This window comes from Leucobacter sp. GX24907 (genome assembly GCF_053567335.1).
On sequence record NZ_JBSGPD010000006.1, the window covers coordinates 114,218 to 229,560 of the forward strand.

The 115,343-nt window shown below is 64.6% G+C and carries 101 protein-coding genes and 1 tRNA gene (2 of these 102 running past the window's edge); 31 read left to right on the top strand and 71 right to left on the bottom strand.

The genetic code is table 11. The features are described 5' to 3' along the window. The 3 genes from ACUYV6_RS10570 to ACUYV6_RS10580 form a co-directional block, all read right to left on the bottom strand. On the bottom strand, positions 1-637 hold the start of the coding sequence (locus ACUYV6_RS10570; RefSeq protein WP_449278632.1) for a CDP-glycerol glycerophosphotransferase family protein. Its footprint begins 1,739 nt before the window's first position; the window shows 637 of its 2,376 coding nt (coding positions 1-637); its start codon is at positions 635-637; the stop codon falls past the left edge of the window. A 127-nt stretch (positions 638-764) separates the two neighbouring features. After that, the gene (locus ACUYV6_RS10575; RefSeq protein ID WP_449278633.1) at positions 765-2,300 is read right to left on the bottom strand and encodes a trypsin-like peptidase domain-containing protein; all 1,536 of its coding nucleotides are present in this window, start codon (positions 2,298-2,300) and stop codon (positions 765-767) included. Positions 2,301-2,485: 185 nt separating this feature from the next. Then, a complete protein-coding gene (locus ACUYV6_RS10580; RefSeq protein ID WP_449278634.1) occupies positions 2,486-4,933 on the bottom strand; it encodes a hypothetical protein in 2,448 nt (815 codons plus the stop codon). 151 nt (positions 4,934-5,084) lie between these two features. Here ACUYV6_RS10580 and ACUYV6_RS10585 point away from each other — a divergent pair. Together ACUYV6_RS10585 and ACUYV6_RS10590 are read left to right on the top strand one after the other, a co-directional pair. Further along, positions 5,085-5,158, top strand: a tRNA-Met gene (locus ACUYV6_RS10585). 312 nt (positions 5,159-5,470) lie between these two features. Further along, a complete protein-coding gene (locus tag ACUYV6_RS10590) occupies positions 5,471-5,947 on the top strand; it encodes a hypothetical protein (protein WP_449278635.1) in 477 nt (158 codons plus the stop codon). A 99-nt stretch (positions 5,948-6,046) separates the two neighbouring features. Here ACUYV6_RS10590 and ACUYV6_RS10595 read toward each other — a convergent pair whose 3' ends face one another. Beyond that, on the bottom strand, positions 6,047-9,106 hold the full coding sequence (locus ACUYV6_RS10595; RefSeq protein ID WP_449278636.1) for a UPF0182 family membrane protein: 3,060 nt from the start codon (positions 9,104-9,106) through the stop codon (positions 6,047-6,049). A gap of 94 nt (positions 9,107-9,200) precedes the next feature. After that, positions 9,201-10,283, bottom strand: coding sequence for a YlbL family protein (locus ACUYV6_RS10600; protein WP_449278637.1), 1,083 nt, complete (start codon positions 10,281-10,283; stop codon positions 9,201-9,203). Between the two features lie 121 nt (positions 10,284-10,404). Here ACUYV6_RS10600 and ACUYV6_RS10605 point away from each other — a divergent pair, with 121 nt between their 5' ends. After that, a complete protein-coding gene (locus tag ACUYV6_RS10605; RefSeq protein WP_449278774.1) occupies positions 10,405-11,925 on the top strand; it encodes a zinc-dependent metalloprotease in 1,521 nt (506 codons plus the stop codon). Positions 11,926-12,039: 114 nt separating this feature from the next. On the opposite strand, the gene ACUYV6_RS10610 is transcribed toward ACUYV6_RS10605, so the two are convergent. The 4 genes from ACUYV6_RS10610 to nudC all read right to left on the bottom strand — a co-directional run bounded on the left by ACUYV6_RS10610 (position 12,040) and on the right by nudC (position 15,612). Then, positions 12,040-12,414: a hypothetical protein gene (locus ACUYV6_RS10610; RefSeq protein WP_449278638.1), complete on the bottom strand. Its 375-nt coding sequence runs from the start codon at positions 12,412-12,414 to the stop codon at positions 12,040-12,042. 42 nt (positions 12,415-12,456) lie between these two features. Next, positions 12,457-12,627, bottom strand: a complete 171-nt coding sequence (locus ACUYV6_RS10615) for a hypothetical protein (protein ID WP_449278639.1) — start codon at positions 12,625-12,627, stop codon at positions 12,457-12,459. 308 nt (positions 12,628-12,935) lie between these two features. After that, a complete protein-coding gene (locus tag ACUYV6_RS10620) occupies positions 12,936-14,702 on the bottom strand; it encodes an ATP-dependent helicase (protein ID WP_449278640.1) in 1,767 nt (588 codons plus the stop codon). After that, a complete protein-coding gene (gene nudC, locus ACUYV6_RS10625; RefSeq protein WP_449278641.1) occupies positions 14,596-15,612 on the bottom strand; it encodes an NAD(+) diphosphatase in 1,017 nt (338 codons plus the stop codon). Before nudC ends, ACUYV6_RS10620 begins: the two co-directional genes overlap by 107 nt. 48 nt (positions 15,613-15,660) lie before the next feature. On the opposite strand from nudC, the gene ACUYV6_RS10630 reads away from it, so the two are divergent. Beyond that, positions 15,661-16,980, top strand: a complete 1,320-nt coding sequence (locus ACUYV6_RS10630; protein WP_449278642.1) for a phosphotransferase — start codon at positions 15,661-15,663, stop codon at positions 16,978-16,980. Here ACUYV6_RS10630 and ACUYV6_RS10635 read toward each other — a convergent pair. Beyond that, positions 16,970-20,488 (bottom strand): ATP-dependent DNA helicase, encoded by a 3,519-nt coding sequence (locus ACUYV6_RS10635; protein WP_449278643.1) that lies wholly within the window; start codon positions 20,486-20,488, stop codon positions 16,970-16,972. The two genes, ACUYV6_RS10630 and ACUYV6_RS10635, sit on opposite strands and share 11 nt — an antisense overlap. Then, complete coding sequence (locus ACUYV6_RS10640) at positions 20,485-23,838, bottom strand: PD-(D/E)XK nuclease family protein (RefSeq protein ID WP_449278644.1); 3,354 nt, start codon at positions 23,836-23,838, stop codon at positions 20,485-20,487. Before ACUYV6_RS10640 ends, ACUYV6_RS10635 begins: the two co-directional genes overlap by 4 nt. 193 nt (positions 23,839-24,031) lie before the next feature. Between ACUYV6_RS10640 and ACUYV6_RS10645 the strand changes: the two genes are divergently transcribed. After that, positions 24,032-24,253 (top strand): DUF3107 domain-containing protein, encoded by a 222-nt coding sequence (locus ACUYV6_RS10645; protein ID WP_449278645.1) that lies wholly within the window; start codon positions 24,032-24,034, stop codon positions 24,251-24,253. 43 nt (positions 24,254-24,296) lie between these two features. Here ACUYV6_RS10645 and ACUYV6_RS10650 read toward each other — a convergent pair whose 3' ends face one another. Both ACUYV6_RS10650 and ACUYV6_RS10655 read right to left on the bottom strand, forming a co-directional pair. Then, the gene (locus ACUYV6_RS10650; RefSeq protein WP_449278646.1) at positions 24,297-25,574 is read right to left on the bottom strand and encodes a methyltransferase domain-containing protein; all 1,278 of its coding nucleotides are present in this window, start codon (positions 25,572-25,574) and stop codon (positions 24,297-24,299) included. A gap of 6 nt (positions 25,575-25,580) precedes the next feature. Beyond that, complete coding sequence (locus tag ACUYV6_RS10655; protein WP_449278647.1) at positions 25,581-26,300, bottom strand: ferritin-like fold-containing protein; 720 nt, start codon at positions 26,298-26,300, stop codon at positions 25,581-25,583. A gap of 154 nt (positions 26,301-26,454) precedes the next feature. Here ACUYV6_RS10655 and ACUYV6_RS10660 point away from each other — a divergent pair, with 154 nt between their 5' ends. Continuing rightward, entirely contained in the window at positions 26,455-27,993 is a 1,539-nt protein-coding gene (locus ACUYV6_RS10660) for a DEAD/DEAH box helicase (RefSeq protein ID WP_449278648.1), read from the top strand. A 44-nt stretch (positions 27,994-28,037) separates the two neighbouring features. Here the strand turns inward: ACUYV6_RS10660 and ACUYV6_RS10665 are convergent, their stop codons facing one another. Together ACUYV6_RS10665 and ACUYV6_RS10670 are read right to left on the bottom strand one after the other, a co-directional pair. Then, positions 28,038-29,051, bottom strand: coding sequence for an aldo/keto reductase family protein (locus ACUYV6_RS10665; protein WP_449278649.1), 1,014 nt, complete (start codon positions 29,049-29,051; stop codon positions 28,038-28,040). Positions 29,052-29,175: 124 nt separating this feature from the next. After that, the gene (locus ACUYV6_RS10670; RefSeq protein ID WP_449278650.1) at positions 29,176-30,027 is read right to left on the bottom strand and encodes a PHP domain-containing protein; all 852 of its coding nucleotides are present in this window, start codon (positions 30,025-30,027) and stop codon (positions 29,176-29,178) included. Positions 30,028-30,149: 122 nt separating this feature from the next. Between ACUYV6_RS10670 and ACUYV6_RS10675 the strand changes: the two genes are divergently transcribed. Then, complete coding sequence (locus ACUYV6_RS10675) at positions 30,150-31,556, top strand: aminopeptidase P family protein (RefSeq protein ID WP_449278651.1); 1,407 nt, start codon at positions 30,150-30,152, stop codon at positions 31,554-31,556. Positions 31,557-31,559: 3 nt separating this feature from the next. Here the strand turns inward: ACUYV6_RS10675 and ACUYV6_RS10680 are convergent, their stop codons facing one another. Then, positions 31,560-32,063 carry a general stress protein gene (locus tag ACUYV6_RS10680; protein ID WP_449278652.1) on the bottom strand — a complete coding sequence of 168 codons (504 nt, stop codon included), beginning with the start codon at positions 32,061-32,063 and terminating at the stop codon, positions 31,560-31,562. A gap of 155 nt (positions 32,064-32,218) precedes the next feature. Here ACUYV6_RS10680 and ACUYV6_RS10685 point away from each other — a divergent pair, with 155 nt between their 5' ends. From ACUYV6_RS10685 to ACUYV6_RS10695, 3 genes are read left to right on the top strand one after another with little or no spacing between them, the layout of a single operon-like run. Then, entirely contained in the window at positions 32,219-33,466 is a 1,248-nt protein-coding gene (locus tag ACUYV6_RS10685; RefSeq protein WP_449278653.1) for a magnesium transporter MgtE N-terminal domain-containing protein, read from the top strand. Further along, the gene (locus ACUYV6_RS10690; RefSeq protein ID WP_449278654.1) at positions 33,466-34,014 is read left to right on the top strand and encodes a DUF1003 domain-containing protein; all 549 of its coding nucleotides are present in this window, start codon (positions 33,466-33,468) and stop codon (positions 34,012-34,014) included. The genes ACUYV6_RS10685 and ACUYV6_RS10690 overlap by 1 nt, the downstream gene beginning before the upstream one ends. Further along, a complete protein-coding gene (locus ACUYV6_RS10695) occupies positions 34,011-35,237 on the top strand; it encodes an Mrp/NBP35 family ATP-binding protein (protein WP_449278655.1) in 1,227 nt (408 codons plus the stop codon). The genes ACUYV6_RS10690 and ACUYV6_RS10695 overlap by 4 nt, the downstream gene beginning before the upstream one ends. A gap of 37 nt (positions 35,238-35,274) precedes the next feature. Here ACUYV6_RS10695 and ACUYV6_RS10700 read toward each other — a convergent pair whose 3' ends face one another. The 3 genes from ACUYV6_RS10700 to ACUYV6_RS10710 form a co-directional block, all read right to left on the bottom strand. Next, positions 35,275-36,042: an acetoacetate decarboxylase family protein gene (locus ACUYV6_RS10700; protein WP_449278656.1), complete on the bottom strand. Its 768-nt coding sequence runs from the start codon at positions 36,040-36,042 to the stop codon at positions 35,275-35,277. 58 nt (positions 36,043-36,100) lie between these two features. Then, entirely contained in the window at positions 36,101-36,955 is an 855-nt protein-coding gene (locus ACUYV6_RS10705) for a substrate-binding periplasmic protein (protein WP_449278657.1), read from the bottom strand. Positions 36,956-37,767: 812 nt separating this feature from the next. Continuing rightward, positions 37,768-38,130, bottom strand: a complete 363-nt coding sequence (locus ACUYV6_RS10710) for a Sec-independent protein translocase subunit TatA/TatB (RefSeq protein WP_449278658.1) — start codon at positions 38,128-38,130, stop codon at positions 37,768-37,770. Between the two features lie 141 nt (positions 38,131-38,271). Here ACUYV6_RS10710 and ACUYV6_RS10715 point away from each other — a divergent pair, with 141 nt between their 5' ends. Further along, positions 38,272-38,916: an O-methyltransferase gene (locus ACUYV6_RS10715; RefSeq protein WP_449278659.1), complete on the top strand. Its 645-nt coding sequence runs from the start codon at positions 38,272-38,274 to the stop codon at positions 38,914-38,916. An 84-nt stretch (positions 38,917-39,000) separates the two neighbouring features. Here ACUYV6_RS10715 and ACUYV6_RS10720 read toward each other — a convergent pair whose 3' ends face one another. Together ACUYV6_RS10720 and dapE are read right to left on the bottom strand one after the other, a co-directional pair. Continuing rightward, positions 39,001-39,171, bottom strand: coding sequence for a DUF3117 domain-containing protein (locus ACUYV6_RS10720; protein ID WP_449278660.1), 171 nt, complete (start codon positions 39,169-39,171; stop codon positions 39,001-39,003). A gap of 106 nt (positions 39,172-39,277) precedes the next feature. Further along, a complete protein-coding gene (gene dapE / locus ACUYV6_RS10725) occupies positions 39,278-40,405 on the bottom strand; it encodes a succinyl-diaminopimelate desuccinylase (RefSeq protein WP_449278661.1) in 1,128 nt (375 codons plus the stop codon). 191 nt (positions 40,406-40,596) lie between these two features. Here dapE and ACUYV6_RS10730 point away from each other — a divergent pair, with 191 nt between their 5' ends. Together ACUYV6_RS10730 and dapD are read left to right on the top strand one after the other, a co-directional pair. Next, entirely contained in the window at positions 40,597-42,081 is a 1,485-nt protein-coding gene (locus ACUYV6_RS10730) for a DUF222 domain-containing protein (RefSeq protein ID WP_449278662.1), read from the top strand. A 175-nt stretch (positions 42,082-42,256) separates the two neighbouring features. Beyond that, complete coding sequence (gene dapD / locus ACUYV6_RS10735; RefSeq protein ID WP_449278663.1) at positions 42,257-43,216, top strand: 2,3,4,5-tetrahydropyridine-2,6-dicarboxylate N-succinyltransferase; 960 nt, start codon at positions 42,257-42,259, stop codon at positions 43,214-43,216. Between the two features lie 147 nt (positions 43,217-43,363). Here dapD and ACUYV6_RS10740 read toward each other — a convergent pair whose 3' ends face one another. The 7 genes from ACUYV6_RS10740 to argC all read right to left on the bottom strand — a co-directional run bounded on the left by ACUYV6_RS10740 (position 43,364) and on the right by argC (position 50,296). Next, entirely contained in the window at positions 43,364-44,662 is a 1,299-nt protein-coding gene (locus ACUYV6_RS10740; RefSeq protein ID WP_449278664.1) for a citrate synthase, read from the bottom strand. A gap of 295 nt (positions 44,663-44,957) precedes the next feature. Further along, the gene (gene dapC / locus ACUYV6_RS10745) at positions 44,958-46,067 is read right to left on the bottom strand and encodes a succinyldiaminopimelate transaminase (RefSeq protein ID WP_449278665.1); all 1,110 of its coding nucleotides are present in this window, start codon (positions 46,065-46,067) and stop codon (positions 44,958-44,960) included. A gap of 6 nt (positions 46,068-46,073) precedes the next feature. Next, positions 46,074-46,394, bottom strand: a complete 321-nt coding sequence (gene fdxA, locus ACUYV6_RS10750) for a ferredoxin (protein WP_449278666.1) — start codon at positions 46,392-46,394, stop codon at positions 46,074-46,076. A gap of 134 nt (positions 46,395-46,528) precedes the next feature. Further along, on the bottom strand, positions 46,529-47,038 hold the full coding sequence (locus ACUYV6_RS10755) for a prepilin peptidase (protein WP_449278667.1): 510 nt from the start codon (positions 47,036-47,038) through the stop codon (positions 46,529-46,531). A 100-nt stretch (positions 47,039-47,138) separates the two neighbouring features. After that, the gene (gene argB / locus ACUYV6_RS10760) at positions 47,139-48,041 is read right to left on the bottom strand and encodes an acetylglutamate kinase (protein ID WP_449278668.1); all 903 of its coding nucleotides are present in this window, start codon (positions 48,039-48,041) and stop codon (positions 47,139-47,141) included. Between the two features lie 9 nt (positions 48,042-48,050). Then, on the bottom strand, positions 48,051-49,205 hold the full coding sequence (argJ, locus tag ACUYV6_RS10765) for a bifunctional glutamate N-acetyltransferase/amino-acid acetyltransferase ArgJ (protein ID WP_449278669.1): 1,155 nt from the start codon (positions 49,203-49,205) through the stop codon (positions 48,051-48,053). Next, complete coding sequence (gene argC / locus ACUYV6_RS10770; protein WP_449278670.1) at positions 49,202-50,296, bottom strand: N-acetyl-gamma-glutamyl-phosphate reductase; 1,095 nt, start codon at positions 50,294-50,296, stop codon at positions 49,202-49,204. The genes argJ and argC overlap by 4 nt, the downstream gene beginning before the upstream one ends. Positions 50,297-50,418: 122 nt before the next feature. On the opposite strand from argC, the gene ACUYV6_RS10775 reads away from it, so the two are divergent. Beyond that, positions 50,419-51,789, top strand: a complete 1,371-nt coding sequence (locus tag ACUYV6_RS10775) for an MFS transporter (protein WP_449278671.1) — start codon at positions 50,419-50,421, stop codon at positions 51,787-51,789. A 47-nt stretch (positions 51,790-51,836) separates the two neighbouring features. On the opposite strand, the gene ACUYV6_RS10780 is transcribed toward ACUYV6_RS10775, so the two are convergent. The 3 genes from ACUYV6_RS10780 to pheS form a co-directional block, all read right to left on the bottom strand. Next, complete coding sequence (locus ACUYV6_RS10780; RefSeq protein ID WP_449278672.1) at positions 51,837-52,850, bottom strand: VOC family protein; 1,014 nt, start codon at positions 52,848-52,850, stop codon at positions 51,837-51,839. 127 nt (positions 52,851-52,977) lie between these two features. Further along, entirely contained in the window at positions 52,978-55,614 is a 2,637-nt protein-coding gene (gene pheT, locus ACUYV6_RS10785) for a phenylalanine--tRNA ligase subunit beta (RefSeq protein ID WP_449278673.1), read from the bottom strand. Further along, a complete protein-coding gene (gene pheS, locus ACUYV6_RS10790; protein ID WP_449278674.1) occupies positions 55,614-56,666 on the bottom strand; it encodes a phenylalanine--tRNA ligase subunit alpha in 1,053 nt (350 codons plus the stop codon). The genes pheT and pheS overlap by 1 nt, the downstream gene beginning before the upstream one ends. A gap of 38 nt (positions 56,667-56,704) precedes the next feature. On the opposite strand from pheS, the gene ACUYV6_RS10795 reads away from it, so the two are divergent. The 4 genes from ACUYV6_RS10795 to ACUYV6_RS10810 all read left to right on the top strand — a co-directional run bounded on the left by ACUYV6_RS10795 (position 56,705) and on the right by ACUYV6_RS10810 (position 60,176). Further along, entirely contained in the window at positions 56,705-57,367 is a 663-nt protein-coding gene (locus tag ACUYV6_RS10795) for a hypothetical protein (protein ID WP_449278675.1), read from the top strand. Positions 57,368-57,503: 136 nt separating this feature from the next. Next, complete coding sequence (locus ACUYV6_RS10800) at positions 57,504-58,316, top strand: copper resistance CopC family protein (RefSeq protein WP_449278676.1); 813 nt, start codon at positions 57,504-57,506, stop codon at positions 58,314-58,316. Then, positions 58,313-58,882 carry a copper chaperone PCu(A)C gene (locus tag ACUYV6_RS10805; RefSeq protein ID WP_449278677.1) on the top strand — a complete coding sequence of 190 codons (570 nt, stop codon included), beginning with the start codon at positions 58,313-58,315 and terminating at the stop codon, positions 58,880-58,882. The genes ACUYV6_RS10800 and ACUYV6_RS10805 overlap by 4 nt, the downstream gene beginning before the upstream one ends. Then, positions 58,863-60,176, top strand: a complete 1,314-nt coding sequence (locus ACUYV6_RS10810; protein WP_449278678.1) for a Dyp-type peroxidase — start codon at positions 58,863-58,865, stop codon at positions 60,174-60,176. Before ACUYV6_RS10805 ends, ACUYV6_RS10810 begins: the two co-directional genes overlap by 20 nt. Positions 60,177-60,230: 54 nt before the next feature. Here ACUYV6_RS10810 and ACUYV6_RS10815 read toward each other — a convergent pair whose 3' ends face one another. The 4 genes from ACUYV6_RS10815 to infC all read right to left on the bottom strand — a co-directional run bounded on the left by ACUYV6_RS10815 (position 60,231) and on the right by infC (position 62,522). Continuing rightward, a complete protein-coding gene (locus tag ACUYV6_RS10815) occupies positions 60,231-61,049 on the bottom strand; it encodes a TrmH family RNA methyltransferase (protein WP_449278679.1) in 819 nt (272 codons plus the stop codon). 163 nt (positions 61,050-61,212) lie between these two features. Further along, positions 61,213-61,596: a 50S ribosomal protein L20 gene (rplT, locus tag ACUYV6_RS10820; RefSeq protein ID WP_449278680.1), complete on the bottom strand. Its 384-nt coding sequence runs from the start codon at positions 61,594-61,596 to the stop codon at positions 61,213-61,215. Between the two features lie 44 nt (positions 61,597-61,640). Next, positions 61,641-61,835, bottom strand: coding sequence for a 50S ribosomal protein L35 (gene rpmI / locus ACUYV6_RS10825; RefSeq protein ID WP_449278681.1), 195 nt, complete (start codon positions 61,833-61,835; stop codon positions 61,641-61,643). Between the two features lie 81 nt (positions 61,836-61,916). Then, positions 61,917-62,522 carry a translation initiation factor IF-3 gene (infC, locus tag ACUYV6_RS10830; protein WP_449278775.1) on the bottom strand — a complete coding sequence of 202 codons (606 nt, stop codon included), beginning with the start codon at positions 62,520-62,522 and terminating at the stop codon, positions 61,917-61,919. Between the two features lie 224 nt (positions 62,523-62,746). Here infC and ACUYV6_RS10835 point away from each other — a divergent pair, with 224 nt between their 5' ends. Next, entirely contained in the window at positions 62,747-63,106 is a 360-nt protein-coding gene (locus ACUYV6_RS10835) for a DUF1844 domain-containing protein (RefSeq protein WP_449278682.1), read from the top strand. 22 nt (positions 63,107-63,128) lie between these two features. Here the strand turns inward: ACUYV6_RS10835 and ACUYV6_RS10840 are convergent, their stop codons facing one another. Then, positions 63,129-63,566: an Lrp/AsnC family transcriptional regulator gene (locus ACUYV6_RS10840; protein WP_449278683.1), complete on the bottom strand. Its 438-nt coding sequence runs from the start codon at positions 63,564-63,566 to the stop codon at positions 63,129-63,131. A 79-nt stretch (positions 63,567-63,645) separates the two neighbouring features. On the opposite strand from ACUYV6_RS10840, the gene ACUYV6_RS10845 reads away from it, so the two are divergent. Together ACUYV6_RS10845 and ACUYV6_RS10850 are read left to right on the top strand one after the other, a co-directional pair. Continuing rightward, positions 63,646-64,434: an AzlC family ABC transporter permease gene (locus tag ACUYV6_RS10845; protein WP_449278684.1), complete on the top strand. Its 789-nt coding sequence runs from the start codon at positions 63,646-63,648 to the stop codon at positions 64,432-64,434. Next, positions 64,431-64,757 (top strand): branched-chain amino acid transporter permease, encoded by a 327-nt coding sequence (locus ACUYV6_RS10850; protein WP_449278685.1) that lies wholly within the window; start codon positions 64,431-64,433, stop codon positions 64,755-64,757. The genes ACUYV6_RS10845 and ACUYV6_RS10850 overlap by 4 nt, the downstream gene beginning before the upstream one ends. Here the strand turns inward: ACUYV6_RS10850 and ACUYV6_RS10855 are convergent. From ACUYV6_RS10855 to ACUYV6_RS10880, 6 genes are read right to left on the bottom strand one after another with little or no spacing between them, the layout of a single operon-like run. Then, positions 64,744-65,640 carry an SseB family protein gene (locus tag ACUYV6_RS10855; RefSeq protein ID WP_449278686.1) on the bottom strand — a complete coding sequence of 299 codons (897 nt, stop codon included), beginning with the start codon at positions 65,638-65,640 and terminating at the stop codon, positions 64,744-64,746. The genes ACUYV6_RS10850 and ACUYV6_RS10855 overlap by 14 nt on opposite strands. A gap of 6 nt (positions 65,641-65,646) precedes the next feature. Then, the gene (gene priA, locus ACUYV6_RS10860) at positions 65,647-66,393 is read right to left on the bottom strand and encodes a bifunctional 1-(5-phosphoribosyl)-5-((5-phosphoribosylamino)methylideneamino)imidazole-4-carboxamide isomerase/phosphoribosylanthranilate isomerase PriA (protein WP_449278687.1); all 747 of its coding nucleotides are present in this window, start codon (positions 66,391-66,393) and stop codon (positions 65,647-65,649) included. Between the two features lie 11 nt (positions 66,394-66,404). Further along, positions 66,405-67,043, bottom strand: coding sequence for an imidazole glycerol phosphate synthase subunit HisH (gene hisH / locus ACUYV6_RS10865; protein WP_449278776.1), 639 nt, complete (start codon positions 67,041-67,043; stop codon positions 66,405-66,407). Positions 67,044-67,096: 53 nt separating this feature from the next. Then, the gene (gene hisB, locus ACUYV6_RS10870) at positions 67,097-67,705 is read right to left on the bottom strand and encodes an imidazoleglycerol-phosphate dehydratase HisB (protein WP_449278688.1); all 609 of its coding nucleotides are present in this window, start codon (positions 67,703-67,705) and stop codon (positions 67,097-67,099) included. After that, positions 67,702-68,787, bottom strand: a complete 1,086-nt coding sequence (locus tag ACUYV6_RS10875; protein WP_449278689.1) for a histidinol-phosphate transaminase — start codon at positions 68,785-68,787, stop codon at positions 67,702-67,704. The genes hisB and ACUYV6_RS10875 overlap by 4 nt, the downstream gene beginning before the upstream one ends. A 37-nt stretch (positions 68,788-68,824) precedes the next feature. After that, complete coding sequence (locus ACUYV6_RS10880; RefSeq protein WP_449278690.1) at positions 68,825-69,313, bottom strand: hypothetical protein; 489 nt, start codon at positions 69,311-69,313, stop codon at positions 68,825-68,827. 222 nt (positions 69,314-69,535) lie between these two features. Here ACUYV6_RS10880 and lexA point away from each other — a divergent pair, with 222 nt between their 5' ends. The 3 genes from lexA (at position 69,536) to lipA (ending at position 72,125) form a co-directional block, all read left to right on the top strand. Continuing rightward, positions 69,536-70,198 (top strand): transcriptional repressor LexA, encoded by a 663-nt coding sequence (lexA, locus tag ACUYV6_RS10885; protein ID WP_449278691.1) that lies wholly within the window; start codon positions 69,536-69,538, stop codon positions 70,196-70,198. A gap of 83 nt (positions 70,199-70,281) precedes the next feature. Next, the gene (gene lipB / locus ACUYV6_RS10890) at positions 70,282-71,007 is read left to right on the top strand and encodes a lipoyl(octanoyl) transferase LipB (RefSeq protein WP_449278692.1); all 726 of its coding nucleotides are present in this window, start codon (positions 70,282-70,284) and stop codon (positions 71,005-71,007) included. Further along, positions 71,004-72,125 (top strand): lipoyl synthase, encoded by a 1,122-nt coding sequence (lipA, locus tag ACUYV6_RS10895; RefSeq protein WP_449278693.1) that lies wholly within the window; start codon positions 71,004-71,006, stop codon positions 72,123-72,125. The genes lipB and lipA overlap by 4 nt, the downstream gene beginning before the upstream one ends. A gap of 56 nt (positions 72,126-72,181) precedes the next feature. Here lipA and ACUYV6_RS10900 read toward each other — a convergent pair whose 3' ends face one another. The 4 genes from ACUYV6_RS10900 to hflX form a co-directional block, all read right to left on the bottom strand. Beyond that, positions 72,182-73,075: a methylenetetrahydrofolate reductase gene (locus ACUYV6_RS10900; RefSeq protein ID WP_449278694.1), complete on the bottom strand. Its 894-nt coding sequence runs from the start codon at positions 73,073-73,075 to the stop codon at positions 72,182-72,184. Then, on the bottom strand, positions 73,072-74,247 hold the full coding sequence (locus ACUYV6_RS10905) for a hypothetical protein (RefSeq protein ID WP_449278695.1): 1,176 nt from the start codon (positions 74,245-74,247) through the stop codon (positions 73,072-73,074). Before ACUYV6_RS10905 ends, ACUYV6_RS10900 begins: the two co-directional genes overlap by 4 nt. A gap of 1 nt (position 74,248) precedes the next feature. Further along, positions 74,249-76,579, bottom strand: coding sequence for a 5-methyltetrahydropteroyltriglutamate--homocysteine S-methyltransferase (metE, locus tag ACUYV6_RS10910; RefSeq protein WP_449278696.1), 2,331 nt, complete (start codon positions 76,577-76,579; stop codon positions 74,249-74,251). Positions 76,580-76,708: 129 nt separating this feature from the next. Next, positions 76,709-78,325, bottom strand: coding sequence for a GTPase HflX (gene hflX, locus ACUYV6_RS10915; RefSeq protein WP_449278697.1), 1,617 nt, complete (start codon positions 78,323-78,325; stop codon positions 76,709-76,711). Between the two features lie 61 nt (positions 78,326-78,386). Between hflX and ACUYV6_RS10920 the strand changes: the two genes are divergently transcribed. Continuing rightward, positions 78,387-79,013, top strand: a complete 627-nt coding sequence (locus ACUYV6_RS10920) for a class I SAM-dependent methyltransferase (protein ID WP_449278698.1) — start codon at positions 78,387-78,389, stop codon at positions 79,011-79,013. 32 nt (positions 79,014-79,045) lie between these two features. On the opposite strand, the gene dapF is transcribed toward ACUYV6_RS10920, so the two are convergent. Continuing rightward, positions 79,046-79,948 carry a diaminopimelate epimerase gene (gene dapF / locus ACUYV6_RS10925; protein ID WP_449278699.1) on the bottom strand — a complete coding sequence of 301 codons (903 nt, stop codon included), beginning with the start codon at positions 79,946-79,948 and terminating at the stop codon, positions 79,046-79,048. A gap of 175 nt (positions 79,949-80,123) precedes the next feature. On the opposite strand from dapF, the gene ACUYV6_RS10930 reads away from it, so the two are divergent. After that, positions 80,124-80,456 carry a PadR family transcriptional regulator gene (locus ACUYV6_RS10930; protein ID WP_449278700.1) on the top strand — a complete coding sequence of 111 codons (333 nt, stop codon included), beginning with the start codon at positions 80,124-80,126 and terminating at the stop codon, positions 80,454-80,456. After that, on the top strand, positions 80,453-81,502 hold the full coding sequence (locus tag ACUYV6_RS10935) for a permease prefix domain 1-containing protein (RefSeq protein WP_449278701.1): 1,050 nt from the start codon (positions 80,453-80,455) through the stop codon (positions 81,500-81,502). The genes ACUYV6_RS10930 and ACUYV6_RS10935 overlap by 4 nt, the downstream gene beginning before the upstream one ends. 17 nt (positions 81,503-81,519) lie before the next feature. Here ACUYV6_RS10935 and miaA read toward each other — a convergent pair whose 3' ends face one another. The 10 genes from miaA to ACUYV6_RS10985 form a co-directional block, all read right to left on the bottom strand. Beyond that, on the bottom strand, positions 81,520-82,479 hold the full coding sequence (miaA, locus tag ACUYV6_RS10940; protein ID WP_449278777.1) for a tRNA (adenosine(37)-N6)-dimethylallyltransferase MiaA: 960 nt from the start codon (positions 82,477-82,479) through the stop codon (positions 81,520-81,522). A gap of 20 nt (positions 82,480-82,499) precedes the next feature. Continuing rightward, positions 82,500-84,038 carry a tRNA (N6-isopentenyl adenosine(37)-C2)-methylthiotransferase MiaB gene (gene miaB / locus ACUYV6_RS10945; protein WP_449278702.1) on the bottom strand — a complete coding sequence of 513 codons (1,539 nt, stop codon included), beginning with the start codon at positions 84,036-84,038 and terminating at the stop codon, positions 82,500-82,502. 99 nt (positions 84,039-84,137) lie between these two features. Then, on the bottom strand, positions 84,138-85,001 hold the full coding sequence (locus ACUYV6_RS10950) for a regulatory protein RecX (RefSeq protein WP_449278703.1): 864 nt from the start codon (positions 84,999-85,001) through the stop codon (positions 84,138-84,140). 17 nt (positions 85,002-85,018) lie between these two features. Beyond that, positions 85,019-86,083: a recombinase RecA gene (recA, locus tag ACUYV6_RS10955; protein ID WP_449278704.1), complete on the bottom strand. Its 1,065-nt coding sequence runs from the start codon at positions 86,081-86,083 to the stop codon at positions 85,019-85,021. 597 nt (positions 86,084-86,680) lie between these two features. Next, a complete protein-coding gene (locus ACUYV6_RS10960) occupies positions 86,681-86,911 on the bottom strand; it encodes a DUF3046 domain-containing protein (protein WP_449278705.1) in 231 nt (76 codons plus the stop codon). A gap of 22 nt (positions 86,912-86,933) precedes the next feature. Then, complete coding sequence (locus ACUYV6_RS10965) at positions 86,934-87,260, bottom strand: helix-turn-helix domain-containing protein (protein ID WP_449278706.1); 327 nt, start codon at positions 87,258-87,260, stop codon at positions 86,934-86,936. A gap of 127 nt (positions 87,261-87,387) precedes the next feature. After that, the gene (locus ACUYV6_RS10970; protein ID WP_449278707.1) at positions 87,388-87,939 is read right to left on the bottom strand and encodes a CinA family protein; all 552 of its coding nucleotides are present in this window, start codon (positions 87,937-87,939) and stop codon (positions 87,388-87,390) included. Continuing rightward, on the bottom strand, positions 87,936-88,556 hold the full coding sequence (gene pgsA / locus ACUYV6_RS10975; protein WP_449278708.1) for a CDP-diacylglycerol--glycerol-3-phosphate 3-phosphatidyltransferase: 621 nt from the start codon (positions 88,554-88,556) through the stop codon (positions 87,936-87,938). The genes ACUYV6_RS10970 and pgsA overlap by 4 nt, the downstream gene beginning before the upstream one ends. Next, positions 88,556-91,576: a DNA translocase FtsK gene (locus ACUYV6_RS10980; protein ID WP_449278709.1), complete on the bottom strand. Its 3,021-nt coding sequence runs from the start codon at positions 91,574-91,576 to the stop codon at positions 88,556-88,558. The genes pgsA and ACUYV6_RS10980 overlap by 1 nt, the downstream gene beginning before the upstream one ends. Positions 91,577-91,639: 63 nt before the next feature. Beyond that, entirely contained in the window at positions 91,640-92,986 is a 1,347-nt protein-coding gene (locus ACUYV6_RS10985) for a peptidoglycan DD-metalloendopeptidase family protein (RefSeq protein ID WP_449278710.1), read from the bottom strand. Between the two features lie 192 nt (positions 92,987-93,178). Between ACUYV6_RS10985 and murJ the strand changes: the two genes are divergently transcribed. From murJ to ACUYV6_RS11000, 3 genes are all read left to right on the top strand, one after another. Further along, positions 93,179-94,804 (top strand): murein biosynthesis integral membrane protein MurJ, encoded by a 1,626-nt coding sequence (gene murJ / locus ACUYV6_RS10990; protein ID WP_449278711.1) that lies wholly within the window; start codon positions 93,179-93,181, stop codon positions 94,802-94,804. A gap of 91 nt (positions 94,805-94,895) precedes the next feature. Further along, positions 94,896-95,993 (top strand): lipid II:glycine glycyltransferase FemX, encoded by a 1,098-nt coding sequence (locus ACUYV6_RS10995; protein ID WP_449278712.1) that lies wholly within the window; start codon positions 94,896-94,898, stop codon positions 95,991-95,993. A gap of 97 nt (positions 95,994-96,090) precedes the next feature. Continuing rightward, a complete protein-coding gene (locus ACUYV6_RS11000; protein ID WP_449278713.1) occupies positions 96,091-97,032 on the top strand; it encodes a lipid II:glycine glycyltransferase FemX in 942 nt (313 codons plus the stop codon). An 85-nt stretch (positions 97,033-97,117) separates the two neighbouring features. Here ACUYV6_RS11000 and ACUYV6_RS11005 read toward each other — a convergent pair whose 3' ends face one another. The 14 genes from ACUYV6_RS11005 to ACUYV6_RS11070 form a co-directional block, all read right to left on the bottom strand. Further along, complete coding sequence (locus ACUYV6_RS11005) at positions 97,118-98,203, bottom strand: lipid II:glycine glycyltransferase FemX (RefSeq protein ID WP_449278714.1); 1,086 nt, start codon at positions 98,201-98,203, stop codon at positions 97,118-97,120. 4 nt (positions 98,204-98,207) lie between these two features. Then, on the bottom strand, positions 98,208-99,884 hold the full coding sequence (locus ACUYV6_RS11010; RefSeq protein ID WP_449278715.1) for a ribonuclease J: 1,677 nt from the start codon (positions 99,882-99,884) through the stop codon (positions 98,208-98,210). Between the two features lie 95 nt (positions 99,885-99,979). Next, on the bottom strand, positions 99,980-100,957 hold the full coding sequence (gene dapA, locus ACUYV6_RS11015; RefSeq protein ID WP_449278716.1) for a 4-hydroxy-tetrahydrodipicolinate synthase: 978 nt from the start codon (positions 100,955-100,957) through the stop codon (positions 99,980-99,982). A 70-nt stretch (positions 100,958-101,027) separates the two neighbouring features. After that, on the bottom strand, positions 101,028-101,552 hold the full coding sequence (locus ACUYV6_RS11020; protein WP_449278717.1) for a dihydrofolate reductase: 525 nt from the start codon (positions 101,550-101,552) through the stop codon (positions 101,028-101,030). 23 nt (positions 101,553-101,575) lie between these two features. Further along, a complete protein-coding gene (locus tag ACUYV6_RS11025) occupies positions 101,576-102,385 on the bottom strand; it encodes a thymidylate synthase (RefSeq protein WP_449278718.1) in 810 nt (269 codons plus the stop codon). A gap of 79 nt (positions 102,386-102,464) precedes the next feature. Further along, a complete protein-coding gene (locus ACUYV6_RS11030; protein ID WP_449278719.1) occupies positions 102,465-104,063 on the bottom strand; it encodes an APC family permease in 1,599 nt (532 codons plus the stop codon). A 154-nt stretch (positions 104,064-104,217) separates the two neighbouring features. Then, positions 104,218-104,667, bottom strand: coding sequence for a hypothetical protein (locus tag ACUYV6_RS11035; protein WP_449278720.1), 450 nt, complete (start codon positions 104,665-104,667; stop codon positions 104,218-104,220). Beyond that, positions 104,664-105,413: a 4-hydroxy-tetrahydrodipicolinate reductase gene (gene dapB / locus ACUYV6_RS11040; protein ID WP_449278721.1), complete on the bottom strand. Its 750-nt coding sequence runs from the start codon at positions 105,411-105,413 to the stop codon at positions 104,664-104,666. Before dapB ends, ACUYV6_RS11035 begins: the two co-directional genes overlap by 4 nt. A gap of 53 nt (positions 105,414-105,466) precedes the next feature. Continuing rightward, positions 105,467-106,852, bottom strand: a complete 1,386-nt coding sequence (locus ACUYV6_RS11045; RefSeq protein ID WP_449278722.1) for a M16 family metallopeptidase — start codon at positions 106,850-106,852, stop codon at positions 105,467-105,469. 46 nt (positions 106,853-106,898) lie between these two features. Continuing rightward, positions 106,899-108,401, bottom strand: a complete 1,503-nt coding sequence (locus tag ACUYV6_RS11050) for a flavin monoamine oxidase family protein (protein WP_449278723.1) — start codon at positions 108,399-108,401, stop codon at positions 106,899-106,901. 301 nt (positions 108,402-108,702) lie between these two features. After that, positions 108,703-110,994, bottom strand: coding sequence for a polyribonucleotide nucleotidyltransferase (locus ACUYV6_RS11055; protein WP_449278724.1), 2,292 nt, complete (start codon positions 110,992-110,994; stop codon positions 108,703-108,705). 419 nt (positions 110,995-111,413) lie between these two features. After that, positions 111,414-113,003 carry a phosphoglycerate dehydrogenase gene (serA, locus tag ACUYV6_RS11060; RefSeq protein ID WP_449278725.1) on the bottom strand — a complete coding sequence of 530 codons (1,590 nt, stop codon included), beginning with the start codon at positions 113,001-113,003 and terminating at the stop codon, positions 111,414-111,416. Between the two features lie 130 nt (positions 113,004-113,133). After that, the gene (locus tag ACUYV6_RS11065) at positions 113,134-113,454 is read right to left on the bottom strand and encodes a hypothetical protein (protein ID WP_449278726.1); all 321 of its coding nucleotides are present in this window, start codon (positions 113,452-113,454) and stop codon (positions 113,134-113,136) included. Next, positions 113,454-113,999, bottom strand: coding sequence for a hypothetical protein (locus tag ACUYV6_RS11070; RefSeq protein WP_449278727.1), 546 nt, complete (start codon positions 113,997-113,999; stop codon positions 113,454-113,456). The genes ACUYV6_RS11065 and ACUYV6_RS11070 overlap by 1 nt, the downstream gene beginning before the upstream one ends. A gap of 338 nt (positions 114,000-114,337) precedes the next feature. Between ACUYV6_RS11070 and ACUYV6_RS11075 the strand changes: the two genes are divergently transcribed. Beyond that, positions 114,338-115,343, top strand: partial view of a PhoH family protein gene (locus ACUYV6_RS11075; protein WP_449278728.1) — the 5' portion only. 377 nt of this gene lie beyond the right edge of the window; the window shows 1,006 of its 1,383 coding nt (coding positions 1-1,006); it begins with the start codon at positions 114,338-114,340; the stop codon falls past the right edge of the window.

A 115,343-nucleotide genomic window follows, 5' to 3' on the forward strand; every position in this document is an offset into this window, starting at 1 on the left:
CCGCGGCACGCGCGGCATCACGCGCCTGAGCGATCACCTCATCGTCACGAGGGTCGCCCAGCACCCGCACACGGCCAGGATCCACCCGGTTGGCGCTTCGCAGGCGCTCGGCCACAGTCACGGACCCGGCGACATACAATCCGACGCGCGCCGCCCATACGCGGTAGAGCCGTCGCATGACCGATCTCGCGAAGCCCGGCCCATCGGTCATCGCTGCGATGTGATGGTGCAGGCGCTTGATCGGGGCCCCGTGTCCGAGGTGTGTGACCGATGCTCCTGCGACACCGAAGCGGTTGACGTCTCCGAAGGAGTGCGTGATGACGATATGGCGCGCGGTGAGGGTCTCGCGGAACCCGGCCCAGCTGCTGCGGAGCACGGGAATGAATCCCTCGGCCTCAGCACGCGCAGCTTCCGACTCTTCGCCGATCGTCCAGACGATACGCGCCTGCGGATCACTCGTGCGGAGCTCGCGCGCCACCGCGAGCGCCCCTTCGCCCACTCCGATCCAACTGCCGAAGACCCAGCGGTCTGCACGCCGTGGGACGAACAGCGAGCACAGGAACGAGAGCAGGTACGCGAGAAGCGAGAGCAGCTTCCTGAGTCTGCCGTTCTCGGTCGTGGAGTCTCCGGTGCTCATTGCATCCACTGTAGGGCACGTGCGTCTCGGTTCATGGTCTCGACACCAATGCGGCGGAGCCCGCTTCCGGGTCCCGCCGCATCCAGGTCTCGCCTTACCGACTGAGTCTCGCTTTACTGTCTGAGTCTCACCAGTCGAGCGTGCCGAGCTTTACGGTCGTCTCACCCGGTGTCCCATTTCGGGTGTACTCGACCTGCACCTCGCTGCCGCCGGGATGCATGCGTACGAGTGCTGAAACGGAGGTGCCATCGACTGCTGCGACTCCATCGATCGAGGTAATGACGTCTCCGGATCGCAGCCCGGCCTCTTCGGCTGCGCCACCCTTCGAGACCTCGACCAGCAGGCCACCCGCGTGATTCGCATCGGCATCGGTATCTTGCGACGAATCCGCGACATTGGCGCCGAGCAAACCGTGCGAGGGCTTCTCACCCGCGATGATCTCATCGGCGATGCGAGACGCGAGCTGCGACGGGATCGCGAAGCCGAGACCGTCGCTGCCGGCGGCAGCTTCACCTGCTGCGGAAGCGATCGCGACGTTGATGCCGATCAGCTCACCATTCGAGTTCAGCAGTGCACCACCCGAGTTGCCGGGGTTGATTGACGCATCGGTTTGGATGACAGGAATCGTCACCGATCCACCGGAAGATTGCTGTTGCTGCTGCCCGTCATCAGGGGTCTCGAAACGGAAGTCCCAGGGGAAGCCGTTGCCGTCTCCCTCATCCGGCACGCTTTCATCCTGCTGACCGGGATCCTGCGGAATTAGCGGACTCCCGACAGAGATGCCGCGGTTGAGCGAACTCACGACGCCACTCGTGACCGTGTTGGCAAGATTCAGAGGCGCTCCGATCGCGACGGTGAGGTCGCCGACGTTGAGCTTACTCGAATCTGCAACGGTAATGGGAGTCAGATCGTCGGCCTCGACCTTGACGACCGCCAGGTCGGCGTAGGGTGCCGTTCCCACCACCTCGCCGTCCAGAATGCGGCCGTCGCTGAGTTTGACTCGGATCTTGGAATCTCCGGATGCAGCACCGTCCAGACTCACGACATGCGCGTTGGTCAGGATGTATCCGTCTTCGTCATAGACCACACCGGAACCTGATCCGGCGGTCGTGCCTGAACTGACTTCGAGCGTCACCACGCTGGGGGTTGCCACAGCCGCGACACCCGAGATCGCGGTGGCTGATTCGGGATTGTCGAGGGTGAGCACGCCTCCGCCTGAAGTGTTCTGCACCGCGCTCTGCCCTGACGCATTCGCCGCAACCACTGCCGCGACACCGCCACCGACGAGGCCGCCGAGCAACGCACCGATCGCAAGCCCCGCGAGAAGTCCTCCGCCGCGGCTCCGGTTGCGCTCCGAAGCGCGCCCGTTCTCGACGGATTCGTACCGCGACTGCGCCGCATACTGCGGAGTCGCCTGCGGGGTATCCGTATAGACGGGAGGGGCATATGCGGGAGGGACAGTTCCTGATCCGGATGAGGCGTGCTGCGATTCGGTAGGTGCCGTCGGCTGTGCCTGCGCGTGCGGCGTTGGCTGCGCAGCCCCGAACTTGTCGGAGTGAACCGGGCCATCGGTGCGGGCGGAGGGTGCAGCGGTATCGGGTAGCGGCGACGTGGGCTGGTGTGCGGCCGCGCCGTTCTGATCCTGCTCAGGGGTGATGCTCATGGACTGTTCCCTTTCTCGTGCCTCCAGACTGCCGGGCGAACTTATGAATTAGATATGTCCCGGCTGCAGGACACCTGCGTGTGTGTTCTCAGAAGCGCAGAAGAGCGCGGCGCGACAGCCTAGGGAGCTACTCGGAGCACGAGGGCATGGGGCGGCGGACGCCTTCACGCCCGCCGCCCCGGAGATCACAGCTCTGTGCGTTCTCTCGTCGTTCTGGTGCCTCGCAGCCGACTGAGACCAACGAAGGCTGCGCCGAGCAGCACCGGCACGAGCACTAGGGCAACAGGGAAGCCGGATCCGCCGGTCTCAGGCAGGCCGAGTTCAGTGGCACGTTCGGCGGCGGGGCGTGGCGCTTGCTCAGACGCTGTCACGACGGTGCGTTCATTCGCAATACCGCACCTTCCACGGTGCAACTCGACAGTCTCACCCGTATCGGGGTGGCGGGTCGTGAGATCCTCAACCCAGAATCCTGTACCTGCGCTTCTCGCACGCACCTTTGGCGACTGGTACTCCCCTGCCTTTGGCACATCGATGCGCGCTGTTGTCGCGACCGGCTGAGCAAGACAGAGTTCCTGCTGATCAAGCGCGGCGATCTCTTCGGCGGTCCAGCGAATCCTCTTCCCTTTGCCGTCACGGACTGGCCGCCAAGACTCGTCGTACTTGAACTCGCCGACTTCCGGTCGCAGGTAGAACGAGAAACCGAGCGTCGAGTCCGCTGGTACTCGCTCAGTGACAAGCGCCGTATCTCGAATGGTCTTGCCGACAGTTCCTTCAGGCTGCGCCTGGGTGGTGACCTCCGGAGGGCGGATCCGTGCAGTCTCTGATGGGATGCCGAAGTCATCGCACCACTCTTCGACGAGCCCTCGGGCACTCTCGGGTTGATCCTCAGCCACCAAGCAGGTGCGAACGGTCACCCACCCGCGAGTTTCAAAGGGCAGCGCAATGGGCGCGGATTCCACCGTTTCATGAGGTGCGGAGACAGTTACCGTCGTCTCCGCGACCTCAACTGCGTCCTCTGGCACTTCGGCGGAGCGCTGAGGCTTCTGGTCCGAGCCGAACACTGTCAGTTTCAGCGTTGCCGGTACCCGATCACCGGACTCATCTCGCAACCATGCGCCGTCGTGCAAGGAGACGGACACCCGATCGACCAAAGTCATGTTGTCCAGGAAGACCTCATGATCCAGAAGTTCCGTGTTCCACCTCAGCCGGGTCGGCACGACTTGCCCTTCCTGCACCAAGCCGAAGCGGTCCGCAAACTCGTAGCCAGGCTCAATGAGCCCGGCACTGCGCACCTCTGGATGCTGGTCAGGCTCACGAATGGTCCAGACCCAGGAGTAATACCCGGATTCATCCGCGCGCTCAGATGTGGAAACGGAGTAGCTCCCTGGCCCATCGGAGGCGTCGATACGCGCCCGTGCGGTGACCGGGGCACCCGCTGGAGGTAGGTCCGCCTCACCGGGAGGCGCCACGAAGGGACCATAGAGCACACCATCCGCAATGATCGGCGCAAACTCGACCTTCCCATCGGCGCCGACGCGTGAAGCCCAGGGGGTTGCGTCTTCCGCGACCTGAATATCGACACGATCACGGAAAGCTGCGCCGCGTGGAACGAAACGAGCGGGAACCTCGGTCGACAACACTGGAGAGAATCTCGTATCGAATCGGGCTTCGACAGCATCCAAGCTGCGCTCATGCCGTTCAACGACCGGAGAGATGCCCAACCCGAGCGTTTGCTCTGAGGTTTGGATCGGAGGATGCAGCATGATCTCGGCAGGCCAGCTCACGGTCTCACGACTCCACTCCGCAGAAATGGACACATCTGCGAAGCGCTGCCAGTTCTCGGGGTGCAGGTCTGCAGACCACGACACCCGGCCGGCCTGCTCATTCGTTACCCGATGGCTGACACCACCAGAATCGAACGATCCTCCATCGATCTGCAATTCGGAGGTCCAGGCTGGATAGTCGACGCTGCCGGTAGCTGCAGTCCGGCCGGAGTCGTCGGCGGTATAGGACGACTCAATTTCAAGAGGACCCGGCTCGATCGGTGTCACCACTGCCTCGCGCTTCGCCTCCTCAACCAAGGCATTGGCACGATCGATAATCGCTCCATGACCGTGCTGTCGCAACCAAGCAATGTGGTGATCAAGCCAAGCACTCGTGCCCGGGCCTCTGCGCAGAGTCCAGACAGCGAACTGGACGACCGCAGCCTGCTCAGCGTTGGTAGTCCTGCCGTGCACCCACATCACATAGTTCATTTGGCGTACGGCTTCTCCACGAACCGGACCGTCCCAGACGCTACCGGTCCAGTTGGTCCAGGGCTCACCGTCGTCATTTCGGTACCCGGGGAGCGTATCCGTACGTACTGGAGCAGTCTGATTGCTGACCGGCTCATCAGCGCCGGGTTCAATGCAATACACGTACGTGCGACCGTCGGACGAGAGAAAGTTCCCAACAATCAGGCCGTTGAAATCGATGTAGTGCCCCTTGGTGGCAGCGTGTGCTGGCGCTTCAGGGATTCCCAGCACGCCATGTGTCCCCGGGACGAGTGAGGCAACCAGCGCTACGACGAGCGCGAATACGGTGACGAGGATCGCACGACTTCGGTGTCGCGTCCCTGTTGCTTCGATGGTCATCCGAATCTCCTTCCGCGAAGGAGCTTCCTCCGCGGAGCCATGCTGCGGGGATTCCGGAATGCACGTCGAAAGTTCTCCACAGGTCCGAGCCCAACCACTTCTGCATCGATTCGTCTTCACCCGGGAGCCGTGCTATAGTTAATTCTTGTGCCGCGGGGTGGAGCAGTTCGGTAGCTCGCCGGGCTCATAACCCGGAGGTCGTTGGTTCAAATCCAGCCCCCGCAACGAAAGAAGGCCCTGTGACCAGGGAGAACTGGTCACAGGGCCTTCAGCTTTTCTGATCGACGGTTACTGATCGGCGTTGATTCTCCGGTTACACACGCGAGGGACATCGCAGCCACCGCCCTGGCCCGCAAGAGCTTCATCCTCTCAGTGTGGAGCACGAAGGGAACCCGGCTCGCCCCACGCTGTGGCGGCTGCACACACCAACATCGACACCAGTACCACAGCCGTCGAACTTGTGCGTAGACCCTGAATTCTTCCCAGGGCCACCCCATTCCCCTTGTAGCGTGGAAGCAACAGACAGGGGGTATTTGTATGACGTTGGTCGGGAAGATTAGGCACCGCGACGGACGCGTCGTGTATCCCAATGACGAGCAACTTGACGCTGCTCGTGCTACATGGGTGTCCGGCTCACGGCGAGAGGCAGCCTCGGCGCCGACAACGGATTCGGACCACATCCACCTACAAAAGTTTCAAGCTTTCGGCTCCACCGAACGTGAGGCTCGACTGGCGGAACAGCGGCAACGCGACGAGTTCTTCGATCTCCTGCGACAGGTCTCGGGCTTCCGCGTGCTCACGGATGAGGTGACTTCCTCGTCGAGGCCTGGCTCGGCGACACGGACGACCGAGATCGTCTATGCCGTGGAATCACTCCCGACAACGGGATTCACGAAGTCGCAGCAAGGTCCTCAGGAGCCTGGAATCGACTCCCCGATATTTGCGGAGCTCGTGCAGAATCCGGCGCTCAGCGACGATCTCATCGAACTCCTCGAGGTTCCCGCACAGAAGTGACGCTGAAACGAGCGGCACTGCACTGAGGAGAACTGAACCGCGAAGACCCCCGGGACGTTGATGGACGCCCGGGGGTCTTCGTGCATGCGAACGCGAACGCTATTCCTGCAGCTCGAGAGCCTCTTCGATCGCCTTCTGCAGCCGATCGTCGGCCTTCCCGTAGGCGGTCCAGTCACCTTCCTGCATCGCTTCGTCTCGGTCGGTGAGTGCCTGCCGCATCTCCTGCAGCGCAGACTTCAGATCGCCTGTGGCACCACCGGCGCTCCCAGCGGTCTCTCCGCCGTCGCCGTCGCCGGATGCATCGCCCTCCTCTGCATCAGCTTCGGAGTCGCCGTTGTCGACCACGACCTCGCCATCACCGGCACTCGCCCCGGAACTGCCGCCGAAGAGAGTATCGAGGGATTCATCGAGGGTGTCTTCGAACGCGATCTCATCTCCGAACGAGACGAGCACCTTCTGCAGGAGGGGGAAGCTGGTGCCCGACTTCGCTTCGATGTAGACCGGCTGCACGTAGAGCAGGCCGCCTCCGACGGGAAGCGTGAGCAGGTTGCCGCTCTTCACATTCGTCTCACCCTGCCGCAGGAGGTTGAGCTCCGTCGACACGCTGGGATCCGTGTTGTACGAGTTCTGCACCTGACCCGGGCCTGGCACGGTGTCGCCGGCAGGCAGCTGGAGCAGCTTCAGCGACCCGTACTCGTCCGAGACCGTGCCGTCTTCGGATCCTGCATTCGAGTTCGCGGCCAGGTAGCCGGTCAGAATGTCTCGGGATCCCTCACCGCGCTGATCCGGAATGTAGGTCGAGTAGATCGAGAAGTTGGGTTCCGCCTTCGCCCCGGCAGACAGCGTCAAGTAGTACGGCGGCTGGGCAGGAACCTGTCCCGTCTCAGTGGTGGACGAGCTCACCGGATCGTCCGGCGTGCGCCACGCTTCCTCTGCCGAGTAGAAGACACCGGGATTCGTCACGTGGTACCGGCTGAGCACCGAGCGCTGCACCTTGAACAGATCAGCCGGGTAGCGCACGTGGCTGAGCAGATCGCCGCTCATCTCTGAGACGCTGTGCAGCGTACCGGGGAAGACCTTCTCCCAGGCGCCGAGGATCGGATCCTCGGTGTCCCAGGCGTAGAGCTTGACAGAGCCGTCGTAGGCGTCGACGGTTGCCTTGACGGAGTTTCGAATGTAGTTCACCGGCTCCGGCGCCATGCTCGTCCGCGGGTTGTCTGCGTCGGCAATCGTCTCGTTGAAGTCAGTGACCTCCGAGTAGGGGTACTGCGACGATGTGGTGTACCCGTCGATGATCCAGACGATGCGACCGTCAACGACCGATGCAATCGGCGAGGAGTCGATCGTCAGATACGGTGCGACCTTCTGCACCCGATCGATGGGGTTGCGATCGTAGAGTACCTGAGATCCGTCAGCGACTGACCCAGAGAGCAGCACCTCCATGTCCTGGAACTTCAGGGCGTAGATGAGCTTGTGGAAGATATTGCCGAGCACTGGCCCGCCATCGCCGGAGAAGGTGGTGAGGTTCTGACGTTCCCCGCCGACTTCCTCGGTCGCTTCGACCGACTCGTCGTCAGCCGATGCATCGTCGGCCGAAGCGTCTTCGTTCTCTTCTGCGGGGGCCTCTGCCGCCTCTGCTTCAGCATCCTCGGCAGCGCTTGCCTCAGCGTTGCTTTCGGCATCTGCGGGGTAATCCACCTCGATGGGCTTCGAGCGTTCACCGCCGACAATCGAGTACTCCGGCGAATCCATACCGAAGTAGACGCGGGGCTCGAACTCTCCGAGCTTGCCGCTCGTCGGAATACCGTTCTCCAGGAAGACCGGTTCCCCGCCCGGCGAACGCTGGTTACCGTAAGCCGCGACGAGCCCGTAGCCGTGCGTGTAGACGAGCGTCCGGTTGTACCAACCGCTCTGTGCTTCGACGTTAATGTCGCGGACCGCGGAGACCGTATCTTCGACCTGTCCGTCGATCTCGTAGCGATCCACGTTCAGCGAATTCGGGAACTGGTAGTACTGACGGCTCTGCTCGAGCTGCGCGAAGGTGCGCGAGATGATCTCGGGGTCCATGATGCGGATGTTTGCGGTCGCGACCGCGTCGTCACGCAATGCGCCCGGCTCCGCATCCGTCACGGCGTCGTAGCGCTCCGTCTCGACCTCATCGAGACCGTAGGCGTCGCGCGTCGCCGTGATGTTCCGTTCAATGTACTCGGACTCGAGGCTGCCCTCGTCAGGCTGCACCTGGAACTGCTGAACGGCCCAGGGGTATCCGACGCCCAGCACGAGTCCCGATACGAGGAGCAGCGCGGTGCCGATCACGGGCAGACGCCATTTCCCGGTGAACGCTGTCACCAGGAAGAGCACGGCGATCAGCACTGCGACAATGGCGAGAATCTGCTTGCCCGGGATGACGGCACGTACATCGGTGAACATGGCACCGGTGAGGAGGCCTTCCGGGTCACGCATCGTGGCGTACTGATCGAGCCAGAAGCTGACGCCCTGCAACAGCAGGTACACCCCGGCAAGAACTGCGGCCTGAATGCGCGTCGCCTTCGAAATGCGCACGTCGCGACCGGAGAAGGCGAGCCCGCCATAGAGGTAGCTCGTTGCAACTGTTGCGATGAGGCTGATCAGAATGACGGCGGAAGCGAACTGCACGATGCCTTGGTACAGCGGAAGATCGAAGAGGTAGAACGAGACATCGAGACCGAATTGCGGGTCGGTCTCACCGACATTCTCTCCGTGGAACCACAGCAGCACAGTCTGCCACTGGGACGCAGTCGCGAGACCCGCGAAGATTCCGATAACGGCCGGCAAGGCCCACTTCACGAGTCGACGCAACGGCTCGATGAGCTCTTGGTAGCGGTCGAGCTGGGCGGTGAGACGCGCATATACCGGGCGCTTACGGTAAGCGATATCGATCGCGAAGAAGAGCGGAATCGACATCGCGAGGAATCCGACGAGGAACATCGCACCCGCTGCGATCCACTGCGTGGTCAGCACGGGAAGGTAGTCGAGCTGTTTGAACCACAGCACTTCGGTCATGACCGCCGAGACGGCGAGGAAGCCCAGCACCAGCAGCACAACCAGGATGATCGTGAGGGCGAGGGGAGAGAGTCGGCGCTGACGGGCGGCCGGAGCGGGAGCGTTCTGGTCGGTCACGTCTGTACTTTCCTGAGGGTAGACGACTGCCGGTGACGGCACGGGTTGCCATTCACCCTATCGGGCACCGCTGACAGCAGCCCGAGCGCACGCACTATTCGGTGCTGCAGCGCTCGAGTCCGTCCGGTTCGCCACCGTCGACCGCCAGCTCGATCGCCGAGATCGCGTCCCCCAGCGTACCGACCGGGACGATCCTCAAATCCTTCGGAAGCCGGTCAGGCACGTCACCGCAGTTGTCGAGCGGCATGAAGAAGAGATCGCTCCCCGCTGTCGAGGCCCCCCATATCTTCTGAGGAAGCCCGCCGATGGCGCCGACTTTCCCCTGCTCATCGATCGTGCCGGTACCACTGATGTCGAGGCCACCGGTGAGATCCTCGGCCGTCAGCATGTCGTAGATGGCAAGGGCGAACGTGGTCCCCGCGCTCGGTCCCCCGATGTCCTCGACGCTCATCTCCATCTCGAACGGTAGATCGAAATCGGTCGCGATGATGACGCCGAGCATCGGATCCCCACCGTCCTCCGGAGTCTCAGGAGTCAGGACGACGGTCTGCTCCTCGCCACCGCGCAAGATGACGACGTCGACGTCTTTCCCCGCACCCGTCTCCGAGATCGTCGACCGCACTTCCTCGACACTCTCGACATTCCGACCCGCGACACTGAGAATTTGGTCTCCCTGTCCGAGGACTCCGTCCGCCGGCCCGTGCTCGACGGTCTCCGAAACGATGAGCGAAGCGTCCACCTCCTGCCCCAACTCGCGCAGCGCGGCGACGGCCGCAAGCGACTGGGAAGAGCCCATGAGCACGGTGTTCACCTGATCCCGTTGCTCAGCGGTCACCCCCTCGGGGAAGACATCAGCGAGCTTGAGCAGCTCCTGCCGATCGTCGAGCAACGGCCAGAGCAGTTCGATCCATTTCGTCGGATGCTCGGGTGACCCGACCATCGTGACGGCTACCAGATTGAGGCTTCCGGATGTGGGGTGGGTGCGGGTCCCCTCCAAGCGAATAACGGGCTCGCTTTCGCCGTCGACCTGAATATCTCCCAATGTATTGACGACCGGCCCGGGTCGTTCGATGACATAGGGCGACGGCACCACCGACACCAGCACGACGACAAAGGCTGCGACGAGCGCGGTGAGCAGTTGCCTGGAGCGGCGACGTTCTCGCTCGGGATCTTTCACGGATGGGCTCCCGGTGGTGTTCGCGGACGACGAAATCGGACGGCGAGGGGTCAATCTAGCAGCACAAACTGAGGTCTCTGCCGTAGCGTGGAGGGCGACGAGCGACGGAAGCGGGATGACCATGAGTGCCGACGACGACCACACCCCTGAGAACCCCGATTCCGGGCGAGAGGGGCCCGAACAGAACATGGAGGAGCTCCAGCGCATTCTGCGTGAGATGCTCTCCGGCGGAGCCCAGGGCATGGATCCGTCGCAACTGGCTTCGGCCGCGGGCCTGCCCATCGACCAGCATGCGCTGCAGCAACTCTTCTCGACATTGCAGGGAGCGTTGCAGAATCCCGGCGAGGGCATCGACTGGGGAGTCGCACGACGCACTGCTCTGGAGGTCGCCGCGCAGGCGGGTGAGCACGGTGAGCCCGCACCCGCGCAGCGGGCATTCCCGGTCGCCGCACTGTGGCTCGATGAGGCGACGGAGGTGGGCGCAGCACCGGACGCGCCACGCACCATCACTCGTATCGAGTGGGTGCAGCAGACCATGGATACTTGGGTTTCCCTGGCCGAACCAGTCGCGGAATCGATTACTGCCGCGCTCATGGAAACGATGTCGCAGCAGTTGCCGGAGGAATTGGGTGGAGCCCTCGCGGGAGCTGCTCCCATGCTCCGCAGCGTAGGCGGAACGCTCTTCGCCGTGCAGCTCGGCACCATCATCGGGAAGCTGTCGGGCGAGGCGGTCTCCGGTGGCGATGTCGGGATTCCGCTGCTCAGTGGCGCAGGTCGAGAGGGCGGTGCGTTGCTGCCGAGCGGCGTCGCGGACTTCGCGTCCGGGCTCGATCAGGATCTCGACACGGTGTCGCTCTATCTCGCGGTGCGCGAGCTCGCCCATGCCAGACTCTTCCGGCATACCAAGTGGCTGCGACTGCACCTTCTCACGGCGATCACCGACTTTGCACGGGGCATCAGTATCGACACCGATCGTCTCGAGGAACTGGCGCGCGACCTGGACCCCGAGCAGCCGGAGCAACTCAAGGAGCTCCTGTCGAGCGGGGCGCTGATCCCGCCGAAGACGCCAGCGCAGGAAGCTGCGCACGCTCGCCTCGAAACCATGTTGGCGCTCATCGAGGGGTGGGTCGATGTGGTCACGGCCGACGCGGCCACCCGTATGCCGGGCGCCGAGGGGATTGCTGAGATGGTGCGTAGGCGGCGCGCGACGGGTGGACCGGCGGAGCACGCCTTCGGAACGCTCATCGGGCTCGAGCTTCGCCCCCGTCGATTGCGAGATGCCGCTCACCTGTGGCGTTTGGTCGGAGAACGCGGCGGGGTTGCCGCCCGCGACGGTCTCTGGGCGCATCCTGATCTCCTGCCGACCGCTGAGGAGCTGGATCACCCGGCACGCTTGCTCGAACGACTGGGACTGGCGGGAGCCGTCGACCAAGAATCCGATGACTTCGATCGAGCACTCGCAGATCTCCTGAGCGGAGACATTCCTCCCAATGAGGATCAGCCCCCGCAAGAACGGGGTGGCGCTCAGCGCCCGCAAGAGCGGGATGACGATGAGCCTTCGGAAGGCTCGGAGGACTCCGGCACCGAAGACTCGGGCACGGAGGACTCGGGTACAGACGATAGCGGTCACACTCCGGTCTGAGGCCCGTGAGGCGGATTCTGCCTCACAAGCGGGGCTCAGAGCGAATATGGTCCGGCACCTGTGGATAGCGCCGAGATCCACCCCACAGGATCCCAGACTGGTGCGATGACCCCCTCAGTGATTCGACTTGACCCCGATCTGCCCGTCTGCTGGGAGGATGCGCATACAGTGCGCGTCGGGTTCGACCGGGCAGTCGCACGCTTGCACCATCCCAGTCGCGGTGTGCAACGCATGCTCGAAGCCCTGCGCGGCGGCGTGCGCAGTGAACGGCTCGAGGCGCTCGCCAGCCATGTCGGAGTCTCCTCCGGAGAAGCCTTGCAGGCGCTCGCCGCGCTCCAGCCGGTGCTGCTCAGCGAACGGGTGTCCGATGCGGCAGACTCCCGGGGCCCCTCCGCCAGGCTCGACCGCCTGTCTTACCCAGATCGACGCCGAGCCGTGCAGGCCCCGCCCTCCCCCCTCAACGTGCGTCTCAGTGATGACTCCAGGCATGTGACAGCGCTCGAATCCGCCCTGGCACGAAGCGGTTGCTGTTCAGTACTGTCTGCTCGGGATGCTGAGACCGAATGCGACCTTGTCGTCATCGTTGAGCGGTTCTTCGAGCCTCTGGAGCGGTCGCGCCGCTGGCTGCGATCCGGAACCCCGCATCTCATCGTCCGGTTCACCGACACCGAGGTTCAGGTGGGCCCGCTGGTAGCGGGCCACGGTCGTCCGTGTCTATCGTGCTTGGCTCGTCGGGCCGTCGAGCGCGATCCGGCACTCCCAGCACTCGCGGCCCAGCTCATCGGAACACCGGCCGCGAGCGAGAGCCCTGCTGCGACCGAGCTCGCAGCGGCCGTGGCGATGAGCTTCATCCGTCGATGGCGCGAGGGTGACGCGGCAGTGCACCGGGGCCGAGTCTCACTTCGGGTGCGCCGAGGTCGAGTCACCGGGGCACCCGTGTTCGAATCCGTTCGACCGCATCCGGACTGTGCCTGCGGCGAGCTTCTGAGACTCTGCCCGAGCCCAGAAGATCAGGCGAGCCCGAGCTCGGTAAGAAATCGTGAGGGCATGCGTCCGGATCGGCCGCCGCTCGCAGTACCCGACAGCCGCAACGAGTCTCTCGCCCGAGTCAGCGCAACGTAGGTGAGACGCCGCTCCTCATCAATCGACGCCTCATCGGAGGCGTGCCCGATCGGCAGGAGCCCCTCGCTCATGCCGATGACATGCACGAGCGTCCACTCCAGTCCTTTCGCCGCGTGGATCGCGCTCAGCGTGACCGCGTCGAGCGTGGGCTCATGGTGCGCGTTCTGCCGGGCGATCAGCTCATCGCTGAACTGCCGGATCGAAGTGCCTGCCGGCATCTCATCGCAGAGCGAGAGCAATGCGTTCAATGCATCCCAACGGTCTCGAGCAGCTGCCCCTTCAGGCGGGGTCGTGGTCCACCCACCGGAGCGGAGTACATCACTGACGATCTGAAACAGCGGGCGCTGATCCTCCACCGTCGTCTGCGCCCGAATGAGCATCACTGCCTGCCGCACATCTGCACGGTCGAAGAAGCGGGCGCCTCCGTGCACCCGGAAGCCGATCCCCCGCGACTCGAGCGCCGCTTCGATTCTCGCCGACTGCGCGTTCGTGCGGTAGAGCACCGCCACCTCAGAGGCTGGAGTTCCGGAGTCGATCGCCGTACGGATCGCAGCGGCGACCGCTTCCGCCTCGTCGTGCTCCGTCGCGAACCATTCGAAGGCGGGCGACGCTGCCCGAACCTCGCGCATTGCAGACAACGTGAGGGCTCCCGGACGATCCCGCATCAGCCGGTTCGCCACACGCACGACCGGTTCAACCGAACGATAGTTCCGTTCGAGCTTGAATTGACGCGCATTCGGATGCTCGCTGCCGAAGCGGAGCAAGAACGAGCTCGTGGCGCCGGCGAACGAGTAGATCGTCTGGCTCGCGTCACCGACAACGCACACATCGTCACGAGTGCCGAGCCAGGCTCCGAGCAACGCATGCTGCAAGGGGGACACGTCCTGATACTCATCGACCGTGAAGAATCGATACCGCTCCCGCACCTGCAACGCCGCACGCGGCTCGGTCTCGAGCATGCCCGTGAGCAGTACCAAGACATCCTCGAAATCGATCTGTCTGCGGTCATCGAGCAGACCTGCATAGGCCCGATGGATGTCGACGACCTGCTCACTCGAGAGCCCAGCGGGGGGCTGCCGCTCATCGAGCAGCTCCGCATAGCGATCGAATCCGAGCATCGACACTTTGCGCCACTCGATCTCGGAGGCGAGGTCTCGCAGCGCTTCGGCTCCGAGCCGCAGACCGAGCGACTCGACCGCCTGCGAGACGGTCTGAATCTTGCCCGGCAGCACTCGTGGGGCGGCACCGCCTACGAACTGCGGCCAGAGGTGCCCGAGCTGCGCCAGCGCGGCCCCGTGAAACGTCTGCGCACGCACCCCTTCGGCGCCCAACGCCCGCAGCCGCCCCTGCATCTCCCCTGCCGCTTTGCGCGTGAAGGTGACCGCGAGCACACGAGATGGGTCGTAGACACCTGTTCTCACCCCGTAGGCGATGCGATGCGTGATCGTACGTGTCTTGCCTGTCCCGGCACCAGCGAGAACCGACACAGGCCCCCGCAAGTGGCGCGCCGCCTCCCGCTGCTCCGGATCCAAGGCGTCGAGCAGCTCATCAGCGCCGTTCATCCGGCACTCGCCTTCGATCTCCACGGCTTTCACGGTGTCCATCATCGCGCCCGCGACCGTCATCGTGACCGTCACCATCCTCGTGACCGTCACCGTCCTCGCCGATCCAGCGGTCGAGCAACCAGCGCGCGATCGAAGCACCTCCCGGCAAGGTGATACCAGGTCCGGGGTTCCTCAGCTCGTCCCGAGTGAACCAACGCAGTTCAGAGATCTCGGACGTGTCGGGTCGAAGATCCATCGGATCCTGATCCTTCGACAGCCCTGCACGGAAGCCCAGCATGAGAGATCGAGGGAAAGGCCAGGGCTGGCTCGCGACGTACCGCACGTCGGAAAGCTTCACCCCCGCCTCTTCATAGACCTCCCGCTCGACCGTCTGCTCGAGTGATTCGCCCGCCTCGACGAAGCCCGCGAGCAAGGAGAACCGACCGCTCGGCCAGAGGACGTTCGAGCCCAAGAGCACCCGGTCGTCATGCTCCACAAGCACGATGACTGCGGGATCGGTGCGTGGGAAGTGCTCCCCACCATGCGAATCGAGCCTCGCCCAGCCGCCGTGCGCGACCGAGGTTGTACCGCCGTCACGCGGAGAGAACGCTGCATTCTCATGCCAGCGCAACAGTGCCGACGCGACGGCGACGAGCTCCTGCTCGGCGGGAGTGAGCGAGGCCGCGATCTCGAAGACGTGTCGCCAGTGCTGCTCAGACGCTGCCTCGTCGTACGACCCATCATCAGCGAGTGCGAACACGGGCGACCCGTGCAATCGGCCGAGATAGCACGCCCCCGGTTGTCCCGGCTCTGCCTCGGGCAGGTCGTCACCGTGCGTCGGAGTGAGGACGAGCTCGCTACGGCCGTCGGAGGCGGCGCCGACGAGCACCTCCGGGCCTCGCAGTCGCAACACCCTGGCAGTCGCCTCACGCCAGGCCGCTCGGAGCTTCTCAGCCTCCATGCGGGTCTCAGCATCGCGGTCCAGGACGCCGCTCGAAAACGGAGGCCGATCCTGACTCACTCCGCCCTCCTCCCGGGGTCGTGCGAACGCCGACGGTACGCTACTGGCATGCCCACTACTCCTCTCACTCTAGCCGCGCTCGCGACATCGGCAGTCCCGGGGCTCGTGGTGCAGGGCGTCCGCGACCATGTCGGTGACGGAGACGGGGCGTTCGCCTCAGCAGTTCTGGTCAGCGCAGACGACGACCTGATCGTGCGCGTGCCCCGCACTCAAGCCGCAGAAGTGCAGCAGTCGGCTGAACTGTTGTCGTTGTCGGCGCTCGCGAGTGGTGCGCGTTCCCGTCTGCCGTTCGCAGTGTCTGAACCACGCGGCGTGACCCGTGCCGGAGACACTCGCGCCGTGGTATCGACTTTCCTGCACGGTGATCGGCTCGTCGAAGACACGATCGAGCCCGATGCTCTCATCATCGACTCGATTGCCGCGGCACTGGCTGCGATCCATGAGCTTCCGCACGTGATGGTTCGAGAGAATGGCCTTCCGACACGCAGCTCGGAAGATTCTCGGATTGAAGCGGCACGACTCGTCGAACGGGCCGAGGCCACTCGGCTGCTTCCGGAGACCGTCTTGAACCGGTGGATCGAGCGCCTGCGTGAGAGCGAGCTGTGGGATTTCGCTCCGACAGTGGTGCACGGGTCGCTGAATATCGAGCAGTTGCTCGTCATCGATGACACGATCGTCGGGGTGCTCGGCTGGTCGGAGCTCTCCGTCGGGGACCCGGCCATCGACCTTGCCTGGCTGCGGGGCTCGGGCGATGCAACGCTGGAGCAGGTGCTGCTGCGCTACGCCGAGATCCGCGGTCTCGGAAGCACGTCCCGGTTGTGGTTGCGTACGGCCTTCTACCACGAGCTCGAGGTGGCGAAGTGGTTGCTGCACGGAGTCGAGTCGCACGACCAGACGGTCGTTGAAGACGCGGTCGCCATGCTCGACCGGCTCGTCGACCGAGGGGCATCGAGGCGGGAATCGGCAAGGCACTCCGCCGCGCCGCTCAATGAGGCCGAAGTCGACGACCTGCTCGACAGCGTGCCCGAGGTCAACGACCTGATGTCCGATACTGCGGCATACGAGGCTCTCGACGAGGATCGGGTATTCCGCCTCGACACCGATTTCATCGAGCCGCTCGACGACACCGACGATTCCGCATCGGGGTCGCATGACGGCGCCGGACAGGGATCCTCTGCTGACGGCGGCACCGACGCGGATGCCGACTCGGACATGGGTGCGGATGCGGACTCCGGATCAAGTGCAGCTGCCGGATCTGGCACCGACACGGATGCCGGATCGAACGCAGATGCCGGATCTGCGGATGGTCGCCACGACCAGGATTCCTCACCCGAGGATTCCTGGCCTGAGGACCGGTCTACACGCTAAGACGATCAACTGCTGCCTGCCAGAGCGACTCGAGTTCTTCCAAGCTGCGAGGGTGTCTGCTTGTGAGCTCGATCCCTTCGGAGACGTAGAAGAGGGCGACGTCGATCTGCTCGGCCGGCAGACCGGCCCACAGCGCGTATGCGTGGCGGTAGAGGTCGAGCTGGAAGAAGCGACTGTTCCGCTCAGCTTCGTCTCGAGGCGGGCGTCCGGCCTTCCAGTCGACGACCTCGTAGCGCGCTTCGTCGCCTTCGCCGTATCGGAAGACGGCGTCGAGCTTGCAGACGAGTCTGCGCCCGGCAAACGGCAGGGTCACTTCCTGCTCAACCGCGATTGGCTGCAGATCGGCCCAGCGTGATCTCTCGAAATTCTCGATGAGGGCGGCGAGTGCCGCTGACTCGTCAGGGGCATCGCGGGGGTCATCAGCGGCATCGCGGGGGTCATCGGTGATGTCGTGGGAGTCATTTCCAGTACCGATGTCGAGCGCATCAAAGCCTGAGAGCGCGAGGGCTGTGCCCCGGGCGGTTGTCGCACGCCGTTCCACCCATTCGTGGAACAGGTTGCCGATACGCGTGCGACGATACGGACGTTGTGGGAGCGGACGCAGCGTCCTCTTCTGCGTTTCCTCGGGATCTTCTACAAATTCGTGGAACGACGACGCGGTAATGCGTTCCGGTAGGCGGGCCGCCGCTTGGCCGCCTCTGGCTGTACTCGTGCTCGCGCGCTCAGCGATCAGCAGTTCGACGACCGCATCCACCCGCAGTGCTCCGTCATAGAGGTCCCGGCTCGATGCCTCTGCATCGATCTCTGCAATCCGCTCGCGCACGGCAGTGGCGCCGCGGAGCACTTCTTCTGCGCGGGCGCCGAGCGGATCGAGCGGCCACTGCACCGTTCGCTCTTCACGGGTGCTCGGGTTCTCGTCGTGAGCGCTGTGCCGGGGAATCTCTGGGACGATCTTCTGCTTCGCGAGCTCGAGTAGGTAGCGCGAGGGTTCGCGGGCGGTGCTGTGTCCGCCCCAGTAGGAACCGGTGAGCAGCAGCCGTGAAGCCGACCGTGTCACTGCGACATACGCCAGCCGCCGTTCCTCCTCCTGCTGCCGTTCTGCGAGTTCGGTCGTATACCCGGTGATGACGACTGATTCGCCGTCGACCTTGCGCTCGAATCCCCCCAGCTCCTCACGCAGCTCGGCCTGCGTTCTGGCGAGCCGCCAGTTCAGCATCGGACGTGCCCCTGAATCGCCGCGTAGCTCGTCCGGGAGCTCTCCCGGCCGCAACCACCCGAGTCCCTCCTTGGGAGGGAGCGGCATTTCCCTCTCGACCATGCGCGGGATCGCGACAAGATCCCATTCCAGGCCCTTGGCACCGTGTCCCGTGATCAGCTGCACGGTGCCCGGCTCCGGCTCGGGAACGTGCTCTGCCTCCTGATCAGCTTCTCCGACGCGCTCCAACCAGGCGAGCACAGATGCGAGAGTGCCGTGTTCGTCGGTCTGCAGGAATCGCTCGACGAGGTCGGAGAAGGAGTCGAGATTCGCGCGCGCCACGGCGCCCCCGGAATATCCATTCCGCTCGTTGGCGTCTAGCTCGATATCGATGAGCAGAGCCTCCGCACACGCACGAATCAATTCGAGCACTCCCTGGCCGACTCCGTAGCGCAGGCTGCGCAGCATTCGACCGGCTTCTCTCAGACGACCTCGTCCGACTTCGCTGATTGTCGACAGTGAGGCATGGTCGAGGCTCCGCATGTTCGCGATCTCGTCGAGTGCGTCGATCAGTGTGACGCTGCGGTCAGGGTCGCGCAATGCTGCCCCCCGCTCGAGGTCATCGGCGGTAAGCGGCTGGTGAGCTGCGTCGCGCCTGGAGAACCATGCGGCGCAATCTCGAAGACCTGCGATGTCTGCGGGTCCGATGCGATAGCGCGGCCCGACAAGAATACGGATGAGCTCGCTTCCAGCGTCCGCGTACCACACGCATCGCATGAGACTCAGCACATCACTGACCTCCGGCGTCGAGAGCAGTCCCCCGACTCCGACGATCCGGTTCGGCACCCCGGCTGCTGAGAGCGCTGATGAGACTGCGGGCATCGAGGATCGCCGCCGGAATACGACCGCGGCCGTCGCGAGGTTGCCCGTTCGCGCCAGGTGCTCTGCGCGAGTATCACGCATCCACGCCGCGAGGCGCTCGTATTCTTCGTCTATCGTCTCGGGGAATATCACGTCGATTCCGTCGGCATGGGCTGCCGGAACTTCCGAACCGGCAGGCCTCATTGCGGCCTCATCCTTTGACGGTATCGCTGCTTCTTTGGGTCGCAGTTCTGGTACTTCGACGGGGGATCTCTCGTTGAGCGGTGCGACGAGCGCGTTTGCGGCCCGGAGAATTCCTCCGGGATTGCGCCAACTGATGGACAGGGTCAGCGTCGTACCTGTTGCTCCAGGCGCCGCGAAGTCGCGGTGGAATGCCGCGAGGTTGTCAGCTGAGGCGCCGCGCCAGCCGTAGATCGACTGGTTTGGGTCTCCCACCGCCATGATCGAGCACCCCGAGAACAGTCCCGAGAGCAGGCGCGTCTGACCGACCGAAGTGTCTTGCACTTCGTCGAGCAGCACGATTGGAGAACGATCTCGGAGTGTTCTGATCGCCGCTGGATACTCCTCGATGGTGCGCACCGCAAGAGCGAGCTGATCGGAGAATTCGATGAGCCCGCGCTCATGCTTCGCCGCTGCGAATTGTCGAGCGAGTCCGGTGATGAGGCCGGTCTGTTGAACGGCTCCAACGGCGTCGACGATCGCCTTGTAACTCTTCCCTTTCGTACCTGCGGCGAGCGCCTTATCGTCGTAGGGCAGATCTTGCACACGAGCGAACTCTGAGACGACTTGCTCGACGCGGTCGAAGCTCGTCAGATTGTCGGCGACGGCATGATCGAGCGCGATCGTGCGACGCACGAGCGACGCGATGCTGTCGGTAGCGCCGGCGAGACCAGGGAGGTCACTCGTGCACACGACCTCACGGGCGATGCGCCAGGCTGCGGCTTCATCGATCAGCGTGACGGACGCCGGAAGCCCGGCGAAAGCACCGAATTCCTGGACGACCCCCGATGCGAAGGAGTTGTAGGTGCTGACGTCGGGCAGTTCGAGGCCGTCTTCGAGCACAGCTCGCAACGCTACAGCGCGTCCTGATTCCTCCGGAGATACATCGCCTCGTTCGTCGGCGTCGAGGAGCCGCTCGGTGAATGCGCTGAGCCGTGCGGTAATGCGCTCTCCGAGTTCGCCCGCGGCTTTGCGCGTGAACGTCAGGCCGAGTACTTCTGAGGGGGCGGCGAGGCCGTTGGCGACGAGCCAGACCACGCGGTTCGCCATCGTCTCGGTCTTTCCACTGCCGGCTCCCGCGATGACGAGCACGCAGCCGCCGAGGGGCTGTTCGATCATCCGCGTTTGTTCGTCGGTTGGCGCGAGGGGCTGCGTGCCGGGTGCGGCGAGCAGTTCTGCGATGCGCTGCGCGGAGAATATGGGGGTGGTCATGCGTGGCTCACCGCCGGGATGATGTGGAGACGGCAGGAGCCGCCAGGTGCGAAGGCATTGGAGCAGTGGTGCTCGATGCGGGCGGTGAATGCCGCAGCGGACATCGTTTCCGCTGCTGTTCGGACGCGGGCGAGGAAGAGCTCGCGTGCGTCGTCGTCGAGCGGTGGCTGCACGGCTTCGACAAAGCCGTGACCTTCAGGGGACCGCTGCCGCTGCGGAATCGCATCAGGATGCACGTAGAGCAGCCGCGCTCCCCCGTTCACAACGCTGGACGGATCGTCCCCCGTCAAAGCTCCTCCGAGCGAGAACGCCCCGAGCATGACCCCCAGCTGGTAGGCCTGCATCTGCGCGTGCTGCTCCCGGTCTGCCGCGGTCGGACGACTCCTCCCGGTCTTCAGGTCGACGACCGAAACCTCGATGCGCCCGTCGGGGAGGCGTCGCCCCTCGACCCGGTCCGCATTACCGACGAGGAGTGCACGGTCGACAGGAACCTCGAAGGGTGCTTCGGTACCGAGGAGTTCGCGCGACGAATGTTCGAAGTCGGAGAGGTAGTCGCTGAGCCCGCGAGCCATACGAGTCATGAGGTCCCAGCTACGTTCCGATTCCCATTCGGCGTCGAAGGGAAGGTCATTCCATTCGGCGCGCACAGTTTCGAGGATCTGCTGGGGGTCTGTTCCCTCTGTCCGTTCGAGCGCACGGTGCAGGAGCGTGCCGAGGCTCGATTGGACGTTGCTCGTCCCTCCTCCGAGTCGGTCGATGACCCAGTCGAGCGGGCAACGCTCCGCGGTCTCCATCTGCGAAGGGCTCACTCTCACTTGCGCTTCCGGGTCAACTGTGAGGTCGACGAGGGGCGACTCGGTCGACGGCGGCACAGCGCCGTACCAGTCGTCGGGGTGCGCACCTGGCATTCCGTCTTCAGCGAGGGCGACGAGCGAATCGATAGCTATCTTGTCCTCCGGGTCTCTCGCGACTCTGCGACGCATTTCGGCTACTGCCCCGCGTACTGTCAGTCGGGCGCTGGGAAGGCCGGCAGCGGCGTGACGAGCGTGGCCCAGCGCGAAGAATGCGCTGGGGTGATGGTCTTCATCGCTCACCGCGACCGCGAGTATCTCGTGCCGCGCCCGTGAGCAGGCCTGCGCGAAGAGCCGAAGCTCGTCGTGCAGGGTGTCACGGCGGTTCGGGGCTTCTGCCGTGCCTCCCCGCAACCATCGCTCGAGCGCGCTCACGCCGATGAGGGAGCCACGTGCGCGCAGATTCGGCCACACTCCGTCTTGCGGCCCGAGCAGGCACACCACGTCGAACTCTCGACCGAGCGCTCCCTGAGGCGTCGTGATGGTGACGACATCCCGCTCGCTCCGTGCGGCGAGGGTGTCTTCCGGTACGGAGCTCGAAATCAGTTCGTCGAGCACGTCAGCGATCGGCTGCTCGCTGGCCTGTTCTTCGTGGCGCTGCAGTGCATAGAACAGTCCGAGCACCGCGTCGAGCGACCGGTGCGCTTCATCGGCGAGCGCACCACGACCGGTCAAGGCCTCGTCTTGCAGGCGGGGTGCCAACCGAGTGCCTTCCCACAGCGCCCAGAGCGTCTCGCGAGCAGTGCCGCCATTGGCGTGTACGCGTTCTGCGTCGGCGATGAGGCGTCCCAGCCTGCGCAGCGCCCGTCCCCCCGCACTGTCGACGAGCGGCTCGGCAGCTGCTTCATCGACAGCATCGGCAATGATCCGTTCGATGCGTCGTGCTTCCCGGGCATCGGCACGGGCCGCACGATCCTCCTGGATTCTGAGCGCCGAGCGCAGCCGGCGTACAGCAACCGGATCAAGTCCTCCAACTGTTCCCCCCAGCACCTCAAGCAACTCAGATGGGCGGAGCGGGTCGATGCCGAGTGCGTGCTGCAGCAACCGGATGAGTTCTCGAACCAGGGCATGCTCTCGAAGCACGACTCCACCCGCGCCGACCCCGCAAGGCACTTGCAGACCGGAGAGGATACGAGCCGCGCGCGCGACCTCGCCGCGGCTGCGGCAGATGACCGCCATGCGTTCCCAGGGCACCGGTGCGGACATATCCAGGCCGAGTCTGCGCCGCCGGAGACGATGCGCTATGACACCGAGCTGCTCGGACAGCGTCGGCACGGATGCAAATTGCACGGAGCTGGAGGGCGCAGATCCGGACGGCACGGATGCTGACGGCGCAGATGCGGAAGGCACAGTTGCGGCATGCACAGCGTCCTGAGGCGAGTGGGCATCAAGTGCTTCTGCGTTGCGCTGTGCCCCAGCCCCTGCAGCCCCGATCCGGCGCGTCAGATCGTGCACGAACGCCCGGAGCTCCGGGCCGTGTCGATGCACAGATCCTAAGACGGCTCCCTGCACCTCATCCATCGATTCGTGGCCGCTCGCGCCAACGGCACGAGCGTCGCTCGCCTCGGTCTCTGCTTGCTTTCGAGCGAGCTCAGCACTCAGTCTGGTCAGGGCTTCCGGCCGTTCTCCGTGGAATGCACCGGTCGCGACATCCGGATCACCGAAGAGCCAGATCTTCGTTCCCCGCGCCGCGAAGGCCGCGAGCAAGGCGAGTTCGCCCTCGCCCAGCTCCTGGGCATCGTCGACGAGAATGAGTTTCAGCGGTGAGGTCCAGGTCTCTCCTTCGCTGTCGGTTTCGCCGGTCACGAGCGCCGCCGCACTACGCAGGATCCCGCTCGAGGTCAACTCCCCCGGCCTCACGCTCGCGAGCGCTCGGTCGACCGCTTCCAGGAGATCAAGAGCAGCGCGCCACTGCCTCAGCGTCTCATCGCCCGGGGCACGTGTGAAGCGCTGCTCCCGGCCCTCTCGCTCCAGCCGCACGAGTTCTGATCGCAGCGCAGCCGGGGAGAGCGCGAAATCATCGAGCACCCTCGCGAATTCACGGAGCTCAGCACGAAACTGCGGGCTCCGCAGTACCTCAGGCGCGAGCATGCCCGAGACAACCCCCTCGGGCTCCGGGTTCTCGAGAAGCCCCTCGACGACCTCGGCGATCGCCTCATCGTGAGCGGTTCCGGTGAGCAGCTTGGGAGCGGGCTCTCCGGAAGCCGCGCGTTCGGCGGCGAGCACCGAGAACGCGAGAGAGGCCGGTGTTCGCACCGGGGTCCCCCCGAGCGGGCGCGACAGTCGACGCTCCAACCGGGAACGCACGGAACTCGCTGCGAGCCGCGTCGGGGCGAGAATCACCAACTGTTCCTCATGCCAGCCCGATCGCCCCAGGATCTCGGCGAAGACCTCAACCGCCAGCAGGGTCTTGCCGGTACCAGGCGCTCCGAGCACCGTCGCGTGGAGTCCCGGATCAAACCCGAGCACCTGACGCTGGGAAGCATCGAAATGGAGCATGCATTCAGAGTAGTGACAGCCTCCGACAATCCTCGAAGCACCCCTGCTTTCCGCTGCGCTGCTGGCGAACGAAAGCACGCGCACGGGCAAGACGTCGGAGGGTCGGCCTAGACTCGGATCCGTACCTACACCTTCTGGCAGGCAACCGACGAGGAGACCGTCGAGCAGCCCGCCAACGTCGACAGGAGATGACATGGAAGTTCGCATCGGCCTCAGCAATTCCCCGCGCGAGCTCGCCTTCGAGAGCGACGCGAGCTCCGAGGAGCTACGCAGCACCGTCGAGCGCGCCATCGCCGAGGAGTCGGTCCTGTCGCTGAAAGACAGCAAGGGGCGCCAGTTCCTCGTCAATATCGAGGCCGTGCTCTATGTGGAGATCGGAGCCGATCTCGGCCGCAAGGTAGGCTTCGTCAGCTAGGTTTCATAAGCTCAGCGCACGAGCGGCTGCGTTGCCCGATTCATCAGTTCCCGCCCGGTTCTTCAGATTCCGCGACACGTTCGAGTAGTACTGCGACCTCGAGGTGCCGTGTGTGCGGGAACATGTCAAACACTCGAGCCTCGACCGGCCTCAGTGACGGCATCGCCGCGAGATCTCTCGCGAGACTTTCAGGGTTGCAACTGGAGTAGACGACACTCCTGATCTCATCCGACGACTCCAGCCATGTCGCCAATCGTTCACCGATGCCGCGGCGAGGTGGGTTCACGATGACAAGCTCCGGCCAATCCGCAGCATCGATCCCGAGAGCGAACTCCGTCGCGTCCTGCGCGATGAACCGCACCGGGAGTCCTTCTTCTGCCGCGCTGCGGGACGCCGAGTCCACCGCAGCTTCGCTGACCTCGACACCGACGATATCGACGTCCGAGTTGATCCCGCTTCGTTTCGGTTCCTTCATGTGCTCCTGCGTCACCGCATGCCCCTGCAGCGCAGCTGCACAGTGCAGGGCAAAACCTCCGACGCCGCAGTAGAGATCCCACATCGAAGCCGGTGCTGTGCGCGTGACCCACTCCGCTGCCTGCGCGTAGAGCGCCTGTGCGACCGCCGTATTCGTCTGGAAGAAGCTCTGCGGCAGCAGATGCAAGGCTACCGGGCCGAGATCCATTTCGAGCGATGAGCCGAGAAGAATCTCTTCCTGCTCCCCTTCGAGCACTGCTTTGTGCTCTGGAAGCAGATTCACCGACACCACAACGGCTTGGGGCAGAGATACGCGCAGACGGTCAAGACGGGCGCGGATCCGGAACAGCCCCTCGCGGCTGCGCACGACGAACCGCAGCATGAGATCGCCTCGTGCCCTCGAACGCGGCACCGAGGTGAGTGACGCCGCTCCCGCACTCTTCACGGGCGCCTCCGTGACGTGCACGAATTTCAGCTCACCGCGCCGCCGCCGTACGTCATACGGTGCCAGGCCGGTCGATTCCAGGAAATCGGCGATGACCGGAATCGCTTCTCGGATGCCGTTCGACTGAATGAGGCAGTCACGCAGATCGACACCACTGCGATCGGGTCCGAGAATGCCGAGCGTCAGCGCCCCGGTTTCACCACCGACGACCAGCTTCGCCTTGTTCCGGAAATCTCGCACGCCTCCCTCGACGGGCGACAGCCATGCCTGCTCGGGTACCGTCCGCAGAAGCTCGCGGCACCGAAGCTGCTTCTCAGCGAGTTGCCTCGCATACGGAGTTTCGATGAGCGTGCAGGATCGGCACGCCTCCGCCTCGAAGTAGTCGCAGTGCACGCTCGACATGCGCGCCTAGGCAGTGAGACCGAGCGAATCCATGCGGCGGATGTGGTCGGCGATCAGTTCGGTGAACACGGGTTCGACCTCGCTCGAATCGAACGGACGGTGTTCGCTCAAGGTCAGTACCGCTCGCGATACCAGCAGCGTATCGCCGACGAGTCGCCGCCCCCACAGCGCAAGGCGGCTATCGATGGACGGATCCGACGCGATCTCTGCGGCCAGAAGCTCATGCAGTTCAGCCCGCCCGGTGTCTTCGCTGAGAGTCGTGATGGCTTCGGCGCGGTAGTTGTCGTCGAGCCCGGCTGCGAGCGTGGCGAAGAAGTGGTCGAAGAGGCCGCCCACGAGGTAGAGCGAGAGAATGTGCTGGTGCCAGTCGCCGACCTCGGTGCGCCGCACATAATCCTCGATCACCGGAGTGAAGGGGCGCATCACAGTGTGCGGTTCCTGGCCCCGCCGGCGAATCTCGTCGGTGATCTTCTGATGCTTCGAGAGCGTCTGCCCGGCGACTTTCGCGAGCACATTCTTCGCTTCGAGCGTCGGCGCACCGGATACGCCGCGAGTGGCCGCCTCGTAGAGCTCCAACTGCAGATATGCGGTCAGACCGAGGAACGGAAGAATTCCCGGCGCAAACTCTGCGAGCTCAACGCGCTCGGCATCGGAGTGATCGTCGCGGGAGCGCAGTCTGCGCATGGGAGTCTTCGACTTCCGCAGGCCCTTGATCCACTCGAACACGGGGACAGCTTAGCGCGCCTCCGACGGCACACGGGAATGGCGGGAATAGACTGTTCGGGAATACCACAATCGCTCGGCACCGCGGACGTGCCGGCTCGCTGCGCCTGGGAGAGAAACAGTGCGTGGCTCACCACATATCTGAACAGGACGCGAAGTGACCACTTTCCTCGAACTCGGGGTCGACCAAGACATGGTCGACGCTCTGACCGACGAGGGCATCACCGATGCCTTCCCGATCCAGGAACAGACCATCCCCCTTGCCATCTCAGGGCAAGACATCATCGGCCAGGCCAAGACCGGTACCGGCAAGACATTCGGCTTCGGCCTGCCGGTACTGCAGCGCATCGGCTCCGACCCCACTGCTGGTGTGCAGGCACTCATCGTGGTGCCGACCCGTGAGCTGTGCGTGCAGGTGTACGAAGATCTGGAACTCGCGTCGAAGAACCGACGCGCGACAGTCGTTCCGATCTATGGCGGCAAGGCGTACGAGGGGCAGATCGAACAGCTGAAGGCCGGGGCACAGGTCGTGGTCGGCACTCCCGGCCGTCTCCTTGATCTTGCGAACCAGCGGTTGCTGAATCTCGGCGACGTGCGCGAGATGGTGCTCGACGAGGCCGACAAGATGCTGGATCTCGGATTCCTCGCCGATATTGAGAAGCTCTTCTCATTGACCCCTGCGACGCGCCACACGATGCTGTTCTCGGCGACGATGCCGGGCACGATCGTCACGCTCGCCCGACGTTTCATGTCGCGACCGATTCATATTCGTGCGACCGATCCTGACGAGGGCGCGATGCAAGCCAACATCGAGCACAAGGTCTACCGCGCCCACTCGCTCGACAAAGACGAGATCATCGGCCGGATCCTGCAGGCCGAGGGTCGCGGCAAGACCGTCATCTTCATGCGCACGAAGCGCGCTGCGGCAAAACTGCAAGAGGAATTGGTGGATCGCGGCTTCTCCGCCGCGAGCGTGCACGGTGATCTCAATCAGGATCAGCGCGAGCGCGCTATGGCCGCGTTCAAATCGGGTAAGAAGGACATCCTCATCGCGACCGATGTGGCCGCACGCGGTATCGATGTCGACGATGTCACGCATGTGATCAATCACACAGTTCCCGATGACGAGAAGACCTACTTGCACCGTGCGGGCCGCACCGGGCGAGCAGGCCGCACCGGCATCGCCGTCACCTTCGTCGACTGGGACGATCTGCACAAGTGGGCGCTGATTGACCGCGCACTCGATTTCGGAACCCCTGAACCGCTCGAGACCTACTCCTCGTCCCCCCACCTGTACGAGGACCTGAACATTCCCGAGGGTGCAAAGGGCCGACTCAAAGCGACCCCGGTCAAGGAGCGCGCACCGCGCGACAGCTCACGCGGCTCGGGGCGCTCGAGCGAGGGCGGATCGAGCGGACGCACCCGTAATCGGCGCCGCACGCGCGACGACAACCCGCGCGGTCGCGGTCGTGGCGAGACTCACTCGCATGAGCAGCACGGTCATGATGCCGAAGGCCGGAGCGAGCCGGGCGCCTCGAACGAGGTACCCGCCGACGGCGCAGGATCGGAGCGTCCTGCGCGCCGCCGTCGTCGGCGTCGGCGCAACTCGGAGCGCCCGTCGAGTGAGGCCGCTCAGTCGCAGGCTTCGGGAGAGGGCAGCGACTCAGCGGGCGACACGTCGTCGGCCGCTGAATAGTCGAGTTCGGACCGGATGAGCACCGTCTGAGCTGAGCGTTTCGCTCAGCTCAGACGGTGCTTCGGCGACACCTCGTACGTGTTCTCAGGGTCGGAGAACACGACGTCGCCGAGGGCCGTGTCGATTGCGGCGAGCGCCTCTGCCTCGAGCTTCACGCCGGAGGCCTGAACGGTATCTGCGAGCTGCTCGGGGCGCGAGGCGCCGACGAGCGCCGCCGAGATGTTCGGATTCTGCAGCACCCAGGCGATCGCGAGCTGCGGCAGCGTCAGACCCGCCTCGTCTGCGATGGGGCGCAGCCTCTGGACGGCTTCGAGCACATCGTCTCGGAGGAAGCGACTGATGAACTCGGCACCGTTCCCCTCGTCAGTGGCCCGTGATCCTGCTGGTGCCGAACGCCCCGGCAAGTATTTGCCCGAGAGCACGCCCTGCGCCATGGGAGACCATACGATCTGCGAAATGCCGAGTTCCTCGGAGGCCGGAACCACCTTCCCCTCGATCACGCGCCACAGCATCGAGTACTGCGGCTGGTTCGAGATGAGTTGGAATCCGAGCTGCTGCGCGAGCGCATGCCCCTCGCGCAGCTGCTCCGCGGTCCACTCCGAAACACCGATGTAGAGCGCCTTCCCCTGGCGTACGACATCGGCGAAGGCTTGCATGGTCTCCTCGAGTGGGGTCTCGGAGTCATAGCGGTGCGCCTGGTAGAGCTCCACATAGTCGGTGCCGAGGCGCCTCAAAGAGCCATTGATCGATTCGAAGATGTGCTTGCGGCTCAGTCCCGTGTCATTCGGGCCCTTCGGCCCGGTCGGGAAGTACACCTTCGTAAATATCTCGAGACTCTCACGGCGTTGCCCCGCGAGCGCCCGCCCAAGCACCTCCTCGGCCGCCGTGTTGGCATAGGTGTCGGCCGTGTCGAACGTCGTGATTCCCGCGTCGAGCGCCGCATGCACCGTCGCGACTGCCGCTTCATCAGCCACTTGTGACGCGTGCGTCAACCAGTTGCCGAGAGTGATCTCCGAGATCTTAAGTCCACTGCGACCGAGGTATCGATACTCCACCATGAGGCCACACTAACGGAGTGCGCTGCGTGCGGGAACAGCGTGATGAAACTGTGCGTGGGGATCAGCGGGGATGCACGGATCTGCGTGGATCAGCGTGCGAGTACAACGTGCGCAAGACACTCCGTCATCGAGGAACGGCTGCGATCTCGCGGATCGTAGCGACCACCTCGGGTCCGCTCTGACACTCGCCGAGCCGATTCGGCTTGCCGGCGCCGTGGTAGTCGCTGGCCCCTGTAACCGAGAGACCCAACGCTTGCGCGGCGCTCCGCAGCGGCGGCAGCCACTCTGCGCGATTCTCGGGGTGCTCGAGCTCGATTCCCCACAGGCCAGCGGCCGTAAAGCGTTCGAGGGCTTCCAGCTCGACAGGGCCGCGATTGCGTCCTGCAGCCGGATGCGCGAGTACCGGGACCCCGCCCGCAGCACGCACGAGTCCGATCGCGGCAGTCGTGTCTACGGCATGCGTGGGGAGATAATAGCGAGACCCCGGACCCAGAATCCCTACGAATGCCGCACTGCGGTCGTCGAAGTATCCAGCGGCGACGAGTGCATCGGCGATATGCGGCCGCCCCACGGTCCGAGCATCTTCGTCGCCGACGACGTCAGACCAGACGATGCGATAGTCGACCGCGATCATTTCGACCATGCGCTTCGCACGCAGCACACGGGAATCCTTCACCTGATCGAGTTCGCGCTGCAGCGGCGCGTATGACGGATCGAGACCGTAGGCGAGCAGGTGGGTGGAACGATGTCCGTCGCGCGTCGTGATCTCCATACCGGGAAGGAAATCGAGTCCCAGATCTTCGGCTGCCGTGCGCGCCTCGTCCCATCCATCACTCGTGTCGTGATCGGTCAGAGAGATCCCCGAGAGGCCGAGCCCCACCGCCTCCCGCACGATGTCCGTCGGACTCGTGGTTCCGTCCGAGCAGTAGGAGTGGGTGTGCAGATCGTAGCCGTGCTGCGCTCTGGATGCTGCCATTCCCTCATTGTAGGAGGTTGTACTCTCTCGGCCAGCCGAAGCTGACGCGACTTCCCTTCGTCAGGAACCCTGCTACGACGCCAGATGAGCACTTCTCCAGCATGCGGTGGGAGGATGGGGCGATGAGCGAGACCCAGCAGGCCACCCACGAGGCGGAGATCGACAACAGCGCGCGGAGCACCTCACCGAACGGCGAGGACTTCCTCCGCTACATCTCATCGGGGTGGGCCGAACGATCCGACAGCTTGCCCGAAGCACATCCGGTCGCGCCCTTCGCCGCGAAGCGACGAGCGGCACTCGCCGCCCAGTTCCCCGGTCGACGCATCGTCATCGAGGCCGGGCCGATGAAGCAACGATCAAACGACACGTTCTACCCGTACCGCCCGCACAGCGCCTTCGCCCACCTGACCGGGTGGGGGTCGGCAAGCGAACCGGGGGCGGTGCTCGTGATCGATGCCTCGGGCACGTCGGTCACGGAAACGCTCTTCTTCCGTGAGGCAGCTGGCCGGAATAGCGACGAGTTCTTCGCGAACCCTGAGATCGGCGAGTTCTGGGTCGGGGCTCGTCCGACGCTGGCACAGGTATCTGCGCTGCTGGATCTTCCGACGGCTCCACTCGAATCCTTCGATTCGGAAACCGACGATCTCAACCTCTCCGACGAAGATCTCGCGCGCGCGACCTCGGAGTTGCGCTTCGTGAAGGATGACTACGAGCTCGCCGAGATGCGCGCTGCAGTCGACGCCACTGCGCGCGGATTCGACGAAGTACTTGCATCGCTCCCCCGGGCAATCGCGCACGCCCGCGGCGAGCGCGTCATCGAGGGCGCCTTCCAGCAGCGAGCCCGCCTCGACGGCAACGACGTCGGCTACGAGACGATCGCTGCGGCCGGCTCACACGCCTGCACCTTGCATTGGATCCGCAATGATGGGCAGGTGCGCGAAGGCGACCTGCTGCTGCTCGACGCGGGTGTCGAGCTCGACAGTCTCTATACCGCTGACATCACTCGTACGGTGCCGATCTCGGGCGAGTTCAGTGACGTACAGCGTCGCGTCTACGAGGCCGTGCTCGAAGCCGCAGATGCCGCGTTCTCGATCGTGCGCCCCGGAATCCGCTTCCGGGACGTGCACGACACCGCGATGGCAGTGATCGAGCGCCGCGCCCGCGAATGGGGCCTCATTCCGGAATCACCGGGCGCGATCCCCTATCACCGCCGCTACATGGTGCACGGCACAAGCCATCACCTCGGCATGGATGTGCACGATTGCGCACAGGCACGACGCGAAATGTACCTCGACGGGGTACTCGAGCCGGGGATGGTCTTCACGATCGAGCCGGGCCTCTACTTCCAGCCCGATGACCTCACGGTACCCGCGGAGTACCGCGGCATCGGCGTGCGCATCGAAGACGACGTCGTCGTGACCGCGGACGGTTGCGTGAACCTGTCGGCGGGCATCCCCCGCACTGCCGATGAAGTTGAGAACTGGACTCGGGAGCGGAGCAGTCAGCGCAGAGCCCCGGCCGCACCATGACGGCTACGACTTCTGCGCGTGCTCCACGAGGATGCGGCGGGCGTCGTGCAGCAGAGCAGCATCGGCGACCAGGTCGTAGCGGCTCGCGACGAGCTGCATCACTGAAGAGAAGTCCCGGCGATTGCGATTCATCGAATACGACAGCACGCCGAAGAGCATGCCGAAGCCGGCGCCGATCGCGATCGCAGCCGTGAAGACACCGGCGATCGCCTCGTTACCCGGCTGAAAGATGAACAGCAGCAGTCCCAGGAAGAGGCCGAGGTACGCGCCGGAGAGCGCACCCATCAGCGCGACCCGGCCGTAGCTCAGCTTTCCGGTGACACGCTCGACACTGCGCATGTCGTTGCCGACGATCGACACCTCGCGCACCGGGAAGTCCGACCTGGCGAGGATGTCAACGGCATGCTTCGCATCTTCGTACCGATCGTAGGTCGAGATAATCTCGCCCTTCGGTAGCTCGGGCATCTGAGGGATGCGACGCGACGAGAAGGGCCCGGGAGTGCTCATGCTCCCAGTCTCCCATGCCTCGGCTGTGGTGGTGCCGTGGTTCGTCAGAAGCGCATGAACAACTTCCCAGTGATCCCAGTGTCCCCAGCGATCGCAGCGTTCACAGAGTTCCCAGGGGTCAGCCGCGGGAGCCCCCGAGCGAGTACCTTAGAGGCGTGAGCAATTCGAGGATCTTCGTGGGGCGTCTAGCGGGGCGAGGCGTGTTCGACCCGGTCGGCGACAGGATCGGCAAGATCAGAGACGTGCTCGTGGTCTATCGGGCTGCCAGTGCTCCACGAGTCGTTGGTCTCATCGTCGAGATTCCCGGTCGCCGGCGGGTGTTCGTGCCGATCAATCGCGTCACGTCGATCGGCGCCGGGCAGGTACTGACGACCGGGCTCATCAACGTGCGCCGTTTCGAGCAGCGGCGAGGCGAGACTCGCCTCATCGCAGAGATGATCGGACGCGGTGCGACGCTTCCCGACGGTACGACCGCAGCGATCGAGGATGCTGCGATCTCCCGCACCCGTGGCGGCGAATGGGTGGTTTCAGAGCTCTTCGTCCGCAAGGCGAAGACCGGGGCACCGTTCTCGCGCGGCGAGTCGCATATCGTGCGGTGGGCGGACGCGAAGCTGGTTCATCCGCCGACGGGCGAACAGTCCGCCGAGTTGCTGATCCAAACTCTTATCGATCTGAAGCCCGCCGACCTCGCTGATTCCCTCCTCGAGCTCCCCCAACGTCGCATGATCGAGGTGATCGGCGAGCTCTCTGATGAGCGCGTCGCAGACGCGGTTGAAGAGATGAGCGAGCCTGATCAGTTGGCTCTTCTCGCACAGCTTCCGTCCGACCGCACGGCCGATGTGCTCGACCAGATGGAGCCCGACGACGCGGCCGACCTCATTGCGGCACTTCCGCAGGCCCGCGGCGAGGAACTGCTCGACCTCATGGAAGATGAGGAGGCCGAAGAGGTCCGTCGCCTCCTCGAGTACGACGCAGATACTGCGGGCGGATTGATGAATCCGGCTCCGGTGATCCTCGCGGCCGAGTCGAGCGTTGCCGAGGGGCTCGCGATGATCCGCCGCGCCGAGATTCCTCCGGCGATGGCCTCAGCAGTGTTCGTCACACACCCGCCCTACGAGACGCCGACCGGCGAGTTCCTGGGCGTGGTGCACTTCCAGCGGATGCTGCGCTTCCCACCGCACGAACGCCTCAGCGCACTGATCGATACCGAGATCGAACCGGTGACCGTGCACGCGAGCGCTGCCGAGGTGTCACGCAGACTCGCCAGCTACGATCTCGTCGCCTTCCCTGTCGTGGATGATCAGAAGCACCTCGTCGGTGTCGTCACGGTCGACGATGTGCTCGATCACCTGCTGCCGGATGACTGGCGGCATGCTGATGATGAGTCGGAAGGGGGCGCCTGATGGGACTCTTCTCTCGCAAGCCCGGCCTCGACGCGCCTTTGGCGCGATCCTCGCGATCGTTTCGCGAAGGTCATGGCAGGCAGGAACGATTCGGTCGGTGGACGGAAAGCATCGCTCGGGGTATGGGTACGCCGTGGTTCCTGCTGATCCTGAGTCTCGTGTGTGTCGCATGGCTCGCCTGGAACACCTGGGGCCCTGACTCGTGGCGGTTCGATTCTGCAGCGCTCGGGTTCACGGCGTTGACGCTGATCCTGTCGCTGCAGGCTTCGTACGCGGCGCCGATGATCCTGCTGGCGCAGAACCGGCAAGATGACCGCGACCGGGTGCAAATGGAACAGGACCGGCAGCGTGCCGAACGCAATCTGGCCGATACGGAGTTCCTGGCTCGCGAGGTAGTCGCCTTGCGACTCGCGATGAAAGAGCTTCCGGATCGCGACTTCCTGCGCTCCGAACTGCGCGCACTGCTGTCCGAACTCGAGGAGGATGAGGAGAATAAGGATCCCTCCGGCGAGGATCGCAGCCCCGATTCCGAGGAGACCGGACGGTGAGCATTCGGGATGCCGCCTCCGCACCTGAGCGGCGCGTCTGGGAGGCTCTCGACGGCGTACGCGATCCTGAGATTCTTCGTCCGATCACCGAGCTCGGTATGGTCACCGGGGTCGACGTCGATGCGCAGGGAACCGCAGTCGTAGAGGTGCTGCTCACGATCGCTGGCTGCCCTGCGGCCCGACGAATCGAGGAAGAGACGCGCAGCGCTGTCGCGGGGGTTCCCGGAATCAATGAGGCACGCATCGATGTCGGTGTGATGAGTCCCTCGGAACGTCAGGCATTCATCGAGCGTGTGCGAGGGTCTCGCAGCACACGTCCGCAGCAGTTCGGGTCGGACTCGCTGACGCGCGTTCTCGCCATCACCAGCGGAAAGGGCGGCGTGGGGAAGTCCTCACTCACCGCGAACCTTGCCGTCGCTCTCGCCGCGCGCGGCCTCTCGGTGGCGCTCGTTGATGCCGATGTCTTCGGCTTCTCGATTCCCGGCATCCTCGGCCTCAGCCACGATGGCGCCGTCGAGCAGCCGACCCGCGTCGATGACATGATCCTGCCCCCGGTCGCACACGGGGTGAAGACGATTTCCATTGGAATGTTTCTCGGCGATGCCGATCCTCGGCACACCGCAGTCTCATGGCGCGGACCCATGCTGCATCGCACGATCGAGCAGTTTCTGCGTGATGTCTGGTTTGGTGATGTCGATGTGCTGCTGCTCGACCTCCCTCCGGGGACAGGTGACATCGCAATCAGCGTGGGCCAGCTCCTCCCGCAGGCCGAGGTCGTCGTCGTAACGACGCCGCAGGAGGCGGCTGCCGACGTCGCCGTGCGCAGCGCCCTCGTCGCCAGGCAGACTGGCCAACGCGTCGTCGGTGTCATCGAGAACATGTCCGGTCTTGCACAGCCCGACGGCACAGTACTCGATATCTTCGGAACCGGAGGCGGGGCGCTCGTCGCAGAGCGACTATCGTCGCCGGCGACCGAGGGACAGGCATCAGAGTGCCGGGCGTCGTCCACGGCCGAGGTCGGATCGTCGCGCAACGACGATCAGGTTCCTCTCCTCGGCAGCGTGCCGCTGAGTCCGGCATTCCGTGCCGCGGGCGATGCGGGCACCCCTGCAGTGCTCGCCGCACCAGACGATCCGGCTTCCCGCGAGGTACTGCGCATCGCGGACCGCCTGGTGCACCGACCTGAGGGTCTTGCGGGGCGCGCACTCCCGTTGACCCCCTGACGATACTCGGTTACGTCATTTGAGAGGAATCAAGCTCCTAAATGCGTGCACGAAGACCAGGACTCACCCAGTCAGTGAGGAGAACCTTACCGGTGTTCCCACGGAAACGACCGCTCATGTATTCGGCATAGACCGGCCGACTATCTCCGAGCCAGCTCAGGTCATCGACACCAGATGCGGCCTCCTCCAAGTCAAATGCCCCCTCTGCAGGCAGATGTTCCAGACTGGAGGATGCAGAAACGTCACGTGACACCAACTGACGAAGCATCACTCCATCAGTCTCTACGTCAGGCAGCACCTGCACGAGAAACGTTGGAGAGTTCGGAGCTAGTACTGACGGGCGGTTGGGCCCCTCACCTACGACCAATGAGGCCCGAGCGGCGGCCGTCGGGCTACATAGCTCCGCGGTCACTGCACGGCCCGTTCGCTGGAAGTGGATCCTCCCGTACTTGATAGGGAACCCCATTTCTCGACCGGCCATACCGCCATAATCCTTGTTCTTGAAGCAATGCGCATAGAACCCCCCGACGTTCCCCTCGTACGAAGCCGGAATCACGACACCAAAGGAGGTATATGGCGCACCGAAGGTGTCTTCGTATGGGGCAAAATTCTTCGTCCAGTCGTACTTCACAACTTCGATCCATGCGTACGAGCTGACGAACTCCAGAGGAGTTGGCTTAAGGATCGATCTGACGGCCTCCTCGTCGACTTCGAGGAGAATGGATATCCCCTCGCAGTCGCCTTCGTATGAGGTAATCGAACTATACAGAGGGGCGTGAAGCGGGTGGTTATTGGGATTCAGCATACCCGTACTTTCGTGGAATAGGAACTAGGAAACAAATATGAATGAGATACGTAATCAACTATTCGATCAGCCTCGGTTCACCAACATCCAGGATTGCCTCATCAATATTATTTGCGGATAGAATCTGAGACAGTTCACCATTAGCACGAATATCTGCGAGATTAGCATTGAGCGCATCAGCAAGGCCATCATTGTTGAATGTCGAGATCAGCGCGATCTGGGCTGGCTCCTTCGTCGCAGCGACCGCATCAATCGGATCTACAATTTCTACTCGGTAGTCTTCATTATCCTCATACAGGTACTGTGCTGCCACAAGTCCATCTACAGCCGCATCGAGGCGTCCGCTCTCCAGGTCGGCATACATCTCGACATTGCTCTGATAAACCCGAACTGAATCCCCTAGAAGGTCGTTCATGTCTTCGACCCACAAATAACCACCCACCATGCCGGTCGTCTTCCCAGAGAGTGCGGAAACGTCAGAATATCCTTCCCTCGAGATCAAAGCCATACTATCCGTATAGATTGGGTCGGAAAGGGCTACCACGTCCGCACGTTCAGCCGTTCGATAAATTGCCCCCAGCGCAATATCAGCTCGCCCACTTTGTACGGATGGAATATTTGCAGCAGGTGAATTATGAACCCATTCGATTGGTAAGCACTCTCGATCTGCAATCGTCTGAATAATGTCCACATCGACACCCTCAGGATCACCGTCGTTGTAGAGCGTTATCGGAGGAAAATCGTACATCGTCACCGTGAGCACACCTGGCTCGATAGTGTCGAAATCGTGCTGCGGAACGCAAGCGTTGGCGGCCTCCTCCGGTTGGGATCCGGAGGCGCATCCCGTAGCCCCCAGGAGAATTGCAGTGCAGAGCAGCGTGGCATGTCCTACCGCGCGAGATATTTTGGTCATGGTTGTTCCCTTCATGCGAGAGTTAAGGTCCAGGAGCAGAATTGCGAATCGCAGATCCTAGACAGAGAGCCGTCGGCATGAGTAGAGACATACCGCCGATGGCAGAGAGATGGATAGCACTACCAGTGAGCTACCAAATCCTTGGAGGGTATATTCGTGCGCAGATCAACGCGATGACAACGTTTCGAAACGCTCAATCAGTCCGAGGCAACCAGATGACGGAACCGAACTGAAGAGGCTGCATGATGGTAACGCCACCATACCGAGATACTTAGGTCTTCACTACTTCCGCGCAGGAGGTCAGCTCCTCGACTCGAGCATTCATCATTAAAATTCTGAGAAACGTTCCAACAACGAAAACTACGTCGATATATAGATAATCCATTCCGCAGGCAAGCACAAGTAGAGTTACCGCGATCCCTGGAATCTAACTATAAGCAGTCCTGCGCGCAAGAATACATCAAACCTGTTCACAGGATTGAGTACGACACAAGTATCTGTGTGTCAACAGATCAACCTAGAGGGCGAATACACACCTCAGAAAAAAGCTAGTCTTACCGCAGCTCAAAAAGAAATAAACACATAAGGCGGACTCTGCTTAAAGTAGCCGCGCTTCTTCCTTTTGGCCAACACCTGAGATCTCCTTTGATCACTCACTTTTCAACTAGTCAAATCCTACGCAGAAGTTATCACGAGATTGGCAAGCCGTCAATACGCTTCAAGAAGGATGCGGTCACACCAAGTCGACTAGCTTCTCGACTGCTCACTGCAAGATGCCGAATCAACAGCACGCCGGTTCATTCGCGGCCAGGTCAGGTCGCTTCGTCGTCGAAATACGGCGTGCCATCAGTGCGTCGCAACTGGTCCTGCTCATGTCGCCGCTGGGCCGTTTCCGCGACACGGGTCTGCCGAGCCGTGGCGTTCGCCTCCCGCTCGTCTTCGAGCAGTGCGTCGCGAATAATGCGTCGGGGGTCGTACTGTCGTGGATCCAGCTGCCGCCAGTCAACATCTTCGCCGACCTCATCGCGGAGACGATCTTTCGCCCCGTTCGCCATGCGCTTGGCGCTCCGCACGAACTCGCCGAGCTTCTTCGCATAAACCGGCAGACGCTCCGGGCCGATCACGAACATGGCGATCATCAGGATCACCATGATCTTCTCGAATGACAGGCCCATAGCACCCCTATCGTACTCCGAGCACCGCTGGATGTTTCCCCTCCATCCAGCGTGTGCTTCGAGCACGAGAGGCCCCACCGTCTAGCCTGGGTAGGTGCGGCGGTCGCCGCAGTAACCGGTGCAGGCAGGCCTGGAGGACACGTGAGCAAGCTCGAACGCAACTGGCAGTTCGCGGAGCAGTACCCGACCGAGACTGATGCGCAGGTGCGCGCCCGCAGACTCTCGATGGAGTTGGGCGTGGAACCCGTGAGTCGCTCCGTCGCCGCACATCTCTCATCACTTGCCGTGATCAATCGCGCCGAAGCGATTTGCGAGGTTGGCACCGGTGTCGGAGTCAGTGGGCTCGCGCTGCTGCGTCACGCCCCCCAGGCCACTCTCACATCGATCGATGTCGAGCCAGAGCACATGCGCGAAGCACGCGCGATCTTCGCTGAGGCCGGCCTTCCTGCCGGACGCCTCAGACTCGTCGAGGGGAAGGCTCAGCACATCCTCCCCCGATTGAACTCGTCGGCCTACGACATTGTGCTGCTCGACGCGGAGCCCGAGCGGCTGCTCGAGTACCTCGAGTACTCGCTGGCGATCGCGAGACCGGGAGGCTGCATTGTTGTTCCGGGTGCATTCGCCCATGGCCGGGTCGCAGATCCGGCTGCGCGCGATGAGAAGACACGAACGATGCGGGATCTCCTGACGATGGTGTCCGAGTCGCCGTCCATCGCAGCAACGCTCTCTCCCGTCGGCAATGGGGTGCTCACCCTCACAGTTCTCCCGACACCAGACGACGAGTAGTTTGCTCGAGAAAGACGAAAGCAGGCGGCCCCACGGAGCCGCCTGCTTTCGATTACGACGGTCTCTCGCCGACGTCGCTGTGACCTAGTCGCCGAGCACGCCGTTCAGTACATCGCGAAGCTCCGTCGCTTCGTCATCGTTGACAGAAACCACCAGACGACCACCGCCCTCGAGCGGCACTCGAAGCACGATCACTCGGCTCTCACGCACCGCTTCCATGGGCCCGTCGCCGGTCCTCGGTTTCATTGCCGCCATGGCGCCTCCTACAGAATGGGTAAACTTCCTCCTCTATTATCCGACAATTCGAAGCGGCATGGAAATCGGGTGTCAATCATCGCCGACTGTCGACCACTTACCCCGCCTACGAATCAGCGGTAAGCCACGCACGCAGCGACTCGTAGGAATGCTCGATCTGGGCGACCGGCACGCGCTCATCGTCTGCGTGAGCGAGCAATGGATCTCCCGGGCCGAAGTTCACCGCGGGGATCCCCAGCGTCGAGAAGCGCGACACATCGGTCCACCCCTGCTTCGCGACCGGCTCCTTGCCGACGGCAGCGACAAAACCCTGAGCCAGCGAGGCGTCGAGCCCTGGTCGGGCACCTGGTGCCAGATCCACAATCTCAATCTCATCAGCACCGGTATCGGCGAAGAAGTCTCGCACGTACGCGACAGCTTCGTCTTGTGAGCGACTGGGCGCGAAGCGGTAGTTCACGGTAATCACGCAATGGTCGGGAATGACGTTGCCCGCTACCCCGCCCTCCACACGGACGGCATTGAGGCCCTCCCGGTACTCAAGCCCATCGACCACGATGCGCTCGGGGTGAAAGGCAGCCAGCTTGTTCAGTGCTGTCGATGCGCGATGGATCGCGTTAATGCCCATCCAGGCCCGCGCCGAATGCGCCCGCCGGCCCGAGAACGTGATCGTCGCCCGGAGTGTGCCGTTGCAGCCGCCCTCGATGGTGCCATTCGAAGGTTCTCCCAAGATCGCGAAATCTGCCTCGAACAGTTCGGGGCGATTGCGCTGCACTCGACCGAGTCCGTTCAGATCGGCCGCAACCTCTTCGTGGTCGTACCAAACCCAGGTGATGTCGAACGCCGGATCGTCAAGCTCCAGGGCGAGCTTCAATTGCACTGCGACGCCCGCTTTCATATCAACGGTGCCCCGTCCCCAGATGTAGGCGTCACCGGTCGCAGAATCGGTCTCATCACGCACCGGCAAGTTGTCGTTGATCGGCACCGTGTCGAGATGCCCCGCAATCACCACGCGGCGAGCACGGCCCAGTTCGGTGCGAGCGACGAGCGTATCGCCGTCTCGAGTGACCGAAAGATGCGGTGCACCGCGGAGAACGACTTCGATGGCATCTGCGATCGTCTTCTCGTTACCCGACACCGATTCGATATCGCACAGCCGACGCGTCAGCTCGACGGGGGTATCGCGGGGATTCAGTTCTGGGACGCTCGTACTGGATTCAGGGGCGCTCGTGTTCACCTGATCCAGCTTAGAGGGGAGGCGCAGACCGGTGGTCGATGCATGTGATTCAGATCCTTTGTAGACCCCTCAACAAGAGGTCGCCGGACACTACTGTAGGTTTCCGAGAAACTCGACTGACCTTCACTGAGCCGCAGAATCATGCGGATCTTGGGCCTCCCATTGTCGGTGGTGCATAGTGTACTTCCTGTATGCCCACCTCTTCCGCATCTTCTGCCTCCCGCGAGCACGCAGACCTCGTGTCTCGGCTCGAGCAGCTCGAACATCGCCGTCGGGCCGCCGACGCGGAACAATTACGGGTCATCGGAGACCTGGTTACTGTGGCTACTGCTCCGAGACGTCACGCTCCCGAGCCAGAGGGTCGCCGAACCCGAGCCATGTCCTTCGATCCGACTGAATTCGCTTACCGTTCCCTGCGAGCCGAGATCGCCCTCGTACTGGGCACTAGTGAACACCGGGCCGAGCGGCTCATGGACCTGGCCTTCCGTACGACCACGAGCTACCCGAATCTGATGAGGCGCCTCAAGGCCGGTGAGATCAATATTCAGCATGCGCAAGTCATCAGCGATGAAGGAATGCTCATTCCAATCGGAGACGATCCGGTGCTCGTCGAACGGCGCGCAGCCTATGAGCAGACGACGCTCGAGGCGGCACTCGTTGAGACGCCGACCAGGTTGCGCCCCATCGCGCGATCTCTTGCCGAGAAATGGTCGGATTCCCCGATCGAGACACGGCATGAGCGAGCGCGGACCGGGCGGCGTGTGACGGTGTGCGATGCGGGAGAGGGTATGGCTGATCTCTACGCGCATCTGCCCGCGATCGAAGCATATGCGATCCACGATCGATTGACCCGGATCGCAAAGGCGTCGAAGCAGCACGTAAACGGGGCACCCCAGGCGCCTAGCTCCACGGCACCTGATGGTTCCACAGCCGATGAGACCAGTCCAAGGTCGCTCGACCATCTCAGAGCTGACGCGCTCACCGACCTGCTGCTCTCCGCTGATCCCTTCACGCTGGAGACGGGGTGCTCCGCCGAGGCCATCCACGCCCGAATCCAACTCATCGCACCGGTGGAGATCGTCGAGCCGGTGGAGACCGTCGAAACAACCGCATCCACTAAAGACTCCAGGGAGGCTGGCGCCGCACCACTTCCCGGCGAACTCGCCGGGTATGGTCCGGTCGATGCGGGTGAGATTCGCAAGTTCATTACGTCGAGCACTCGCTTCCAGAAAGTTCGAACGAATCTCGGTACGGGCGAAGTCCTGTCGGTGGAGAACTACCGCCCCAATGAGGAGATCCGCCGTAGAATCACCGCCCGGGATCGCAGATGCAGGTTCCCCGGCTGCCGTGTTCCCGTGCCGCGCTGCGACCTCGACCACACCAAAGACGCAGCCCTCGGTGGCCCGACCTCGACCGACAACCTCGCCGCACTGTGTCGCGGCCACCACACCCTGAAACACCATTCGGAGTGGAGCGTGCGACAAGAACCGAACGGCATCCTCGAATGGACGAGCCCGACAGGACGAACGCACCGAGACCACCCACCCGGCCTGCTTTCGCAACCTCAGCGGCGACGGTTACCTGATGCGACCGATTGGAAGAGACAAGGGCCGTTGCCTCCCCGAATAAGCTGCGTGCGATTCGAAGCACCCGAACCGCCCGAGATGCCGTTCTGACATTGGGCCCCTGGTCGGCTTGGCGTGGGCGTGTCGGTGCGCGGGGCAGGTCGGAGCGGAACGGAACGCAGCTCAGCGCGGCCTAGCAAGGCCTAGCAAGGCCCAGCAAGGCCCAGCGCGGTTCAGCGCAGCCCCGAGCCGCATCCGCTGGCTAAGCCCAGTACGCTATAGGGTCATGACCGAAACACGCTACGCATGGGCCGCAGGCCTCGCCACATACGCCTCCGACGGAACCGTTCTCGATGCTTGGTTCCCCTCCCCCGCGCTCGGCCGGCGCCCCGAGGGCCGCGACCCCTGGATCGCTCCCGCTGAGCTCGAGGACCTCGCCGGGTCTGACGATCTGCGCGGCGTCGAGTTGCGCCCGACTGCCCTTGAGATCGACCTCGACGCGGCGCCCGCAAGCACCGAGGATGCGTATTTGCGTCTCCAACTGCTGTCGCACTGCCTCGTACAGCCGAATTCGATCTCGCTCGACGGCATCTTCGGCAAGCTGCCGAACGTCGTGTGGACCCCGGCCGGTCCGGTGCAGCCCGAGGTCTACACCGCCAAGCTGCCGCTTTTCAAGCGCGCCGGTCAGACCGCAATCGGCGTTGACAAGTTCCCGCGTCTCACCGACTACGTCACCCCGCAGGGCGTGCGCATCGCAGACGCCTCGCGCGTGCGCCTCGGCGCCCACCTCGCTTCCGGCACGACTGTCATGCACGAGGGCTTCGTCAACTTCAACGCGGGCACGCTCGGCGCATCAATGGTCGAGGGTCGCATCTCGCAGGGTGTCGTCGTCGGAGACGGATCCGACATCGGCGGCGGCGCGTCAATCATGGGGACGCTGTCGGGTGGCGGCACGCAGCGCATCTCGATCGGTGAGCGCGCCCTGCTCGGCGCGAACTCCGGTATCGGTATCTCGATCGGCGACGACACTGTCGTAGAGGCCGGGCTCTACGTGACGGCTGGCACCAAGGTGACGCTGCCGCACGGCACGGCTGATTCGAACGGCGAACCGGTCGAGGTGAAGGCATCCGAGCTCTCGGGAGTCGGCCAGTTGCTGTTCCGTCGCAACTCACGCACCGGCGCCGTCGAAGCACTGCCGCGCGAAGGACAGGGCATCGCGTTGAACTCCGAGCTGCACAAGAACTAGATCGAGGCCGCTCAACAGCGAAAGCGAAGCACTCCGCCGGCGAAGAGTCCCGGTCGGAAAACCATCCGACCGGGACTCTCTTGCATTGCGTGAACGAATTCGCACTGCGTGAGCAAGTTCGCACTGCATCAGCGAATTTGCTCTGCGTCAGCGATCCAGGTGGCGCTCCTGAGCTCCCACGTACAGCTGCTGCGGCCGCCCGATCTTCGTGTGCGAATCTTCACGGGCCTCGCGCCACTGCGCGATCCAGCCCGGCAGTCGCCCGATCGCGAACAGCACCGTGAAGGTACGGGTCGGGAAGCCCATGGCCTTGTATATGACGCCGGTGTAAAAGTCGACGTTCGGGTACAGCTTGCGCTCCTTGAAGTAGTCATCTTCGAGAGCGATCTGCTCGAGCTCCTGCGCCAGGTCAAGCAGAGGATCACGAACGCCGAGCTCGGCAAGCACACGCGCGGCACTGTCCTTGACGATGCGGGCCCGCGGGTCGTAGTTCTTGTAGACGCGGTGACCGAAGCCCATGAGCTTGATCCCCGCCTCCTTGTTCTTCACGCGCTCCACGAAGGACCGCACGCCCTGCCCAGAATCACGGATCTGCGCGAGCATGTCGAGAACCGCCTCGTTCGCGCCGCCGTGCAGCGGCCCGGAGAGCGCGTTAATACCGGCGGACACCGACGAGAACATGTTCGCTCCGGTCGATCCGACCAGTCGCACCGTCGACGTCGAAGCGTTCTGCTCATGGTCGGCATGCAGAATGAGGAGCTTGTCGAGTGCGTCGACGAGCACCGGGTTCATTGCATAATCTTCAGCCATGTTGCCGAAGTTCAACCGGAGGAAGTTCTCGACGAAGCTCAGATTGTTGTCCGGGTACAGGAAGGCCTGACCGATCGACTTCTTGTGCGAATACGCAGCGAGAACCGGAAGCTTCGCGAGCAGGCGAATCATGTTGACGTGCACGAACTCATCGACGTTCGTGTCGAGGGAGCTCTCGTAGTACGTGGACAGCACCTGCAGGCCGCCCGACAGTGCCGCCATCGGGTGGGCGGTGTGCGGGAGGCTCTGGAAGTAGTACTTCATGTCCTCGTGCAACAGCGTGTGGCGACGAATCTCACCGTCGAACTGCGACAGCTGATCGGGCGTCGGCATCTCTCCGTAGATCAGCAGGTAGACGACCTCGAGGAAGCTCGACTTCTCCGCGAGCTCCTCGATGGGATAGCCGCGATAGCGGAGGATGCCTGCCTCGCCGTCGATGTACGTAATCTCAGACTTCGTGGAAGCCGTATTGACGAAGCCGTAATCGAGCGCCGTAAGACCCGTCTCTTTCGAGAGCGTACTGACATCGATCGACGACGGCCCGTCCGAGGATGGCAGGATCGGAAACTCGATCTCCCGATCCTTGATCGTCAGCTTGGCGCTGGCGGGGAGCGCGCCCGGAGCGGTTTCAGTCACGAGTTTTCTCCTTGTGGGGTCTCATGCCGGCGCCTCAGGTCCGACGCGCCCTACCTCACACCATATCTGGTGCACTACGCCGCCCGCGACGGGAGCAGCGCACTTCTCAGACTATCTCGACATCGAGCGAAAATCGAACGCATATACATCGAACGGGCGGGGATCCCAGTCGGAATCCCCGCCCGTTCGGCAGGACGCGGTGCGATCAGCTGTACGCTCCCCCACGCCGTACTTCAGGCGGCCGCCGGAGCGGCCAGGAGCTCGCACGAAACCGTCAGGCGTTCACACAAGGCCGTCAGGCGTTCGCGCTCTCGGCGATGCGCTTCGCCGCTATAGCGATGTTCTCGTCGGTCGCGGTGAGCGCGAGGCGCACGTGCTTCGGCGAGTCAGTCCCGTAGAAGTGTCCGGGCGCAACCAGGATGCCGAGCTTCGCGAACTCCTCGGTGGTCTCCCAGGCGTCGACGTCACGGGTCACCCAGAGGTAGAGGCCGGCCTCACTGTGGTCGACACGGAAGCCGGCAGCCTCGACCGCGGGGCGCAGCACCGCGCGACGAGCACGGTAGAGGTCGAGCTGCTCGGTGACGTGCGCATCGTCGCCGAGGGCAACGATCATGGCCTCCTGCACAGGGGCGGGCAGGATCAGCCCGGCGTGCTTGCGCACCTCAAGCAGTCGGGAGACGACGGCCGGGTCACCCGCAAGAAACGCCGCACGGTATCCGGCGAGGTTCGACTGCTTGCTCAGCGAATAGACGCTGAGCACACCGGTGTGGTCGTCGCCGACGACGTCACGGTCGAGGATCGACGGGATCGGCGTCTGATCCCACGGCGCATCCCAGCCGAACTCGGCGTAGCACTCATCGCCCGCAATGACGGCGCCGAGCTCACGAGCCCGCTCGACCGCAGCGCGCATGCGGTCGGTGCTGAGTACGCTGCCATCCGGGTTGCCCGGCGAGTTGATCCACACGAGACGAGTGTTCTCCGGCCATTCGGCGGGGTCATCACTGGCAACCGCATCGGCGCCGACGAGCGCCGCACCCATTGCGTAGCTCGGGTACGCGACCTTCGGGAAGACAACCGCCTCACCTGGACCGAGACCCAAGAAGAACGGCAGCATGGCTACGAGCTCCTTGGAACCCACCGTAGGCAGCACAGCACTCGGATCGACGGTCACACGGCGCCGACGCTCGAACCATTCGGCGATCGCCTCACGCAGCTTCGGAGTACCTGCGACCTGCGGGTACGCATGCGCATCGGTGGCGACGGCGAGAGCCTCGCGCACCTTCGCGGGTGTCGGGTCGACTGGCGAACCGATGGAGAGGTTCACCATCCCGTCGGGGTGCTGGGCCGCGCGTTCGGAATAGGGCGCGAGCTGGTCCCAGGGAAATTCGGGAAGTGGACCTCTCATCGGTGATTACTCTCCTTGAGGCGGCAAGGCCGCGATTATGGGGTGGTCGAAATCGTAGGCACCGACCTTTGCGGCACCTCCGGGCGAGCCGATCTCGTCGAAGAACTCGACGTTGGCCTTGTAATAATCGGCCCATTCGCTCGGCAGGTCATCCTCGTAGTAGATGGCCTCGACTGGACACACCGGTTCGCAGGCTCCGCAGTCGACGCACTCGTCGGGGTGGATGTAGAGCGACCGCTCCCCTTCGTAGATGCAATCGACCGGACATTCATCGACGCAGGCGCGATCCTTCACATCCACACACGGAAGTGCGATCACATACGTCATGACGACTGTCCCTTCACTCGCTCACAGATGCCTCCATCCTATCGTCACCCGCGAGCCGGTGATCCGAGTCGACTCCGAGCCTAGCACCGGTTATCGATAATCGAAAAGCATTTTTCGGGATCGCGTGTCGCCGGCTATCCCACCGCAATCCACGGCCACACGAGGCTCGCGAACCACATGGCGGCCAGCATCACCGGACCGAACGCGAACTCTGTACCGCGCCCATGGCGTACGAGCGCGATCACTGCACCAACCGCACCGAAGATTCCGAGGCCCAAGAACACCGCGAAGAGGGCTGCACCAACTTCGGCCCCGAACACCCAACCCGGCAGAAACCCGATGATCGGGGCCAGTTTCACATCCCCTGCCCCGATAACCGGGCGCATCACTCCACGGGGCACGGCCCACAGCACCAGCATCGGCGCGCACACCACCGCGGCCCCGAATAAGCCCCCGCCAACGCGCTCCCACTGCCCCGCAAGCATCGCGGCCACCGTCAGCGGCACTGCAGTGCCGATCGATATGACCGACACGTCTGGGTTCGGGAGGCGACGAGCCACCAGGTCGATCCAGGCGAGCCGCACTGACCACGCCGCGCACAGTACGAATGCGGCGCCGGCGACCCACCACGCCACTATCTCCACAGACGGTCCAGCATGCTCAACGGCTCAGCCCCTCAAGGACCCAGCCGCTCAAAGACCCAGCCGCTCAAGCTCCGTCGCTTTGAGGCCTCACTTCGTAACTTCACTTCGTAACTTCGGTACCGATGCCGTGCTCGGTGAAGATCTCGAGCAGCACCGAATGCGGTTCCCGGCCATCGATGATGGCCGCCTTGCCCACGCCGCCGCGCACCGCATCGAGGCAGGCACGCATCTTCGGGATCATGCCCGACTCGAGCGACGGCAAGAGCTCCTCGAGTTCAGCCGCGGAGATGCTGGAGACCAGCGACTCCCGGTCAGGCCAGTCGGAGTAGAGTCCGGTCACATCGGTCAGGATCACGAGCTTCTCCGCGCCGAGCGCGCTCGCGAGCGCCGACGCCGCCGCGTCCGCGTTGATATTGAGCGAATCCCCCGGACGATCCGCGTCAGGCGCGATCGACGAGACGACCGGGATCAGCCCGGCTTCAAGCAGCGCCAGCACAGGCTCAGTACGCACCCCGACGACATTGCCCACGAACCCGAGGTCAACGACCTCACCGTCGACCTCAAACGGTGGACGCCGTCGACCGATGAAGAGCCCGGCGTCTTCACCCGTGGTACCCGCCGCGAGCGGCCCGTGCGCATTGATCTCGTCGATCAGTTCGGGGTTCACCTTGCCGGTGAGCACCATGCGCACGACCTCCATGGTCTCCGGCGTGGTCACCCGGTAGCCGCCCTTGAACTCGCTCTCGATTCCGAGGCGCTCGAGCATCGCATTAATCTGCGGCCCCCCGCCGTGCACGACGACCGGACGGATACCCGTATGCCGCAGGTACACGATGTCCTCCGCGAACGCCTTCAACAGATCAGCATCAACCATCGCGTTGCCACCGAACTTGATCACCATGATCGCGTCGCGAAACTTCTTCAACCAAGGCAACGACTCGATGAGCACCTGGGCCTTTGCCGCAGCCTGCTCGTGGTCGAGGGTCCTCGTCGTGGTGCTCATAATGCGTCCCTAGCTCGAGTAGGCGGAGTTCTCATGCACGTAGTCGTGCGTGAGATCGTTCGTGCGAATCGTCGCCGTGCGATCCCCGGCGAACAAGTCGATCTCGACATGCGTGCGCCGCGGAGTCAGGTCGCACTCGTCCACCGGACGATCAGGAGCGCCCGCATGGCAGAGACGCACGCCATTGAACGTCACATCCACCTGATACGGGTCGAATGCGGCCTCCGTCGTTCCGATCGCGGCCAACACCCGACCCCAATTGGGGTCGTTGCCGAAGATCGCTGCCTTGAAGAGGTTGTTGCGTGCGACCGACCGGCCCACCTCAACGGCGTCGGCGTCAGTCGCGGCGCCGCGCACTTCGATATCAATGTCATGGCTCGCACCCTCGGCGTCGACCTGGAGCTGCGCCGCGAGCGAATCGCAGACGGCAGCGAGCGCCGCGGCGAACTCCTGCTCATCCGGCACGACCCCGGAGGCACCGCTCGCGAGCAGCGTCACCTGGTCATTGGTCGACATGCACCCGTCCGAGTCCAGTCGGTCGAAGCTGGTACTCGTCGCGGCACGGAGTGCGCGGTCCAGGGCTTCGTCGTCCAGACGGGCATCGGTCGTGATGACGACCAGCATCGTCGCCAACCCGGGCGCGAGCATTCCGGCGCCCTTCGCCATCGCCCCGATCCGCCATCCGTCCCCGGAGTGCGTTGCCGTCTTCTCGACCGAGTCGGTCGTCATGATCGCTGCGGGTGCCGTCGCATCATCGTCGGCGAGCGCCTCGAACAAGGCGGGAACTCCCGACACGATCTTGTTGCGGAACTCCGCATCGCCGGTTCCGATCAGACCGGTCGAGCAGACGAAAACCTCGCCTGTAGGCACGCTGAAGTGCTGTGCAACGGCTTCGGCCGTCATACGCGCGGTCTCGTATCCGAAATCACCGGTGAAGCAGTTCGCCCCGCCCGAGTTCAGGATGATGGCACGGGCCGTCCCTTCCTGCTGCACCTTGCGGCTCCAGAGAATCGGGTTCGCCTGGGCCCGGTTCGTGGTGAAGACCGCAGCACTCGCCGGCGACGGGCCGTCGTTCACGACCAACGCGAGATCTGGTTTGCCCGTGCTTTTCAGGCCGACCGCAATGCCCGCCGAACGGAAGCCGGTAGGGAATGTGACTGTCATGGTGCAACTCCGTTCACTGAGAGACCGGTTGCCTCGGGCAGGCCGAGAGCAATGTTCGCGGATTGGATCGCCGCACCTGCTGTGCCCTTCGCGAGGTTGTCGAGCGCAGCGACCACCACGGCCCGCCCTGCGGCCTCGTCGATCGCGAGCCCCATCAGGCATGTGTTTGCCCCGAGGGTGTCGGCGGTGCGGGGGAAGACGCCTTCGGGGAGCAGGTGCACGAACGGCTCGTCGGCGTAGGCCGACTCCCACGCGGCGCGCACCTCGGCCGCGGTCGTGCCAGGCACCAGCCGGGCAGTCGAGGTCGCAAGAATGCCGCGACTCATCGGCACCAGTACCGGCGTGAAGCTGATGCGTGGCTCTGTAGCCGCTCCGGCATTTCGAAGCGCCTGCTGGATCTCGGGGATGTGTCGGTGGCTGCCGCCCACAGCGTATGGGTTCGCAGTTCCCATGAGCTCAGCGCCGAGCAAGTGGGTCTTTGCGGCCTTGCCCGCGCCGGACGGACCGACGGCGAGCACCGAGACGATGTCGTCAGGCTCGATCACCCCCGCGGCGATGCCGGGAGCCAGCGAGAGCGCCACTGTCGAGGCGTTGCAGCCGGGGGCGGCGATCCTCGTCGCACCAACAAGCTGTGCGCGCTGCCGCTTCAGTTGAGACGCTTCTGCTGCACCTGCACCCCCCGCGGCATCTTCCGCGCCGGCGACGATGAGCTCGGGCACGCCGTACGTCCACGGCTCGAAGAACTCTCCTCCGTAGAACGCCTCCCAATCCGCTGCGTTGGTGAGACGGTGGTCGGCGCCGCAATCGACGACCAATCGCACATCGGTGAGCTGCGCGGTCAGCGCTCCAGAAGCCCCGTGCGGCAGCGCGAAGAAGACGACATCGTGCCCGTCGAGCACTTCAGGGGTCGTCTCACTCAGCGTCAGGTGCGCGAGCGACCGCAGGTGCGGCTGCGACTCGATGAGCGGCCGCCCGGCACTCGAGTGCCCCGTTACGGTTCGGACCTCCAACTCAGGGTGCCCATCCAACAGACGCAGCAGTTCACCGCCCGCATACCCGCTCGCTCCGGCAACCGCGACGCTGTACACCATGCTGTTCTCCTGGAATCTTTCGCAACTCTCCACGCGCTATCTCCGCGCGCAGACACGTGCTCTATTCTGGCATTACCCGGTCTACCAGTGTTCGACCGTGATTCACCGACGAACGGAGTGCTTTGACAGACGCAGCCCAGGTCACGCTCGACGATGCGGATCGCCGTCGACTCCGGCGGTTCGAGACCCGAGTTGGGGTGGTGGCTTCGGGCGGTAAGTTCTGCGATGGCTGGATCCTCGCCGTCATCGGTGTCGCCCTTCCATTCGCGACGACCGGTCTCGGCATGACCTCCACGCAGGAGGGCCTCATCGCCTCCGCATCACTGATCGGCATCTTCATCGGCGGCATCGTCTTCGGGTGGGTCACCGACAAGATCGGTCGCAAGAAGATGTTCGTCTTCACACTGCTGACCTTCCTCATCGCGTCGGCGCTGCAGTTGGCGGTGCAGGATCCCATGCAGTTGTTCTGGCTGCGCCTGATCATGGGCATGGCAGTGGGCGCCGACTACGCGATCGCCGGCTCGATGATCGCGGAGTTCACCACCAAGAAGCGTCGCGGGCCCTTCCTGGCCGGCATGATCGGCTGGTGGTACGCAGGATTCTCGCTCTCGGCCATCGGAGCGCTCATCGTGCTGAACCTCTTCCCCGACAGCCCTGACCTGTGGCGCTGGATCCTGGCGAGTGCTGCAGTGCCTGCCCTGATCATGCTGCTCGCCCGCATCGGTATGCCCGAGTCACCGCGCTGGCTTGCCGCCCAGGGGTTCACCGTCGAGGCGAAGTCGATCGCGCAGCGTTACCTCGACCCCGAAACCGCTGCCGACGTCTTCCTCGAACAGAGCGGTGGTCACCCCAAGGCGTCATACGCGACGCTCTTCTCGAAGCACTACATCCGCCGGACCGCGCTCACCAGCATCTTCTGGATGGCGCAGGTGACCCCGTTCTTCGCGATCTACTCGTTCCTGCCCACCGTCTGGGACAGCCTCGGCATGAGCGATGTCGGTGATTGGGGCACCGTGATCCTCTACGGCTTCCTCCTCCTCGGCAGCATCGTCGGCGCTATGGTCGTGAACCGCATCGGTCGACGGCGGCTCCTCATCTGGCCGTTCGTGATCAGTGCCGCGGCGCTCCTCGTGCTCGGCTTCTGGCCGACCGCACCCGGCATCGTCGTCGTCGCCTGCTTCGTGGTCTTCGCATTCTTCAACGCCGCGTCGAGCGTGCTGCAGATGCTGTACCCGAGTGAGATCTTCCCGACTGAGATCAGGTCAACCGGAGTGGGATTCGGCGCGGCGATGAGCCGCATCGGTGCGGCAGGTGGAACCTTCCTGCTGCCGATCGCCCTGATCCACCTCGGTATCGGGCCGGTCATGCTGATCAGCGCGGGCATCCTCATCGCAGGTCTCATCGTGTCGATCATGTGGGCGCCCGAGACCACCGGCCTCGATCTCTCGCAGACCACTGGCGTGATCACGATTCCCCAGGGCCAGCAGCGCTGAGCTGTTCGTACGGCGCCTCACAAGTCGGCGCCTCATAAATCGACGCCTCATAAATCGACAATGATGAGCTTCTTCATGCCCAGCATGCGCTCGAAACTGCCGGGATGCTCCATGAGCTCACCCATGTTTTCGGGCACGATCTGCCAGTTCACCCCGAAGCTGTCGCAGCACCACCCGCACTGCTCGGCCTCGGGAACCGTTGACAGCGTCTCCCAGAGGCGATCGATCTCCTGCTGATCCCGGCACAGCACCTCGAGCGAAACACCGCAAGTGAACGTCGTCGACTGCTCGACCCCGGAGTCCATGACCGCGAACCACTGGTCGCCGATCCTGAACTCTCCGAACATCAGAGCCTCGGGTGACGCGGGCCCCGTCTCCACCCCGTAAGGGAATCGGTTTCCCGCAACAGCGTCCGAGAACAATGAAGTGTAGAGCTCTACGGCCTCGGACGCCCGATTCTGCGCCGGCCCGGCGAACATGAGCGACGGGATCACGAACGGACGCGGATCTCCGGCAGGATCCGTCAGCATCAGCTGCCAGCTGACTCCGTGACGGTCTTCGACCCACCCGTAGCGCTCGCTGAACGGATATTCGCCCAGCGGCATGAGATGGGTGCCACCTTCGGAGAGTGCCTCCCAGAGCCGGTCGAGATAGGCTCGCGCAGCAACCTCATCGCCGGTCTCGGTCGCCCCGAACATCAGTGGATCGATGTTCACCATGAACGAGATCGACGAGTTCGGACGGAACTCCGGACCAGCGTTGATCAAGACGAGCCGTGTGGGTTGCTCCCCGCGCGGATTCGGAATCGACACCGCGACGGTGAGGGGCGCACCCGCGAGGTCGCGTTGGAAATCGAGCAGTCCCGTTTCGGGATATCGGGATTCGACTTCCGAGCGCGCACCAGGAAACACCGTCGCGTAGAACGCGCCGACGGCTTCGGCATCGCCGTTACACCAAATATTCGGGACAACCCGCTGGCCCGTCCCGTTGTGCTGGTCCGTCGCGTTGTGCTGATCCGTCGCGTTGTGCTGATCCGTCCCGCTGTGCGTGCTTTCGGTCATGATCGGACCTCCCGTTCCGCGGGTCCCGCCGAATGCGGGTGCCCGCGGCCCCAGTATCCGCCCGTGCCGAGATCGACACAAGAGCTGGCGAAGATGCGAAGATTCTGGTCAGTCGCGAATCTTCAGGTCAGTCGCGAATCTTCGCATCGAACGCGAGCTCGGCCGCAGCGACGCCCGCGAGTTTTGCCTCGCTCGCCTCCTCGGCCTTCAGCGTCCGATCGGGGGCACGGAAGCGCAGGGCGAATGTGAGCGCCTTGCTGCCTTCCTCGATACCGGTACCCCGATAATCATCGACTATCCGCGCATCCTCGAGCAGGTCTCCGGCACCTGCCGCCACGACCGCAAGCACATCCCCGGCAGGGATGTCAGCGGCAACGACGAGCGTCAGGTCCTGGGTTGCGGCCGGATATGTCGAAAGCTGCGCCGTCTCGGGTGTGCGTGGCGCCAGTTCGATGAGACGATCGAGGTCGAGCTCGAACGCCGCGACTCGGCCCTGCAGGTGGTGATCGGCGACGATCTCGGGCAGCAGCTCACCGGCGACGCCGATCACTTCGAGTCCTCCCTCATCGCCATCCGAGTCAGCACCGGGCGACTGATCGGACCCCAGTCGTACGCTCAGCTCCGCGGTGCGGCCGGGGTGGAACGCACGGTGCGCTCCCTGGGTCACGACGAGCTCGGCAGACACCGCATTCGCGATGATGTGGGCCGCATCGAGTGCGTCCGCCCAATCGTACGATCGCGGCGCCTCACCGGCCTGCTTCGCGACAGCGTCGCCGAGCAGCACACCGGCAACACGACGCGGCTGGTGCGGGATCGAAGCGTTCAACTGCTCGATCACGTCATCGCTCGGTCGTTCGCCCAGCGGCGGGACGGTCTCGGTGCCGAGTGAGGCATCGCCCGCGGTCGGCTCGTAGACCGCGCCGAACTCGACGAGCGCAAGGTCGGTGAGGCCTCGCGACGTGCCTCGCTGCGCGACGCCGATGAGCCCCGGCAGCAGCGAGCGCCGCATGAACGGCGACTGCGCATCGAGCGGATTCGCAAGCCTGACTGCGGAGAGACTCGAAGCAGTCGCTTCGCCCCCACTCTCCGGCCCTGTGCCGAAGGTGCCGGAACCGAAGGTGTCGAGCTGCGCCTGCGAGACGAACGGGTAACTCTGCACTTCATCAAGACCCGCCGCGGTGATGACGTTCGCCGCCCGCCGACGCAAGCGCTGCTCGCGAGAGAGGCCTCGGCCCGCAGGAGCAACCGGGAGCAGAGACGGGATGCGGTCGTAGCCGACGATACGCGCGACTTCCTCGATCAGGTCGGCAGGGCGCGTCAGGTCACTGCGCCAGCTCGGCGGGGTGACGAACAGCAGGTCAGGATCACCAGCGGTACCGAGGGAAATGGAGCAGCCGATCATCTCGAGCGCGCCCCGGATCTCCTCATGGGTGTAGTCGGTTCCGAGCAGCCCGTTGACGGCCGAGAGGCGCAGTCGCACCACGCTCGGCCGCCACGGTGCCGTGATCTCGCTGCCCAGCTCATCAGCGGTGCCACCACCGAGCTCGACGAGCAGATCGACCATGCGCTGGGCCGCGGCGCGGGCGACGAGCGGATCGACACCGCGCTCGAAGCGCTTCGAAGCCTCGCTCGGCAGCTTGTGCCGACGAGCCGTGCGGGCGATCGAGACCGGGTCGAAGGTCGCGGCTTCGACGAGCACGTCGACCGTGTCGTCGCCAACTTCGGTGGATGCGCCGCCCATGACACCTGCCAGACCGATCGGGCCGCTCTCGTCGGTGATCAGCAGATCCTCGGCGTCAAGCCTCCGCTCCTGTCCGTCGAGCGTGACCAGCGTCTCTCCGGCGAGCGCACGACGGACGATGATGCCGCCCTGCAGCTTGGCGAGATCATAGGCGTGCAGCGGGTTGCCGAGCTCGAGCATGACGTAGTTCGAGATATCGACGGGGAGTGACAGCGAGCGAATTCCGGCGAGCTGCAGACGGGTCGCCATCCACTGCGGTGTCGGCCGCGTCGCATCGATGCCGCGCACGACGCGCGCGACGAAGCCCGTGCACCCCTGCCTGCCGCGAATCGGAGCCTCATCGACGAGTGCCACTTCGAAGCCTTCAGACGCATCGATCTGCGCGCCCGGTACCGGATCTCGGAACTCGGCACCGGTCGAGTGCCCGTACTCACGGGCGACGCCGCGGATCGAGAACGCGTAGCCGCGGTCAGGCGTGACGTTGATCTCGACGGCAGTCTGGTCGAGTCCGAGCAGCGCCTTCGCATCCGCCCCGACCTCAAGCTCGGGGGCGGCAGGATCAAAGCCGAAGCGGGAGAGCACGATGATGCCGTCGTGATCCTCACCGAGAGAGAGCTCCTTCGCCGAAGCGATCATGCCATCCGAGACATGCCCATAGGTCTTTCGGGCAGCGATCGCGAAACCACCGGGCAGCACCGCTCCGGGCAATGTGACAACGACTTTGTCACCGGCCTCGAAGTTGTGAGCGCCGCACACGATGCCGCGCACATCCTCGCCACCATCCGCCGCCTGCTGGCCTTCAGGTGCGACTCGCACACTGCACCAGTTCACGGTCTTGCCGTTCGAGTGCTCCTCGGGTTCGCGGGAAAGCACCTCACCGACCACGATGGGGCCCGAAACGTCGAAGCGACGAATCGACTCCTCCTCGAAACCCACACGCACGAGATCGGCGTGCACCTGTTCAGGGGTCGCATCGGCTGGGAGCGAAACGAGTTCACCAAGCCAGGAAAGCGGAACGCGCATTAGACGAGGCCTCCGAACTGACGGTTGAAGCGCACGTCGCCCTCAACCATGTCTCTCATGTCGTTGATGTCGTGACGGAACTGCAGGGTGCGCTCGATACCCATGCCGAACGCGAACCCCTGGTACTCCTCGGGGTCGATACCAGCCGCGGCGAGCACATTGGGATCAACCATGCCGCAGCCGCCCCACTCGACCCAGCGTGCCCCACCCTTCGCATGCGGCTGCCAGACATCCATCTCGGCTGACGGCTCGGTGAACGGGAAGAAGTTGGGGCGCAGACGGATCTCGGCCTCGGCACCGAACATCTGGCGTGCGAAATGCTCGAGCGTTCCCCGCAAGTGCGCCATCGTGAGGCCGCGGTCGATCGCGATCCCCTCGATCTGATGGAAGACAGGAGTATGGGTCGCGTCGAGCTCGTCCGTGCGGTACACGCGCCCGGGCGCGACGACGTAGACGGGCAACTCACGATCGAGGAGCGCCCGGATCTGCACGGGAGATGTATGGGTTCGCAGCAACAGGTGCCGATCCGCAGGCTCAACGAAGAACGTGTCTTGCATCGCCCGGGCGGGGTGATCGGGATCGAAGCCGAGGGCATCGAAGTTGAACCACTCGTGCTCGATCTCGGGGCCTTCGGCGACTTCCCACCCCATACCGATGAAGATGTCCGAAGCCTCGTCCTGCAACTGTGCGAGCGGGTGGCGCGAGCCCGCCCGACGGCGCACCGGGGCCTGAGTCACGTCGACCGTCTCGGCGACGAGGCGATCAGCAGCCTCCTGCTCGGCGAGCACGGCCTCCCGCCCCTTATAGGCGCCCTCGATGCGGCCACGGGCCTGCCCCATGAGCTTGCCCGTTGCCGCCTTCTCGTCTTTCGGAACCTGGCGCATCTGCGCGTTGAGTCGCGCAATCGCGGAGGCTTCGCCCGCGTGCTCCGTGCGCGCGGCCTTCAGTTCGGCGACGCTGTTCGCTGCGGCAAACGCTGCGAGTGCCGCAGCGACTGCCGCCTCGGCGGCTTCCGAGGTGATCGGGTTGGTGCTGGAGGTGCTATCTGACACAGAGATCGATCCTACCGTGCTCGGAGTAGACTGGGGACGTGGCCGCCCCTGTTCGACCCTCCGCAGGCGATGCCGCGCCGATGAGTCGCGCGGCACGTTCGCTTCGCGGTGCCGCAGGCGCCTTCGCAGCGACAATGATCGCGGCACTCTCGCACGCGCTCGGCGGCGAGGAGGTCACCGTGTCCGCGATCGCGGCGACAGCGATCCTCGCACTCCCGCTATGCGTTGCGCTTGCCGGACGCATCGGCTCACTATGGCGCCTCTCAGTCGCTGTGATCAGCAGCCAGTTCGTTTACCACTGGTCCTTCTCAAGCATCGGCATCGGAAGCTCTTCGACCGCGAACCCCGGGCAGGGCGGGCTCGCAAGTCCACCGGATCCGCATGCGGCCCACCTCGAGGCGCTTCGCGCATTCACTCCCGAGCTCGTATCAACGGGTGCCCTCAACATCGCAATGTGGCTGTCACACGCCATCGCTGCGATCCTGACCATCGCCCTCCTGTACCGGGGCGAACGCGCGTTCCTCGAAGTGCTGCGCCTCGTCTCGCAAGCGCTCCCGTTCTCGCTGCCAGAAGCGGCTGCGATCCCCTCGCGCCCGCGTCTTCCGCGACCGGAAACCGATGCGCAGCCCCGGCTTCGATTGATCGTGGGGACCGGAGTCAGCTACCGCGGCCCTCCCGCCATCGTGTCATTCGCACACTGACTCTCGTCATGCTGGCTCTCAGCACACTGAGGGCCAACACCTTGTACATGCTTCGCATTTCACGGCTCGGCACGTCAGCCGAATCTTCGGCGACGTTCGCGGCCCGTTCGAGATGCTCACCAGAAAGAATTCACGTATGACCGCACCGAATAGTGCCCTGTCCCCCCGCACCGTGCCGACCAACGCTTCCGGCGTCCGGGGCCTGAGAGGGCGTCTTGTCGCGATTTCCGCAATCGCGCTTGCAACGATCGGCTTCCTCATGTCGCCGACTTCTCCCGCACACGCACACGACGAGCTCATCAATCAGACCGTCGAAGTGAACGAAGACGACGGGTCGGCGGAGGCAGTGCGTCTGACCTTCTCCAACAGCATCCTCGATGTCGGAACCGAGATCGTCATCACGGGCCCAGAGGGCGACGCCACCGATGGCGCTCCCGTCACCAAAGGCCCGGACGTCACTCAGGCCCTCGCCGACAACCTCGCGCTCGGCGACTACAACGTCGCTTGGCGAGTGGTCTCAAGCGACGGCCATCCCATTGACGGCACGTTCGAGTTCACCGTGCAAGAAGACGGCGTCACCTCCCCCGACTCCGACCCCGCAGAGGAACACGAACACGAGCACGGCGAGGATGAGGCAGGCGAGCACTCGCATTCCCATGACTCGGACTCCCATGATTCGGACGCTGCGGATGCCGAGAGCACCGAAACTGATGGCTCCGACAATGCAGAAGCTGCGAATTCCGACGAGGGCCTCTCGCTCGGCGCACTCATCGGTATCGCCGTGGCAGCTTCGCTGTTCGCCATCGGAGTGACGGTCGTCGCGGTCGTCTCCATGCGTCGCAAGCAGGCCGCGATCAACGCAGCCCAGGCTGATGCGACCCAGGATGACGCAGCACAGGCCGACGCAGCACAGCCCTCCGACCCCACCACGGAAGGCGACGAGAAGTGAGGCGCTCAACGGGTGCCTTCGTTGCCCTGCTCCTTGCGTTGAGCGCACCCCTCACGCTCGCCGGGTGCGCCTCTGACTCCGGGCCCGCTCCCGCATCCGAAGCATCGGATTCCACAGCGTCGGATTCCTCGTCGGAGACCATTGAGTTCCGCGATGGGTGGGTCTCTGCGCGCGATGAGATGTCCGGTGTATTCGGCGAGCTCGTGAATCACGGCTCCGAGGATCTCGAACTCATCGGCGCCGAAAGCCCGGCGGCCGGAATGGTCGAGCTGCACGAGACCGTCACTTCCGGTGCCGAACCGACGATGCGCGCTCTCGAGTCACCACTCGAAGTTCCCGCTGGTGAGACTCTCGTACTCGAGCCCGGAGGGACGCACATCATGCTGATGGACCTCGCCGAGCCGCTCCTGGCCGGCGATGAGGTTCCGGTCACGCTCCAGTTCGCCGATGGCTCCGAGCTCGACATATCGGTCTTGGTGAAGGACACCGAAGGCGCCCAGGAGAACTACGACGGTGAGGATGGGGGCTCGGCCCACGGAGATCACGATGACCACGCCGGGCACTGACCACCAAATCTCCGAGTCCGCCACGGAGTCCCACGGCTACTCCCGGCGGGCGTTGCTCGCGGGCGGAGCCGCGGGCGCACTGCTCGGCTTCGCGGGCGGTGTCAGCACGGCTGCGCTGCGCGCCCGCGAAGCCGTCGGGTCTCACGTCGATGAGGTGATTGCGGACCCCGCGGCCGAGTTGTCGCGGGGTACCGGCGGAACACGTCCGGGATTTGGCGGTGAAGCGCTCCCCTGCCATGGCCTCCATCAGGCCGGTGTTTCGACGCCGACGACGGCGCACGTGCGCTACATTGCCTACCGCCTTCGCCCGGAGACCGATCGAGATGCCCTGGTGCGGATGTTTCGCATCCTCACCGGAGACGTGGAACGGTTGGCGTCTGGTGAAGGTCCCCTTGCGGATCCTGAACCGGAGCTCGCCGCCCGCCCCGCCCGCCTCACCGTCACAGTCGGGGTGGGCCCCGAGCTCGTGGGGCGCGTCGATCAGTCTCGGTGTCCGCCATGGCTGGGCCCGCTCCCCCGCTTCGAACGGGATCAGCTCGATGATCTCTACGGCGACAGCGACCTGCTGATCCTGCTCCAGGCAGACGACCCGATGCCGATCGCTCACGCCGCGCGCATGCTCGAACGAGATCTTGCGAGCTTCGCCGAACGAGCCTGGAGCCAGCAAGGATTCCGTCAGGCTCGTGGTGCGGAAGCCGACGGTACGACGATGCGCAACCTCATGGGGCAGGTCGACGAGACCGTGAATCCATCCGCTGAGGACGAGGACTTCTCGGACATCGTGTGGATCGGTAGAAGCGGGCGAGGAACAGCTGGATCCGGCGAGACCTCCTGGTTGGCCGGTGGCACTGCACTGGTGCTGCGTCGTATCCGTATGGAGCTCGACACGTGGGACCGGGTGGATCGCCCCGGTCGCGAGCAAACGATCGGGCGGAGGCTGAGCGACGGCGCGCCACTCACCGGAGGCGGAGAGCACACGTCAGCAGATTTCGAGAAGGTGGATGCGCTGGGCCTTCCGGTGATCCCGAGCTACGCGCACATCCGCCGCGCACGCTCGGAAAACCCTGCCGAGCGCATCTTCCGCCGCAGTGCGAACTACGACACTGATGGAGAGTCGGGGCTGCTGTTCGCCTGTTTCCAGCAGGATCCCCTGGAGCAGTTCGTACCGATCCAGAAACGACTCGACGAACTCGATCTGCTGAACGAGTGGGTGACGCACATCGGGTCGTCGGTGTTCGCCATACTCCCCGGGTTCGAACCGGGCGAGATGCTCGGCGAGGCGCTGCTGGCGTAGATCAGCGGCACTGCTCGCGTAATGCAGTGCTGCTCACGTCGACCGCGTTCGTCCTCAGGACGCGGTCGACGCGCGCTGCGCGAAAGCTGTTTCGTAGAGCAGCACCGATGCCGCCGTAGCGAGGTTCAGAGATTCAGCGCGTCCGAAGATCGGCAACTTGAGCGAACGATCGAGTTGCGCACGATGCTCGTCAGAAAGCCCGTGCGCCTCATTCCCGAAGACCCAGGCGATGCGACCTTCGAGTGCTCCCTCAGCACGGGCCTCCAGCAGGTCGTCACCGCGCACATCGGCGGCGAGGGTGGTGATTTCCGCAGCCCGGACTGCACTGACCACCTCGTCGAGCGAAGAGGCGACAGCGACAGGCAGATGGAACAGGGACCCCGTCGTCGATCGAACGACCTTGGGGTGGAACGGATCGATCGCCTCACCGGCAAACACCACGGCGTCTGCTCCGCACGCATCCGCAGCCCGCAGCACCGCACCCGCGTTACCCGGGTCACGCACCTCGTGCAGCACGGCGACGAGGCGTGCGTCTTCCATTGCATCGGAGAGCGATGTATCCCACGTACGCGCCACCGCGATCACGCCTTGCGGCTGCACCGTTTCGGCCATGGCAGCCAGCACCGCCGGGGTCACCCGTTCGATGACGATGCCCGCGTCAGACGCGAGGCGATCCACCTCGAACTGCCACGCAGCCGCGTCCATGGTCGCGTAAACGACATCGATCGATTCCGTCGCATAGGTGAGCGCCTCGCGCACGGCCTGCGGCCCCTCGATGATGAAACGCCCCTGCGAGCGCCGTTCCCGTTTACGTGCAAGAGCGGCGACCCGCTTCACACGTGGCGCTTTCGGATTCTCGAGGAGCTCGGTCACGGCACCAGCCTACCGGCCGGCACCGGGCTGCCAGCATCGCGCCGCACTATCAGCAGCGCCAGCACCGCCAGCACTTCAGCAGCGCCAGCACCGCCAGCACTTCAGCAACGCAGAAACCCCGCCGCCCTGATGGGCGACGGGGTTTCAACACGCAGTGCGAGGGTTACGCAGCCTTCGGAGCCGAAGTGTCTTCGGGCAGAGCCTGCTTCGCGACCTCAACGAGGGCGGCGAATGCGGCCTGGTCGTTGACCGCGAGCTCAGCGAGCATACGGCGGTCGACCTCGACACCCGCGAGGGCGAGGCCCTGGATGAAACGGTTGTAGGTCAGGCCGTTGGCGCGGGCACCAGCGTTGATGCGCTGGATCCACAGACGACGGAAGTCGCCCTTACGCTTGCGGCGGTCGTTGTACGAGTAGACCAGCGAGTGAGTGACCTGCTCCTTGGCCTTGCGGTAGAGGCGCGAACGCTGTCCGCGGTAGCCCTCTGCGCGCTCGAGGATGACGCGACGCTTCTTGTGGGCGTTGACTGCCCGCTTGACTCTAGCCATGTGTGTTCTTCCTTACGAAAAGTCTTGGTGTTCGGGTGCCGGGCTCAGAGGCCGAGCAGCTTCTTGGCCTGCTTGGCATCGCCCTTGGCGAGCACCTGCTCGGCATTCAGACGGCGCTTGCGCTTCGAGGCCTTGACCTCGAGGTTGTGACGCATGCCGGCCTGCTGCTTCATCAGCTTTCCGGTACCGGTGACCTTGAAGCGCTTCTTGGCCCCCGAGTGGGTCTTCTGCTTGGGCATTGTTTCTCCTTGATTTCATGTGTGCCGCCGGGGCGGCCACGTGCGCTGCGGCGCTGAGCGCCGAAGTCTGTCGTGCGTCGGTCAGGCGTCGGCGGCCTTCTCCGCGCGGCGGACGGCCTTCTCCTCGGCGCGACGTGCGTTCTGCTCCGCCTTTGCCTCCGACTTGTTCTTGAGCGGCGCGATGACCATCACCATGTTGCGACCATCGATGCGGGGGTTCGACTCGACCGAGCCGTACTCCGCGATGTCCTCCGCGAACTGCTGCAGCAGACGCACACCCATTTCGGGGCGGGACTGCTCGCGACCGCGGAACAGGATCATCGCCTTCACCTTGTCGCCCTGCGACAAGAAGCCAACGGCCCGCTTGGTCTTGGTCTCGTAGTCGTGCTTGTCGATCTTTAGGCGGAAGCGAACTTCCTTGAGCACCGTGTTCGCCTGGTTACGACGGGTCTCCTTGGCTTTCTGCGCCGCCTCGTACTTGAACTTGCCGTAGTCCATGATCTTCGCCACGGGCGGCTTCGAGTTCGGGGCGACCTCGACGAGATCGAGATCGGCGTCTGCTGCCAGGCGCAGCGCTTTCTCGATCGGCACGACACCGACCTGCTCGCCACTGGGTCCGACCAGTCGCACCTCGGGGACGCGGATTCTGTCATTCGTACGGGGATCGCTGATAGCCTGCTCCTTCAGATCTCATCACGGCGGCCCACTGAGGGCCCAGAAGCCGGAGAAAATCAGGATCGCGCACGCGCTCACCCGCACCCTTCACGCTGTCGATCGCTCGACGGAGTGCCAACGACCCGAATGCCCAGAGGGCAACGGGTGGGATTTCTCCTCTTCCGTGCCTCGGCAATACGCCGAGAACCTCACAAAGCTTAGCACAGCGATTCCTGCAGGGCGATAGGCTGGTATTCATGAGTTCTGCTGAGCAGCCCGAATCCCTGTCCATCGCCGAGCAGGCAGCCCGAGACATCGCGGAGGTGCCGGCTGTCGAGATCATCACCTCCGCTGCGGTGAATCTGCTCAGCGCCGCCGCCATCAAGTGCGGCCTCTCAGACGATCCAGAGAACGAGACCGATCTCGACGAGGCCAGAAAGCTCATCAACGCACTTGCGGGACTCATCACCGCCGGCGCCCCCGAGATCAGCGACTCGCACGCCCGACCGTTGCGCGACGGTCTGCGGTCCGTGCAGCTTGCATTCCGTGAGGCTTCGATGATCCCCGACGCTCCCGGGCAGGGCCCTGGCGAGAAGTACACGGGCCCAGTGATCTGAACGCACCGAAGGCGCCCGCAGCTCACCGCCGCTTGATGCTCTTCATCGCGATGTGTGACGTGACTCGACTGACCCCAGCGACCGACATGATGCGGTGCGTCAGCAGATCCTCGTATGCCGCCAGATCAGCCACAGCGATGCGCGCGAAGTAATCGGGACTGCTGAACAGCCTCATGAACTCGACGACTTCAGGAAGGGCGGCGATCTCCCGCTCAAAGCCCTCCACCGTCGCAGTGTCGTGCACCGCAAGATCGAAGTGCAGAATCACCTCGAAACCTCTCCCGACTGATTCAGGCGCGATCTCCGCCCGATAGCCGCGGATCACTCCATCGTGCTCGAGTCGCTGCACCCTCCGCAAGCAAGGTCCTGGAGTCAGCCCCACTCTTGCGGCCAACTCGACATTGCTGATGCGCCCGTCCCGCTCGAGCTCTTCGATAATTGCGTGATCTAAGTGATCCATAGGTCCATAGTGCACAGAACCTCCCATATGCGCAGCATTTCGCATGCACATTGCGCGCAAACTTCGAGATGATGTTCTCATGCCAGACTCGCCCCCTCCGACATTTCCGGAACCGCCCCGCCCGGGCGTGCGCGCCGGACTGGTCGACTCGCTCGGTTCCGGGATCGGGATCTTCCCACTGGGCGTCGCTCTCGGCGTTCTCGTCATCCAGGCAGGCCTTCCCTGGTGGCTCACTCCGGCGCTCTCGATCGGCATTTTCGCCGGCTCTGTGGAACTGCTGCTCGTCAGCATGCTTGCGGCCGCCACACCGATCCTCACCATCGCCGTCACGGTCTTCGCCGTGAACTTCCGCCATGTCTTCTACGCGCTCTCGTTTCCCATCGACGCAGTGCGACGAGGCCTTCCCCGTGCCTACTCGGTGTACGGAATGGTCGACGAAGCATACGCAACGTATGTGCTGATGCCGCGCGAGCAACTCGCATCACGCCGCATGGTGGCCGGCCAACTCGCAATGCAGGGGTACTGGGTGTTCGGCGGCCTGATCGGCGTCATGATCGCGCACCTCATGCCCGAACCTATCGAGGGCTTCGAATTCGCACTCTGCGCGCTCTTCACTGTGATGGCGCTCGATGCTGTGCGCTCGAAGCGCGAACTCCCGTCCGCACTACTCGCCGCACTCGCCGTGAGCGCCGCGCTCATCATCTCGCCTGACTCCGCACTGCTCGTCGGCCTCATCATCTTCTCGACGCTGCTCGCACTCCGATTCGTGCTGAACCGGTGGCAGGAAGCCCGGGGCACCGACACCAACACCGACAGCAGCACCGACGCGAGCACCGACAACACCAGTAGTGACGGAGGCCCGGCATGACCAACACGTGGTATCTCATCACTGCCGTGGCCGTCTCCGGCCTCATCACACTCGGTTTGCGGGCGCTGCCCTTCGCGGCGTTGAAGCCGCTGCGCAAGTCGCGCTTCGTGCAGAAGCTCGGGCAGTGGATGCCGGCGGGCATCCTGTTGATCCTCGCGGTGGTGATCTTCCGAGGCCAACTCGTCGACCAACCAGACCGGGCCTGGGCCGCGATCGTTTCGCTCGCAGTGACCGTCGCGGTGCACCTACTGTCGAAGCGGCGCACCCTCGTCAGCATCGCAGCCGGCACGACCTGCTACGTGCTGCTCATCAATCTCGTGTGAACGGGGTCTCCGCTGCCACCGGACGCACCCGCAGCGAGTCGACGCGAGACGCGATCGAACGATCGACTGCCCAGCGCGACTGCACCCCGGCGACGAGCGCGCTCAATTCCTCCCGGTCGAGACCTGGTGCGAGTTGCAGCACGACGTCGGTCTCAGGAGCCAGCAGCCGCCCCTCAGGGTCTCCTGGCACGAGCATCACCGCGGCGACCCGCTCGTCGTCGGCGAGTGAGTCCTGGAAGGCGACCAGCACGTCGCCATCGGCCCAGGACGGCGGCAACGGTGCCCCCATGGCCATCGCTTCGAGTTGCGTACGACGCACACCAAATTCCTGATCGGCGGTGCCCGGGTCAACGATGATGAGGTCCGTCTGCTCCTGAGCTGCGGCGAGCGCGGCCTGAGGGCCGGGTACCGGGATCGGCCGCGCTTCGGGGTTCCATTCCCGCATGGTCGCGACTGAGCTGAACACCGGCATGGCTCGACGCCCATCGGGCGCGACGACGGTCACGATGGAGAGTTCCTGCGACTTCTCGACGACCTTTCCGTCAGGCGTGAGCCCGGTGTCGCCGGCCTCGGCGAGCAAGGGAATCAGCACGCGCACCCGGGAGAGCGCGAGGATCGCGTCAGTGTGGGTCTCTGCGAGGCGCTCGAGGCCCGAACCCGTGGTCCGAAGTGACTCAGCGGCCGTACGTACCGCGGCGACTGCCGTACGCAGTTCGTCGGGCGTCTCACCATTGTCGTCCGCGAACGCTGTTTCGTGGTGGTCGAACGTGCGACCGGCCCAGGGGAAGCCTGCGGAATCCGCGGACCCTCCTGCGACGAGGCTCTCAGGTACGCCAGTAGCGCGGGGAGCATCGCCGGTCGAGGGGAGCTTTTTGATCGCCATAGGCCTTTAGTTCGTGGCGACGTCGAGAGCCGCCGCCAGTGTGAACGCTCCGTCGTACAACGCCTTGCCGACGATCGCCCCTTCGACTCCGAGATGCACGATCTCACGCAGAGCCGCCAGATCGTCGAGACTCGAGACGCCGCCGGAGGCCACGACAGGCCGGTCGGTCTTGGCGCACACCTGAGCCAGCAGCTCGACGTTCGGGCCGCGCATGGTGCCATCCTTCGTGACATCGGTCACGACGTATCGCGAGCACCCGGCCTCCTCGAGTCGGGCGAGCACCTCCCAGAGATTGCCGCGATCCTCAGTCCACCCGCGTGCAGCGAGCGTCTCACCGCGCACATCGAGGCCGACCGCGATCTGCTCTCCGTACCGGGCGATTGCCGCTTCGGTCCATTCCGGGTTCTCGAGCGCGGCAGTACCGAGGTTGACCCGTGTCGCGCCGGCTTCGAGAGCCGCCTCGAGGCTCGCATCATCGCGAATGCCGCCTGAGAGCTCAATCTTCACGTGCCTGGCATGCTTCATCACTTTGCGGATCACCGGAGCATTGCTGCCCCGGCCGAACGCTGCGTCGAGGTCGACGAGGTGGATCCATTCGGCGCCCTGCTCCGCCCAGTCAAGGGCCGCGTCGACAGGATTGCCGTAACCTTTCTCGGTTCCGGCTTCTCCCTGCGTCAGACGGACCGCCTGGCCGTCGACGATGTCGATGGCGGGCAGCAGGACGAGCTTGGGTCGCTCACTCAGATTGGTCATGACTCCCGAGTCTAGCTGAGCGTGTCGAGCCAATTCCGCAGAAGCCGAATACCTGCATCCCCTGACTTCTCAGGGTGAAACTGCGTAGCCGAGAGCGGCCCGTTCTCAACCGCCGCAATGAACCGCTCGCCGTGCTCGGCCCAGGTTACGAGTGGCTTCGTGGCTTCGGTGCGCCCCTCGATCGTCCATTCGGTCGCAGCGTTGCTGTGAACGAAGTAGAAACGCTCGTTCTCGATCCCCGCAAAGAGTCGGCTCCCCTCAGGAGCCTGCACGTGACTCCAGCCCATGTGCGGCAGCACCGGAGCTTCCAACGCGCGTACCGTGCCCGGCCATTGCCCGAGCCCGTCAGTCTCCACGCCGCGCTCGATGCCACGTTCGAACAGCACTTGTTCACCCACGCAGATTCCGAGTACGGCTCGGCCACCAGCGAGTCGGCGATCGATGAGCTCGTCGCCACGGACATCGCGCAGCTGCCGGATCACGGCGTCAAAGGCCCCTACCCCTGGCACCAGCAATCCATCGGCGTCCATCACGGCGCGCGGGTCGCGGGTCAGTTCGACGTCTGCGCCGGCCATGACGAGTGCTTTCACCGCCGAGTGCACGTTGCCGGATCCGTAGTCGAGGACGACGACGCGCTTGCGCGGCGACATCTCGGAGGGGTTCGTCTCGGAGGGCTCCGGTTCTCCCGATCCGGCGGCTGCGGTCACAGGGCGCCCTTGGTGGAGGGGATCCCCGAGACGAGCGGGTCGACGGCCTTCGCCTGGCGCAGGGCACGAGCGAACGCCTTGAACTCGGCCTCGGCGATGTGGTGCGGATCGCGGCCCTCAAGCAGCTTCACGTGCACAGTGAGCCTCGCGTTGAGCACGAAGGCCTCAAAGAAGTGCCGCACCATCGACCCGGTGAAGTGGCCGCCGATGAGGTGATACTCGAAGCCCGCGGGCTCGCCGGAGTGCACCAGGTAGGGGCGGCCGGAGATGTCGACGACCGCCTGGGCGAGGGCCTCGTCGAGTGGAACGAGCGCGTCGCCGTAGCGCGAGATGCCGCTCTTGTCTCCGAGCGCTTCGAGCAGAGCCTGCCCCAGAAGGATCCCGGTGTCTTCAACGGTGTGGTGCACATCGATGTGAACATCGCCCTTGGCCCGCACCGTCAGGTCGGTCAGGGAGTGCTTCGCGAGCGCCGTGAGCATGTGGTCGAAGAACGGCACGCCGGTGTCGACGTCGGCAACGCCGTTGCCGTCGAGGTCGAGGTCGATGCTGATCTGCGACTCACTCGTGGAACGTTCGAGCGATGCGGTGCGTGGTGCTGCGGTCATGCCTCGATAGTATCGCGCAGATCGCGGATCGCGTCGATCAGCGTCGCCGTCTCCTCCTCAGTGCCCGCGGTGATGCGCAGGTGCCCGGGAATACCGAGGTTTCGGATCAGAATGCCCCGAGCCCGCAGCGCCTCGAACGTCGCATCAGGGTCGGCGAAGCCTCCGACGAGCAGGAAGTTCGCACCGGACTCGTGCACGTCGTACCCCATGTCAGCGAGCGCGCCGGCGAGTCGGTCTCGCTGGCCGCGAATGTCTGCGACGGTCGCGAGCATCGTGTCGGCATGGCGGACGGCGACGGTCGCTGCCGTCTGGGTGAGCACTGACAGGTGGTACGGAAGCCGCACGAGACGGAGTGCGTCGACCACCGCTGCGTCTGCGGCGATGTAGCCGAGCCGCACGCCGGCGAAGGCGAACGCCTTACTCATCGTCCGCGACACGATGAGCCGCGGACGGCCTTCGAGCAGTGCGACGGCGCTTTCGCGCCCATTGTCGAACTCGAAGTAGGCCTCATCGATGATCAGGATGCCGTCGAACGCGTCGTAGGCGGCTGTGATGACTTCACGGTCAAGTGGCGTTCCGGTTGGGTTGTTCGGTCCGCAGATGATCGCGATGCTGGGCCGGTGCTCACGCAGCGCCGCTGCGACTCCGTCTGGTGTGAGCGTGTAATCCTCTGGTCTCGGAACCGGGATCCATTCGGTGTCGGTGCCTGAGGCGAGCAGCGGATACATGGAGTAGGTGGGAGTGAAGCTCAACAGTGACCGGCCCGGGCCACCGAACGCTTGCAGGATCTGCTGCAAGACCTCGTTGGAGCCGTTCGCTGCCCACACCTGCTCGCCGGTCAGGCCATGGCCGAGGTAGTGCGCGAGCGCCTCGCGCAGCTCGAAGGCCTCTCGATCGGGGTAGCGGTTCGCACCACGCAGCGCGTTGCCGAGCGCCTCAGTGATATCGCGCACGACAACCTCAGGTATTGGATGCGTGTTTTCATTGACGTTCAGGCTCACCGGAACCGGATCCTGCGGTGCACCGTAGGGCTCCAGGCCGACGAGGTTATCGCGAAGAGGAAGGTCACTCAGCTGGGTCACCACTCCAGTCTAGAGCTGCTTCAGGGTTGAAGCTGCTTCAGGGTTCGATGCCCAGGTCTGAGGCGTCAACCACCCCGGGAGCGTCCGAGTACCGGAGCGGCACCGCGATCGCCTGCCCGGCAAGCACGCTCGAGCTATCGAGCTGATTGAGAAGGACGATCTCGGAAACCAGGTCGCGCGGATCTTCATTCGGATCCAACTCTGAGGCGACATTCCAGAGCGTCGCACCGGGAGCGACCACCACGTAGCCAAACTCCTGCGCACCGTCTTCAATCGACGCATTCGCGGAGGAAGACCCGAAGAGCGCGGCAGCAGCCAGCAGTGCAGACATCAGCACCGTGACGAGCCCACCGAACACAATGCGACCACGGCGGGTGAGCCGCAGCTTCGGCGACTGCGTCGAGGCGGTTGACCGAGCAGCAGGGTTCGTCGACCGAGCAGCAACGTTCGACCGAGCAGCAGTTGACCGAACAGCGGTCGGGTGTGCCGCGATCTCCTCCTGAGGAAGAAGTGCCAGTGCGCTCATGGTGGGGTTCCTTTCACTTTCGAGATTCGAATTCGCATTACGATCCGAACATCTCTTTCGAATGTATCTTCGATCTTTCGAAACCGCAAGCCCATCATTCGAGCCTTTCTGCCGCTTTCCTCGCGACACTCGAACACATGTTTGCCGGATTTCTCCGAACTCGGCTATCGTTTCGAACACGGCAGCACTGTTTCACGCACCACCGACATTCAAGGACTCCTCATGGCCGACGACGCCCCGCGCAAGACGAAGCCGCTCTCGGAGAAGCAGCAGGCGATCCTCGAATTCATCGCCCGCTCGGTCGAGAATCGCGGTTACCCGCCGAGCATGCGCGAGATCGGTGACGCTGTCGGACTCGCCTCGCTGTCGAGCGTGACGCACCAGCTCGGCAGGCTCGAGCTGGCCGGATACATTCGTCGAGACCCGAACCGCCCCCGGGCCCTCGAGATTCTCGTTGAGCTCGCATCGACCAGCCAGGCCATCGCAGATGCGCCGCAGCAGCAGGTAGAAGAGGCCGCGTACGTGCCGCTCGTCGGCCGCATCGCCGCCGGCGTTCCGATTACCGCGGATCAGCAGGTCGAAGAAGTCGTCCCGCTCCCCCGGCAGCTCGTGGGCGACGGTCAGCTCTTCATGCTGAAGGTCGTCGGCGACTCCATGATCGATGCTGCGATCTGCGATGGCGACTTCGTCGTCATTCGACAGCAGCGCGACGCCGAGAACGGCGACATCGTGGCTGCAATGCTCGATGGTGAGGCTACCGTGAAGGTCTTCAGACGACGTGACGGACATACCTGGCTGCTTCCCCGAAACAGCGCTTTCGAGCCGATCCTCGGCGACTACGCCGAGGTGCTGGGCAAGGTCGTCGCGGTCTTCCGCGCAGTCTGACACCGGTTCCCGCGAGGCGGGGCCAAGACTCCGTATTCGCAGGCCGATTTTATTTGTGGACTCCGTCCAATTATCCTGAGTGCATGACTCTGCCCTTGGTACAGAAGTCCGATGAGCTGGCACAACATGCAGGCGCGCCGACACGCACGCACCGCGAGCCGGACCCCTCGCCCGTCGATATCGTCGTCGCCGGTGTTGCCCCAGATCTGGTCCCATATCCGCGGGGTCTCGAGCTCCAGAGGCAAGCCGCCGATCGAGTGACTTTTGGCGAGAATCGCGGAACCGCGCTACTCCTCGAGCACGAGGCCGTATACACCGCGGGCAGGCGCTCCTCCCCCGATGAGTATCCCGACGACGGCAGTCCCGTAGTCCCGGTCGATCGCGGTGGCCGGGTCACCTGGCATGGGCCGGGACAGCTTGTCGGCTACCCCGTCATTCGACTGCGCGAGCAGGTCGGCGTGGTCGACTTCGTGCGCGACCTCGAGCAGTTGCTCATCGATGTGTCGGCGGAGTTCGGCGTAGCGGGCTATAGGATCGCAGGCCGCTCAGGCGTCTGGGCCCACGGCGCTACCGGTGAAGAGAAGTTCGCACAGATCGGCCTGCATGCGAAGGGGGGCCTCGTCACCCACGGTTTCGCGCTCAACTGCAGCAATTCACTGGAGCCGTTCTCGAACTTCGTGCCCTGTGGCATCACCGATGCCGGTGTGGCCTCGCTCAGCACCCTCGCAGGGGAAGAGATTCGCCCGGCTGATGTGCTTGCGAACCTGCGACCCCGTCTGGCCGAACTCCTTGAGGAGGTCGCCGCATGAGCGCCAAGAACCTCGGAAAGCCGCTCTCCGAGATTCTCGCGGAACGCGAACTCGCAGCAGCAGAGGTTTCGCCGACCGAGCACACTTCCGAAGAGACTCCGGTGCCGCACCCCCACCACCAGGGAGGCACCGCGCCGAATGGCCGCCCCCTGCTGCGCATCGAGCAACGCAATGCCGAGACTCCGATCGAGCAGAAGCCTGCCTGGATCAAGACACGTGCGCGCACCGGCCCCGAGTACTCAGCAGTCCGCGACCTGGTGAAGCAGGGCGGGCTGCACACGGTGTGCCAAGAGGCCGGGTGCCCGAATATCTACGAGTGCTGGGAGGATCGCGAGGCGACCTTCCTCATCGGAGGGTCGATCTGCACCCGCCGCTGCGACTTCTGCATGATCACCTCCGGAAAGCCGCTCCCGCTCGACTTGGACGAGCCACGCCGCGTCGCCGAATCAGTGCAGACGATGGGTCTGCGCTACGCCACCATTACCGGCGTGACTCGCGACGACCTCCCCGACACGGGAGCCTGGCTCTACGCCGAGACAATCCGACAGATCCACGAACTCAACCCCGGTTCCGGCGTGGAAGTACTCGCAGACGACCTGGGCGGGCGCCCCGAAGACCTTGCGCAGGTGTTTGAGGCAGCTCCTGAGGTATTCGCCCACAACCTCGAGACGGTGCCTCGAATCTTCCGCAGGATTCGACCCGGCTTCCGCTATGAGCGTTCACTCGGGGTCATCTCGCAGGCTCGCGCAGCCGGAATGATCACGAAGTCCAACTTGATCCTCGGCATGGGCGAAACCCGCGAGGAAATCCGTGCCACTATGCACGATCTGCACGACGCCGGGTGCGACATTCTGACCCTGACGCAGTACCTCCGCCCCTCCAAGCTGCATCACCCGATCGACAGGTGGGTGCGCCCCGAGGAGTTCGTCGAGTTGAAGGTCGAAGCCGACGCGATCGGCTTCTCCGGGGTGCTCGCAGGCCCTCTCGTGCGGTCTTCGTACCGCGCCGGGCGGCTCTGGGCACGCACGATGTCGCAGAAGGGACGAGAAGTCCCGGCGAACCTGCGTCACCTCGCGGAGAGCGCAACCGCTGACGACGCGTTCCTGCAGGCGGTATAGCCTTCTGCGGGCTCAGCAGAGTCAGGGCCCGCAGATCAGGGAGTAGTGGCTCGGCGTCAGCGATCCACCATGTCGAGTTCGCGCAGCACCGCGAGCACCTGCTCGTGACGGTTGAAGGTGTAGAGGTGAATCGATGGCGCGCCGCCTGCGATCAGCTCTCGGGCGAGTGCCACGGTGAAGTTGACTCCGAGGTCTGGCGCGTAGCCGCCCGCCTCCTCCATCGCGACCTCGAGCGCTGCCGGAGCCGGCTGTCCGGCCAGTGAGGCCACTTTGCGGAGTTGAGCACTCGTCGAGACCGGCATCAGGCCGGGAAGGATCGGGATCCGAAGGCCCGCGCTCTTCGCATCCGCTGCGAACGACAGGTACTCCTCGGCGTGAAAGAAGAGCTGCGTGATCGCGAGGTTTGCACCCGCCTCTTGTTTCTCGATCAGCCACTCGATGTCGGCGGTGCGACTGCGCGAGAGCGGGTGCCCATTGGGGTAGGCCGCGACCGCCGTGCGGCCGACGCTCGTCAGCGGAGGGCGCTCGGCACGAGCCTCGGCGATGAACTCGACGAGTTCCTTCGACGTCAGCGATCCGGCGACGACCGGATCGCTCTCGTCGGTGCCCCGAGGCGGGTCGCCCCGCAACGCAAGGAAGTCGTGGATGCCTGCATCCATGATGTCGTGCACCGTGCGCCGCAAGTCGTCCTTCGACTCTCCCACAGTGGTGAGATGCGCCATCGGCAGCGCATCGGTGTGCTCGCGGAGATACTTGAGCAGATCACGCGAAGCATCGCGGTTGGAGCCATTCGCGCCGTAGGTCACGGAGATGAAGTCCGGTCCCGCTGCAGAGAGGTGCTGCACGGCGTGACCAAGCGCCAAGGCCGCTGCACCGGTGCGCGCGGGGAAGACCTCGAAGGAGAACCGGACGCGTGTGGCTGCGCTGCCCGTGAGCAGCAACGGCGTCACGAGGCCGCCCCGTTCAGTTCTTCGCCGGCGAGCAGCGTCCCGCGCACCCGGGCCGCGATCTTCGCGAAGGCGACGTCGCGCGCGAAGTCAGGCGATCCGTGGCGCGGCTTCTCATCGATGATGTAAGGCGAGAACCCGCAGTCGTCGGTCGAACCGAGCAGCTCCGGCGGAATGAAACGGGCCGCTTTGACCAGCTGATCCCGAACTTCCTCAGGGGTCTCGAGCTTCGGGCTCGTCGGGTTCGTCACACCGAGCAGCACCCGCGGCACTGCTTCCCCGCGTCTCTCGATGCGCTGCAATTGCCTGCCGACGAGACGTGCGACCCGTTCAGGATCTTCCTCGCTCGCCGCCTGCACCAAGAAGTAACCGGCTTCGATCTGGAAGAGCTCCGGAATCAGTTCGGCATAGTCAACGTCGGCGCTGTGCGCCGAATCCCGGTCGTTTCCAGGGCAGGTATGCACACCGATTGCGGGGCGCAGATCTGGACGCACGCGGTCGAGCACCCGATTCACCAGGTCGATGAACCCCTCCAGCGCGTCAGGGCCGGCCCAGGGCGCTCGAATGTCCTGCCTCAAGGCGAGACGCCCCTCGGTGAAGTCGATCGACACCCGAGCGGCGCCGGCCTCGAAGCATCGCTCGATGTCTTCGGCGCACCCGGCGACAACGTCATCGAGAAACTCGGCCCGGCTGTAGTCGGGCAGCCCCTCCTCCGGCACCATGAGCGACAGCATCGAAGGCGAGATGACGGCCTGCTTCAGCGGACCGTCGGTGAATCGACGCGCACCACGAACATCATCGGCCGCCCAGGCGCGGAATCGGAACGGCGCCTTCGAGAGACCTGGGATCACACGATGATGGCCGTCCGCGAAGACCGCGAACACCGGACCCTCAGTGACATCCTCAGTGCCGAGGGGATAACTCGCGAAGCTCTCTCGCCGCTGCTCGCCATCACTGAGAATCGGCGACCCGGTCTCCCCCAGCTTGGCCAGTGTGTCTCGCACAGCAGCATCTTGAGCCGCGTGGAGCTGGGCGATCGGCACGAGACCCGTCGCCGCATCAAGCACGATCTGCTGCAGCGCAGCGGGACGCGGAATCGATCCGACCTGTTCGGTAGGAAGCTCATCCTGCGGCCAGAACCCTGTCGGGTCGTTGGCGGTGCGCTCGGTCGTCACGCTATCCATTCTCGCGCACGGCGCGAGCCGCAAGCACGAGATTGGTCAGACTCGCGACCGTCTCCTCGTAACCACGGGTCTTCAGACCGCAGTCGGGGTTGATCCAGAGCTGCTCGCCGGGAATACGAGACGCAGCAATCCTCACGAGCTCGGCCTGCTCCTCGACGCTCGGCACACGCGGCGAGTGGATATCGTAGACGCCCGGCCCGATCCCTCGCGAGTAGCCGTGATCGCCGAGCGGCTCCACGACATCCATGCGGCTGCGAGCGGCCTCGATGGAGGTCACATCGGCGTCGAGGCCATCGACCGCGTCGATGATCTCACCGAACTCGGAGTAGCAGAGGTGCGTGTGCACCTGCACGTCGGCAGCGGCACCCGAGGTGGCGAGACGGAACGCGCCGACAGACCACTCGAGGTAGGCGGTCTGGCGATCCTTATCGAGCGGCAGCAGCTCGCGCAGAGCGGGCTCGTCGACCTGCACGATCTTGATGCCGGCCCCGACCAGATCATCGATCTCGTCGCGCAGCGCGAGAGCGACCTGCTCAGCACTGTCAGCGAGAGGCTGATCGTCGCGCACGAACGACCACGCCAGAATGGTGACCGGCCCGGTGAGCATGCCCTTGACCGGCTTCTCGGTCAGGGACTGCGCGTACGCCGACCAGGAGACCGTCATCGGTGCAGGACGCGACACGTCGCCCCACAGGATCGACGGACGCGTGGCCCGCGTGCCGTAAGACTGCACCCAGCCGTTCTCGGTGACGGCAAAGCCATCGAGCAGCTCTGCGAAGTACTGCACCATATCGTTGCGCTCGGCTTCGCCGTGCACGAGAACATCGAGACCGATCTCCTCCTGCAGACGAATGACGCGCTCGATCTCTTCACGCAAGAAGCCCTCGTAGGCGGCCTCATCGATCTCTCCGCGAGTAAACGCTGCGCGAGCCTTACGAATCTCGCCGGTCTGCGGGAACGAGCCGATGGTGGTCGTCGCAAGCTGCGGAATGTTCAGCGCGTGCTGGGCATCCCGGCGCTCCTGCTCGTCCACGCGGCTGCGATCAGCAGCGGTGACCGCAGCGGCGCGCTCACGAATCTCGTCGACTCGCACACCGGGGGCAGAGGCGCGGTCCGCAAGAACACGGTCGACTTCAGCGAGCTCGTCCTCGATCGCTGCGGCCCCTTCGGTGAGTCCCTTCGCGAGCACGACGACCTGTTCGACCTTCTGGTCGGCAAAGGCGAGCCACGACTTCAGTCGCTCATCGAGCTTCGTCTCGTCCGCAACGGTGTGCGGGACGTGCTGCAGGTTGTTCGAGGTGCCGACGACGGTGGAGATGCCCGAGCGCTGCAGGCTCTCGGCGGTGCCGAATGCCTGACGCAGGTCGGTGCGCCAAATGTTGCGGCCGTCGACCACGCCGGCGACGAGCTGCTTGCCGGTGAAGGCCTGTGCGAGCTCACCGGAGTCATGCGCCTCCAGCGGCAGAGTGCCGCGCACGACGTCGACATGTACGGCTTCGACCGGCAGAGCCGCCAGACGCAGCAGCGCACGCGATGCATCGCCGTACGGTGTGGTGATGAGGATCTGCGGGCGCTCGGATCCCACGGCCCGACCACCGAGCGCTGCGTAGGCACGCTCGACAAGCGCAAGCGTCTCCTCGCGAGACACCGAGAGCGAGTCCGAGACGAGCGCGGGCTCGTCGAGCTGGATCCAGCCGGCTCCAGCCGCGGCAAGCGCACCGAGCAGTTCGCCGTACACCGCGACTACTTCGTCGAGGCGGTCGATCGGCGCGAAGCCCTCACCGGCCTCATCAGAGGCCTTGGCGAGCAGCAGGTAGGTCACCGGACCAACGAGTACGGGGCGGGAATCGATTCCCTGCTTCTGCGCCTCGGCGAGCTGCTCGACGAGGGCACTCGGGTTCGCGGCGAACGGGGTCCGCTCATCGATCTCGGGAACGCTGTAGTGGTAGTTCGTATCGAACCACTTGGTCATCTCCAGGGGCTGATGATCCTTATCGCCGCGTGCGAGCGCAAAGTACTTCACGAGGTCGCTGCCCTCGACATCAGCGAAACGCTGCGGAATCGCGCTCAGCGCGAGCGTGGCATCGAGCACCTGATCGTAGAAGCTGAAGCTCTCCGGCACGGCTGCACCCCTGGCAGTGAGCCCCAGCTCGACGAGGTGCGCACGCGTTGTCGCACGCAGCTCGCGTGCGGTCTCGACGAGCTCCGCCTCGGAGATCTTCGCTTTCCAGAACGACTCGACCGCTCGCTTGAGCTCGCGGTGGCGTCCGATGCGCGGGTAGCCGAGAATGGTTGCGTTGGACAGGGGCGACGTTGCAGGCATAGTTTCCTTCGCGGTTGAACTCAAGGATCGTGACGCGAGTCGCGCCTTCCCGTGGAATGTCCTAAAGGTACCAACTTCTGCGGACTTCTCACCGTGCGTTTCGCTCTGTTACCGCAGGGCACGGTCAAGTTACGCCGCGATGAAGGGTTCGAGCTTTGCGATCATCTCGGCCGTCACCAGCGCGCGGACTCGTGTGCCCTGCTCCACATACTCGGTCTCGAGCACCCGATTGCGCTCGTGCAGTTCGGCAACGAGTTCGCCGCGATCGTAGGGCACGATGACATCGACTTCGCGATCCGGAATCGGCAGCGCCGCATCGATGCGGGTGCGCAACTCTTCAAGTCCCTCGCCCGTACGCGCCGACACGAAGACGGCATCAGGCGCGAGGCCGTGCAACACGATCCGCTGGGAGTCGTCGATCAGGTCGGACTTGTTGAAGGCCACGACTTCGGGAATGCTCTGCGCTTCGACTTCCGCAATCACGTCGCGCACGGTCTGCAGCTGAGCTGCAGGATCGGGGTGCGAACCGTCGACGACATGCAGGATCACGTCGGCCTCTCCGACTTCTTCAAACGTCGACCGGAAGGCCTCGACGAGCTGATGCGGCAGATTACGCACGAAGCCGACAGTATCGACGTACGTAAAGCGGCGTCCGTCCTCGGTCTCGGCGTGCCGCACGGCGGTGTCGAGTGTCGCGAAGAGCTGGTTCTGCACGAGTTCCTGTTTGCCCGTGAGCCGGTTGAGCAGGCTCGACTTGCCTGCGTTCGTGTACCCGGCGATCGCGACCGATGGCACCTCACCGCGCCTGCGGTTCGCCCGCTTGGCCTCACGAGCAGGTCCGAAGCCCTGAATCTGCTTGCGCAGCTTCGACATGCGGGTGTGAATCTTCCGGCGATCCAACTCGATCTTCGTCTCACCCGGGCCGCGGGATCCCATGCCGGCCCCGGCCGCACCGACCTGACCACCGGCCTGACGCGACATCGACTCGCCCCAACCACGCAGACGCGGCAGCAGGTACTCGAGCTGCGCCAGCTCGACCTGCGCCTTGCCCTCACGGCTCTTCGCATGCTGGCTGAAGATGTCAAGAATCACCGCAGTACGGTCGATGACTTTCACCTTGATGACGTCTTCGAGTGCGCGCCGTTGGCTCGGCGCGAGCTCGGTATCGGCGATCACCGTGTCCGCACCGAGAGCTGCGACCATGTCTGCGAGCTCCTGCGCCTTGCCCTTCCCGAGGTATGTACTCGGATCGGGGTGAGCACGGCGCTGCAGCATGCCATCGAGCACTCGGGCACCGGCGGTCTCCGCCAACGCCGCGAGTTCGCGCAATGAGTTCTCGGCGTCTTCGGTCGATTTCTGCGAGTAGACGCCGATGAGCACGACGTTCTCGAGCCTGATCTGGCGATACTCGACCTCGGTGACGTCTTCGAGCTCGGTTGAAAGCCCCGGCACACGTCGGAGGGAAGCACGCTCTTCGCGCTCCATGCGGATCGCATCAAGATCTTCAGAGAGAGAATCGTGCGCCTCATCACCGAGAGCCTGCGCGGCACCGAGATCGCGGATCGCGGCATCGCGAATCACTGTCGCGCTGCCCGCGCCCGAGGCGCGTTCGAGCACCCGGTCGAGAGGATCGGGGCGGGAGGCAGGAACCGGGTTGGCCGTCGTATCTTGCTCGGCCGCATCACCTGCCGTGTCGGGCCGGTGTTCAGTGGTGTTGGAGCGGTCGCTCGAAGATTGATTCGTCATCTGATGACCAGCCTACTCCGCATCACCTCGACGGTCACCCGTCGAATGGGATACTGGGTCGGTGAGCGAGCACTATTTCTCGTCGGCACCGACCGGCGACTTCACCCCGCGTGAGATCGAGGTCGAGTTGGCCGGAGCACCGCGTCGACTCGTGACCGCAGGCGGTGTCTTCAGCCCGGAACAGCTCGATCGAGGCACCGCGATCCTCTTGAAGCAACTCGACCGCGCCCGAGTCGACGAAGATCTCGACGGCGCCGACCCGCGATTGCCGATGCTCGACATCGGGTCAGGGTGGGGCCCGATCGCGCTCGGAGCAGCCCTCACGCATCCGAATCGCGAAGTCTGGGCCGTCGAAGTGAACGAGCGTGCGCGAGCGCTCTGCCAGATGAACGCCGAACGCCTCGGCCTCGGCAACGTGCACGTCGCAGCACCCGACGAGGTGCCCGATGAGCTGCGTTTCGCTGAGATCCGTTCGAACCCGCCGATTCGAATCGGCAAGGAAGAGCTGCACGGGATCCTGCGCACCTGGTTGCCACGGCTCTCCCCGGGCGGCGCCGCCTTCCTCGTCGTCGCAAAGCACCTGGGTGCTGATTCACTGCAGCGATGGATCTCGCAGACCTTCACCGACCTCGAGGTGTCGCGACTCGCTCGAGACAAGGGTTTTCACGTCCTCGAGGTGCGCAGCTGATGCGCGGTGCTTTATTTCGGGCCCGCATCTAGCTAGGGCAGCTCGATCTCGCCGGAGTAGACGAGCTCGGCCGGCCCGCTGAGTGACACATGCTCGCCCGAACCGGTCTCGAACATCCGCACCACCAGGACTCCACCCGGCACCTGGACCTGCCAGTGATTCGGCATGCCTGCGCCACCCCAATGCCGGAAGGCGAGTGCCGCGGCCGCCGTACCGGTACCGCATGAGAGCGTCTCACCCGAACCGCGCTCGTGCACGCGCATCCTGATCCGTGCGACGCCGTCTTCGACGAGCGGCTCGTCAGGCACCACGAACTCGACGTTCGCTCCCGAGGCAGGCGTCGGGCTCAGCCCCGGAGCACGCGTGAGGTCAAGGCCGTCGAGCTCACCCGCGTGGGCGAGCGCCGTAACGATGTGAGGATTGCCGAGATCAATGCCGAGCCCAGGCCGAGCTACGTCGAGGCCCACAGCAGTGACCAGCGGTTCGTCACCGAGCCGTTCGGGGTCGAGGCGCCAACGACCGAGATCCACTGTGTAACCCGAGGGGCCGGGCACCACATCTTTGACTCCGGCCCGCGTGCCGATCGGCAGGGTGTCTGTCGGACCATCGGGGTCCGCGGCAGCAACCAAGCCCTGGGCGATCAAGTAGTGGGCATACACGCGGATACCGTTCCCGCACATCTCTGCGGGGGTGCCGTCGGCGTTCCAGTAGTCCATGAACCACTCGGCTTCCGGTTCGGCTGCGAGAATCTGCTGCCCCTCGGGAAGTGCCCGCGACCGAATCGCGCGGATGACACCGTCTGCGCCGATCCCGAACCGGCGGTCGCACAGCAGACGGATCCGCTCAGGGGTGAGCTCGACGTTGCCGTCGGGGTCTGTGAAGAGCACGAAATCGTTGCCCGTGCCGTGCCCCTTCGTGAAGGCGAGTGTCGTCATCACTCCATTCTAGAGCCAGCGCACTCACGCAGACGAAGATGAAGTTGCTTGACGTACTACGACAGACATAATATGTTGAACGCAGTACGGATGCAGCACAGCACGGATGCAGCACAGCACCGATACATCATCGGCACAGATACATCAACAGCACAGCAGCACACCTGGAGGACGCATGATCAGCGCAGACGCGATTCGCGGCAACGTCGATCTCATCGTCCTGTCACTGCTGCGTACCGCACCCTCCTACGCTTACGACCTCGCCCGAAGCATCGGCGAAGTCGCCGGAGACGCCTACACCATCAAACAGACCACCCTCTATTCAGCGGTGAAGCGCCTGGAATCTAGCGGGCTCGTCACCTCGTATCCCGGAACCTCTGAGTCGGGAAAACCGCGCACGTACTATCAAATTACGCCCGAGGGCCTCGTACACCTGGCTCAGAAAGCTGCCGAATGGCGGCGCACCAAGGCCGTCGTCGACCGTTTCACGGAAGGAATCGACTCATGAATGTCATCACCGCCTACCTGGAAACCATGTTCAGCACCTACCCTCAGACTCCGCGCATGCTGGAGGCGAAGGGAGAGTTGCAGGGCATGATGGAAGACGCCTATTCCGCACTCATCGCCGAGGGCCACAGCGAGAATGAGGCTGTCGGACGAGTCATCACCGAGTTCGGCAATCTCGATGAGGTTGCGCCCGTGCTCGGCATCACCTCCGAGATCGCGCCTCCGTCCGCCGTAGCGACCCAGGCCCCGGGCGACACCGCGCAGGCGACCACGCCGGCTGCACCACCCGTCACCCAAGAGGAAGCGGAGGGATACGCGAGCGCACAGGAGCGCACCCGGTTCCGTATCGGCATCGCCATCGTGCTCTTCGTGCTCTCACCGATCCTCATCATCTCTCTGCCAGCCGCAGTGGAGAGCGGTGCGCTCGCCCTCTCGGTCGGAGTCGCCACGACGATCGGCATCACGGCGCTGCTCATACTCGTCGCAGTCGGAGTACTCACCCTGGTCAGCACCTCCCGCGACCTCGCGCCGTACAAGCACATCGAGGAGCAACGGTTCACGCCGACGCCCTCGGTCACGCGCTGGGCCGAGTCGCTCGCACAGCAGCACGAGCGAAGCCGCATCCGAGGGCTGCAGGTCGCAGTGTCGTTCTGGATCCTCTCCCCCGCACCTCTCATCGCGCTTTCACTACTCATGGAGTCCTCCCCGTACAGCGAGCTCTGGACGGTACTCGGCGTCGTCTGCGTGCTCATCTTCGTCGCGATCGGGCTTGCCGTGCTGTTGCCGCGCACCTGGGCGCACACCGTACTCGAGAAGCTCAGCCGCACCGGCCAGGCTCGAGGCGCTGGCGATGATGGGGAACCCAGCGTGATCGGCATCATCGCAGCCTTCTACTGGCCGATCCTGGTGGCGATCTTCCTCGCCTGGAGCTTCATCGGCGACGCCTGGGGGTCGTCGTGGATCATCTGGCCGATCGGCGGCGTGCTCTTCGGAGCCATCGCAGCGGGCGGCGGCGCGCTCGAGAGCTACCGCAAGTCCAAGCGATGATCCCGGCAGCGCCGCGCTCAGTCGACCTGAATCGCGGCGAGATCTGGGCCGTCGACCCACTCGATCCCGGGGTACCGCTTGAACCAGCTCACCTGGCGGCGCGCATAGCGCCGGGTCAGGGCCTGAGTCTCAGCAATTGCCTCGGCCTCACTCGCCTCGCCCTGGAGCTGCGCGAGCGCCTGCGCATAGCCGATCGCACGGCTCGCGGTCGGGCCTTCGGCGATCCCTTCTGGTAGCAGACCCCTGACCTCTTCGAGCAGGCCGTCCGCCCACATGCGCTCGACCCGACGGTCCAGACGCTCCACTAGTGCCCCGCGCTCGCAGTGCACTCCGATGATGCGCATGGGCCGGTGATCCGGAACCGGTTGCCAGTGCGCCGGCTCGGATGGGAGCACGACCTGCGCATCTCCTCCGAGCAGAGCTACTTCGAGCGCGCGAACGACCCGTCGCGGGTTCCGCGCATCGACACTGTCTGCGACCTCCGGTGCCAGTCCGCGCAGGCGCTCGAGCAACGGCGCGACACCGTCTTCGTCGAGTTCTCGCTCGAGCTCGGCGCGCACTCGTGCATCACGAGGCGGGAAGCGGAAGTCGAAGATCGCGCTCGAGACGTAGAGCCCGGATCCACCCACGAGTATTGCGTCTTTGCCATCGTGCAGCAGCTCGGTGATGATCTCACGCACACGAGACTGGTAGCGCGCCACCGTGGCTTCTTCGCTCGGGGCGAGAAGGTCGAAGAGGTGGTGGCGGATCCCTCGGCGTGCACCCATCGGCACCTTGGCGGTGCCGATATCCATACCCCGGTAGAGCTGCATCGCGTCAGCGTTGATGATCTCGGCCGTGCGCCCGATCCCCTCAATCGCTTCGGCGAGATCGAGCGAGAGCTCCGACTTGCCGGTGCCGGTGGCGCCGACTATCGCCCAGATACGGGGAGGAGATGTGGAGTCAGCGGCACGCGCAGCAGGATCGCCGAGCCGCAATACGGAGTCCGGATTTTCGGTCAAGAGCTCGCTGTACGGATCATGGGCATACCGAGCCCGACTGTCGCCGGGGCTCCGCCAGCGGGAGCCGGGACACCGCAGCTTTCTGCCTGGCTGCGATCCCACGCATTACCCGCGCGAGTGCGTCGCAGTCGGTACGAAGTTGTGTCATCGGCGATGAGGAAGTGCGGGGCCGCATCGGTCACACGCACTGTGACGGCGTCGCCGGGCCTCGGAAGCTCAGCGCCTTCGGGCAGTGCGAAGTGCACCAGGCGGTTGTCTTCGGCGCGGCCGGAGAGCCGATGAGTCGCTTCGTCTTTCTTCCCTTCGCTCACGGCAACCAGCACTTCGAGGTCGCGGCCGATCTGGGCCTGATTTTCTTCGAGCGAGATGCGCTCTTGGAGCGCGATGAGACGTTCGTACCGTTCTTGCACCACGGCCTTGGGCACCTGATGCTCCATGGTCGCGGCCGGTGTGCCCGGCCGGATCGAGTACTGGAAGGTGAAGGCACTCGAGAAGCGTGACTGTTCGACCACGCGAAGCGTGTCTTCGAAGTCCTCGTCGGTCTCGCCCGGGAAACCGACGATGATGTCGGTGGTGATGGCGGCATCGGGAATCTGCTCTCGAACGCGTTCGAGAATCCCGAGGAAGCGCTTGGAGCGGTAGGAACGCCGCATCGCCTTCAGTACTGCGTCGGAACCTGATTGCAGCGGCATATGGAGCTGCGGCATGACGTTCGGGGTCTCGGCCATCGCTGCGATCACGTCGTCGGTGAACGCTGCGGGGTGCGGGCTCGTGAACCGCACACGTTCGAGGCCTTCGATAGTGCCCATCGCGCGCAGCAGCTTGCTGAATGCCTGTCGATCACCGAATTCGACACCGTAAGTGTTGACGTTCTGACCGAGGAGTGTGACTTCGACGGCGCCGTCATCTACGAGCGCTTGCACCTCGGCGAGGATGTCTCCCGGGCGTCGGTCTTTCTCTTTGCCGCGCAGGGCGGGCACGATGCAAAAGGTGCAGGTGTTGTTGCAGCCGACCGAGATGGAGACCCAACCGCTCGACACGGAATCTCGTTTCGTCGGCAGCGTGGACGGGAATACTTCGAGGGATTCGAGGATCTCGACCTGCGCTTCGGCGTTGTGCCGCGCTCGTTCGAGCAGCGTCGGGAGCGACCCCATGTTGTGGGTGCCGAAGACGACATCGACCCAGGGCGCCTTCTCGACGATCGTGCCCTGGTCCTTCTGCGCGAGGCAGCCGCCGACGGCGATCTGCATGCCTTCGCGCTGTCGTTTCACACCGGCGAGATATCCGAGATTGCCGTAGAGCTTGTTGGCGGCGTTCTCGCGCACGGCGCACGTGTTGATGACGACAACGTCGGCTTGCTCGGGTTCGTCAGCTGCGACATAGCCGGCAGCTTCGAGTGAGCCGGAGAGTCGCTCGGAGTCGTGCACGTTCATCTGGCACCCGAGCGTGCGGACGGTGTAGCTACGGGGAGATCCGTCGGAGCGAAGGGCTGCGGGCGACGGGTCGATGACGACGGGGTCGGCTGCAATGGTCATACGGAGGATTCTACCGCCGCCGGGACATTGCCTCGTGTCGCGTGCGTGCGCGTGCAGTTCTGAGCATGATTTGTGACTCGTACGTGCGGGATGCGTCGATCAGCGGAAGCGGACCCCGGAACTGGTGTGGAGACTCCCCACGTTGTCGAGTGCTTCGCGTGCTGCACGCGCAGCTCGTTCACCCGACCAGCCGCGTCGGGCGAGAAATCCGAGCAGTCGGCGTTCGGCGGTCTGACGATCGAGATCGGCGAGCCGTCTCGCCCGCTCCTCGGCCGCCGTACGCAGCAACTCGTGCTCTTCGTCATCGTCGAGTTCGGCAAGCACCGTCTCAATGATGTGATCGGAGAGCTGCCGCTCGCGCAACTTCACCCGGATCTGTGTACGACTGGCGCGCTTACGCTCGCGGAGGCTTTCCATGGTTGTGCGGGCGAGCCCCAGGTCATCGAGGTAATAGCTGCGTTCGAACTCGTCGAGGACGTCTTCGATATCACCGGCCGAATGCTCTCGGGAGAACAGCTCACGCCGGAGTTCGCCTCGGGATCGAGCCTTGCGAGCGAGCAACCGCACGGCGTCTTCCGAACACCGTGCGGCAGCATCTTCGGGGTCCGTTGCAGCATCTGCGGCAGCTGCGGAAACCTCTGCTACAGAAGCCTCCGCTGCAGAAACCTCAGCGGCATGGCTCTCTGCGGCAGAGCCCTCCGACCCCGAGTCCGCATCAGTCTCGGCACGAACCAGTGCTTCCCGAGCTCGCTCGAGACGGGAGGCAGCGCCACGCTCAGCCTTCCGAGCTGCAAGGCCGATGACTGGCGGATCGCTGGACTCGCGGCTCCCGCCTTCCACCCGCGGCTTGTTCGTCGACCGCGGGAGCCGCGAGCGGAACTCGATGACCTCGGCAAGGTCGGCACGGTCTTGCCGAGTCGGCGAGGTCTCGTCGCCTTCCGAAGGAACGAATCGCACTGCCATCCTGCGCTGCTCCGGACCTAGGCGCTGACCCGCTGCTCGGGCGTCGGCGCCTCAATATCAGCGACAGGCTCGGCTTCTTCACTGCGCCCGTTCACTCCGAGCTTCGTGAGGATCTTCTCCTCGATCTCGGCTGCGATATCGGGATTCTCGATCAGGAAGCGCCGGGCGTTCTCCATTCCCTGCCCGAGCTGATCGCCGTCGTAGGTGAACCAGGAACCGCTCTTCTTGATGAAGCCCTGCTCCACGCCATAGTCGATGAGCGAGCCCTCGCGAGAAATGCCAACGCCGTAGAGGATGTCGAACTCCGCCTGTTTGAAGGGCGGCGCCATCTTGTTCTTCACCACCTTTACTCGAGTACGGTTACCGACCGCGTCGGTGCCGTCCTTGAGCGTCTGGATGCGTCGAATATCAAGACGCACAGATGCGTAGAACTTGAGGGCCTTGCCACCCGAGGTGGTCTCGGGACTCCCGAAGAAGACCCCCACCTTCTCACGCAACTGGTTGATGAAGATCGCTGTCGTCTTCGTCGCATTCAGACCACCAGTGATCTTGCGCAGTGCCTGCGACATCAGGCGCGCCTGCAGACCAACGTGACTGTCGCCCATGTCGCCGTCGATCTCAGCCTTGGGCACCAGCGCCGCAACCGAGTCGATGACGACAAGATCAACGGAGCCCGAGCGGATGAGCATGTCTGCGATCTCCAGCGCCTGCTCCCCCGTATCGGGCTGCGAGACGAGCAGGGAGTCGATGTCGACACCGAGCTTCTGCGCATACTCCGGATCAAGTGCGTGCTCGGCATCGATGAACGCCGCGATTCCGCCGGAACGCTGCGCATTCGCAATGGCATGCAGCGTCAGCGTCGTCTTACCGGATGACTCGGGCCCGTAGATCTCGACGATACGACCGCGCGGCAACCCCCCGATACCGAGTGCGACGTCAAGCGCCACCGACCCGGTCGGGATCACATCTACAGCCTCGCGCTCAGCGCTGCCGAGACGCATGATCGCGCCCTTACCAAACTGACGGTCGATCTGCGAGAGTGCGGCTTCGAGCGCCTTTTCTCGGTCCTTGGGTGCGGCCATGTTCTGCTCCTTAGCGTTGTGCGACGAGTCGCGGTTGCTGCCTACCGGCTGTCTCGGCACCGGCGAGCCGGTGCAGACAAGGCATTCAGTGTTCTGTGGTTCTCACCGTAGGCGGCACCTCCGACATTCAGTGCCGGAGGCATCGTTCTGTGGGCAAGGAGGCCACGAAAAGCACCTGTGGATGACGATAGCACCAGTCGAACACATCTTCGAACATGGCTTTGGCGTGTCGGATCGACCCCGGGACTGCAGACATCAGCTGCGCGACGGAGGCCCCGAGAGCAACAAGACCCCAGCACCAGAACAGCAGGGGATTCGCTAAAGGGGCGGGCGCCGGAGATTCGAGCCGGACGCCCGCCCCGCCCGTCCGCTTGCACGGACGAGCGCGTATCTACCCCACAGTGCAGGCACTTCCCCGACAGCCGATATTCATCAGACTTAGGAAATGCTTGCCTTATTAGATTATGCGGAAACGCAACCGACCGCAAGGAATCCGAGAATTCTTGTCACGAATCGGCTTCATCGCCCGCCAACTTCATCGCCCGCCGACTTCATCGCGCGCATCGGCATCGTCATGCGGGCGGCGGTCGTGGTCAATCAGCCGCGCGGTCCCCGAGGCTCGGTCAATCCGCGCCCATGCCGCCGCGCGAGCGGAACTTGCAGGTCTTCGCAGAGCGCCGCCCAGACCTCGCGTACCGATACACCGCGCTCCAACGCATCTGCTGCGGTACCGCCAAGCGCGGCGACCCAATGGTCACGGATGAGCACCCCGGAATAGGCCTCTCCGAATTCTTCTGCGCAGGCGCGCTTGAATTCACTGCGCTTCACGCGCGAGCTCCTCGCCGTCCGTTCAGGGCTGCGGCAGCAATTCCGGCGAGAAACCGTTGACGAGCTCGTCAGGCACAGTGTCTGGCACACGCGACGAGAGCGGTGCGCTCAGCCCCTCGATGACAGCCATCCGGGAACCGACTTCATTCAGAATCACTGAGAGCGGCGTCTCGAGAGCATCGGCCACCGCGGCGAGGATCTCGCTCGAAGCTTCCTTTTGGCCGCGCTCCACCTCACTGAGGTACCCCAGAGCCACACTCGCCTCACCGGCGACCTGCCTCAGCGTACGACCCTTCTGGAGACGGAAGTCACGCAGCACATCGCCGATCTCCTGACGAAACAGCACCATGCGCATCCTCCACTTCGCGTCCGGGGTTCCACCGGACTCTTATTTCCTCCGCTGATGAGACTACTCCCCCAGCGGGACACCTCCATTGTGCAGGCTGTCACTGGAAGTAACCCAGAGATTACTCTCTCTATTCCTGAGTCTTTGCTGAACTTGAGCTGACACGACTCAAGTATTCGATCAGAAGCTGCACTGCCTCTGCCACGGCAGCCTCGCGGATCGCCTCCCGATCTCCTGCGAATTCGAGGGGAACTGCCACTTCCCCAAACTCCGACGACACCGCAATCCAGACGGTTCCAGCGGGAAGCCCGGTCTGCGGGTCTGGCGCCGGACCCGCAACTCCCGTCGTTGCCAGACCCACATCGGCGAGCGCCAACTTCCCATCTCGCGTCGTTGCACAGCACGCCCGCACGCCCCGCGCCATTTGCTTCGCGACTTCGGCATCGACTGGGCCGACCCGCTCCAAGAGGTCGCCTTCGACGTGCAGAAGACGACGTTTCACCTCTGTGTCGTAGGCCACGACGCCCCCGGAGAACACTGCCGACGCACCCGGCACCTGCACGAATGCATCGGCAAGCAGACCACCGGTGAGCGACTCGGCAACGGCGATACGCCATCCCGATTTCTTGGCAAGCGCCAGAGCGACCGCAGCGGTCTCCCACTCAACCGTTGCCTCAGTCACTTCTCCACCCGCCCGGATCGCAAGAAGTTGACGACGTAATCGATCCCACTCGCGACTGTCAGCACGACGGCAATCGACATCACCGCGGTGTTCACCCAGTTCATCCAATCGCCCAGCACCTGCGGGAACGGCATGAGCGCAAGTGTGATCGCGACCGACTGCGCAACGGTCTTCACCTTGCCCATCCATGCTGCTGCCAGCACGACGGTGCGCGCTTCGAACAGACGATGGATCGTCACCCCGACCTCGCGCACCATCACCAGGATCGTCACCCACCAGGGAAGCTCGGCGAGGATGGATAGGCCGATCAGTGCACCACCGATCAGGAACTTATCGGCGATCGGGTCGAGCAGCTTGCCGAGGTCGGTGATCAGCCCGCGGGATCGCGCAAGGTAACCGTCCCAGGCGTCGGTCGCGATCGCAACGACGAAGAACGCAGCCGCTCCCCACCGCAGCGCCCCCATCCCGCCACTGTCAGCAAGCAGCATCCAGATGAAAAACGGTGTCGCAACGATGCGCGTCCCCGTAATGACATTCGGCGCATTCCAGTTGCTCGGCTTCGCGTTCACGGACGCGGGGCCTTCAGCAGAAGACGCGTCTGACGCAGAATCGGCCATCAGTCACGCCCCGTCAGCTGCCAGGCGTCCAGGTCATCTTCTCCATCGACTTCCTCGAGGTTCGACTGGTAACGCCCGACAGGGTCGTCGTATCGCTCGTCGCCGAACCCGCCACGGTCTCTACTTTCCACAATTCGCTCTGTGGGAACGCCGTTCTCCTGGTCCGCCTGCGCTGACCAGTCGTCGGCTGCCTCGGACACGTCCGCATCGCGTCGAGACTGAGATGCTTGCGAAGCTTGTAGCATCTGCGGCTCATGCGCCGGTGGTGCGGGTTGAGCCGTCGCCTGGGCTGCAGGAGGAGCCGTCGCGGATCCCGACGCGGTCCCCGAGATTCGGGCCAGCACATCTGGAAGCTGATCCGGTGTCACCAGCACATCGCGCGCCTTCGACCCTTCCGACGGCCCCACGATATCGCGGGACTCCATGAGATCCATCAGGCGCCCGGCCTTCGCGAAGCCGACGCGCAACTTTCGCTGCAGCATTGACGTCGATCCGAACTGCGAGGTCACAACGAGCTCAACTGCGGCGAGCAAGACCTCGAGATCATCGCCGATATCGGCGTCGATCTCCTTCTTCTCAGCGGCCTGTGTCACGTCGGCACGGTATTCCGGTCGAGCCTGTGCCTTGACGTGTTCGACGACCCGTTGAATCTCAGACTCCTGCACCCAGGCGCCCTGCACGCGAATCGGCGTCGAGGTGCCCATCGGCAGGAACAGCCCGTCACCCTGGCCGATCAGGCGATCAGCGCCGGGTTGGTCGAGGATGACGCGGGAGTCGGTCACCGAGGCGACGGCGAATGCGAGTCGACTGGGCACGTTGGCCTTGATCAAACCCGTGACCACGTCGACCGACGGTCGTTGCGTGGCGAGGATGAGGTGGATTCCCGCGGCTCGGGCGAGCTGCGTGATGCGCACGATCGAGTCTTCGACATCTCTCGGAGCGACAAGCATGAGGTCGGCGAGCTCGTCGACGACGACGAGCAGGTAGGGGTAGGGCTTCAGCACGCGCTGGCTGCCCTCCGGCAGCACGATCGAGCCGGATCGTACGGCCTCGTTGAAGTCGTCGATGTGACGGAACCCGAAGCTTTGCAGGTCGTCATACCGCATGTCCATCTCTTTCACGACCCACTGCAGCGCTTCGGCCGCCTTCTTGGGGTTCGTGATGATGGGAGTGATGAGATGCGGCACACCCTGGTAGATCGTCAATTCGACGCGCTTCGGGTCCACGAGCACCATGCGCACGTCAGCCGGCGTGGCGCGCATCAGGAGACTCGTGATCATCGAGTTCACAAAGCTCGACTTGCCCGAGCCCGTTGAACCGGCGACGAGCAAGTGCGGCATCTTCGCAAGGTTCGCGACCACGAACCCGCCTTCGACATCCTTGCCGACACCGATGGTGAGGGGATGGGTGCTCCGCTTCGCCTTACCCGAGCGCAGCACGTCGCCAAGAGCGACGTTCTCACGATCTTTGTTAGGGATCTCGATGCCGATCGCCTTCTTCCCCGGGATCGGCGACAGAATGCGAATCTCGTTCGACGCGACGGCGTAGGCGAGGTTCTTCGACAGTGCCGTGACCTTCTCGACCTTGACGCCGGGGCCGAGTTCGACCTCGTACTGCGTGACGGTCGGCCCCCTCGAGAAACCGGTGACGCTCGCATCGACCTTGAACTGGGCGAGCACCTCGGTGATCGCCGCCATGATCTCGTCATTGACCGCAGTGCGTTCTTTGGCCGGTTCGCCCTGCGACAGCGCTGACTGGTCGGGCAGCAGGTAAGCCGGCTCAGGTGCCGGGGCATGTGCGGGCGCCACCACGAAGGGCCGCGATTCGTTCGACCTCGGCACGTCTCCGGTATCGAGCGGTGATGCCGGCGCATCATCAGGCGAATCATCCACGAGACCCGAAGCAGCAGTCGCTCCGCCACTCGCGGCAGCGGCCACTGCGGCTTCCGCCTGCTCCAGGTCTCCGAAGAGGTTCTCCGGGAATGAATCGGTCACGGCGGGAGCCGGCTCGAGCGCTGAATCGAAGGCGCGATCCCGATTCCTGGTCGGTGCTGCCCCCTCAAGCGCTCGCTCGATGCCCTCACGATCCGCGGCGTACTCGGGGTCTTCTTCCCGACCCGAATCTGTGCGCCGCCACCACGGCAGCGCACCGGTCGTGGTGTCCGACTCCTCCTGCTCGAGGTCGAACAGCGCATCGCTCGACTTCCGCCGCTTCCAACGAGACCCCGAATCAGCAGGTTCTGCATCGTCCGCCGCTTGCGTGGACGAGGCGCCGTCGTCGGCGCTCCCCGCTTCCGAACTGGCATCGTCCTGTGCGCCGAAGAGGTAGACGTACGCTTCACGCAGGCGTCGCGCGATGCGCCCGGGAGGCGTCTTGGTAATGATCAGCAGTGACAGCGCCAGGAGAATGGACAGCACCGGTACCGCCACCCATACGGTGAGCGCACTGAGCGGAGCCCCGATCATCCAGCCGACGATGCCCCCGGCCTCGGCGAGCGCGGGCATGCTGCCTTCCTGGGGGCTCGGCTGACCACCGAAGACATGGCACAGCCCTGAAGCACTCATCACGGCAATCGCGAGGCCGATCGCGATACGCCGATTGTCAGTGACACTCGACGGATGATTGAAGAGCCACAGGGCGAACCCGATCATGACGATCGGCAGGCCAAATGCCACCCGCCCGAAGAGACCACCGAAAGTCCAGGCATCGAGCTGCACCGCGACCGGGCTGCCGATGAGGAACCATTCGACCACCACACCCGCGATCGCCAGCAAGACCAACGCGAAGGGGATGCCGTCACGACGGTCGGCAGGATCCAAGGGCTCGGAACGGAAGGCGCGGGCAACTCCCCCGAGCCCGTGCGCGAGCCCGCTCCATGCACGCACTGGAATGGGTTCACTGCTGCGCTCTGGTTCGGCGAGCACCTTCGTCTTCGCCGTCGTCGCCTTCGCAGCGGTCGTTCGACCGCCTCGTGCGCTCGACGAGGACTTCTTCCGACTCGCGGGGGCCTTACTGACCATAGGACTACGGTACAAGCCGCCGCCGACAACCCGGCGGAACCCGGTCGGCGCGGCCCATCTCCGCTAGAAGTAGACCCCGCGCGCGGCCATCGGCGGCCGCGGCGGCACGAACTGCCCGTACTGCAGCGTTGCGAAGTGCAGGTGCGGTCCGGTCGCACACCCGGTCGCACCGACATAGCCGAGCAACTGGCCCGCGCCTACACGCTGACCATTGGCGACGATGGGCGCACTGTTCTGGTGGGCGTACCAGGTCTCGAACCCGCCTCCATGGTCGATCTTGACCATGTTGCCGCCGCAGTACGGCCACCATCCGGAGAAGGTCACAGTACCGGCGCCCACGGCGTAAATCGGAGATCCGGCGCCCGTAGCAAGGTCGATTCCGGTGTGGCCTTCGTAACCCCACCACTCGGTGCTCACCCAGTACGAGCTGAGGGGCTTGCCCCAGCCGCCGCCGGTGCTGGGAGGAGGTGCGGTTCCGCCGCCACCTCCGCCACCGCCGCCACCGGTGCCGCCTCCGCCACCGCCGCCTCCGTTGCGGGCAGCCTCCTCGGCGGCGCGGCGAGCCGCTTCCTCTGCTGCACGACGTGCGGCTTCCTCGGCCTTGCGTCGAGCTTCTTCTTCCTGGCGAAGACGCTCCTCGTACCCCTTGACCGTCTTGGTGGTCTTATCCTTCAGTGCCTCGAGCTGCGTCTCGAGGGTCGTCAGCTGGTCCTCCTGCTCGATGAGCTCGAGACGCTTCTCTTCAGCAACCTGCTGAGCACGCTGATTCTCAGCTTCCGCCTCCTCGTAGAGGCGATCCCGCTCGGCTACCGCCTCCTCGGCCTGATCGCCGAGCGAAGCAGCCGTGTTCATCGCCTGCTGCGCCTCTTCCGAGATGGACGTGTTGCGCTCGGTAGCCTTCGACAGGAGGGCGAGACGCTCGAGCAGGGTATCCGCGGTATCGCCGTCGTCTTCGAGGAAGAGCTCGACGTTGCGATCGACCCCACCGGAGCGGTACATCTGGCCGACGAGCCCGGCAGCCTGCTCCGCGGTCTCATCTGCAAGCTTCTTGCTGCGCTTTGCTTCCTCGACCAGCTTGTCGGCGCGTTGCGCGGCCGTTTGCAGCTCTTCGTGGCGGTCCGCTGCAGCAGTCGCAGCGTCAGCGGCCTCTTGGCGGGTCTCTTCGACCTGCTTCTCGACGTCCTTGATCAGTCCTTCGATCTCCGTGACCTTCGCCGACGCCGACGATTGGCTCTGCTTCGCCTTCTGCACGTCGTCCCACGTGGGCAGCGACTGGTCGACGCCCTGTGCGGGAGAGGCCGAGACGGTGAGGTCCGTTCCGGCGAATCCGAGGCCGAACACCGCCGCAATCAGGGTGCCCGCAAGCAGTCGACGCGCGGTCGTGTGTCCTCGGTGTGCACTCGAAGCCATCCCGTGTGTCCCTCCCCTGATCAGACACGGTCAATGCGGATCTTGGTCGACCCGCTCGACATACCGTTACACCCTACCAGCGCCCCTTTCGGGCTGCCCGCTCAATTTTGAGCAGGTAGTCTGAGGCGTTGCGGCGCCGCCGGCGCCGGATCCAGCGCGCCAGCGCCCGAGGAAGAAAGTCGAGACTCCACTGTGGCTGCAGCGAACATCGGCAGGTCGAGTGCGATCATCGCGGCCGGCACACTCACCTCCCGCGTGCTCGGCCTGGTCCGCTCCATGGCCCTCGTCTACGCCATCGGCGCGGTCGGGCTCGCGGCGAATGCCTTCGCCACGGCCAGCCAGATCCCGAATACCATCTACACACTGATCGCGACCGGCGCGCTTACTGCCGTGCTCGTTCCCCAGATCACGAAAGCTGCTCTCGCCGCCGACGGCGGGCAACGCTACATCGACAAGCTCGTGACACTCACGATCGTCGGATCCTGCGCGATCATGGTCGTCGCGGCCGCCCTGACGCCGGCCTTCATCGGTTGGCTCGGCGCGAGCTGGGAGCCGTCGCAGGTACGACTCGCGACCGTCTTCGCCTACTGGTTGCTCCCGCAGATCCTCTTCTACTCCCTCTACACAGTGCTCGGCGAGGTGCTCAACGCTCGAAGCCTCTTCGGCCCCTACGCCTGGTCGCCGGTGCTCAACAATGTGCTCAATATCGCCGGACTCGTCGTCTTCGTGCTGCTCTTCGGCGCAGATCCGAACGGCGAGCGGGGGGCAGGCATCTGGTCCACCTCGGGCGAGGCACTCGTCGCAGGGTCGGCAACCGCGGGGGTCGCGGTGCAGGCGCTCGTACTCTTCGCGTTCTGGCGAAAGGCTCGACTCACCTTCCGGTTCGACTTCGGATTCCGAGGGGTCGGGCTGGGCACCATGGGGAAGGTCGCGATGTGGACCTTCTTCTCGGTCCTGCTGACTCAAATCGCAGGCCTCTACAACACCCGCGTCATGAACCTCGCCGCACAAGACGAGGCAGGTGTCGCCGCCTGGCAACTGGCCTCACTGATCTTCGTCCTGCCGCACTCGATCATCACGATCTCGCTGGTCACCGCTCGCTTTACCCGGATGAGCGAGAACGTTCACGCCGGCGATTACCGAGCGTTCACGTCTGACATCACGGCTTCCGCCCGCATGGCGGGATTCGCGATGATGTTCTTCACCGCGGCCATGATCGTGCTCGCGGTCCCGCTGATCCGCCTGATCCAACCGGGCGCGTCGCACGCGGTCGTCGACACCGTCTCGGTCGTACTCCTCGCGAATCTCGTGGGCCTCGTGCCGTTCAGCCTGCTCTTCGTGTTCAACCGCGGCTTCTTTGCACTGAGCGACACTCGCACGCCGTTCTTCATCCAGGCGGTGCAGTGCGTGGTCACTGTGGTGACCGCCATGCTGTGCACACTGCTGCCGACGGAACGCATCACGGCCACGATCACCCTCGTCGTCTCGATCACGTGGCTCGCGCAGATGATCACGACGTTCTTGTTGCTGCGTCGCCGGGTCGGTCTGCTGGGCGGGCGCGGCGTGCTGACCGGGGTCGTGCAGAACCTGTTGGGCGGACTCGTCGCTGCTGCAGCCGGCGTCTTCGTGCTGCAGCTGCTCGGAGGAACCGATCCTGGCGCACTGCCCGTCTCGTCGTTTGCCGGCTCCGTCCTGTCATGCGCGGTCGTGACCGCGGTCATGGCTCTGGTCTACGGCGGGGCTCTGGTGCTGCTGCGCAACCGCGAAGCGACCACGCTGCTGGGCCGGATCGCCCGCCTGCTCCCGGGTCGACGCTGAGCCGCCCGGATACACTGGACAATCGACCGAAGTCCGTGCTCAGAGACACGGTTACGGTCTGACCCGCATTCGACGAGAGGGATCGCCCGCCTTGACCCGCTTGACAGCCCGATACGCCCGCCCTGAGGAGATCGATCGCTGGGACGAGCTCGTCGCCCAGGTTCCCTCGGGCGGCGATTTTCTGCAGACGAAGGCGTACGCGGCGACGAAGGCCGCAGTCGGGTGGACGCCCCGCTATCTGGTATTCGAATCAGCTGGGGAGACTGTCTCGGCTGCGCTCGCGATCGAACGCCGGGTACCGACCGTCGGCCGTTACTGGTACCTGCCGCACGGACCGGGTGTGACCGATGCCGACGCACTCGAGCAGCACACCGCGGCATTGCGCGACTTCCTGCGCGAGCACGAACCAAGCGTGTTCGCAGCCACCATCGAGCCGCTTGTGCTCGACTCGACGGAGAACCGAGCGCAGCTTAACCGCTCGCTGGGGGAGCTCGGGGCGCACTGGCGAGACGGGATCCAGATCAATACGTTCACCGCGATCGTCGACATCGACCGCGACGACGACGCGCTGCTCGCAAGCTTCGATGCGAAGTGCCGCAACAAGGTGCGGCGCGGAGTGAAAGACCAGGTCGAGGTGCGCCAGTATCCGGCGACGCCCGAGACCTTCGCGCATATGCACCGACTGATGCGCCTCGTCGGCGGCGGCGGCAAGACCGATCTCGACCTGCGCCCCGAAGCGTATACGGAGCGCTTCTGGCGCGAGTTCACCGACGCCGGTCTCGGTTTCTTCTACGGTGTTCCAGGCTCCGACGGTGACCCCGCTGTCATGGCCTTCGTCATCCGCATCGGCGAGCGAGCCTTCTACAAGGATGGCGGTTCCGAGCGCCCCCGCACGACCCCGGGGATGGCAAACCTCATGCAGTACCGCATGATGATCGATGCCCGCGACGCCGGGATCAAGCGCTACGACCTCGTCGGCGTCCCGCCCACGGACCGCCTCGATGACCCGAACTATCGCAATCATTCGCTGGCGCCATTCAAGCTCTCCTTCGCACGCGAGGTCACCGAGTTCATCGGCGCCTACGATCTCGTCATGCATCAGGGCCGCTATCGTCGGTGGGAACGCTACGGCCTCAGTGTCGCCCAGAGGCTGCACCGCAAGATGTATAACGACACCGGAATGTATTAGCGGCGGCACGGTGCTGCGGGCGTCGGCCAGCGGCACCGGGTCAACCGACACCGTATCCGCTCACCAGCGGAGACACTGACAGCGGAGAACAGACACCATGGGACATTTCTTGCAGAGCTCGGCCTGGGCTGCGCTGCAGCGCGAGCTCGGCCGCACCGTCGTCTCGCTCGACGGCGATGGGTGGAGCGCGCAGGGCTATCTCGAGCGCGGCAAGCTGAACACCCGCCTCTACGTGCCCTATGGGCCCAGGCTCGCTCGCCCCGAGGCACTCGTTCCGGCCCTCGACGGGCTGCGTGCTGAGGCGAAGCGTCGCGGCGCGGCATTCCTGCGCGTGGAGCCGGTGCTCGATTCTCCCGAGCGCGATGAGCAGCCGGGCCTGAGCCCCGCCGTGCTCGAGGCCGCCGGATTGCGTCGTGTGGAGCGTCGTCAGCCTGAGCACACCCAACGCGTCGATCTCGCTCGCCCCTTCGACGAAGTGCTGCTCGAGATGCGGAAGACGAACCGGAACCTGCACCGCAACTACGCGAAGAAGGGGCTGAGCGTTCGCGTCAGCGATGCTCCCGAAGACATCGAGCACCTGATCCGTCTCCTGGGCGAAGTCTCCGACCGTACCGGGATGCACGCTCACGACAGCGACTACTTGCGCGCGCAGGCCCGCTCCCTCGTGCCGAGCGGCGATGCCAAGATCTACCTCGTCGATCTTGAAGGTGAGGATCTGCCCGTCGCAGCCTCCCTGATCTATGACGACGATGAGCGACGCTACTACGGTCATGCGGCCGCGGACACTGCGCATCGCAAGCTCTCACCCGGTCTCATCCTGGTGACCCAGATGATGCAGGACGCCCACGAGGCGGGTCTCGGCGAGTTCGACCTCTATGGCGTGGTGCCGCCCGAGGTCACCGACCATGCCTGGTCTGGGTTCAGCGACTTCAAGCGCTCCTTCGGAGGCCACCAGGTCGATTACTCCGGCACCTGGGAGCTGCCGGTCAAGCGGCTCAGCTACGCGGTGTACAACGCGGCGCGCAGGTTCATCGGCTAACCGGTATACCGGGCTGCTCGCTCATCGGGGCTGCCCGCTCATCGGGACGCTGGCCTCGACGGGCTGCTGACTCGGGCTCGACGATCTAGTAATACGGATCTTTGTGCACCGCGAGCGACCAGCGGCGCATGACGCGGTCACCGATCTTTGCCCAGACGGCATAGGCTCCGCGTCGCAATGGCAGGTCGAACGCACCCGCGTAATCAGTGATCTCCGGCGTAAACGAGCGCTTGAACTGCCCGACGCCGTGCAGCGGATGCGTCTTGTCATCGGAACGATCCGATGGCGGAGCACCGCAGAGATCGTGCGAGACCGCACCGCGCTCATTCGCCCAGCGCAGCACCTCCCATTGCAGGGCGTGCGACGCTCCGTACGCAGTCTTCGCACGTACTGAAGCACCGTCCTTGTACGTCGTCTTGCCGCCGAGCGCGATCGCGTACGCTCCGGCGACGAGCCGCAGCGTCCCCGACTCGTCTTCGCGGTGGGCGAGGAACATCTGGCCGTCGCCCGAGTGCGCGAACCGTTGCCAGAAGGCCCGGTAATAGTCTGCCGCGCGCAAGACGAAGCGGCCCTCGGCCGTCTCCTCGAGCAGTCGGTAGAGCTCGGCGCAGTGCTCGTCGGTGGCGGGCACGCGCGAGACGACGATGCCGTCGCGGCGTGCGCGGTTGATCGAGTTCCTGGCCTTCTTTCCGAGGCCGGCGAGCAACTCCTCGTCGGTGCGCACGCTGCCGCCCAGTTCGACGATCACCGTCGAGGGGTTCGGGATGATCCTGACCGAATCACGGTAGCCTGCGGCCCGAATCACGGTTCGCGCTTCGGGTCCGAGCCGTGGCTCGATCTTCAGCATGAAAGCTCCGTGCGAGCGGGCGAAGCGCCCGATGGCGTCGCACACGGCGAGCACGGCCACCGCGTCCTCCCCTGCCGGGCCGGCAGGCAGGTGCCACCACTCCCCCAGCAGCGGAACGCGCTTCGCGAGGATGCCGACGGCGACCTGCGGGAGCCCTGGGCGCTCGACGACGATGCGGTAGTCGCGGTACCCGCCCTCGGAGCGTTTGACATCGAGATAGGCGTCGCCCATCCAGACCTCACCGCCGCCCGGGTTCGCCGCGATCAGGGTATCCCAGTCCGCGCGCTCCGCCTCGGTCGCGAATCGTGCCGTGAGCAGGCTCACCGCGCTACACCACCACCACGACGGGCACGATCATCGCCTTGCGGCGCAACTTCGTGCCGACCCAGCGGCCGATCGTGCGCCGCACGATCTGCTGCAGCTGGTGGTGATCCTGCACCCCATCTCGCATCGCCGCTTCGAGCGCGTCGGCAATCTTCGGCTTGATGGTGTCGAAGGCGCTGTCGTCTTCTGCGACACCCTTGGCGTGGATGTCGGGGCCCGACACGATTCGCCCGAGCGTCGTCTCGACGACGGTGATCACTGAAATGAAACCCTCTTCGGCAAGGGTGCGGCGGTCACGGAGATCGTCGTCCGTGACCCGGCCCACGCTCTTGCCGTCGACGTAGATGAAGTCGATGTCCAGCTGCCCGACCGCACGCGCCACCCCATTCTCGAGGTCGACAACAGTGCCGTTCTCGCCGATGATGGTGCGGTTCTGCGGAACACCGGTCTCGATCGCGACCTTCGCGTTCGCGACCAGGTGGCGGTACTCGCCGTGAATCGGCATCACGTTCTTGGGGCGGACGATGTTGTAGCAGTACATCAGTTCGCCAGCGGCCGCGTGACCCGAGACGTGTACCTTCGCGTTGCCCTTGTGCACGACGTTCGCGCCGAGCTTCATGAGGCCGTTGATCACCCGGAAGACCGAGTTCTCATTGCCCGGGATCAGGCTCGAGGCGAGGATCACGGTGTCGCCGTCGCCGAGCTCGACCTGGTGCTCGCGATTCGCCATACGGCTCAGCACGGCCATGGGCTCGCCCTGCGAGCCGGTCGACATGTAGACGATGCGGCTGTCGGGAATGTCACCGCTCTTCTTGAGATCGACGAGCACTCCCTGCGGCACCTCGAGGTAGCCGAGGTCGGCGGCGATCTTCATGTTGCGCACCATCGACCGGCCGAGCAGCACGACGCGTCGGCCGTTCGCGACGGCGGCGTCGAGCACCTGCTGCACGCGGTGCACGTGGCTCGAGAAGCTCGCGACGACGACTTTTCCTTCGGTCTGCGAGATGACTCGCTCGATGACCGGTCCGATGTCTTTCTCGAGCGGGGTGAACCCCGGCACTTCGGCGTTCGTGGAGTCCGTCATGAACAGATCGACGCCCTCTTCTCCCAGCCGGGCAAAGGCGCGCAGGTCAGTGATGCGACCGTCGAGCGGCAGCTGATCCATCTTGAAGTCGCCCGTGCCGATGACCATACCGGCGTCGGTGCGAATGGCGACCGCGAGCGCATCGGGGATCGAGTGGTTGACGGCGACGAACTCGAGATCGAAGGGCCCGTATTGCACGCGCTCGTCTTCGGCGACGACCCGGGTCACCGGCTTGATGCGATGCTCCTTGAGCTTCGCCGAAACGAGTGCGAGCGTCAGCTTCGAACCCACCAACGGAATATCTTCGCGCTTCTTCAGCAGGTATGGCACGCCACCGATGTGGTCCTCGTGCCCGTGCGTCAGCACGACCGCCATGATGTCGCCGAGACGATCCTCGATCTTCGTGATGTCGGGCAGGATCAGGTCGACGCCGGGCTGATGCTCCTCAGGGAAGAGGACGCCGCAGTCGACCACCAGCAGTTTGCCGTCGATCTCGTAGACGGTCATGTTGCGACCGACCTCTCCGAGACCTCCGAGCGGGGTGATGCGCAGAGCGCCCTGCTTCAATTTGGGCGGGGTGAACGGGGGGTTCGTCATGAATCTCCTTGCTGCCCCTATTCGTCATTCTGCGGGAGCGTAGCGGGTCGCAGAATCTCACTGCAAGATCCTGCGGTTCCGCAGGATGACTGTGGTCAGCGGGTGGTGCCTGCGATCTTGGGCAGGGCACCGCCGGCCGCCGCGTTGCGGTCGGGCCGGAAGTTCGAGAAGTCGACGCCGGGCACGTCGCGCACCAGCGCGAGCTCGTCTTCGATGATGGCGGCCTCCCACTCCTCGGGCCCGACGAGCGGCAGACGCACGCGCGGGCTGGAGATGCGGCCGAGGCCGTGGAGGATGTACTTCGCTGAGACGGTTCCCGGAACGTGCGTCATCACGGCGCGGGCAAGCGGCTCGAGCTGCTGGAACGCATCACGGGCGGTGTGCAGGTCTCCGGCATTCACCGCGTCGACGATGGTGCGGTACATGCCCGGCACGATGTTGGCGGTGATACCGATGAGGCCGGTAGCGCCGATCGAGAGGTGCGGCAGCACGTTGGCGTCATCGCCCGAGAAGTAGAGCAGATCGGTCTGGTTGAGTACGCGACTGACCTCGCTGAAGTCGCCCTTCGCGTCCTTGACCGCGAGCACGTTCGGGTGCTTTGCGAGGCGCAGGATCGTCTCGTACTTGATCTCGACGCCTGAGCGACCCGGGATGTCGTACAGGATGACGGGCAGGTCGGTCGAGTCGGCGACCATTCGGAAATGCGTGAGCAGACCCGCCTGGGTCGGCTTGTTGTAATAGGGCGTGACGATCATGACCCCGTCGGCGCCGGCCTTCTCGCTGGCCTTGTAGAGCTCGATCGCGTGCGCGGTCTCGTTCGAGCCGCCGCCCGTGATGATCTTCGCGCGGCCGCCGGAGACCGACTTCGCGACCTCGACGAGCTTGATCTTCTCGGGGTCTGTCAGTGTCGAGGTCTCGCCCGTGGTGCCCGTGACCACGATGCCGTCGGCGCCGCCGGCGATGCAGTTCTCGATGTGCTGCTCGGTCGACTCCCAGTCGACCTCGCCGTCGGCGTGGAAGGGAGTCACGAGGGCGACCAGTACCTGGCCGAAGGGATTCTCTACGTTCGTCACCCCACTAGGCTACCCGAACCCGCGACCCGGAGAGCTGTGGAGCTCGAAACCGCGTCGATCGGAGCGCAGCCTAGGAGCGCCGCGTCCAGCGCTCGAAGCGGTAGCCGAGTCCGGTGCGGGAGACGAGTGGCGTCCCGGCGTCGACCAGTTCCCATTCCGGGCCGATCTCGGGTGCAAAGGTGTCTGCGTCGGGAATGTCGAGATCGATCCTCGTGACCACGAGTTCCGTTGCGAGCGGCATGGCGGCCAGAAAGATCTGCCCACCGCCGATCACCCAGGCGGCCTCAGTCGGCTCCGCAGTTCCGAAGGTTGCGGCCTGGTCGAGCGCGGCCTCGAGCGAGGGCACGACCACCGCACCCGCAGCCGTGTATCGCTCGTCACGGCTCACCACCACGTTCTGTCGCCCGGGCAACGGCCGGAAGCGCTCCGGCAACGATTCCCACGTGCGGCGCCCCATGACGACAGGGTCACCCATCGTTGAGCTCTTGAAGTGGGCGAGGTCCTCGGGCAGATGCCAGGGCATATCGCCCCCGCGTCCGATGGCACCACGGCCGTCGGCGCCGCGCGCCTCGGCCCACACCATGCCGACTCTCATGACTCCGCTCCTCCGAGTCGCACTCACACCGCTACGGGCGCTTTGATGCCCGGGTGGTGCGCGTAATCGATGACCTCGAAGTCGCCGAGCTCATAGTCGAAGATCGAATCGCGGCGGGCGATCTCGATCTGCGGGTACGGGAAGGGATCGCGGGCGAGCTGCGTCTCCACCTGCTCGACATGATTGTCGTAGATGTGGCAGTCACCGCCCGTCCAGACGAACTCACCGGGTTCGAGCCCGGTCTGCTGCGCAACCATGAGCGTGAGCAGCGCGTAGCTCGCGATGTTGAACGGTACGCCGAGGAACATGTCGGCAGAGCGCTGGTACAGCTGGCAGCTCAGTCGGCCATCGGCGACGTAGAACTGGAAGAACGCGTGGCACGGCATGAGCGCCATGTCGTCGAGGTCGGCGACGTTCCATGCCGAGACGACGAGGCGACGCGAATCGGGGTTGGACCGAATCTGGTCGATGACCCCGGAGATCTGGTCGATGTGCCCGCCATCGGGCTTCGGCCACGACCGCCACTGCACGCCGTAGACCGGCCCGAGATCACCCTGTTCGTCAGCCCACTCGTCCCAAATGGTGACGCCGTTCTCGGTGAGAAATCCGATGTTTCCCTCACCGCGCAAGAACCACAGCAACTCCACGGCAACCGACTTGAAGTGAACGCGCTTCGTGGTGATCAGCGGGAATGAATCGGCCAGATCGAAGCGAATCTGCTTGCCGAACAGGCTGCGCGTGCCGGTTCCGGTGCGATCGGACTTCGGAGTACCGTGCTCCAGCACCTCACGCAACAGATCTTCGTACGGGGTCGGGATCGCATTCGCACTCACACCCACGAGTCTACCGCCTGCCCTCCGACATCACTCGGCAGCAGACCCGCGGGGCGGAGCGATCCCTGGAACCAGGCGCCTATCCGTCCAACCCATCGTCGAAGACCTGCAGCGCGGCAGTATCGTCGCTCGCGTCGGTGCGTCGCAGCACCCGCCCCTTGAAGAAGTCTGGGGTGGCGCGCGACTGCAGGATCATGAGCACGATGCCGATCCCGAGCACCACCACACCGATGATGCCGACAAGCCCGACACCGGCGATGTTGTTACCCGACCCCGCAGCGGGGTCCATGCTGTCGACCAGAGTCTGCACGAATACGACGAGCAGCAGGATGCCGCCGAGCCCCGGCAGCAACACCTTCGACATCATTGAGCCGAAGCCCTCCGACCGTGCACTCTTCCGGAAGTACCAGGTACTCGCGAGGGCCGTAAGGCCGTAGTAGAAGCATACCATGATGCCGAGCGCTGTGATCGTGTCCCAGAGCACGTCCTCGCTGATGAACCGCATGATCGCGTAGAACACCGAGGCGACGACCGACGACCACAGCAGCGCCACGTAGGGCGACTTGTACTTCGGGTGGATCTTCTTCATCGCCTGCGGCAGGGCTCCGTAGTGCGCCATGGCAAGAAGGGTACGGGCGGGCGAGATCGCGGTCGAGTTGATGGAGGCCATCGCGCTCACGAGGATCGCGAGCGACAGCAGGATCGCGGCTGGCCCCATGACGGGATGCGCGAGTGCGGCGAACACGTTCTCGGCGATATCGGAGTTGCCGAGACCCGTGGGGCCGTCGCCGATTCCGGCGTAAGCAACCGTCGCAGCGGCGGTTCCGACGTACATGACCACGAGGATGACCACGAGAATCATGGCGGCCTTGCTCTCGGTCGACATGCGACCACGCGAGGGCTTGGTCTCTTCACCCATGGTCAGGATCGTGTCCCAGCCCCAGTAGACGAAGATCGACACGGCAATGCCGGCCGCGAACGCGCTGAAACTGGATACCTCGAAGGGGTTGAACCAAGACAGCTGAGGCATCGTCCCTTCGGAGTTCTCGGGCTTCGCTGCTCCGATGAACATGGCCACGATGAACCAGAACATGACGCCGACCTGGAAGATGACGGTGATGTACTGGAAGACCTTCGTCGAAGTCATGCCCCGGTACGAGATGAAGGTCGCCAGCGCCATGAACCCGAGGCACACGACGATGTTGATGAAGACGTTGTCGGCGATGTCGGCGATCGACGCGTCATTCATGAGGATAGCGATCGATTGGAAGAGGAACTCCACCGCGACACCAGCGAGGTTCGACAGAACGAGCACAGTGGCGGCGATCAGCCCCCAGCCGGCCATCCATCCGATCCAGGGCCCGAACGCGCGAGTCGCCCAGGTGAAGGACGTACCCGAATCCGGCATGGCCGAGTTCAGCGCCCGATAGCCGATCGCGACGAGCAGCATCGGCAGGAAGCCTGCGAGGAAGATCGCGGGAGTCTGATAGCCGACCTCGCTCGCCGCCGGGCCGACCGCAGAGGTGAGCGTGTAGGCCGGGGCGCACACCGAGAGCCCGATGACGAGGGCGCCGAGCACGCCGACCGTTCCGGTCGGCAGGCCTTTCTTGGAGATGCCGCTGACTGAGTCAAGCGTTCGAGTTTTCGGCGCTGAAGCGCTGAGATCGTATTCGGCCATGTTCTTACCGTGCCTCCTGCCGCACCACTGCGTCGTTATTCGCCGGCAACCGAAGGGCTCGAATCCGTAGCGGAGACGAGACTGTTACCGATCACGCACGATAATAAGCCTGAAGATGTGATTTCCGCTACACAACTAAAAAAATCGTGCGATATCAGTTGCGAGATAGCGAGATGGCTTGGCGTATCGCCGCCCGTGCGCGCTTCCGGTCGCCGCACGCGTCGTAGACGAGACCCAGTCGCGCCCAGGCGCGCCAGGAATCCGGCGCGTCCTCCGCTTCCGCACGGTACCGCGGGAAGGCGGCATCAGCGGAGCCGCGATCCGGTCGACCAGATGCCGTGGTCTCCCCCAAGTCATCAGGGAGGAGATCCTCAGCATCGAGCCGATCGACGAGCGCCGTCGCCGCCGCACCGAACCGTAGCTCGCGCACGAGTGCCCACACTCCGATGAGCGGCAAGACGATCAGCGCGATCCCCATCGTGATGGCGACAGGCGTTCCCGACGCGATCAATGCGACCGCCCGCACCCCGGCAAAACCGAAGTAGAGCACCAGCAGGATGCTCATGATCGCCACGCCGATCACCGAGCGGGTTCTCCGGCTCACGCGTCGAGCCCGAGTTCCGCGTCGATCCCGAGCACGCTCCCCAGCCCGACTGTGAGCCCTGCAGCGTCGACCGCAGCCTCGAGCGCGGCGCGCACGCCCGCGACGTAGGACTCGTTCGAGTGCGTGTCGTGCGTCACCGTCAGCACTTCGCCACTGCCGCCGAAGCGCACTTCCTGCTTCGCGACGACGCCTGCCAGGCGCAGACTGTGCACCTGGATACCGCTCACCGATTGGCCGCGCGCGGGCTGGTCAGCGTAAGGGGCCTCCACCGGCCGACCCTCTCGGGCCTGCACCATCAACTCTGCCGTGCGCACCGCCGTTCCCGACGGAGAATCCACCTTGCCGGGGTGATGCGCCTCAATCACTTCGATCGCGTCGAAGTAGGGGGCGGCTACGCGGGCGAGGGTCGTGCCGATCACGGATCCGAGTGAGAAGTTCGGCACAGCGATCACCCCCGCTCCCGGTGTCGCGTCGAGGGTCTCGCGCAGCGCTTCGAGTCGCTCTGCCGTCCAACCACTGGTGCCGATGATCACTTTCTGCCCGCGGTCGACAGCGCGTGCGACGATGCCGGGCGAGACTTCCGGGTGCGTGACGTCGATCAGGATCGCGGCGTCAGCTCCCTCGTCGGGCGTAGACGCGCTCGTCAGCCTGGCGACGAGATCGAAGTCCGGGTGCTCCTCCACTACGCGGCACACCAGGGATCCCAACCGGCCGGTTGCCCCTGCAACCGCAACACTCACAGACATGCCTCGATCTTAGCGTCGGGCGACTCGGAGCCGTGATGCGCGAACACGCGCGCTCAGCCGAGCGGCGCCTTCGATACCTCGCCAACGGCGACGACGGTGAACGGTCGTGCCAGCAGCGTCGCGGCCACCTCCTGCACATCACCGACGGTCACCGCCCGGAAGCGCTCGAGTGAGGTATCCAGGTCGAACAGCTCTCCCGTGCCGAGTTCAGACCGCCCCAGGCGGCCCATCCGCGTATCCGAGTCCTCCAACGCGAGCGCCGACGACCCCGAGATCTGACCGATCGCGAGCTCGTACTCGTCTTCGGTGATCCCGTCGCTCGCAATCTTGCGCAGTTCCAGCTGTGCGAGTTCGATCGCCTCGGCAGCCTTCTGCGGGGCGGTTCCGGCGTACATGCCGAAGAGTCCCGCGTCTGAGTAGCTCGCGCCGAACGAATATGCCGTGTAGGCGAGACCACGCTTCTCACGAATCTCTTGGAACAGTCGACTCGACATGCCGCCACCGAGCACCGAATTCATGACCCCGAACGCAAAGCGACGCGGGTCGCCCGCGGGCAGTCCGTACGTGCCGATGAGCAGATTGACCTGCTCGCTCGACCGCTCCGTGACCGAGATGCGGGGCTCTGCAGTGGTGCCCTGCTGCTGATCATCACCGAATGCCGGCAGTCCGCTGCGTACCGCTTGTTCCCGGCGCACCGGCGAACGGGTTGCCCCAGAGCTCCAGCGCTCCTGCCCAGCGGCATCGAGCGAGCGCACGACGAGATCGACGAGACGGTCGTGATCTACCGCTCCCGCAGCGGTCACGACGAGCGTCGAGGTGTCGTAGCGGCCGTGGTAATGATGGTTCACATCGTCACGGCGGGCCGCACGGATCGTCTCCGGGCTGCCGCCGATCGGGCGCCCGAGCGGATGCCCGTCGAGCACCTCCTCGAAGAACCGCTCGCTCGCCACGTCGGCGAGGTCATCAGAGGCCATCGCAAGCTCCTCGAGGATCACCTCGCGCTCGTTCTCGAACTCGCCTTCATCGAGTACCGAGCTCGCCACCATGTCGGTGAGCACCCCGACCGCCTGCTCGAGGTCTGCGTCGCGAACCTTGGCGTGGTAGCAGGTGTACTCCTTCGCGGTGAGCGCGTTGCTCTCAGCACCGAGGCGATCGAAGCTGGTCGCGATACCGTAGGCGTCGCGCGTCGGCGTGCCCTTGAACAGCAGGTGCTCCAAGAAGTGTGTCGACCCGAGGCTGCCGGGCGCGCCGGCTTGCTCTGCCTGCTCATCGCGCGATCCGACCCCCACCCAGAATCCGACCGAGGCACTGCGCGCCCCGGGCATCGATTCTGTGAGCACGCGCAGCCCGCTCGGCAGAACGGTTCGGCGGATCATTCCGCCTCCGAGTTCTACGGAGAGCTCTGGTTGTTCGAGGGGAAGCTGGATCGGTTCGCGCATCCTCTCAGCCTAACCCGCCGAGCGCGGTCGCAGCAGCGTCATGGATTTACAGCGCCTCCGAGATGCGTCGCGCAGCCTCGGTGCCCATGCGCACTGCGCCATCGACGTGCTGGTAGCCCTCGGCCGCGATGTCTGAGCAGGCGTAGAAGATCGGGCCCGTCGGCTGGTTCTGCAGGTGGCCGAAGCGATGCAGGCCACCCAGGTCGTAGCTCGCGGCGTACGCACCCCGAGTCCATTCCTCGGCTCCCATGTCAGAGAGCGCGAACGCGACCGGATCCATCGTCTTCGGGCCGAGGTATACGGCCATGGCCTCGAGGATCCGCTGCTTGCGCTCGGCTTCTGGCAAGGCCCACATCTGTTCGGCGTAGACGTCGGAAATGAACCCGACGAGTGTGCCGAAGCCGTCTTCGGTGTCGGGTTCGCCGCCCGCGATGTTCGGGCCGTAGTTGGTGTTGTCGTACACCTCCTGCACGAGTCGCCCGCCTCCGAACGCAGTGCCCGAGAGGCCTTCTTCACGCCAGAACGGTGTCTCGTAGGCGGCGTGCACCTTGATGACCAGGCCCATCGAGATGTGCTGATGCGCGACCATCTGCTCACGGGGCAACGGCGGGGTGAACTGGATGCGGGAGTAGAGGTTCGGCGGCACCGCCAGCACGATCGCCCGAGCCTGCACGGTCACCCGGTCGGAGATCACTCGCACGTCGCCCGCTACCCCGTTCTCGGGTACGCCGTTGCGCACATCGGCTTCGACGCCGTTCAACGGATCTGCGGTCGATGGGTCGGCCTCTGCCCATTCGATCTCGCGCACGGGGCTCGAGAGGTACAGATCGTCTCCCAATCTCTCCGCGATCTTCACGGAGAGCGACTGCATGCCGCCGACCACGCGCTTGTCGAGGATGAAGGATTCGTCCACCAGGTTCGAGAACGAACCGGCTGACGCAGCCATCAGTACCGCCTGCAACGTGGAGAAGGCATGCGAGGGCTTCGTGAGCATGCCTGAAGCGACATAAATGGAGACGTTGTCAATGGCCTCGCGATCATCGGAATGCTGCTCGAGCCACGCGCGGAACGAGATCGTGTCGAGCTCGGCTGCGCGCTCAGAAGCCCAGGGAGCTGTCACGTCGATCTCTTCGCAGAGCTCATCCATGAGCCCGATGAGCTTCGTCATCTCCGCATGCGTGCGTTCGCTCACGGGCAGCTCATCGCCCTCGTAGGTCTGGCGGGTGCCATCGGGCGAAACATAGACCGATGCCCCGTCGCGGTAGCGCGAGAACATCTCGAGGCCGAGCTCTTCGAGCAGGGCAATCACCGCGGTCTGATCGGGAGACACCCACTGGCCACCCAGCTCGATGAAGTGCTCGTTGCCGGAATCGTCGAGCATCCGCCCGTTCCAGGTGCGACCGCCGACGCGGGCTCGGGCCTCGAGCACCGCGACCGAGTGCCCGGCCTTGCGCAGCTCATGGGCGGCGGACAGGCCGGCAGGGCCGGCTCCGACGACGACGACATCGCGCTCGATGACGGGATTCGAAGAATTGGCGAATGCGTTCATGTGCAACTTCTCCCGGAGTAAAGGCCGATCAGGCCGCGCGCCGCTGCGCGTCTTGACCATCTTCACACCGGATTCAGAAGCTGTCAATATCAACACCAGATATTCATCTGAACAACGAAATCCGCATCAATTTCATCATTTACACAGCGAATCAGTTACTTGCGTTGCCTTGCTGGCCCGGTTGCGCTGGCTATCCGAGCAGCATCTGCCACCCCTGCCGCACAGCAAACAACGCGAAAGTGCCCGCCACCCCGGGTGGGGCGGCGGGCACTTTCGCGTTGCGAGAAGCAACCGGCAGATGTTACTCCGCTGCGGCCTCGGCAGCCGGCTCTGCAGGAGCCTCTGCAGGCTTCTCAGCGGCCTGCTCCTCGAGCACGGGCTCGAGCGAGAGCTTGCCACGGTCGTCGACCTTCGTGATCATGACGAGGATCTTCTGACCGATCGACAGCACGTCGTCAACCGAATCGATCCGCTTGCCACCGGCAAGCTTGCGCACCTCGGAGATGTGCAGCAGGCCGTCCTTGCCCGGCAGCAGCGAGACGAAGGCACCGAAGGCGGCGTTCTTCACCACGGTGCCGAGGTACTGCTCACCGACCTCGGGGTTCTGCGGGTTCGCGATCGCGTTGACCTGCGCACGCGCCGCCTCCGCAGTCGGGCCATCGGTGGCGCCGATGTAGACGGTGCCGTCGTCGTCGATCGAGATCTCGGCGCCGGTCTCGTCCTGGATGCCGTTGATCGTCTTGCCCTTCGGGCCGATGAGCTCGCCGATCTTGTCGACCGGAATCTGCACCGAGATCACGCGCGGGGCGGTCGGAGCCATCTCGTCGGGCGTATCGATGGCCTGGGTGAGCACGTCGAGGATCGTCGTGCGCGCCTCCTTGGCCTGCGACAGGGCTCCCGCGAGCACATCCGAAGGGATGCCGTCGAGCTTCGTGTCGAGCTGGATCGCGGTGACGAACTCGGAAGTGCCGGCGACCTTGAAGTCCATGTCGCCGAGTGCGTCCTCGGCACCGAGGATGTCGGTCAGCGCCGCGTAGCGGGTCTCACCGTCGACCTGATCGGAGACGAGACCCATCGCGATACCGGCGACGGGAGCGCGCAGCGGCACACCCGCGTTGAGCAGCGACAGCGTCGAAGCGCAGACCGAACCCATCGAGGTCGAGCCGTTCGAACCGAGCGCCTCGGAGACCTGACGAATCGCGTACGGAAACTCTTCGCGGCTCGGCAGCACCGGCACCAGCGCCCGCTCGGCGAGGAAGCCGTGACCGATCTCGCGGCGCTTCGGGCTGCCGACGCGTCCGGTCTCACCGGTCGAGTAGGGCGGGAAATTGTAGTGGTGCATGTAGCGCTTCGATGTCGTGGGCGACAGCGAGTCGATCTGCTGCTCCATCTTGAGCATGTTCAGCGTGGTGACACCCATGATCTGGGTCTCGCCGCGCTGGAAGATCGCGGAGCCGTGCACGCGGGGGATCACCTGGACCTCAGCGTCGAGCGCACGGATATCGCGCAGCCCACGCCCGTCGATACGGGCTCCCTCTGCGAGGATGCGACCGCGCACGATCTTCTTCGTGACCGCCTTGTAGGCGCCCGAAACCTGACCCTCGACCTCGGCCGGCAGCTCGCCCGCCGCGACCTTGGCTGCAACGGTCTCCTTGACTCGCGCCTTGAGGGCATCGTCAGCATCCTGACGCTCCTGCTTGTCGGCGATCTGGTAGATCGAGCTCAGCTCGGACTCGGCCAGCTCGGCGACGGCGTTGTACGCCTCGTCGGAGTAGGGCGGGAATACGGGGTACTCCTGCACCTCCTTCGCCGACTGCGCGGCGAGCTTCTCCTGCGCCTTGACGAGCTGCGAGAGGAACGGCTTTGCCGCCTCCAGGCCCTGCGCGACGACGGCCTCGTCGGGCTTGGTCGCACCGCTCTGGATGAGGTGCCAACTGCCCTCGGTGGCTTCGGCCTCCACCATCATGATCGCGACGTCCTCGTTGCCCTCGGCATCGGTGACGACACGACCAGCGACCATGAGATCGAAGACGGCGTCCTTGATCTGCTCCTCGTTCGGGAAGGCGACCCACTGGTCGTCATTGCCTGCGACGCCGGGAATGAGTGCGAGACGCACACCCGCGATGGGGCCCGAGAACGGCAGACCCGAGATCTGAGTCGAAGCCGACGCAGCGTTGATCGCGAGAGCATCGTAGTACTCGCCCGGGGCGATCGACAGCACGGTGACAACGATCTGCACCTCGTTGCGGAGGCCGTCGACGAACGACGGACGCAGCGGGCGGTCGATGAGACGGCAGACGAGGATCGCCTCGGTCGAGGGACGGCCCTCGCGACGGAAGAACGAGCCGGGGATCTTGCCCGCAGCGTACGAGCGCTCTTCGACGTCAACCGTCAGGGGGAAGAAGTCGAAGTGATCCTTCGGCTGCTTCGAGGCGCTCGTCGCCGAGAGGAGCATGGTCTCCTCGTCGAGGTACGCGGCGACCGCGCCCTGCGCCTGCTGTGCGAGGCGGCCGGCCTCGAAACGGATGGTGCGCTTGCCGAAACGGCCGTTGTCGAGCACGGCTTCGGCGAACTTGATTTCAGGACCCTCCACGGGTTCTCCTTCACTCGCAGGAGCACGGCGGTGGGCAGCCGCGGGAATTCACCCCTGCAGCCTCGGCCCATGCGGTGCACGGGCGGTGCTGCGAGCAGCCGCGGATGCTGATGTTCAGTAGAAAGCCGCTCTGCGTCGCTCCCGACTCCTATGAACCGGTTCGCGTGGGCAGAGAAACCCACCACCGAAGACCAGCCCGCCGACCGACGTGCTCAGTTCTTCGTTGATACGGGCAGATGCCCGCATCATTCAACATACCACCGCATCCTGTTTTTGCGACTGCAGCTTCAGCGTGGGCCCCAGAAGGCACGCATCCGCGCCGCTACCGACAAGCGGCTCGCGGCGCGGATGCGTCGGAGAATGCGGCCGGTGACCACTGGTCGCAACTGCGATCAGCGTCTCCGTCGGAGCTTCGGAACTCAGGCCTCGATGTCGATGGTGACGAGACCTTCGGCGCTGATCGCCCCGCGCAGCGATCCGACAATCGAGTCCTCGACGGGGGCGTCGACCGAGAGCACCGAGAGGGCCGTGCCGCGCTTCTCGTCACGTGCGATCTGCAGACCGGCGATATTCACCCCGGCTTCGCCAAGGATCCCGCCGTAGGTCGCGACGATGCCCGGGCGGTCGGTGTAGCTGAACACGAGCAGGTGCTCGGGAATCGGCAGCTCGACCTCGTAGCCGTTGATCTCGACGATCTTCTCGATCTGCTTCGGCCCGGTGAGGGTACCCGAAACCGAGATGCCCGTTCCATCGGTGAGGGCGCCGCTCAGCGTGATGACGTTGCGGTAGCTCTCGGAAACCGAATCAACGGTGAAGCGCACTGCGATGTCGCGCTGTTCGGCGAGCAACGGGGCATTCACGTACGAGACCGGATCGCTGACGACCTTCGAGAAGACCCCCTTGAGCGCGGCGAGACGCAATGCATCGACGTTGTGCTCGGAGAGTTCGCCGTGCACCTCGATGTCGAGCGAGGCGATCGGCCCGCCCGCGAGACCCGCGAAGATCTGGCCCAACTTCTCGGTGAGCGGCAGACCGGGGCGCACGTACTCGTCGATCACGCCGCCGGCGACGTTCACCGCATCGGGCACGAGGTCGCCCGCGAGTGCGAGACGCACGGACTTCGCAACCGAGACTCCGGCCTTCTCCTGAGCTTCGGCGGTCGATGCGCCGAGGTGCGGCGTGACGTTCACAGTCGGCAAGCCGGTGAGCGAGGTATCGGCCGGGGGCTCCTGCATGAACACATCGAGCGCGGCTCCGGCGATCTCCCCCGACTCGAGCGCAGCGGCGAGCGCGGTCTCGTCGATGAGTCCACCACGGGCGACATTGACGACGTGCGCGGTCGGCTTCATGGCCTTGAGCTGTGCTTCGCCGATCATGCCGAGAGTCTCGGGCGTGCGCGGCATATGGATCGTGAGGAAGTCGACCCGCTCGACGAGTTCGTCGAGCGAGACGAGCTGCACGCCGAGCTGCTGCGCGCGGGCGGCGGTGACGTAGGGATCGAAGGCGATCAGTTCGACGCCGAAGCCGCGCAGTCGTTCCGCGACGAGCGCACCGATGCGGCCGAGCCCGACGATGCCGACGGTCTTCTCGTACAGTTCGGTGCCGGTGAAGGAGGAGCGCTTCCACAAGCCCTCGGAGAGCGAGGCGTGCGCGCGGGGCAGGTGGCGCGCAAGTCCAAGAATGTGCGCGACCGTCAGTTCGGCGGCGCTGATGATGTTGGAGGTCGGCGCATTGACGACCATGATGCCGGCCCGTGTGGCGGCCTTGATATCGACGTTGTCGAGGCCGACGCCGGCGCGGGCGACAACCTTGAGCTTCGGCGCCCAGGAGATCGCCTCGGCGTCGATCTGCGTCGCGGAGCGCACGAGTACCGCATCCGCGGACTGCAGGGCTTCGCGCAGTGCCGCACGGTCGGTGCCGTCGACGTGCACGACCTCGAAGTCGGGACCGAGCGCGGCGATCGTGGCGGGTGAGAGTTGTTCGGCGATCAGCACCACGGGCGCAGTCATCAAGCGAATCCTTCGGGTCGACGGCAGAAGATATCCGGCGCACAGATCGGCGCCGGACGCTTCCATCCTAACGCCCGCCCATTGGCAGAATCACCGCCTTGTGATATACCAAATGCCGATAAGCGGCGGCTCAGGCGAAGAAGCTCGACTGCGGCACCAGATGCAGCACCTCGAGCTGCACTGCGGCAACCAGACCGATACCCGCCGCAAGCAACAGCACCCGCATGGCGGCGGTACGCCCACGTCCGAGCAGCAGCGCGAGCGCGAGGACGATGACGGGCAATGCGATCCCGAACACCAGCCAGAACCACCCCGAAACTGAGATGCCGAGCCCCAACGAGCCCGCCATCTCAGGCAGCATGATGGCATTGCCGACCGCTGCCACCGCGGCAGACGCATACAGCCCGATCAGCAACAACCCGGCCACCCACGCGATGATTCTGCCCACCATCAGGCCGCACCTCCCCCGGAGAAGATCGGATACGGCAACAGCACGATCGCACCGACGACCAGCCACATCGCGATGCGGCGCGTGCGCGCCCCACGACACAGCAGCATCACCGAAAGGAACCAGAGGATCGGCGCGGCCGGCGCAGCCCAGAACAGAATCTGCTGCAGCACGGAGCCGAGCGAACCGCTCCCGGCGACGAGCGCAGCATTCATCTCGGAGTAGAACTGCGCCCAGCTCAACCAGATCCAGGCGTAGAGCAGGTACAGGCCGCCGAGCACGCCGAGCACCACGAGCGCGGCGTTCGAGAGTTCAGCGGATTCAGGAGCTTCGGAGCCGGATACCGCTTCTGCCTCGCCCGCACCTGCGGCGCCCGCTGCGGCACCGTTCTCGCCAGCTGCGGCACCGCCGTCCGGCGCGTCGACACCCTCGCCCGACGCGTCGACATCGCCACCGGAAACGACCTCCGCCGGGTCCTCATCGCCTGAGACGATCCAACCTCGGCCGAGGGAGCTCTCTCGTTCCCCTCGGGAAGTCCTCTTGCGCATGCGTCCACACTAGCGACCGCAAGCTCCGAGAGCGCTCCGACGGACCCCGTCACCGAGATGAGCCTTGTGGTTCCTTCGCCGCCGGGAAGCAACCACGAGGCTCATCTCGGCGCAGCACGCGCTACGGACAGGTCGTGCGCGACGCGGACACGGCGTGCGACCGGGACAGCTCGCACGCAGCGCGGACACCTCGCGGCAACCGACCGGTCATCGCCCCTTCATCGCCCCGACCGTGTGTCACTGCGCCCGGATACCGTCCTCCGGCGTAGCGTGTGAGTCAACCGGGCAGCGTGCCAGGGACCCACTGGACCGCCGACCCGGGTACCCAAGGAGTCGCGATGACCGAGATCCAGGACACCACCGCACAGCGCCACGAGCCGGAGGAGGTGATCCTGAACGGCGATCACGAGCGTCTCCCCCAGGGAATTCGCACCTATGTGATCGATACCTCCGTGCTGCTGAGCGACCCGAATGCGCTCTTCAGATTCGCGGAGCACGAGGTCGTCATCCCCGTCGTCGTCGTCACCGAACTCGAGAAGAAGCGCCACGATCCTGAGATCGGGTACTTCGCGCGCCGCGCACTGCGGCTGCTCGACGACCTCCGTGCTCAGCACCTGCGGCTCGACTTCCCGGTGCCCGTGGGCGAGGAGGGCGGATCGCTCAGGGTCGAGCTCAACCACTCGAGCACTGAGGCACTGCCGAGCGGGATGCGGCTGGGCGACAACGACTCGCGGATCCTGGCGGTCGCGCAGAACCTGGCGAACGACGGCTCCGACGTGACGGTCGTGTCGAAGGATCTGCCGATGCGTGTCAAGGCGGGTGCCCTGGGCCTCGGCGCCGAGGAGTACCGCGCGGAGCAGGTCGATGGCGACCTCTACACGGGCGTCGCCGAGGTCGAGATCGACGAGCAGCGCATGTCAGAACTCTGGGATGAAGATCGGCTCGACGAGGTTCCCGAGGTCGAGGGGTTGCCGCGCGGGACCGGCCTGATCCTCACCTCCCCGCGCGGTTCCGCGCTCGGCCGCGTCGACGGCACTGGCGAAGGACAGGGGTCCCTCCGGCTCGTCCGCGGAGAACGAGAGGTCTTCGGCGTGTCCGGTCGCAGCGCCGAGCAGCGGCTGGCGATCGACCTGCTGCTCGATCCAGAAGTCGGCATCGTCTCCCTCGGCGGGCGGGCCGGTACTGGCAAGTCGGCGCTCGCACTCGCCGCTGGACTCGAAGCGGTTCTCGAGCGACGGCAGCACCGCCGCATCATGGTGTTCCGCCCGCTCTACGCGGTCGGCGGGCAGGAGCTCGGCTACCTCCCGGGAGACCAGCAGGAGAAGATGAACCCCTGGGCCGACG

What these genes read in the sequence shown, in the direction of transcription:
- ACUYV6_RS10575 (WP_449278633.1), bottom strand. Translation starts at nt 2,300, where the DNA reads ATGAGCATCACCCCTGAGCAGGATCAGAACGGCGCGGCCGCACACCAG.
- ACUYV6_RS10580 (WP_449278634.1), bottom strand. Translation starts at nt 4,933, where the DNA reads ATGACCATCGAAGCAACAGGGACGCGACACCGAAGTCGTGCGATCCTC.
- ACUYV6_RS10590 (WP_449278635.1), top strand. Translation starts at nt 5,471, where the DNA reads ATGACGTTGGTCGGGAAGATTAGGCACCGCGACGGACGCGTCGTGTAT.
- ACUYV6_RS10605 (WP_449278774.1), top strand. Translation starts at nt 10,405, where the DNA reads ATGAGTGCCGACGACGACCACACCCCTGAGAACCCCGATTCCGGGCGA.
- ACUYV6_RS10610 (WP_449278638.1), bottom strand. Translation starts at nt 12,414, where the DNA reads ATGCCTGGAGTCATCACTGAGACGCACGTTGAGGGGGGAGGGCGGGGC.
- ACUYV6_RS10630 (WP_449278642.1), top strand. Translation starts at nt 15,661, where the DNA reads ATGCCCACTACTCCTCTCACTCTAGCCGCGCTCGCGACATCGGCAGTC.
- ACUYV6_RS10635 (WP_449278643.1), bottom strand. Translation starts at nt 20,488, where the DNA reads ATGACCACCCCCATATTCTCCGCGCAGCGCATCGCAGAACTGCTCGCC.
- ACUYV6_RS10640 (WP_449278644.1), bottom strand. Translation starts at nt 23,838, where the DNA reads ATGCTCCATTTCGATGCTTCCCAGCGTCAGGTGCTCGGGTTTGATCCG.
- ACUYV6_RS10645 (WP_449278645.1), top strand. Translation starts at nt 24,032, where the DNA reads ATGGAAGTTCGCATCGGCCTCAGCAATTCCCCGCGCGAGCTCGCCTTC.
- ACUYV6_RS10650 (WP_449278646.1), bottom strand. Translation starts at nt 25,574, where the DNA reads ATGTCGAGCGTGCACTGCGACTACTTCGAGGCGGAGGCGTGCCGATCC.
- ACUYV6_RS10665 (WP_449278649.1), bottom strand. Translation starts at nt 29,051, where the DNA reads ATGGTGGAGTATCGATACCTCGGTCGCAGTGGACTTAAGATCTCGGAG.
- ACUYV6_RS10670 (WP_449278650.1), bottom strand. Translation starts at nt 30,027, where the DNA reads ATGGCAGCATCCAGAGCGCAGCACGGCTACGATCTGCACACCCACTCC.
- ACUYV6_RS10675 (WP_449278651.1), top strand. Translation starts at nt 30,150, where the DNA reads ATGAGCGAGACCCAGCAGGCCACCCACGAGGCGGAGATCGACAACAGC.
- ACUYV6_RS10680 (WP_449278652.1), bottom strand. Translation starts at nt 32,063, where the DNA reads ATGAGCACTCCCGGGCCCTTCTCGTCGCGTCGCATCCCTCAGATGCCC.
- ACUYV6_RS10690 (WP_449278654.1), top strand. Translation starts at nt 33,466, where the DNA reads ATGGGACTCTTCTCTCGCAAGCCCGGCCTCGACGCGCCTTTGGCGCGA.
- ACUYV6_RS10700 (WP_449278656.1), bottom strand. Translation starts at nt 36,042, where the DNA reads ATGCTGAATCCCAATAACCACCCGCTTCACGCCCCTCTGTATAGTTCG.
- ACUYV6_RS10705 (WP_449278657.1), bottom strand. Translation starts at nt 36,955, where the DNA reads ATGACCAAAATATCTCGCGCGGTAGGACATGCCACGCTGCTCTGCACT.
- ACUYV6_RS10710 (WP_449278658.1), bottom strand. Translation starts at nt 38,130, where the DNA reads ATGGGCCTGTCATTCGAGAAGATCATGGTGATCCTGATGATCGCCATG.
- ACUYV6_RS10720 (WP_449278660.1), bottom strand. Translation starts at nt 39,171, where the DNA reads ATGGCGGCAATGAAACCGAGGACCGGCGACGGGCCCATGGAAGCGGTG.
- ACUYV6_RS10730 (WP_449278662.1), top strand. Translation starts at nt 40,597, where the DNA reads ATGCCCACCTCTTCCGCATCTTCTGCCTCCCGCGAGCACGCAGACCTC.
- dapD (WP_449278663.1), top strand. Translation starts at nt 42,257, where the DNA reads ATGACCGAAACACGCTACGCATGGGCCGCAGGCCTCGCCACATACGCC.
- dapC (WP_449278665.1), bottom strand. Translation starts at nt 46,067, where the DNA reads ATGAGAGGTCCACTTCCCGAATTTCCCTGGGACCAGCTCGCGCCCTAT.
- fdxA (WP_449278666.1), bottom strand. Translation starts at nt 46,394, where the DNA reads ATGACGTATGTGATCGCACTTCCGTGTGTGGATGTGAAGGATCGCGCC.
- argB (WP_449278668.1), bottom strand. Translation starts at nt 48,041, where the DNA reads ATGAGCACCACGACGAGGACCCTCGACCACGAGCAGGCTGCGGCAAAG.
- argJ (WP_449278669.1), bottom strand. Translation starts at nt 49,205, where the DNA reads ATGACAGTCACATTCCCTACCGGCTTCCGTTCGGCGGGCATTGCGGTC.
- argC (WP_449278670.1), bottom strand. Translation starts at nt 50,296, where the DNA reads ATGGTGTACAGCGTCGCGGTTGCCGGAGCGAGCGGGTATGCGGGCGGT.
- ACUYV6_RS10780 (WP_449278672.1), bottom strand. Translation starts at nt 52,850, where the DNA reads ATGACCGAAAGCACGCACAGCGGGACGGATCAGCACAACGCGACGGAT.
- pheT (WP_449278673.1), bottom strand. Translation starts at nt 55,614, where the DNA reads ATGCGCGTTCCGCTTTCCTGGCTTGGTGAACTCGTTTCGCTCCCAGCC.
- ACUYV6_RS10800 (WP_449278676.1), top strand. Translation starts at nt 57,504, where the DNA reads ATGACCGCACCGAATAGTGCCCTGTCCCCCCGCACCGTGCCGACCAAC.
- ACUYV6_RS10810 (WP_449278678.1), top strand. Translation starts at nt 58,863, where the DNA reads ATGACCACGCCGGGCACTGACCACCAAATCTCCGAGTCCGCCACGGAG.
- rplT (WP_449278680.1), bottom strand. Translation starts at nt 61,596, where the DNA reads ATGGCTAGAGTCAAGCGGGCAGTCAACGCCCACAAGAAGCGTCGCGTC.
- rpmI (WP_449278681.1), bottom strand. Translation starts at nt 61,835, where the DNA reads ATGCCCAAGCAGAAGACCCACTCGGGGGCCAAGAAGCGCTTCAAGGTC.
- ACUYV6_RS10835 (WP_449278682.1), top strand. Translation starts at nt 62,747, where the DNA reads ATGAGTTCTGCTGAGCAGCCCGAATCCCTGTCCATCGCCGAGCAGGCA.
- ACUYV6_RS10840 (WP_449278683.1), bottom strand. Translation starts at nt 63,566, where the DNA reads ATGGATCACTTAGATCACGCAATTATCGAAGAGCTCGAGCGGGACGGG.
- ACUYV6_RS10845 (WP_449278684.1), top strand. Translation starts at nt 63,646, where the DNA reads ATGCCAGACTCGCCCCCTCCGACATTTCCGGAACCGCCCCGCCCGGGC.
- ACUYV6_RS10850 (WP_449278685.1), top strand. Translation starts at nt 64,431, where the DNA reads ATGACCAACACGTGGTATCTCATCACTGCCGTGGCCGTCTCCGGCCTC.
- ACUYV6_RS10855 (WP_449278686.1), bottom strand. Translation starts at nt 65,640, where the DNA reads ATGGCGATCAAAAAGCTCCCCTCGACCGGCGATGCTCCCCGCGCTACT.
- priA (WP_449278687.1), bottom strand. Translation starts at nt 66,393, where the DNA reads ATGACCAATCTGAGTGAGCGACCCAAGCTCGTCCTGCTGCCCGCCATC.
- hisH (WP_449278776.1), bottom strand. Translation starts at nt 67,043, where the DNA reads ATGTCGCCGCGCAAGCGCGTCGTCGTCCTCGACTACGGATCCGGCAAC.
- hisB (WP_449278688.1), bottom strand. Translation starts at nt 67,705, where the DNA reads ATGACCGCAGCACCACGCACCGCATCGCTCGAACGTTCCACGAGTGAG.
- ACUYV6_RS10880 (WP_449278690.1), bottom strand. Translation starts at nt 69,313, where the DNA reads ATGAGCGCACTGGCACTTCTTCCTCAGGAGGAGATCGCGGCACACCCG.
- lexA (WP_449278691.1), top strand. Translation starts at nt 69,536, where the DNA reads ATGGCCGACGACGCCCCGCGCAAGACGAAGCCGCTCTCGGAGAAGCAG.
- lipB (WP_449278692.1), top strand. Translation starts at nt 70,282, where the DNA reads ATGACTCTGCCCTTGGTACAGAAGTCCGATGAGCTGGCACAACATGCA.
- lipA (WP_449278693.1), top strand. Translation starts at nt 71,004, where the DNA reads ATGAGCGCCAAGAACCTCGGAAAGCCGCTCTCCGAGATTCTCGCGGAA.
- metE (WP_449278696.1), bottom strand. Translation starts at nt 76,579, where the DNA reads ATGCCTGCAACGTCGCCCCTGTCCAACGCAACCATTCTCGGCTACCCG.
- hflX (WP_449278697.1), bottom strand. Translation starts at nt 78,325, where the DNA reads ATGACGAATCAATCTTCGAGCGACCGCTCCAACACCACTGAACACCGG.
- dapF (WP_449278699.1), bottom strand. Translation starts at nt 79,948, where the DNA reads ATGACGACACTCGCCTTCACGAAGGGGCACGGCACGGGCAACGATTTC.
- ACUYV6_RS10930 (WP_449278700.1), top strand. Translation starts at nt 80,124, where the DNA reads ATGATCAGCGCAGACGCGATTCGCGGCAACGTCGATCTCATCGTCCTG.
- ACUYV6_RS10935 (WP_449278701.1), top strand. Translation starts at nt 80,453, where the DNA reads ATGAATGTCATCACCGCCTACCTGGAAACCATGTTCAGCACCTACCCT.
- miaB (WP_449278702.1), bottom strand. Translation starts at nt 84,038, where the DNA reads ATGACCATTGCAGCCGACCCCGTCGTCATCGACCCGTCGCCCGCAGCC.
- ACUYV6_RS10950 (WP_449278703.1), bottom strand. Translation starts at nt 85,001, where the DNA reads ATGGCAGTGCGATTCGTTCCTTCGGAAGGCGACGAGACCTCGCCGACT.
- recA (WP_449278704.1), bottom strand. Translation starts at nt 86,083, where the DNA reads ATGGCCGCACCCAAGGACCGAGAAAAGGCGCTCGAAGCCGCACTCTCG.
- ACUYV6_RS10965 (WP_449278706.1), bottom strand. Translation starts at nt 87,260, where the DNA reads ATGGTGCTGTTTCGTCAGGAGATCGGCGATGTGCTGCGTGACTTCCGT.
- pgsA (WP_449278708.1), bottom strand. Translation starts at nt 88,556, where the DNA reads ATGGCCGATTCTGCGTCAGACGCGTCTTCTGCTGAAGGCCCCGCGTCC.
- ACUYV6_RS10980 (WP_449278709.1), bottom strand. Translation starts at nt 91,576, where the DNA reads ATGGTCAGTAAGGCCCCCGCGAGTCGGAAGAAGTCCTCGTCGAGCGCA.
- ACUYV6_RS10985 (WP_449278710.1), bottom strand. Translation starts at nt 92,986, where the DNA reads ATGGCTTCGAGTGCACACCGAGGACACACGACCGCGCGTCGACTGCTT.
- ACUYV6_RS11000 (WP_449278713.1), top strand. Translation starts at nt 96,091, where the DNA reads ATGGGACATTTCTTGCAGAGCTCGGCCTGGGCTGCGCTGCAGCGCGAG.
- ACUYV6_RS11010 (WP_449278715.1), bottom strand. Translation starts at nt 99,884, where the DNA reads ATGACGAACCCCCCGTTCACCCCGCCCAAATTGAAGCAGGGCGCTCTG.
- ACUYV6_RS11020 (WP_449278717.1), bottom strand. Translation starts at nt 101,552, where the DNA reads ATGAGAGTCGGCATGGTGTGGGCCGAGGCGCGCGGCGCCGACGGCCGT.
- ACUYV6_RS11030 (WP_449278719.1), bottom strand. Translation starts at nt 104,063, where the DNA reads ATGGCCGAATACGATCTCAGCGCTTCAGCGCCGAAAACTCGAACGCTT.
- dapB (WP_449278721.1), bottom strand. Translation starts at nt 105,413, where the DNA reads ATGTCTGTGAGTGTTGCGGTTGCAGGGGCAACCGGCCGGTTGGGATCC.
- ACUYV6_RS11045 (WP_449278722.1), bottom strand. Translation starts at nt 106,852, where the DNA reads ATGCGCGAACCGATCCAGCTTCCCCTCGAACAACCAGAGCTCTCCGTA.
- ACUYV6_RS11050 (WP_449278723.1), bottom strand. Translation starts at nt 108,401, where the DNA reads ATGAACGCATTCGCCAATTCTTCGAATCCCGTCATCGAGCGCGATGTC.
- serA (WP_449278725.1), bottom strand. Translation starts at nt 113,003, where the DNA reads ATGACTGCGCCCGTGGTGCTGATCGCCGAACAACTCTCACCCGCCACG.
- ACUYV6_RS11065 (WP_449278726.1), bottom strand. Translation starts at nt 113,454, where the DNA reads ATGGTGGGCAGAATCATCGCGTGGGTGGCCGGGTTGTTGCTGATCGGG.
- ACUYV6_RS11070 (WP_449278727.1), bottom strand. Translation starts at nt 113,999, where the DNA reads ATGCGCAAGAGGACTTCCCGAGGGGAACGAGAGAGCTCCCTCGGCCGA.